This window comes from Rhizobium pantanalense, assembly GCF_030182525.1.
In the GTDB taxonomy this organism is placed as follows: Bacteria; Pseudomonadota; Alphaproteobacteria; order Rhizobiales; family Rhizobiaceae; genus Rhizobium.
This window is the reverse complement of the sequence record NZ_JAQJCH010000005.1, coordinates 55090-168292: the sequence shown is the minus strand read 5'-3', so window position 1 is coordinate 168292 and position 113203 is coordinate 55090. Positions and strand designations below refer to the sequence as shown.

The window sequence follows — 113203 nt, the reverse complement described above, 5'->3', positions numbered from 1 at the left end:
ATCGAACTGTCATTGTGAAGCGTATCGCCGAAGAGATTCGCCTTGTTGCCATAGAGCGTGCCTGCATCGGCGAAAGCTGCGATACGCAGACCGATATCCTGGGGAACGCCCGGCATCGGCATGCTCGCTTCAGCCGAAGCGGTGAAGTAGGTGGTACCACCAAGCGGATCGCCATGAGACGAACGCGGACCGATACCAGCATTCTCGAAGCCGCGGATTTCACGGCCGCCGAGCGTGAACTGATCGAAGACGTTCAGCTTGCCATTCGTCGGCATCACGTAGCCGGCACCCACCGTCAGCGAGCCGATGATATCGGCTTCGTCGCTGATCATCTGGTAGTAACGAGCCTTACCGCTCAACTTGTAGAAGTCGGAGTCGCCGCCGAGACCCGCAAACTCATGCGTGAACTTAGCAATGATGCCTTCACGCGGAAGGTTCTGATCGTCCAGCGTGTTATAGGTGAAGGTCTGCGAAACCGTCGACTGCACCCACGGGCCGTTCTCAACGAGGTTGAGATACGGAGCCGAAAGATTGTTCTGCCAATCGTTCGTGCCGTCATAAGTCAGGCGCTTGTAGTTGTAGCGCAGAGTCGTTGCCAGGTTCTCGGTGATCGGCGCGGTGACGCGCAGCGAGAAGCCTTCTTCCGAATAATCGTAGTAATCGTCGCTCGACGTCTGGTTCTTGAAGATATCGAAACCGGCAGCCAGACGATAACCGAGGAAATAAGGCTCGGTGAACGAGATGTTGTAGGTACGATTGCCTTCCGTACCGGCACCTGCGGCGAGACGGATGTACTGACCGCGACCGAGGAAGTTCTTTTCTTCAACCGAAGCTTCCAGAAGCAGGCCGCCATTGTTGCCGACGGCGTAACCGGCACCGATACCGAAGGAGCCCGTCGGCTGGTCTTCGACGTTGACGATGACGATGACGCGGTCCGGAGCACTGCCCTGAGCCGTCGAGATATCGACCTTGGTGAAATAGCCGAGCGCGTCGAGGCGGCGCTTCGCGCGCGTAATCATTTCCTGGTTGAAGGCATCGCCTTCGTTCAGGTCGAACTCGCGGCGGATGACGTAGTCGCGCGTGCGGGTGTTGCCACGGATTTCGATACGCTCGACATAGGCGCGCTCACCCTGGTCGACCAGATATTCGATGCCGATGGTGTGGCCGGACAGATCGCGGTTGCCGCGCGGCGTGATGCGGGCGAACGGATAGCCGGCAGCCGCGACGCGCTTGGAAATGTTCTCGATCGAAGTCTGGATATCCTTGGCGCTGTAGACATCGCCCTTGTGAGTGATGACAAGACCTTTCAGCTCGTCGGCATTGATACCTTCGACGGTCGAGATGACGTTGATATCGCCGTAGGTATAACGCGGACCTTCATCGACGTTGAAATTCAGCGTGTACTCGTTGCTTTGCTCGTTCAGCGTCGCATCGGCACTGACGACGCGGAAGTCGGCATAACCGTGATTGTAGTAGAACTGACGCAGCTGATCCTGGTCGGCCTGCAGACGCTCGGGGCTGTAGACGTCCTTGCGCGTCAGGAAGGACAGGAAGTTGCTCTTCTTCGTGCCGATGACCGAAGCAAGGCGACCGCTGCCATAGGCCTGGTTGCCCGAGAAATTGATCTTATCGATCTTGGTACGCTCGCCTTCGTTGATGACGAAAGCCACGTTCAGACGGCCCGGCGCGACCTCGGCGGTCTGCGTCGTCACCTGCACATCGTTACGACCGATGGATGCATAGGCATCCTTGATGGTCTTGACGTCAGCCTGAACGGTCGCCTCGTTATACGGGCCGGCAGCGTGCGTCTGGACGATGCCCTGAAGCTTGTCGTCCTTGATCTTGCGGTTGCCGTTGAAGACCACGGCATTGATGAGCTTGTTTTCGCTGACCGATACAACCAGCGTGCTACCCGAAACGGTAATGTGGACATCGGAGAAATATCCGGTGGCATATAGCTGCTTCACCGAAGCATCAATGTCACTGGCGGAGAAGCTCTTGCCGGGCTTGATCGTGATATTGTCCCGAACGGCTGTCTCGCCGACGCGTCCAGCACCGCGAACGTCAACCCGCTGAATAACAGCTGCTTCAGCCACAGAAGCAGAGGCAAGGGTGATCACACCAGCGCCCGACGCAACAACACCTGCAGACAGCGCTACCGCCGACACTGCGTTCAAAAATTTTGAACCAGCCTTCATTTCACTTCTTACCTTTTTTCAATCGTCCCCAGCCCCGAGCGAACCCGATTCCGGCCACGTGTGTCGTTTTACCCGCTTTTGACATACAAGCAAGGGAGCACGTTAATTTCTGTTTACTTCATTTCAAAGCGTGGCCCATTCGCCACTACGGCTTTGAAACATCGTAAATAAATCGTAATTTTCCTCTCGTCGCCCCACTAGCCTATTCTGGAACTAATATCGTTCCAGGTCGCAAACACCATGAGCGAGAGCACCATCGCAAATCCAATCCGGAAAGCGATATCCTGCGCCCGTGCACCCAAAGGTTTTCCCCTTACGGCTTCAATCGCATAGAACATCAGATGCCCGCCATCAAGTACCGGGACCGGCATCAAATTTAATAACCCTATTGAAACAGAAAGTATGGCGGCGAACTGGAGCACTGCTGCAAAACCCAGGGTTGCCATCTGCCCCGAGAGTTGTGCAACCCGAATCGGCCCGCCAAGCTGATCTGCCTTCATGTAACCGCCAATGACGTTGCCGATATATTCGAAGGTGCCGGAAACGATGCTGCCGGTCTGTTTCACACCTTCGGTAAGAGCCTGCAGCGGCCCGTAAGCCTCGTAACGCAGCCTGATCGGCTTCTGACCATCGCTGATGCCGATCGTGGCAATCTCCGTCCGTGCGCCGAAGACATCGGTCTCCTCCGACTTTCTCGGCGTCACCGTTACGTCGCGGGTCTGGCCATTGCGCTCGATCGACAGCGCCATGGGCTTGTCGGCATGAGCAGCCGCATAACGCTGCACTTCGCCGATGGAGCCGATCTCTCGTCCATCCACAGAAAGAATGCGGTCACCGAGCTCCAAGCCCGCCGTCTGGGCCGGACTGTCGGCCCCGATCGACGCGATCAACGGATCAATCGGCGCGATGCCGATGCTGCCGACATCCTTCTTGTTTCCGGATGCGTCCGTATCCGTCAATGTCGTGGTCACGATCGGCAAATCGCGGATCACGCCATCGTGCTGGATGGTCAGCACGATGCTCTTGCCGGGGCGCTCGGCGATATAACGGCCGATATCGTAATAAGTCGCGGCATTATTGCCATCGACTGCAATCAGGCGGTCTCCCGCTTGCACACCGGCCTTTGCCGCCGGTCCGGCCGGCTCCACCGCCGTCACCACCGGATCGACGAGCGCGATACCGATACGGCCCATTTCCATCTTGTTACCGAACTGATCGGTGTCCTCGACCAGTTTCGGAACGATCCGGAAATCGCGATTCTGGCCGTCGCGGTCGACGGTCAGTATGATCGTGCGGCCCGGGCGCAGGCCGACATAGCGCTGCACTTCATCAAAAGTCGTCACCTTGTTGCCATCGACGGCAATCAGGCGGTCGCCTGGCTCAATGCCAGCCTCCGCGGCAGCACCGTCACGTGTCACCATGGCCACGACCGGATCGGCAACCGTGCGGCCGTAAACGCTGAAAAGGACTGCGAAAATCACAATGGCGAGCAGGAAATTGGCGACCGGTCCGGCCGCAACGGTTGCAGCCCGTTTCCAGAGCCTGGCTCCAGCGAAGGACTGGGCGCGCTCCTCCTCCGTCATTGCCGAGAGCTGATCCACATCGGTCTTGCTGGACGCGTCCTCGTCGCCGAAGAATCGCACGTAACCGCCGAGCGGAATGAGGGAAAGCTTCCAGCGCGTGCCGTGTCTGTCGGTAAATCCGGCAATCTCCGGCCCGAAGCCGATCGAAAAAGCCATGATGCGGATGCCGGACCAACGACCGACCAGATAATGGCCCATCTCGTGCACAAAAACGAGCAACGACAGCACAAAGACAAATGTGATGACGTTGTTCGTCAAGAAACCGATGAAGCCAGCCGCGCTACCCATGCAACGATCCTGTTCGTATTAGAGCGGTTCAGCTTTCACGGAAGCTCCGAACCGTTCCATCTTTCTGTTTTCTCGCAATTCCAGACGGAAAACCGCTGCGCAGTTTCCTAGAATTGCTCCAGTATCAGACCCCGAGCAGAACGCCGCCCAATGAAAAGGTCTCGCCGCTCATTGTCAGCGTTATTACGATAGCCAACAAAAACGCTGCAAAACAAGCAAAAATTAGTCCATCGACCCGATCCATCACGCCGCCATGTCCGGGAATCAGATGGCTGGAGTCTTTCACGCCAAACTTGCGCTTGACGAACGATTCGAACAGGTCGCCGATCTGACTGCAGACGGAAAGCACCAGGGCAAGGAGAGGAATCCACAGGTCTTCGGCTGAAAAGAAGCTCCAGACGACCGCCGTTCCCGCGATGACGGCCGCGATAGCACCGCCGATGGCGCCCGACCAGGTCTTGCCCGGCGATATGCTTGGCGCCAGCTTCGGCCCCCCGATAGCGCGGCCGACGAAATAGGCAAAGATATCCGTCGCCCATACCGTGGCAAAGACGAATAGCATCAGCACGAAGCCGCGAAAATCGTCATCGCGGATCTCGGCAAGGGCAATGGCCGTCAATCCGGAATAGAATATGCCGCCCGGCAGCCACCAGCTCTTTCCACGTATGGCGACCATGATCGCGGTAACGGCAACGAAGGCGGCCAAAACCTCGATGGAATAGACGGATTCACTCAATGCCGTCGCACCGGCTATCAATACGAGCCCAAGCCAGCCAAGCGCGTTTCCCTGAGGATCGCGGCCATGCAGATCCGATATCGTCGACCACTCATAATAGACGAGCAGACCGATCACGGCGGCGAGCAGACGAAAGCCTGAGCCGCCATACCAGGTGGCAGCAAGAACGATGACGGCGAGAATGATGCCGGAGATGATGCGCAGCCTGAGTTCGCGGCTCATCACGACCCCACGGCCGCCGCCTGCTTGGCGGAAAGGCCGCCGAAACGCCGGTCGCGCGCAGCATATTTCTCCAACGCTGAGAAGAAGAGCTCGCGGCTGAAATCGGGCCAATAGTCCGGCACGAACATGAATTCCGAATAAGCGGCTTGCCAGAGCAGGAAATTCGAAAGCCGCTCCTCGCCGCTCGTGCGGATGATGAGATCGGGATCAGGAATACCGGCGGTGTCCAGACGGGCATCGACCAGCTCCGGTGTGATATCCTGCGGGCGCAGCCGCCCGGCCTCGACATCCTTTGCAAGGCTGGCAAACGCACGCGTGATTTCGTCGCGCGAGCCGTAATTGAAGGCGATGACCAGCGTCAAGGCGGTATTGTTCCTGGTGGTCTCCTCCGCCTCGATCAGCAAGGGCAGGATATCACCGCGCAGGCCGGTGCGATCGCCGATGACGCGGATGCGCACATTCTGGCGATGAAGCTCGGCAAGGTCCCTCCGGATGAAGGCCTTGAGGAGGCCGAGGAGATCGCTCACCTCCGCCTCGGGCCGGCGCCAGTTCTCCGAGGAGAAGGCGAACAGCGTCAGATATTTTATGCCGATGTCGCCTGCCGCCCGCACCGTCTCCCGAACCGCCTCCACGCCCTTGCGGTGGCCCATGGTGCGCGGCAGACCGCGCGCATTGGCCCAGCGTCCGTTGCCATCCATGATGATGGCAACGTGTTCGGGTACGACAGAGAACGTAGGAGCTGACATATGGGTCCGGTTTCGTTCGGCGGAAAGATGCTCTGGCCTCATAATCTAGGGCGCAGCCGCCGCTTTCAATATTGCGAAAATCGAAAGCGCGACACTCCCCAGCATGCGATCAGACGTGCATGATTTCCTTTTCTTTGTCGGCTAGCAAGCGGTCGATTTCCGAAATCGTCTCATCCGTCATCTTCTGCACACGTTCAGAGAGAGAGCGGCTCTCGTCCTGACCGATTACGCCATCCTTTTCGGCCTTTTTGAGGCCATCCATGCCATCGCGGCGCACGTGGCGAATCGCCACCTTCGCCTTTTCGGCATATTCATGCGCGACCTTCACCAGCGAACGGCGACGCTCTTCGTTAAGTTCCGGTAGCGGGATGCGCAGGTTCTGGCCATCGACGATCGGATTGAGGCCGAGATTGGATTCGCGGATGGCGCGCTCGACGGCGCTGACCATCGATTTGTCCCACACCGACACAGTCAGCATCCGCGGCTCCGGCACGGTGATATTGGCCACCTGGTTCAGCGGCATGCGCGAGCCATAGGCTTCGATCGTCACAGGATCGAGGATGTTGGCGGATGCGCGCCCGGTGCGCAGTGAGGCGATGTCGCTCTTGAATGCAGCAATAGCGCCATCCATACGGCGCTTCAGTTCCTTGAGATCACTGGCTTCGCTCATGTCTATGCTCCCCTGTAATGAGGCGACACCGGGGCTGACCCGGCGTCACAGGAATGTCAGTTGTCTGATACGATGGTCTTGCGGCCGCCGCCGGTCAAGATTTCCGCGAAGCCGCCCTTCTCGTGAATGGAGAAGACGACGATCGGAATGGAATTTTCGCGTGCAAGCGCCACGGCGGCGACATCCATGACGGCCAGCCCCTTTTCGAGCACCTGACTATGGGTCAAATGATCGAAGCGCTCGGCATCGGGGAACTTCTTCGGATCGGCGGAATAGATGCCATCGACCTGAGTTCCCTTGAAGATCGCTTCAGCGCCCATTTCGGCGGCACGCAGCGCAGCTGCAGAATCGGTCGTGAAGAAGGGATTGCCGGTGCCACCGGCGAAGATGACCACGCGGCCGAGCGAGAGGTGGTAGAGCGTGGCGCGCTGCGAGAAGCTTTCGCAGATTTCCGGCATGGAGATGGCCGAGAGCACGACGGTATCGATATTGAGCTTGCGCAGCGAGGTCGCCAGCGCCAGCGCATTGATGACCGTGCCGAGCATACCCATGTGGTCGCCGGTCACGCGGTCGCCGCCCTTGGAGGCCACGGCTACCCCGCGGAAGATATTGCCGCCGCCGACCACGACGCCGACTTCGACACCCATAGCGCGCGCCTGTGCGATATCACCGGCAATCCGGTCGGCGACGGTGACATCGATACCAAAACCCTGGCTGCCCATCAGAGCTTCACCAGAGGCCTTGAGCAACACGCGCTTGTAGATCGGCTGGGACATCGTAGCTCCTTGAAGTGATCACCGGGGGAATGATTGTGAAAGCCGGATACACGAAGGGCACCGCGTTGTCACGCGATGCCCATACGTTTTCCCTGATATGGTTTCACCAAACCGAGATATGTCTCTTTTCGACCGTGCTTTTCCGCACCTCTTCAAATTGCGGAAAAGCCCTATCGTTTTGTTTCCTTACGCATTCCGAACGGAAAACCGCTACGCACTTTTCCTGGAAATGCTCAGATCAGCCCTTGGCGACAGCTGCAACTTCTGCAGCGAAGTCGCTTTCTTCCTTCTCGACGCCTTCGCCGAGCAGCAGACGGGCCATGCCGGTGATTTCGATCGGGGCGCCGGCGGTCTTTTCAGCTTCCTTGAGGGCAGCACCGACCGTCAGGTCCGGATTGATGACGAAAGCCTGCGAGAGAAGAGCGACTTCCTCGAAGAACTTACGCATGCGGCCTTCGACCATCTTTTCGATGATGGCTTCCGGCTTGCCGGATTCGCGGGACTGTTCGATGAAGACGTTGCGTTCGCGCTCGGCGACGGCGGCGTCGACTTCTTCGGCGCGGATGGCCAGCGGGTTGGTAGCAGCAATGTGCATGGCAATCTGGCGGCCGATCGACGTCAGAACAGCCTTGTCACCGACCGACTTCAGGGCGACAAGAACGCCGAGCTTGCCGATACCGTCGCCGGCGGCGTTATGGATGTAGGTCGCCACGACGCCGTGCTCGACTTCCAGCTTGGCGGCACGACGGAGCGTCATGTTCTCGCCGATGGTAGCAATCGCGTCCTTGATGGCGTCGGCGACCGGCTTGCCGGATGCGGGATAGGTCGCAGCCGAAATGGCTTCGACCGTGCCGTCAGTGGAGAGCGCAACTTCGGCGATGCCGCGAGCGAGGTCCTGGAAGGCGTCGTTGCGGGCAACGAAGTCGGTTTCGGAGTTGAGCTCGACGACAACGGCCTTGTGACCGGCGCCGGCAATGGCGATCAGGCCTTCAGCGGCGGTGCGGCCGGACTTCTTGTCGGCCTTGGAGATGCCCTTGGCGCGCAGCCAGTCGATCGCGGCTTCGATATCGCCGTTCGTCTCGGTCAGCGCCTTCTTGCAATCCATCATGCCTGCGCCAGACTTTTCGCGCAGTTCTTTCACCAATGCAGCCGTAATCTCGGTCATAAGCTTCCTCTTGTCGGTTCATACGGTGCGGCAAGCGGCATAAAGCCGAAGCGGCACCGATTTGAGGGACGAAATGTACCCGTAAGTATGACAGCGTTATGAAGCCGCGTCATACTCTGGAATTCTTGATTGGAACAGGCCCTGCTCTACTGCCCGGGCCATGCGCTCCTTGAAACAGAACAAGGCCGCTCGAACTCCTTGAAGTCGCAACGGCCTTGTCCCGGATGTCAATACGCTCGGGCGGACAGGATTGCGTCCGCCCTTGGGCGCGATCAGGCTTCGGTGCCGTCCGCCAGGGTCGGCTCGACCGGAGCTTCTTCGGAAGCGCCGAGGTCACGGCCCGATGCGCTCTGCTGGCGAGCAATGCCGTCGATGGCAGCACGCGAGATCAGATCGCAGTAAAGAGCGATGGCGCGCGAAGCGTCGTCGTTGCCCGGGATCGGATAATCGATCAGGTCCGGATCGCAGTTCGAGTCGATGATGGCGACGACCGGGATGCCGAGGCGCTTGGCTTCGTCGATCGCAATCTTTTCCTTGTTGGTGTCGATGATGAACATCAGGTCCGGCGTGCCGCCCATGTCCTTGATACCGCCGAGGGCCTTGTCGAGCTTTTCGCGCTCACGCTCGAGGTTCAGACGTTCCTTCTTGGTGAAGCCCTGGGCTTCGCCGGAGAGGATTTCATCGAGCTTGCGCAGACGCTGGATCGAGTTGGAGATCGTCTTCCAGTTGGTCATCATGCCGCCGAGCCAGCGGGCGTTGACGTAGTACTGAGCCGAACGCTTCGCGCTGTCGGCAATCAGTTCGGACGCCTGACGCTTGGTGCCGACGAACAGAACGCGGCCGCCGCGGGCAACGGTGTCGCTGACAACCTGTAGAGCGCGGCTCAGCATCGGAACCGTCTGGGCGAGGTCGATGATGTGGATGTTGTTACGATCGCCGAAAATGTACGGCTTCATCTTCGGGTTCCAGCGATGCGTCTGATGGCCGAAGTGAACACCTGCTTCGAGAAGCTGGCGCATAGAAAAATCGGGCAATGCCATGCCTTTGTATCCTTTTCCGGTTGAACCTCCGCAAGGCGAACAGCATCCTCTTCGAGAATGCCACCGGGCGGAAAAATCCGGATTTCTCCCGGACAATCCCATGCCTTACGTGTGGAATGCGGGTGGCCATACATTCGATTCGCTTGGAATGCAAGGCTTGAGGCTCAAAATAGCCGATTCTTATCTCGATCCGTTCTCAATCCGTCCCGCAGCAGGCTACTGACATGCCTTCGCACCGAGAACTTCAAGCTTGGTGAGCTTGCCGGTCAGCACGAAGTCACCATAATCCATGGTGAGGTCGCGCGTGATGCCGTTCTCGTAGAGTTTAAAGGACATGCGGTAGACGGGCATGGCATCGCCCGCGGACTTTTCGTTGAAATAAGCCACGGTCACCGGCCAGAAAGGCGTCTTGGAGAAGGCGCCAGCCTTTTCGGCATCGGGATCGTCCGTGGCCGGCATCTGCTCCTTGCCGACGACGGTGGTCGCGATCAGCGGCTTGTCGCCGTCATCCGAACCATCAAAAACCTGTGCCTCGAAGAAATTCTTGCCGAGCTTCGCATTGTGGATGATGTCGAGCATATGCTCCGTCGGGAAACGGCTCTCGATGATCTGGACCTGCTTGTTGTGCGGCTGGGTGAGATCGACCTTGATGCCCTTCTGGTCGTCGCTTGCCGCACCGCGCACATCCTTGTCGAGCTGGTTGTCGGTATAGGATTTGGTCTCGAAGCGGAACAGGCGCTTGCCGAGATCCTCGAAAGTCGTCGTCTGCTGGTCGCTGACTCGGGTGGAATCGCCGGTGTCGATCTTCGTCACGAAGCGGAAATTGGTGGTGAATCCGGTGCAATCGGAGCCTTCGAACTCATAGACCATGCGGCCGACCATGCCGGAAATGCCGGAGCGATCGGAGGCATCCTTCAGTTCGAGATCATAGACCGCGCGATGCGCGATCAGCCCGCTCGGACCGGCCGCATGGGCTGCCGAAACCGCCAGCGACAGAATGCTCAGGCCCGAAAAAACGGTAGCAGCAAGACTCGAGCGGAACATTCATTATCTCCTGTTGGACTCACACGCGATGTTATAAGAACGCTTTCGGCTGAAACGAGGCTGCCGATCCTAAGTGACCGAATTTAGTCTTGATGCCGGATTTTTGAAGTTTTTACAACAAAACGGGAGATGAAAATGTCCGACGCTATCGAGAGCCGCTTAAAGGAACTCGGCATCGTTCTGCCGCAGGCTGCAGCACCTGCCGCCAACTACGTTCCCTATGTCATCAGCGGCAATCTTCTCTATCTGTCGGGCCAATTGCCGATGGAAAATGGCAAGATCGGCGTGACAGGCCATCTCGGTAAGGACGTCGACGTCGCGGCGGGAAGCCGCGCGGCCGAACTTTGCGCCATCAACATTCTCGCCCAGGCGAAAGCTGCCCTCGGCGGCGATCTCGGCCGGATCAAGCGGCTGATCAAGCTCAACGGCTTCGTCGCCTCGACGCCCGATTTCGTCGAACAACACCTTGTGATCAACGGGGCCTCCAATCTTCTGGCAAACGTATTAGGCGAAGCCGGCAAGCACGCCCGCGCCGCCGTCGGCATGGCCGCCCTGCCGCTCAATGCCGCCGTTGAAATTGACGCCATTCTGGAAATTGCATAATGAGCAAGCTTACCTGGTTGACCGAGCGTCCCGTCGCTCACCGCGGCTATCATGACATGAACAGGCAAGTCTGGGAGAATACACTCTCGGCCTTCAGCCGCGCTATCGAGGCGGGTTTTGCCATCGAATGCGACCTGCACTACGCCTCGGACGGTGTTCCCGTGGTCTTCCATGACGACGATCTCCAGCGCGTCTGCAATCTGCCGGGCGAAGTGCGCGAGCGCACCTCGGCCGAGCTCGGGCTGCTGTCGGTCGGCGGTACCAAGGACAAGATCCCGACACTGAAGCAGCTTCTGCACCTCTGCGACGGCAAAGTGCCGCTGGTGCTGGAGCTGAAAGGGCGCGAAGGCGATGACGATGGCTTCGCCGAATCCGTGATCGAAGTGCTGGAAGGCTACAAGGGGCATGTGGCGCTGATGAGCTTCGACCGCTGGCTGCTCAAGGACCTCAAGACACTGGAAGCGCCCTACCCTGTGGGACTGACGGCTGAAGGAAACAAGCCTGAGACGTTTTTTCAGCATGACGAAGCCATGCATCTTGGGCTAGACTTCATCTCGTACTTCTACGGCCACCTGCCGAACCCCTTTGTTACGGCGCAACGCCAGCGCGGTATTCCGGTCATCACCTGGACCGTGCGCGACGAAGCGGCCCGCAAACATACATTTGCCAATGCAGACCAGATGACCTTCGAAGGTTTTGATCCGCGCCTGGCCTCGTAAATCGGCATCGATTGAAGAAGAGGCTTTGCGCATACCCAAATTGCCGCTGCGCCGACAGTGCGCCCTTCGGGCGGATGGCGCAGCGGTGAGAGCCCTTCTTTCCTTCCAAGCGCAAGAGTTTGATGACAGACGAATTATCCATTCGAGTCGAACGATCCTTCAAGAATATCGCCCCGGAGAGCTGGTCGAAGCTGGCCGGAGCGTCCAGAACCGGCAGAATCCTGCCCTACAATCCCTTTGTCTCGCACGCCTTCCTCTCATCGCTTGAGGAGTCCGGTTCCGCCACCGACAAGACCGGCTGGCTCGGCAATCACCTGCTACTGGAAACCGAAAGCGGCGAATTGCTCGGTGCCGTCGTGGGCTACCTAAAGAGCCATAGTCAGGGCGAATATGTCTTCGACCATGGCTGGGCCGATGCTTTCGAGCGTGCCGGCGGCCGCTATTATCCGAAACTGCAATGCTCTATTCCCTTCACGCCCGCCACTGGGCCGCGCCTATTGGTTGCCGAAGGGCAGGACCGAAGCGCGCTGCAGCCGGCGCTCGCCGAAAGCCTGAAAGAAGTCACTCGACAGCTCGGCGTTTCCTCGGCGCATATCACCTTCCTGCCGGAAGACGAGGTTTCGGTTTTCGAAACCGACGGCTATCTGCATCGCACCGACCAGCAGTTCCACTTCATCAACGAGGGCTACCTCGATCACGACGCGTTCCTGGAGACACTGGCATCGCGCAAACGCAAGGCGCTGAAGAAGGAACGGCGTGCGGCGGTCGAGCACGGCATTACCATCGACTGGCTGACCGGCAGAGACCTGACGGAAGGAATATGGGACCAGTTCTTCGCCTTCTATATGGATACCGGCAGCCGCAAATGGGGCCGCCCCTATCTCACCCGAAAATTCTATTCGCTGATCGGCGAGCGCATGCCCGACGACATCCTGCTCGTCATGGCCAAGCGCGAAGGACGTTATATCGCCGGCGCCATCAACTTCATTGGCGGCGAGACGCTCTACGGTCGCCATTGGGGCTGCATCGAGGATCATCCCTTCCTGCATTTCGAGGTCTGCTATCATCAGGCGATCGATTTTGCGCTGAGCAAAGGCTTGAAGCGCGTGGAAGCCGGAGCACAGGGCGAGCACAAGCTGGCGCGCGGCTATCTTCCCGTCATCACGCATTCCGCGCATTATATCGGCCATCAGGGCCTGCGACGCGCCGTTGCTGATTACCTGAAGCATGAGCGGGAGCAAGTGGAAGAGATGAGCGAGATCCTCACCGAGCACAGCCCCTTCCGCAAAGGCGAACGGCAGGATATCTAACGGTTCGCAACAACTATAAAAGCAAGACGAGGAGACACTGGATGACCAGCCCCGCCTATGACGACAACAATATCTTCGCAAAGATCCTGAAAGGCGAGATCCCGTCTTACCGCGTCTATGAGGACGAGCACACCGTTGCCTTCATGGATGTGATGCCGCAGTCGCCTGGCCACACGCTGGTGCTGCCGAAGTCACCTTCCCGCAACATCTTCGACGCCGATCCGGCTGCGTTGCAGCACGCAATCACTGTGGTACAAAAGATCGCCGTCGCCGTTCGGGAAGCCTTTGATGCCGACGGCGTCTATATCGCGCAGTTCAACGAGCCCCCCGCGGGACAAACCGTCTTCCATCTGCATTTCCACGTTATCCCGCGCATCGAGGGCGTCGCGCTGAAGCCGCATTCGGGCAAGATGGAAGATGGCGCGGTGCTGGCGGAAAACGCCCGGAAGATCATCGAAGCGCTGGCCTGATGGGCTGAGTTCCTCGAGTCATTCCTGAGGCTTTCTTCATAACCATATAAAAACGGCTGCATTATCCCTAATGCAGCCGTTTCATTTTTCTCAAATCACCGATCGGTGATTACTTGCGCGGAACCTTCGGAACCGTGCCACCGCCCTTGCGCGGCGACTTGCCTTCGGACTCGTCGCTTTCGCTCGAAGTGGAGGCCTTGGCCGAGCGGCGGCTGTCGGCTGCCGTTGCAGCCTTGCCGACGCGGCTTCTGGCCTTGACGGTGGTATCGCCGTCATCCTCTTCCACTTCGGCCGGCACATCGCCCACTTCGGCTTCCGGCTTCGGCCGGATCGGAGCGGTGTCGGCGATCGCCTCGAGCAGGATGCCGGTCGAGCCGTCTTCCTTCTTGCCGACGGTGACGTTGACGACGCCGCCCTTCTTCAGCTTGCCGAAGAGGATTTCGTTGGCCAGCGGCTTCTTGATGTTTTCCTGGATGACGCGCGCCAGCGGACGAGCGCCCATCTTGTCGTCGTAACCCTTCTCGGACAGCCATGCGATGGCGTCCTCGTGCAGGTCGAAGGTAACGTTCCGTTCGGAAAGCTGCGCTTCCAGCTGCATGATGAACTTCTGCACGACCTTGTGGATAACGGTCGTCGGCAGCGGCGCGAAGGGAATGACAGCATCCAGACGGTTGCGGAACTCCGGGGTGAACAGGCGGTTGAGCGCCTCTTCATCCTCGCCCGTACGCTTGGACGAGCCGAAGCCGATCGCGGCCTTGGCCATTTCCGAAGCGCCCGCGTTGGTCGTCATGATCAGGATGACGTTGCGGAAGTCGATCTTCTTGCCGTTGTGGTCGGTCAATGCGCCATGGTCCATGACCTGCAGCAGGATATTGAAGATATCCGGATGCGCCTTCTCGATTTCGTCGAGCAGAACCACACTGTGCGGATGCTGATCGACGCCGTCGGTCAGGAGACCGCCCTGGTCGAAGCCGACATAGCCGGGAGGTGCACCGAGCAGACGGGAAACCGTGTGACGCTCCATGTATTCCGACATGTCGAAGCGCAGTAGTTCGACGCCGAGCGACGAGGCAAGCTGCTTGGCGACTTCGGTCTTGCCGACGCCCGTGGGGCCGGAGAAGACGTAGCAGCCGATCGGCTTGTTCGGTTCGCGCAGGCCGGCACGTGCCAGCTTGATCGAGGTCGAAAGCGCTTCGATAGCCGTATCCTGGCCGTAGACGACCGAACGCAGTTCCTGTTCGAGGTTGGCGAGAACCATCTCGTCATCCTTGGAAACCGTTTTCGGCGGAATGCGGGCCATCGTCGCAATCGTCGCTTCGATCTCCTTTTCGGTAATCAGCTTGCGGCGCTTGGACGGCGGCAGCAGCATCTGGGCGGCACCCGTCTCGTCGATCACGTCGATCGCCTTATCCGGCAGCTTGCGGTCGGAGATATAGCGAGCCGACAGCTCGACAGCCGTCTTGATGGCGTCGTTCGAGTAGCGCAGGTGGTGATACTCTTCGAAATAGGGCTTCAGGCCCTTCATGATTTCGATGGCATCCTCGATGCTCGGCTCGTTGACATCGATCTTCTGGAAGCGACGGACGAGTGCCCGATCCTTCTCGAAGAATTGACGGTATTCCTTATAGGTAGTCGAACCGATGCAACGGATCGCGCCTGAGGAAAGGGCGGGCTTCAGCAGGTTCGATGCATCCATGGCGCCGCCAGAGGTGGCGCCTGCACCGATGACGGTGTGGATCTCGTCGATGAACAGCACGGCGCCCGGATACTCTTCGAGCTCCTTGACGACCTGCTTCAGTCGCTCTTCGAAATCGCCGCGATAACGCGTGCCGGCCAGCAGCGTGCCCATATCGAGCGAGAAGATCGTGGCATCGGCCAGCGCTTCGGGAACCTTGCCCTCGACGATGCGCTTGGCAAGACCTTCGGCAATCGCCGTCTTGCCCACACCAGGGTCGCCGACATAGAGCGGATTGTTCTTCGAGCGACGGCACAGCACCTGGATGGTGCGGTTGACCTCGGAGTTACGGCCGATCAACGGATCGATCTTGCCGTTCTTGGCCTTCTCGTTGAGGTTGACGCAATAGGCCTTCAGCGCGTCCTGCTGCTTCTTGCCATTGCCCTCCTCCTGCTCGCCGCGGGAGGTCGGCTTGCTTTCGGATTCGCTTTCCTCGGCGCCGCGCGGCGTGCGGGTCTGGGAGGAACCCGGGCGCTTGCCGATGCCGTGAGAGATATAGTTGACCGCGTCGTAGCGGGTCATTTCCTGCTCCTGCAGGAAGAAGGCCGCATGGCTTTCCCGTTCCGCGAAAATCGCGACGAGAACATTGGCGCCCGTCACTTCCTCGCGGCCAGAAGATTGCACATGGATCACGGCACGCTGGATGACACGCTGAAAGCCGGAAGTCGGCTTCGAGTCCTCATCGTAACCCGTGACCAGGTTGGAGAGTTCATTATCGACGTATTCAGTCAGAGTCTTACGGAGCGCGTCGAGATCAACATTGCACGCGCCCATGACAGCTGCGGCATCGGCGTCGTCTACCAGCGCCAAAAGCAGATGTTCCAGCGTGGCATACTCGTGATGCCGCTCGTTCGCGTAGGTCAGTGCCTGATGCAGCGCCTTCTCAAGACTAGGCGAAAATGTTGGCACGTTCAGATCCTCACTTCTTTTCCATAACACATTGCAGCGGATGCTGGTGCTGCCGGGCAAAGTCCATCACCTGGCTCACCTTCGTTTCGGCTACTTCATATGTATATATCCCGCACTCGCCCACGCCGTGGTTGTGGACATGAAGCATGATGCGGGTGGCACTTTCGAGATCCTTTTGAAAGAAACGCTCCAGGATATGGATCACAAAGTCCATGGGCGTATAGTCATCATTCAGAAGCAGCACGCGGTATAGATTGGGTTTCTTGGTTTTGGGCTTGGTGCGCGTAATCACCGAGGTCCCGCGATTTCCGTTGTCCCCGTTCCTTTCGCTATCGTTTTGCATCCGGATCGGCTCAGCGATCATTTCATTCATTCCTCAAATCATCCGGCAGAAGCTATCGCATTCCGACTTGGCACTGGGGTTGGGCACTGGGTTGGTTTCTTCACTTGGTCGGGCCGGATATCCGAACCTCTAACTTAGTTCATATTGGCGTGATTTTAAGCCCCTTGCTGGACACTGCAATCACAATTCGCTGACAAAGAGGGCTGCGGTCAAAAAAGTCGCTGCATATCGCCACGTCCGGTTCGGCTCGCCAAAACGCAAAAGACCGGCCACGCATCGCGCAGCCGGTCCTTCCGGAAATTTTGCCTTTCGGCGAAAGTTTAAGCGGCAGTCGCCGTTGCCGTTGCCTTGCTGGCGGCCTTCGTCGCAGCCGCGACCGGCGCTTCGTAAGGCTTGTAGGCAGTCTTAGCGAGATCGGCATACATTTCGCCGAGCTTGGTGGCTTCGGCAATGAAGTTTTCGTAGGAAGACTTCACATAGCTGCTCTGCAGTTCGAAGGCAGCTTCGAAGCTCTTGACGCCGGCGAGCGTTTCGAAGTGTGCAACACCATCCTGGAAAGACTTCTTGGAGTATTCAGCAGCTTCGGCAGCAATTGCCTGAAAGCCCTTGGTGACATCGGAATAGCTCTTCAGCGCCGTGTCCATGGCTTCCTTGCCCTTCTTGTTCGCTTCATCGAAATTGAACATGCTTCTCCGTCCCTTGTTGGCCGGCCGGCGGCCGGTTTACAGGGATAAAGGTTAAATGCGACGCACAATTAGTCAAGTAGTCTTGTGCATCGCAATATCCCCTTTCGGTTGCATTTTGAATGACAGCGCGGGGTCGAGAATAATGGGTGCGCCCCATCATTCTGTTTTTCCTAATATATATCATCGGGCCTGCAACCACAGGCTTTGATTAAAATATTGGCATTTGGTCAGAAAGAAGCCGCAAGCGATCAGAACGGCGGCGGAATGATCAAATTGGCAAACGTCAAAGAAAAAGGCCGTATTTCAATGAAATACGGCCCGAATATTCGATCACTATAAGAGATTGATATAATCAGAGATCGACGTCCAGAATGGCCATCGAGAAATTATAGGAGCGGTCGCCATCTTCGTCGTCGATATAGACGACACCCAGAAACTCTTCGCCGAGATAGACTTCCGCAGAATCGTTCTTGCGCGGGCGGGCTTTCACCACGACCTGCGGATTGAACGTGCGCTTGAAATAGGCGTCGAGCTTCTTGATTTCTTCAGGCTTCACAATGCTTCTCCGTGAGGATCTCTGTTGGCCGCTTCTTGCATAGGAAAAGCGGCGGTGTAAAGACCGGACCCGCGCATAGCTATCCAACGGCAGCGCAAGCCTCGGAAAATCGGACTGGAATTTCCTAGATTCCTGCACCCATGATCTGGTCAACGATCAATTGCTCGGCGAGCAGCTGATCCATCGAACGAGAGGGCTCGGAACACCCTGCTTCTCCGACCACCTTGGCCGGAACACCGGCAACGGTCGTCTTGGCGGGCACCTCCTTCAGCACCACGGAGCCGGCGGCAATGCGCGAGCAATGGCCGACCTGGATATTGCCGAGGATCTTGGCCCCCGCACCGATCAGGACGCCGTGGGCGATCTTCGGATGGCGGTCGCTGCCTTCCTTGCCGGTGCCGCCGAGCGTGACCCCGTGCAGGATCGAGACGTTATCGCCGATCACAGCCGTTTCGCCCACGACAAGGCCGGTCGCGTGATCGAGGAAGATGCCCTTGCCGATGCGCGCCGCCGGATTGATGTCAGTCTGGAAAACGCTGGAGGAGCGGCTCTGCAGATAGAGCGCGAAATCGCGGCGGCCGCGATTATGGAGCCAATGCGCAAGCCGGTGCGTCTGCAGCGCATGGAAGCCCTTGAAGTAGAGCACGGGCTCCAGGAACCGCAGGCACGCGGGATCGCGATCATAGACGGCCTGGATATCGACGCGCAGAATCGATCCCCATTCCGGCCAGTCGACCAGCATTTCTTCAAAGGTCTGGCGCAGGAGAATGGCCTGCATGTCCGGATGGTCGAGCCGCTCGCAGATGCGATAGATGACGCATTCTTCCAGCGAACGGTGATTGATGATCGTCGAATAGAGGAAGGCGGCAAGGAGCGGGTCCTTTTCGGCAGCGGCACGTGCTTCCTCGCGCATGCTGTCCCAGATCGGGTCCATGACCTTCACTGCGCCCAAGCCTTCTACCTGGCGAATATCCGTTGCTGCGACCATTGGCGGTCTCCCGATTTTCTGTCAGGGGTACATTATATAGAATAAAAGCCAGACAAGACAAATGGGTTGATCGCGCATGAATTTCGAGCATGACTTTGCCAGCGGTCTCATTCGCGCTACATGCAGCGACGCGATCGGTACGATTGCCATCGGCAACCCAGACCGAAAGAATGCCCTAACGGCTGCCATGTGGCGCGCCATCCCGCAGGCCGTGCGCATTTTGACCGACGAAGCCCATGCGCATGTGATTGTTTTGCGCGGCGCGGGCGCGGATTTTTCGGCCGGCGCCGATATCAGCGAATTCGACAGCGTGCGCAAGAATTCCGAGACCGCGGTCGCCTATGAGGCGCTGAACAGCCAGGCTTTCGAGGCTATCCGTCACTGCCGCGTGCCGACAATCGCCGCAATCCGCGGCATTTGCTATGGCGGTGGCTTCGGCTTGGCGGCGGCTTGCGATCTTCGAATAGCCGAACGGGGCGCGCGATTCTGCATGCCCGCCGTCCGCCTCGGCGTCGCCTATCCCGCCGACGCCGTGCAGGACATCGTCAACGCGCTCGGAGCGCAGATGGCCAAGGTCACGCTGTTTACCGGCGCACCCATGTCTGGCGAGAAGCTGGTTGCCGCTGGCTTTCTTCTGGAGGAAATCGACTCGGAGGCATTCGATGGCGAAGTCTCCGCCCTCGCCCATGCCATCGCCGCCAATGCACCGATCGCGCTGCATGCCTCGAAACTCGCCATCCGCGCCGTCATCGAGCAGAACGGCGACCTGCTGCGCGAAGCGGAAGTGATCGGCGCGGAGACATTCGACAGCGCCGATTATGCAGAGGGCCGCGCTGCCTTTGCAGAGCGGCGAAAACCACACTTCACCGGCAAGTGACTTAGCGCTGACCAAGGCGCTGATAGAATTCGAGAACCGCCGCTTTGAAGATCTTGTCGCCGACGGCGAGCATGTGATCGCGGTTCGGAATGTCGATGGCCTCGGCATTCGGCATCAATGCGGCCAGCTCCTGGCCCGAGCCGGCGATATCGTCCTTGGTGCCGACGGCGATCAGGGTCGGCGTCTCGATCCTTGCCACATCCTCTCTCGACGCCAGATCGCGTGAGCCCTGGATGCAGGCGGCCAGCGCCTGCCGATCGCTTTTCGTCTGTTCGGCAAAGGCCCGGAACATGCGCCCGCGTGCATGGGTGACATCATCGAGCGACGGCGCCACCAGCGCATCCGCAATCGGATCCCAATCGCCGACGCCCTCGACCATGCCGATGCCAAGACCGCCGAGAACCAGAGAGCGGACGCGATCCGGATGAGCGATCGCCATGAAGGTCGAAACACGCGCACCCATGGAATAGCCCATGACATGCGCCTCGGAGATGCCCAGATGATCGAGAAGGGCGACGGCATCCTCTGCCATGATCCACGGATGGTAGACATCGGCATCATAGAGCTTGTCGCTCGAGCCGTGGCCACGGTTGTCGATGGCGATCACGCGATAGCCCGCCTCGCCGAGCGTCTTCAGCCAGCCCGGATTGACCCAGTTGGCAATCGCCGTGGAAGCGAAGCCGTGAATCAGCAGCACTGGCGGGCCGCTCGGATCGCCGTCATCGAAAAAGGCAAGCTTCAATCCGTCTCTGATAAAATGGGACATCGAGGGAGCATTGAGATTCATGGCGTCGTCTTCACAAACTGGGTCCTGTTGGCGCCGGACCATATTTTATCGGCGATATCAAATGAACCCTATGCCTGCGAAAATCTCTGCCTCAAGCCGGACTTTCGCACTACACAATCGGGAAGAAGGATTATAAAGAGGGGCGACCAAGTCTGGCGCAACCATCATGCCGCTTAAGGCAAGACGCATTCGGAGATCATCATGGCCGGCCACAATATTCCCCATTTCCAGAACGACGGCGGACATCGCGTCATCGAAATCGGCGTGAAGGAATTCATGTGCACTGGCGCTTCGGTTCCCTATGATCATCCGCACATCTTCATCGACCTCGGCGACGAGAGCGAAAAGGTCTGCTCCTACTGCTCGACGCTCTTCCGCTACAATCCTTCGCTGAAGGCGGATCAGACGAATCCGGCCGGCTGCGTCTTCCATTTCAAGGCGGCCTGACGCCATAGCATCCGATCGGACATAGAAAATGCCGATCAAAGCAGCCGCAATCATCGGCGCCGGAATAGCCGGATTGACGGCGGCTCTGGCGCTGGCGAGACACGGGATTGCCTCCGACATTTTCGAACAGGCAGAGGTGCTGACCGAAGTCGGTGCGGGCCTGCAGATTTCGCCGAATGCCTCCCGCATCCTCGATACGCTCGGCGTGCTCGACGCGCTCAGACCGGTTTGGCTGGAGCCCGAGGAAGTCCGACTCGTATCTGGCTCGTCGCTGCGGCCGGTCGCCTCCATTCCCTGTGGAAAATTTGCCCGAGAGCGATGGGGTGCCCCCTATGGTGCCGCGCATCGCGCGACCCTGCAAAAGGCGCTCCTCAATGCGGTAACGGCCAATGACTTATGCAGGCTGCACCTCGGCCGGCACATCGATATCAAGGACAAGCAGACACTGGAAGAGAGCGCCGGAAGGGGATTCGATCTCGTCATCGGCGCAGACGGCGTGTGGTCGAAAGTGCATGCGATGGTGCCCAATGCGCCCTCGCCGCTCTTCTCCGGGAATATTGCCTGGCGCTTCTCCATTCCGCAGGCGGCGGCCCCGCCCCTGCTGGACAAGGCGAACGTCACGGCATTCCTCGGTCCTTCCAGCCACCTCGTCTGCTATCCCATCCGGGAAAATGCCGCCTTCAATATCGTCGCCATCGTCTCCGGCAGCAGCACAAGCCGCGATTGGGATGCGACTGGCAGCAAGGCGCAGCGCGAGCAGATGCTGCGCGGCTTTTCCGGCTGGAACGGTGCGATCCTGCAAATGCTGGAGGCTCAGGAGCAGACAAGCTTCTGGCCGCTCTACGAGATGAAGGACGGCCGGTGGCATAATGGTCGCGATACGATCCTGATCGGAGACGCTGCGCATGCGATGATGCCGTTTGCGGCGCAAGGCGCCGCCATGGCGATCGAGGACGCCTTCGAGCTTGCCGGCATGCTTTCGGGCCGCTCGCCGGCGGAAGCCTTCGAACTCTATGAAAAGCATCGCGCGCCACGGATTGCGCGCCTGAGGCAACGCGCCGCCTTCAATCAGTTCGCCTATCATGCCCGCGGCCCGATCCGGATCGCGCGCGACCTCGTTCTCTCCCTCCGCCCGCCGCAAAGCCTCGCGGCGGACATGGACTGGATCTACGGCTACCGCGCCATCGGTTGATCAAACCTCTTTGGCGGCGGCAAAGCCCTTTTCGATGTCCGCCTTGAGATCCGGCACGTCTTCGAGACCAACCTGCAGGCGAATGACCGGCCCCTCCGTCGGGACCTTGGTGACGCGACGGTCGTTGAGGTTGACGTGCAGGGCCAGACTTTCAAAACCGCCCCAGGAATAGCCGAGAGCGAAAATTCGCAAGGCATCGAGGAAGGCATGCGCCTTCGCCTTGAATTTCTGGGGATCGTCGACGGCCAGAACGAAGGAGAAAATCCCGCTCGCGCCCTTGAAGTCGCGCTTCCAGAGTTCGTGGCTGGGGAAACTCGGCAAGGCCGGATGCAAGACGCGAGCGACCTCCTCCCTATCTTCGAGCCACCGGGCGATAGCAAGCGCGCTTTCCTGATGCCGATCCAGGCGTACGCCCATGGTACGCAAGCCGCGCAGCACCTGATAAGCGTCGTCGGGCGCCCCACAAAGGCCGAGCTGACCGTGAGCGTCCAGCAACCGCTTCCAATGCGTCTCGTTGGCGGAAACCGTGCCCATCAAAATGTCGGAGTGACCGGCGGGGTATTTCGTCACCGCATGAATGGAAACGTCGACGCCATGGTCGAGCGGCTTGAAATAGAGCGGCGTTGCCCAGGTATTGTCCATGGTCACGACGCAGCCGTGACGATGAGCCGCCGCCGAGATTGCGGGGATATCCTGCACTTCGAAGGTGTTTGACCCCGGCGATTCCGTATGGACCAGCTTGGTGTTCGGCTTGATCAACCGCTCGATACCGGCACCAACCGACGGATCGTAATAATCGACCTCGACGCCGAGGCGCTTCAGCATGGTATCGCAGAAGAAGCGCGTGGGGCCGTAAACCGAATCAACGATCAGCGCGTGATCGCCTGCGGAGAGATAGGCGAGAAGCGGCACGGTGACCGCAGCAAGCCCGGAGGGTACGATGATCGTTCCCGCCGAACCTTCTAGCGCGTTCATTGCTTCGCATAGCGCATCCGTCGTGGGCGTGCCCCGTGTGCCGTAGGTATATTTCTGGTCATGCGTCTCCATCACGCGCGCATTGGGAAACAGCACCGTCGAGGCACGCACGACAGGTGGATTGACGAAGCCGTGATAGTCGAACGGCGAATTGCCGATATGGGACAAGCGCGTGTTGATGCCGGCGTTCGGCAGGTTTGTGTCTTTGTCTTTCATGTCAGGATATGCCTTTGGCGCTGTTGGAAGCTGGATTTGTGGCGGCCAAGTCCAGTGGGGTCAACCCCGATCATTCCAACGCCATACATTATTAGAAGGCTAAAATAACAAAAATGACGGCCAAAACCCAGTTTTCGCGCAGATTTTTGGCAAAATGCCGCTCATTTTGGCGCCAAATGCCCATTTTTCGCCCCCGAGAAGCAAAAATGCCGAATAAAACCGCAATAATTGGGGCGATCTCTTGACCGCTACACCATTTGCGACTGTGATAGCGCCACTCGCACCGAGAAAGGGAAGGAACACGGTTCTCCAGGAACCTGCTTCGGACGCGATACAGTTTAACTATAAAACAAATAGACAAAGGTAGGGAAAATGAAAAAGATTGCTCTCTCCGCATTCCTCGGAGTCGCAGCCTTGGCTTACACCGCGTCCGGCGCTTCGGCTTCGACGCTGAGCGACGTAAAGGCCAAGGGCTTCGTCCAGTGCGGCGTGAATACCGGCCTTCTCGGCTTTGCACAGCCGGACGCATCCGGTAACTGGGCCGGTTTCGACATCGACTTCTGCAAGGCTGTCGCTTCAGCTGTCTTCGGCGATCCGACCAAGGTGAAGTACACGCCTCTCAGCGCCAAGGACCGCTTCACCGCGCTGCAGTCCGGCGAAATCGACGTGCTTTCCCGTAACACCACCTGGACCATCAACCGCGACACCGCACTCGGCCTAAAATTCCGTCCGGTCACCTATTATGACGGCCAGGGCTTCATGGTTCGCAAGGAGCTGAACGTAAAATCGGCGCTCGAACTTTCCGGCGCGGCAGTTTGCGTCCAGTCCGGCACGACGACCGAGCTGAACCTGGCAGACTATTTCAAGACCAACAACCTGCAATACAATCCGGTCGTCTTCGACAAGCTCGAAGAAGTCAACACGGCCTATGATTCCGGCCGTTGCGATGTCTACACCACCGACCAGTCTGGTCTCTATGCACTGCGCCTGACGCTGAAGAACCCGGACGACAACGTCGTTCTGCCCGAAATCATCTCCAAGGAGCCGCTCGGCCCGGCCGTTCGCCAGGGTGACGATCAGTGGTTCAACATCGTCAGCTGGACGGCCTACGCGCTCGTGAACGCCGAAGAATTCGGCATCACCCAGAAGAACGTCGACGAGATGAAGAACTCGGCCAATCCGGACATCAAGCGCTTCCTCGGCGCAGAACAGGGTTCTACGATCGGCACCGACCTCGGCCTGACCAACGACTGGGCCTATAACATCATCAAGGGCGTCGGCAATTACGGCGAAGTCTTCGACCGCAACATCGGCGCAGGCAGCCCGCTGAAGATCGCTCGGGGTCTCAATGCTCTGTGGAGCAAGGGCGGCATTCAGTACGCACCGCCGGTGCGCTAAGTCGCAAAGAGCCTAGCTTTAAGAGAGAGGCGGCTTCGCCTCTCTCCCCTCAAGAAAACAAGCCTGAAACAGGCACATTGGGGAAAAATTCTATATGGCAATTACTGTAAACTCGCCTGAAGGCGGGCGCTCGGCACTATCGGCGGCGCTATACGACCCCAAAGTTCGGGGTGCCTTCTATCAGGCGCTCACTATCATCATTCTCGCGGGACTTTGCTGGTTTGTCGTCACGAACACCATCGACAATCTGCGCGCATTGAACCGCTCATTCGGCTTCGGCTTTCTGGAAGGACGCGCTGGCTTCAACCTGGGGCAAGCGCTGATTCCCTACTCCAGCGATTCGACCAATGCCACCGCCCTTCTCGTCGGCGTGCTGAACACACTCCTGATTTCGGTGGTCGGCATCGTCGCCGCGACCATCGTCGGCTTCCTCATTGGCATCGGCAGGCTTTCGCATAATTGGCTGATTGCAAAACTTTCCCAGGCCTATGTCGAAATCTTCCGCAACATCCCGCCTCTGCTCGTCATCTTCTTCTGGTATAGCGGTGTTCTGGTGCTGCTGCCGCAGGCGCGCGATGCCGTGCACCTGCCCTTCTTCAGCTATCTCAGCAATCGCGGCCTCGCCTTTCCGAGCCCGATCTTCGGCGCGGGCATGTGGGCCGTCGGTATCGCCTTTCTCATCGCCATAGCCGTCGTATTTTTCGTGGCGCGCTGGGCGCACAGGCGTCAGGCGGCAACCGGTCAGCAATTCCATACGATCTGGGTATCGATCGGCATCCTCATCGGCCTGCCGTTGCTGGTCTTCCTGGTAACGGGCATGCCGCTTTCCTTCGACTATCCCATTGCCGGCAAATTCAACCTGACGGGCGGCACGGTCATAGGTCCGGAGTTCCTTGCGCTTCTGCTTGCGCTGTCCCTTTATACCGCATCCTACATTGCCGAGATCGTACGTGCCGGCATTCGTGGCGTGCCGAAGGGTCAATCGGAAGCAGCAGGCGCACTTGGCCTTCGGGCGTCGGCGATCAACCGGCTGATCGTCATACCGCAGGCAATGCGCATCATCATTCCGCCGCTGACGAGCCAGTATCTCAATCTGATCAAGAACTCGTCGCTTGCCATCGCCATCGGCTATGCCGATCTCGTCGCCGTCGGCGGCGTGATCCTCAATCAGTCCGGCCGGGCCGTCGAAGTCGTCATCATCTGGATGATCATCTATCTCGCTTTGAGCATCGTGACATCGCTGTTCATGAACTGGTTCAACGCCAAGATGGCCCTGGTGGAGAGATAGGATGTCGAGCGTAGATCAACACTTCGTCAGCAAGGCGCTTCTCACGGCGCAGCCGGCACCCGCCAGTGAAAGAGGCGCGTGGCACTGGTTGAAAAAGAACCTGTTTGCCACGCCCAAGGACATTGTCCTCACCGTGCTTGCCATCACCTTCCTTGCCTGGGTGATCCCGCACCTGATCGACTGGCTGTTCCTAAATGCAGTCTGGAGCGGGACCGACCGCACCTTCTGCGCTACCACTGTTCAAGGCGGTACGCAGCCGGATGGCTGGAACGCCGCATGCTGGGCCTTTGTCCGCGCAAAATTCGCCATCTTCATGTTCGGCCTTTATCCGCCGGACGAGCGCTGGCGGCCCATCCTCGTCTGCATCCTGATGATCGCCAGCTTCGCTCCGTTGCTGATACCGTCGGTTCCCCGAAAGGGATTGAACGCAATCCTGGCATTCTTCGTACTGCCAGTTGTTTCGTTCTTCCTGCTCCACGGAGGCTTCGGCCTTGAGACGGTGGAAACGGAACGCTGGGGAGGCCTGCTGGTAACGCTGGTGATCGCTTTCGTCGCCATCGCAGTCTCGTTCCCGTTCGGCATCGTGCTTGCACTCGGCCGCCGTTCCAAGATGCCGGTCTTGCGCATACTGTGCGTGACCTTCATCGAAATCATCCGCGGCGTACCGTTGATCACCGTGCTGTTCATGGCGAGCTATATGCTGCCGCTGTTCATGCCGCAGGGCTGGACTGTCGATAAACTGCTGCGTGCCGTCGTCGGCGTCGCGATCTTCACCTCTGCCTATATGGCCGAAGTCATCCGCGGCGGCCTGCAGGCGATACCGAAGGGGCAGTTCGAGGGCGCCGACTCGCTCGGCCTCGGCTACTGGCAGAAGATGCGGCTGATCATCCTGCCGCAGGCGATCAAGCTGGTCATTCCCGGCATCGTCAACACCTATATCGGCATGTTCAAGGACACGTCGCTGGTTGCGATCATCGGCATGTTCGACCTGCTCGGTATCGTTCGTCAGAACTTTTCGGATGCGACTTGGGCAAGCGCTGTGACGCCGGTAACGGGTCTTGTATTCGCCGGATTCGTTTTTTGGCTGTTCTGCTTTGGCATGTCGCGCTATTCAGGTTTCGTGGAACGCCATCTCGACACCGGCCACAAGCGATAAAATTGAGGGAAATATAAAATGGCTGAAGCCCAATCGAAGAAAATGACCGTCTCCGAGACCGAGGTCGCGGTCGACATGATCAACATGAACAAGTGGTATGGCGACTTCCACGTGCTGCGCGATATCAACCTGAAGGTCATGCGCGGCGAGCGCATCGTCATTGCCGGTCCATCCGGCTCGGGCAAATCGACGATGATCCGCTGCATCAACCGCCTGGAAGAACACCAGAAGGGCCAGATCATCGTCGACGGGGTCGAACTCACCAACGATCTGAAGAAGATCGACGAGGTGCGCCGCGAGGTCGGCATGGTGTTCCAGCACTTCAACCTCTTCCCGCACCTGACCATTCTGGAAAACTGCACGCTGGCGCCGATCTGGGTGCGCAAGATGCCGAAGAAGCAGGCGGAAGAAATCGCCATGCACTTCCTCAAGCGCGTCAAGATCCCGGAACAAGCCAAGAAATATCCCGGCCAGCTTTCCGGCGGTCAGCAGCAGCGCGTGGCAATCGCTCGTTCGCTCTGCATGAACCCGAAGATCATGCTGTTCGATGAGCCGACGTCTGCGCTCGATCCGGAAATGATCAAGGAAGTGCTCGACACGATGGTCGGCCTTGCCGAAGAAGGCATGACCATGTTGTGCGTGACGCACGAAATGGGCTTCGCCCGCCAGGTCGCCAACCGCGTCATCTTCATGGACCAGGGCCAGATCGTCGAACAGAATTCGCCGAAGGAATTCTTCGACAACCCGCAGCATGAGCGCACCAAGCTGTTCCTCAGCCAGATCCTGCACTGATACGGGATCGATTGATTGAATGAACAAGACCCGCCGCTGCACCGCAGCCGGCGGGTTTTTCATAGGCCGATTTCAGCGATCGCCATCGGCGTTACGCAGAGGATATCGCGAGCTGTCTCCGCCTGATTGCCGCCTGGCAATTGGCAGCGCGAACAAGCGCTGTAGCGCTTCGCAAAAAACGAGATATATTCCTTGTCGCCGCTAATAACGCGGAATTCACGAGACGTCGGGGGAAGCGGGCCGTGAAAAAAAGCGACAGGATCATCGGCGGATTAGCTCTCTTGAGCGTCGCCATCATCGTCATCAAGCTGGCCGGAGCAATGTACGGCTATGACCTTATCCAGATGACGGTCGACACTACAAGGCCAAAAGCTGCCGGCGGCTGGCCGACGGTGGCGAACTGAATGCGAACAGCCAGAACAAAGCCTTTCGGCCCAAAGGTGTTACCTATGTCTTAGGTAAGCTCTGTTACCTATGTCTTCGGTATGGACAATCGGGAAAATGGCGACCCCTGCAGGATTCGAACCTGCGACCACATGCTTAGAAGGCAAGTGCTCTATCCAGCTGAGCTAAGGGGCCGTAGGGCCTGGCCGCACCTTTGGTGCGGCGGGCAACACATGCCTGAAACCGACACCAAACTCAATGGGCGGTGTTCAATAAGTGCCTGGCTTCAGTGAGTCCAGGGCTGGATACGATTGAAGCGGAAGTTGTCGGAATAGGACACCGTCTGCCGGATGGGATCCTTCGGCGGGATGACGCGGTAGTCGATGCCGTTGCGCTTGGCGTAGTCTTCCGCCTGCTCCTGCGTCTCGAACGTCAGCTTGAGCTGCTGGCGCATATCGCCAGACGACGTATAGCCCATGATCGGATCGATCTTGCGCGGCATTTCCTGATCGAACTCCAGAACCCAGATATTGGTTTTGGCCTTGCCGGATTGCATGGCGGTTTTTGCAGGACGATAAATCTTGGCAGGCATTGCTGCAGCGCCTCCGAATCAAGCGGGAATGATCCGCCTTCTTGCTTCTCTTGCCTTGGCGCGGTCCCTTGCAGGCCACGCGAACACGACTTTTGCTTAGCCGCGAATCCCTTTGTTTTCAAGCGAAAAGGCAGCCGTAACCAAGACGAATTCAATGACTTCAATGAAGGGATTTTAAATGGTCGGAGTGGAGAGATTCGAACTCCCGACCCTCTGGTCCCAAACCAGATGCGCTACCAGACTGCGCTACACTCCGTACCGTCAGCATGATCAAAATGTGATCATGAACTGATTTTGCGTACCGCCGAACGCTTATCCTGCGGAACGAGTGGGGAGATACACGGTTCATCTGCCCGCTGCAACAGATAAAATCTCGGCCGCCCATCATCCCCGATGAAATTTACTTGCCGAGCTTTGCCGAAATGGTGGCGCTCGTCACCGTATCGCCAACAGCAAGCCCGAGTTTGCGAACAATGCCGGCGTTCAGCTCAATGACATAGGCAACCGGCCCGCCAGAGCTGATGATCGCTTCAGAATAGGGCACGGCGTTTTCCTGGATATGAGTGACGACACCCTTCTGATCCAGAAACAGCATGTCGAGCGGCAACTTGGTGTTCTTCATCCACATCATGACGGGCCGCGGCGTGCCGAAATCAAACAGCATGCCGTGATCGGCCGGCATGTTGTCGCGATACATGAGGCCCAATTCGAGCTGTGGCGGCGTCAAGGCCAGTTCCACGGTGAATTTATGCGTCTGGCCCTTGGGCGATGCGATCGAAAGCGGTTCCGAATCGAAAGCCATCGACTGTTGCCCTGCGCTCTGTGCCGCGAAAGACGATGGAGCGATGGCCCCAACGAGAAAAAGCGCCAAAATGGCGCTTTTCGAAATTCCAAGAAATCCGGCTTTGTTCATGTCAATGTGGCCGCGTGACCGGGCTCGGCGCATCCGGATGGATTTCCGCCGCCATCAGGCCTTTTTCACCCGGTCCGAAGCGGACAAGAACCACCTGCCCCGGCCGCAGCTCGGCCAGGCCGAAGCGACGCAGCGTTTCCATATGCACGAAGATATCCTCGGTGCCCTCGCCGCGCGTCAGAAAGCCGAAGCCCTTGGTGCGGTTGAACCACTTGACCAGCGCGCGCTCCAGGCCACTCGTCGCCGTCACCTGGACATGCGTGCGAACAGGCGGCATCTGCGAGGGATGCACGGCCGTCGATTGATCCATGGAGAGGATCTTGAAAGCCTGATAACCGCGCTCCCGGCGCTGGATCAGCGCGACGATACGGGTTCCTTCGAGAATCGTCTGATAACCGTCACGGCGCAGACACGTCACATGCAGAAGCACATCCTGCATGCCATTGTCAGGCACGATGAACCCGAATCCCTTAGCGACATCGAACCACTTCACGACGCCTGAGATTTCGATGAGCTCGACGGTATCGCCGGACATCTCCTCGAAGTCGACAACTCCCTTCGATGAAATTCTGTCACCCATCCTAGTCAGCCCTCGATTACGCGTCACACTGTTACGGTTAACTGATTCCCTGATATCAAGATTAACATCTTGGTAACGGAAAAGCGCAAGTCCTAGTTTTCGTTTATTCCCACCCTAAGATTATTGCTCCAAGACTTGCGCGAAGCTGGTGCCCCGATCAAAGATCCGACCAGCTCGACATTAAGAGAGGAAATAGAATGCGTTATCTCCATACGATGGTCCGCGTCACCGATCTCGACGCCTCGTTGCATTTTTATAGCACCCTATTCGGGCTTACCGAAACCCGCCGCTACGAAAACGAGAAAGGCCGCTATACGCTCGTTTTCCTTGCGGCCGACGAGGATGCCGAATCATCCCGCAGCAACGGTGCTCCCAGCCTGGAACTGACCTATAACTGGGATCCGGAAGAATATAGCGGAGGACGCAATTTCGGTCACCTCGCCTATGAGGTCGACGATATCTACGCGACCTGCCAAAAGCTGATGGACAACGGCATCACGATCAACCGCCCGCCCCGCGATGGTCACATGGCTTTCGTGCGTTCTCCGGACGGCATTTCCATCGAGATCCTGCAGAAGGGCGCCAATCTTCCTTCGGCCGAGCCCTGGGCTTCCATGGCGAACACCGGCTCCTGGTAGGATCCAAGCTTTCGCGAGGCTTACGGCACGCGCGGAGCCATCCGTTTCGCGCTTGCCGCCCATGCCCATCCTCCGGCATGCTTGGACGACTCGAAGCATCATGCATCGGATATCGCGCGGTCATCGTTCCCAGTCGGCGCGCGCGGTATCGTTCGTCGTCCCTCACAGGAGGCCATTCCGATGCAAACCATTTTGCAGGGAACGTCCTATGTGCGATCAACAGATTTTATACGGCAGGAAGAAGCTAGCAAGCACAATTGCCGTTCTTGCCTCATTTGTGATGATTGCCGGCTGCGCGACCACAGCCAAAAAGCCGATCGAGACTTCGCAAGCTGCCCCTGTCGTGCCATTGACCGTGGCAGAACAGCTGGCAGCCGATATGAACAACAAGGCCGATGTCCGGCGCCGCAAGGCCGATGTCGCCTATCGCGATCCGATGGTCCACAGCGTCAATGGCACACGTCAGCAGATCGTCGCCCAGCAGAACCAGGCCCTCTATCCAGCGCCTGCGGCAGCCTCGACTGCGGATGGGCAGACCGGCATCGGTGGCCTGGTCACGCAGCCGACGGCCGTCAACGCGAACAGAAGCAGCATCTTCTCCGCTCCACCGCCGATCGCCGTCAATCCGGACGGGACGCTTGCCAAAACCCAAGCTGATGGCGGCCAGGCGATCACGCCGATGATGCGCAGCGTTTACAGCGCGCCACCAGCGACTATGCAGACGGCGGCGCCGCAGACGATGGACTCCGCCGCCGTGCCGAACGGCCGCACATCGGCCGACATGCTGCCACCACCCATCATTCGCAATGCAACCTCGCAGGCTTCGGGTTCGCCGCAGCCGATTGCCCAGGTGACCGCGTCGGGCGTTGCGGCAACGCCGAATCCGAATGTCCACGAATTGAACGGCAGACAGGCTGCCGCTCTGGCGCAGTTCATCGCATCGAAGAACCAGCCGCAGAACGGCAAGCTGCTGGTGCAGCCCGTGCCGGATGCAAATAGGCAATAAAAAGCCCGCGTTTCCAGGGAATCTTCGATATCGCCGGCAAGAGCCTGTTAAGTCTCACTTATTCAGCACCGGCGGCAGTTTCACCCATCTGTCATTTTTTCCACAAAAATGCAAAATTGCCGCTTGCGGGAATGAAATCACCCCGCTATAAGCGCGCCACACAACAGCTGAACGCGCCCTTCGTCTATCGGTTAGGACGACAGATTTTCATTCTGTAAAGAGGGGTTCGACTCCCCTAGGGCGTGCCACTGTTGTTCTTCCCCATAGTCGATTCATTTAAGCTACCGCTTGCGGACCAAATGGGCTATTCCTATCTGTAGCATGTCGCGCAAAAGTGTGCAGCGGTTTTGCGATGACGACATGCGAATAATCAAAAACCGAAAGCGCGAAAAGCGAATCTGAAAGATCGCGACACGTTTTCGGTCTTGCAGCATGCGCCCTTCGTCTATCGGTTAGGACGACAGATTCTCATTCTGTAAAGAGGGGTTCGACTCCCCTAGGGCGTACCAAAAGCGTGTCCCGAAGTTTTCCACAAGCACCTCGAAAAATCTTCGCTTAGTCATCGATTTTTCTGCGATTTTTCTCGTTTTTCCGCTTGCGGTAATGAAAGGTGCTGACTATAAGGGCGCCACAGCACGCGCCCTTCGTCTATCGGTTAGGACGACAGATTTTCATTCTGTAAAGAGGGGTTCGACTCCCCTAGGGCGTGCCACTGTTCTTCCTCTTAAATTGATGTTTTTGCTCGCTAAACGCTATTGTGCAGACGCGTGTCTGGCGTGATCTGCGTTACGGAGCTTTCGCCGCATCTGTAACGCGCAGCTGCACACGACGGCTACCCTGCCAGTGGTCGGCGCCGAGCGTGCCGGCGACATGGATCTGTGCGCCGCGCGATGACATCAGCAGATCGCCCAAGGGCGTCTCCGCCGCGCGGAAGGCAATGCCATCCACCCGGCCGCCATCTTGCGCCTCCAGCGTGATCTTGATGTGCGACTGGCCGACAAGGCGGGAATCGCGCAGGCGATGGCTCGGAAGCGCGAAGACGGGCTGTGGATGGCCCGAACCATAGGGACCGGCGGTCTCGAGCCTGTCGATCAATTCCACGGTCGCGCCGCTTGCGCCGAGCGCACCGTCGATCTTCAGCGTTTCGTTGGCAACGAGTCCGGCTACCTGCTTCTCCGCCTTCTCCGTGAAGAAAGCCCGCAGCTTTCCGAGGTTGCTTCTCTCCACAGTCAGGCCGGCTGCCATGGCATGGCCGCCGCCTTTGACCAGCAGACCGGCATCGACGGCGGCACGCACCATGCGGCCCATGTCGAAGCCATTGATAGAGCGGCCGGAGCCTGTGCCCTTGCCCATCGGATCGAAGGCAATGGCGAAGGCCGGCCGGCGGAATTTGTCCTTGAGACGCGATGCAATGAGGCCGACGATTCCCGGATGCCAGTTCTCGCGTGCTGTAACGATGACGGAGGCTCCGTCGCCATTGCCATATTCCGCCAGGGCCTCGGCCTCGGCCTCCTGCAGCATGGCGGCTTCCATGGCCTGCCGCTCACGATTGAGCTCATCCAGCTTCGCGGCGATCGTGTCGGCTTCGCCGCCATCGGCCAGCGTCAGCAGGCGTGCGCCAAGGGCTGCATCGCCGATGCGGCCGCCGGCATTAATGCGCGGACCGATCAGGAAGCCGAAATGATAGGGCGTGACGGGACCATTGAGACCGGCCTTGCGAAACAGCGCTGCGAGCCCAAGATTGCCCTGATGGCGGGCAGCGATGAGCCCCTTAACGACATAGGCGCGGTTGAGGCCCTTCAGCGGCACGACATCGCAGACGGTCGCGAGCGCAACGATATCGAGCCAGGCAAGCAGGTCGATCGAACGCACACGGGAATCACCGACCTCCCGCAGCAGCCGCAACGCCGCGACCAGAACCATGAAGACCACGCCAGCGGCACAGAGATGCCCCTGCCCCGAAAGATCATCCTCACGGTTCGGATTGACCAAGGCATGACAATGCGGCAGCTCGTGCGCCACCTGGTGGTGATCTATGACGACGACGTCGATATTGCGCGCCTTTGCCGCATCAAGCGATTCGAAGCTGGTGGAGCCGCAATCGACGGTCACGATCAGCGTCGCGCCATTGTCGATCAGCTGATTGATGGCGGTAGGATTAGGCCCGTAACCTTCGAAGATGCGATCGGGAATATAGATGCTGGCGGGAACGCCGAAATGGGTGAGGAAGCGATAGAGCAACGCCGAGGAGGCCGCGCCGTCGACATCATAGTCGCCGAAGATCGCGACTGTCTCGCCCTTCCTGATGGCGTGCAGGAGGCGCTGCGCTGCCTTCTCGCAATCGGTCAGCAAATGCGGGTCCGGCATCAGGCCGCGGATCGTCGGGTCGAGGAAAGCCATGGCTTCGTCCTGCCCGACGCCGCGCCCTGCAAGCACGCGGGCAATCAGCTCCGGCAGCCCATGCGTCTGCGCAATGGCGAGCGCCCTGTTCTGGCCGGCCTGATCGAGCCTGGATACCCAGCGATTGCCTGATACCGAGCGCTCGACACCCAGAAATGCCCGCTGAACTGGATCGACCGGTTGCTCCACCATCTCTCCCGGAATTTCAGAGCGGCGTCCCTTTGAGGCACGCCGCTGCTGGTCAGACTATTCTTTCGGCCGCTCGATGCGGATGACCTGTGGCTCGCCCACGAGATAGCCCTCGTTCTTGATCGAGGCAACCGCCTTGCGCACCGAATCCTCCGTCGTCGCATGGGTAACGAGGATGATCGTCTGGTGATCGGATGGCGCGAGATGCTGCTTCGAGCGCTGCACAATCGATTCGAGCGAAATATGGTTTTCCGCCATGCGGGTCGCGACGCTGGCGAAGACGCCGGTGCGGTCGAGAACGGTGAGGCGGATGAAATAGCCGCCCTCATGGCTCTGCATTTGCGCCTTGCGATAGGGCTCCAGCGCCTTGGCTGGATGACCGAGCACCGGCACGCGCTGTTCGCCCGGACGGCTCTTGGCGATATCGGCGATGTCGCCGAGGACGGAAGACGCCGTTGCGTTGCCGCCGGCACCGGGGCCGACCATCAGCAATTCGCCGAGAATATCGGATTCGATCGCCACGGCATTGGTGACGCCGTCGACCTGGGCGATGACCGAATCGAGCGGCACCATGGTCGGATGCACGCGCTGCTCGATACCGCTCTCGGTGCGCTGGGCAACACCGAGCAGCTTGATGCGATAGCCAAGATCGGCAGCGGCGCGGATATCCTCGATGGAGACGTTGGTGATGCCTTCAAGATAGATGTCGTCGGCCGCGATGCGATTGCCGAAGGCAAGCGTCGTCAGGATGGCAAGCTTATGAGCCGTATCGTTGCCCTCGATATCGAAAGCCGGATCGGCTTCGGCATAGCCGAGGCGCTGCGCTTCCTTCAGGCAATCGGCAAAGGACAGGCCCTCCTTCTCCATCCGAGTCAGGATGTAATTGCAGGTGCCGTTCATGATGCCATAGACGCGAGAAATCGTATTGCCCGTCAGCGATTCGCGCAGGGCCTTGATGACCGGAATGCCGCCGGCAACGGCCGCTTCGAAGTTGAGCAGGACGCCCTTCTCTTCGGCGATCTGCGCAAGCTCGACACCGTGATAGGCGAGCAGCGCCTTGTTGGCGGTGACGACATGCAGGCCGCGTGCAAGCGCTGCGCGCACCGCTGCGTTGGCCGCGCCTTCGGAACCGCCGATCAGCTCGACGAAAACGTCGATATCGGCCTTCTGCGCCAGATCGACAGGGCCGCCGAACCATTCGATGCCTGTCAGATCGATGCCGCGATCCCGCGTGCGATCGCGCGCCGTGACGGCGACGATCTTGACGGGACGGCCGCAGGTGACGGCAAGCTCGTTAGCGCGGCTCTGGATGATGCGGACGAGCGAGGCACCAACCGTGCCCAAGCCCGCAATGCCGATTTTGAGGGCATCTGCCATGGAAAATTCCTGATCAGTATTGGGAACGGCAGCCGCGGGAACGGCTGCCGCGCGATATTATGAACGGTGAGCGTTCAGCGAAATAACATTATGCATCGTCTCGTCCGCGGTGGAGAGGAAGCGCTTCAGATTGCGCGCCGCCTGACGGATGCGGTGTTCGTTTTCAACAAGCGCGATGCGGACATAATCGTCGCCCTGTTCGCCGAAGCCGATGCCCGGAGCAACCGCGATGTCCGCCTTCTCGACCAGAAGCTTGGAGAACTCCAGCGAGCCGAGATGACGGAACTTTTCCGGGATCTTCGCCCAGGCAAACATGGTGGCGGCCGGCGGCGGCACATCGAAGCCGGCTTTGCCGAAGCTGTCGACCAGAACGTCGCGGCGGCGCTTATAGATGTTGCGCACTTCGGCGATGTCGGAGCCGTCACCGTTGAGGGCGTGGGTCGCCGCCACCTGGATTGGCGTGAAGGCGCCGTAATCGAGGTAGGACTTAACGCGCGTCAGCGCCGCAATCAGCCGCTCGTTGCCGACGGCAAAGCCCATGCGCCAGCCGGGCATGGAGAAGGTCTTCGACATCGAGGTGAATTCGACCGTCACGTCGATGGCGCCCGGAACCTCCAGCACCGACGGCGGCGGCGCGTCGTCGAAGTAGATTTCCGAATAGGCCAGATCCGAAAGCACGATGATGTCGTGCTTCTTCGCGAAAGCGACGACTTCCTTATAGAAATCCACCGTCGCGACGTAGGCCGTCGGGTTCGACGGATAGTTCAGGATGAGCGCCAGCGGCTTCGGGATCGAATGGCGCACGGCCCGTTCCAGCGGCGGGAAGAAGCTGTCATCCGGTTCGACCGGGATCGAGCGGATCACACCACCTGCCATCAGGAAGCCGAAGGCATGGATCGGATAGGTCGGGTTCGGGCAGAGGATCACGTCGCCGGGCGCCGTGATCGCCTGCGCCATATTCGCAAAGCCTTCCTTGGAGCCGAGGGTGGCGACCACCTGCGTATCGGGATTGAGCTTCACGCCGAATCGACGCGCATAATAGGCGGCCTGGGCACGACGCAGGCCCGGAATGCCTTTGGAGGAGGAATAGCGATGCGTGCGCGGGTCCTGGACCACTTCGCACAGCTTGTCGACGATCGCCTTGGGGGTCGGAAGATCTGGATTGCCCATGCCGAGGTCGATAATGTCCGCCCCGCCCGCTCGCGCGCTCGCTTTCAAACGGTTGACCTGTTCGAAAACGTAGGGCGGCAAACGCCGGACTTTATGAAACTCTTCCATTTCTTTCCCCATGGGACAGCGGCCCTCAAAACCGCGCTGAAGTTCGTTGATCTCCCGGCCAGCCGCGATACGAACTTGGGACTCGCGGCGCCGTATTCATGCTATCTCGAAAGATAAGGTGAATCTTGGGCGCTTATGCACGCAAAATGCAATCCGCCGGCCAGATACATCCAAATTCAGCCTATCCGAACGCTTTGCGTCCAAATCGCCTGAAACGCAAGGCTAATTCTGCGTTGAGGCAGGCTGCGTGCCGCCCTCTTTCTGAATTTCCTGCAGCGTATCCTGCCCATGTTCGGCAGCGAGCTTGCGCATCTCGGCGACGCGCCTCTGATACTCGGCCTCGGAGATCGTGCCGGCCTTGCGCTGCGATCCAAGAGCCGTCAGCTGCTTGACCAGATCCCCAGCCTGCTGATCGTTGATCTGGACGTTCGCAGCGGTCGGCGGCGCATTGAAGGAAGGATAGCCATCCTTGTAAAATTGCTGCGTGCTGGTTTCCACGACCGGCGTGCCCTTGGCGGGCTTTACGATGACAGCCTGAGGCGGTTGCTTGCGCTTGGCGAAGGCCGCCTTTTCCTCGGGTGTCGAGCAGCCCGCGAGCGTCAATGCGAGAATTCCGCACATTGCACCGCAGAGTACGGAATACCGGTTCAGTCTTGCCACCATGCCGCCGCCCATAATTGTCTTCCTGCGCTATTCCTTGCTGTGGGTTGCGACTGTTAAATTTGTCGCAGCAGCAAAGCAAGAGCAGGGTTGCGTTTCATTCGACTTGTATTCCTTTTCCCGCAAGATGTACAAATGGAAAACAAGACACGAGCTGCCGCCGGGAGGATGATGCGTGACCGACAGCAAGCGGGACAAAAATGAAGGCAACGGCGGCTTTCCCGGCTTTGATCCAAAGTCAGTCGAGCCTTACATCGTCAGGGATCCCGAAGCGATGGCCGTCAACTTTGCCCGTGCGCTGGAAAATCTCGGCAAGGCAGCCTCGGCCTGGCTTGCGCCGCGCGAACGCGGCGAGAAGGTCGATACGGTTGCCGATCCCTTCACCGACATGGTCAAGACGCTATCCAAGGTCGGAGAATACTGGCTTTCCGATCCCCGCCGGACGCTGGAAGCGCAGACTCACCTGCTTTCCGGCTATTTCGGCCTGTGGACGAAAACCATGCAACGCCTCAGCGGCGATTCGTCCGCCGAGCCTGAAGCCGAACCGGTCAAGGACAAGCGCTTCGCCGATGAGGACTGGCAGAAGAACCCCTTTTTCGACTTCCTGAAGCAGACCTATCTTCTGACATCAAATTGGGCGGAAAAGCTGGTCGGCGAAGCGGAAGGGCTGGACGAGCATACACGCCACAAGGCGGCGTTCTACACGAAGCAGATCACCGCCGCCTTTTCGCCAACCAATTTTGTCGCGACCAACCCGCAGGTCTATCGCGAGACCATCGCCTCCAATGCCGAGAATCTCGTGCGCGGCATGAAGATGCTGGCGGAGGATATCAGCCTTGGCCATGGCGAGTTGCGCCTGCGTCAAACCGACATGACGAAATTCGCCGTCGGCCGCGACATGGCGCTGACGCCAGGCAAGGTGATCGCGCAAAGCGATGTCTGCCAGGTGATCCAATACGAACCGGCGACTGACAAGGTGCTGAAGCGGCCACTGCTGATCTGCCCGCCCTGGATCAACAAATTCTACATTCTCGACCTCAACCCACAGAAATCCTTCATTAAATGGTGTGTGGAGCAGGGTCACACCGTCTTCGTCATTTCCTGGGTGAACCCCGACCATCGTCATGCGGCGAAGGACTGGACCTCCTATGCCCGCGAAGGCATCGATTTCGCACTCGAAACGATCGAAAAGGCGACGGGCGAGCAGGAGGTCAATGCCGTGGGATATTGCGTCGGCGGCACACTGCTGGCGGCGACGCTCGCCCTCCATGCCAAGGAAAAGAACAAGCGCATCCGCACGGTAACCTTCCTGACGACGCAGGTCGATTTCACCTTTGCCGGCGATCTGAAGGTTTTCGTCGACGAAGAGCAGATTGCAGCACTCGAAGAGCAGATGAACGTGCTCGGCTATCTCGAAGGCTCGAAGATGGCGACGGCCTTCAACATGCTGCGCGCCTCCGAACTGATCTGGCCCTATTTCGTCAACAACTATCTGAAGGGGCAGGAACCCCTGCCCTTCGATCTCCTGTTCTGGAATGCCGATTCGACCCGCATGGCCGCGGCCAACCATTCATTCTACCTGCGCAACTGCTACCTCAACAATGCGCTGAGCCAGGGCAAGATGGTGCTCGACGGCAAGTCGCTGTCGCTGAAGGACGTACGCATCCCGGTCTACAATCTGGCAACGCGCGAGGATCATATCGCGCCGGCCAAATCCGTCTTCGTCGGCAGCCAGTATTTCGGCGGTCCGGTGGAATTCGTCGTGACCGGCTCCGGTCACATCGCCGGCGTCGTAAACCCGCCTGACAAGCACAAATACCAGTTCTGGACGGGCGGCCCGACCGGCGGCGACTATGAGGATTGGCTCGCCGGGGCAAAGGAGACGCCTGGCTCATGGTGGCCGCATTGGCACACCTGGATCCTCGCGCAAGACCATCGCATGACGGCTGCGCGCAAACCCGGCGGCAAAGCCCTCAATGCGCTTGAGGAGGCACCCGGCAGCTTCGTCATGGAACGGGCGTAAACCGTCACCAATCATGCAATTTCCTTCGCCTCTCGTCCCTGCCCGCCTGATTTCCCGCTACAAGCGCTTCCTCTTCGATGCCGAGCTGGAGGACGGCACCTTCATCACCGGCTCCTGCCCCAATACCGGCTCGATGCTTGGGCTCACAACGCCCGGTTCGCGCATCTGGCTTTCCGAGCACGATGGCGCGATGCGAAAATACCGTCATGTCTTCGAACTGATCGAAGCCGATGACACGACCGTTGGCGTCAACACCGCCATGCCGAACCGCATTGCAGCCGAAGCGATCGCGCTCGGACAGGTCTCCGATCTCGGCGATTATACGGCTGTCAAGCGCGAGCAGAATTACGGCCGCAACTCCCGCATCGACCTGCTCTTGACCGACCCTTTGCGGACAACCACCTATGTCGAGGTGAAAAACGTCCATTTCATGCGACAGCCGGGCCTTGCGGAATTTCCCGACACGGCGACAGCCCGCGGCGCCAAGCATCTGGAAGAACTCGGCGATATGGCCGAGGCCGGCTACCGCTCCGTCATGTTGTTCGTGATCCAGCGCAATGATTGCCATCGCTTCCGGATTTGCAGCGATCTCGATCCGGTCTACGCCAGGGCCTATGATCGCGCTTTGAAGCGTGGCGTCGAGGTCTATGCGCTGAAATGCAGGGTTTCGCCGACGGAAATCGCGCCTGCCGGGTTGATCCCGATAGACGAACCCGGCATAGCTGCATTAGAACAGTTTAAGATCTCTACCAAAGGCTAGTCATGGTGAATTACATCGAAGCGGCAACGGCGCCGGCGAAGAATACGGGCGCTATCCGCATTTACGGGCAGGATGCCTTTGCCGGAATGCGCAAGGCATGCCAGCTGACCGCCCGCTGCCTCGATGAACTCGCCGCGATCGTCAAGCCGGGTGTTCCCACCGACGTCATCGACCGCTTCGTTTTCGAATTCGGCATGGATCACGGCGCCTATCCGGCGACGCTGAACTATCGCGGCTACATGAAATCCTCCTGCACGTCGATCAATCACGTCGTCTGCCATGGCATTCCCAACGACAAGCCGCTGCGCGAAGGCGATATCGTCAATATCGACGTGACCTATGTGCTCGATGGCTGGCATGGCGATTCGAGCCGCATGTATCCGGTCGGCGAAATCAAGCGCTCGGCCGAGCGGCTGCTGGAAGTCACCTACGAATCCCTGATGCGCGGCATTGCCGCCGTTCGTCCGGGTGCCCGCACCGGCGCCATCGGCGAAGCGATCCAGACCTATGCCGAGGGTGAACGCTGCTCGGTCGTACGCGACTTCTGCGGCCATGGCGTCGGCAGCCTCTTCCATGACTCGCCGAATATCCTGCATTACGGCCGGATCAATGATGGCCCGGAGCTGCGCGAGGGCATGATCTTCACCATCGAGCCGATGATCAATCTCGGCAAGCCGCATGTGAAAGTGCTCGGTGACGGCTGGACGGCCGTCACGCGCGACCGCTCGCTCTCGGCACAATACGAACACACGGTCGGCGTCACGGCCACGGGCTGCGAAATCTTCACCCTGTCGCCCGGCGGCCTCGACCGCCCCGGCCTGCCGCCACTGCAGGGATAGTCTATGGCGAAACGTCCCGCTTCTTCCAATGGACATGGCGACATGCCCCTCGACAGAAGCGGGGAGACGGAGGCTTTGGAAGAGGCCCCGTTTCTCGACGAACGACTGTTCTTCGCACCACAAGCCGCCAAGCCCGCGTCACGGGCCGCCAAGTCCGCGCCGACGGCAAAACCTGCCCCAATAAACGCCGAAGCCCATTATCATGGGCACCGCGAGCGGTTGCGCAATCGCTATCGCGACGGCGGCGATACGGCACTGGCCGATTATGAAATCCTCGAGTTGCTGCTCTTCCGGCTGATCCCGCGCCGCGATACGAAGCCGATCGCCAAGGCTCTACTAGCCCGCTTCGGCTCGCTCGGCGGCGTGTTCGGTGCTCCGGTCAGCCTGTTGACCGAGGTCAGCGGCGTCGGCGATGCGGTCGCGCTCGACCTGAAGCTGGTGGCGAGCGTCTCGCAGCGCATGCTGAAAAGCGAGCTAACGGGCAAGCCGGTGCTCTCTTCCTGGAAAGCCCTCATCGACTATTGTCATGCCGCCATGGCGCATGAAGCGCGTGAGCAATTCCGCCTGCTGTTTCTCGATAAGCGCAACGCCTTGATCGCCGATGAGGTGCAGGGTTTCGGCACGGTCGATCATACGCCGGTCTATCCGCGCGAGGTCGTCAAGCGCGCGCTCGAACTCTCCGCCTCCGCAGTGATTCTGGTGCACAATCACCCGTCAGGAGATCCGACACCTTCGCGTGCCGATATCGACATGACTAAGACCATCATAGACACTGCCAAACCCTTGGGCATCACCGTTCACGACCATGTTATCATCGGAAAAAACGGCCATGTCAGCTTTCGCGCATTGCGGCTGATTTGAAATTGTCGCACATGAGATAATCCAATACTTCAAATCTATATTATATGATTTTGATTTCATGCGATCATTATCGAATCGCATCCGTCCGGCCGTGGCGAAATATCCCGAATTCGCCATAGCGATCTCCGCTTTCATTTTTCAGCTCGGCGTCAGGATCATCTGGCAGAAGGATCGCCGCGTTCCTGTCGGCTGATCCGCCCGCGGAAGCTGTTGTTTGATTTGGCCTATCCGCTTGCATGCGCCGGCCATTTGGAGATCGAATGCCGGAGATGTCGCCCGTGCTTGCTCATCGCCTCCTTTCTATCGGTCGCGGCGCGCTTGTCGCGGCAGGGGCTTTTCTGGTGGCCGCCAGCGGCTTCTATGCTCACATGCTCTGGACGACGAACTTCCATCCTGTCATTGCCGGCGAACTTTACCGCTCTTCGCAGCCCTCGGCCACCAGCATTGCCGAGTTTCAGAAGCAATACGGCATCAAAACCATTATCAACCTGCGTGGCTACAATAGCGGCCACCATTGGTACGATACCGAAGTTGCCGAGGCGAAAGCGCTCAATATCGACCATATCGATTTTCACATGTCTTCGGCCCGAGAGCTGACACAGGAGCAAGCGGCGCAGCTTGTCGAGATCATGCGGAATGCGCCGAAGCCGATCCTCATTCATTGCCAGGCCGGAGCCGACAGAACTGGCCTGGCCTCGGCGCTTTACCTTGCCGCCATTGCCAAGACGAATGAGGCTACCGCAGAGGGCCAGATGTCGATCATCTATGGTCACTTGCCGTTCTCCTTCACGCGTGCCTATGCCATGGACCGTACTTTCGAGAAGCTGGAACCCTGGCTCGGCCTTTCGGCCTCGTGAACACCAAACTTCCCGTTAGATAATCTGTAACATTGAGAAGCTACCGGTTGACGGAGCATGTTGCGTTGCGACATTGATTCCCCATTCCAGTCATCCGAGGCTTCCCGATGGACCAATTCGATCTCCTAGTCGTAGGTAGCGGCCCCGCCGGCCGCAGAGGCGCTATCCAGGCCGCAAAACTCGGCAAGAAGGTACTCGTCGTCGAGCAAGGCAAACGGGTCGGCGGCGTCTCGGTCCACACCGGCACCATTCCCTCCAAGACGCTGCGCGAAACCGCGCTCAACCTTTCCGGCTGGCGCGAACGCGGCTTCTATGGTCGCGCCTATCGCGTCAAACAGGAGATCAGTGCCGAAGACCTGCGCCGCCGCCTGCTGATCACCCTCGACCACGAAGTGGAAGTCCTCGAGCATCAATTTGCCCGCAATCGCGTGCAGCACATACGAGGCAAGGCGAGCTTCATCGATCCGCAGACAATGCAGATCGTCAAGGATGACGGCGAGGTCGTCACCGTATCTGCCGCCGGCATCCTGCTTGCCGTCGGCACCAAGCCATTCCGTCCGGATTACATGCCCTTCGACGGCAAGACGGTTCTCGACAGCGATGAGTTGCTCGATATCGAAGACCTGCCGCGCTCGATGGTCGTCATCGGAGCCGGCGTCATCGGCATCGAATATGCGACCATCTTCAGCGCGCTCGATACGCAGGTGACGCTGATCGATCCGAAATCGACCATGCTCGACTTCATCGACAAGGAAATCGTCGAGGATTTCACCTACCAGCTGCGCGATCGCAACATGAAGCTGCTGCTCGGTCAGAAGGCAGAGAAAGTCGAGCGCCTGCCGAGCGGCAAGGTGGAGCTGACGCTGGACAACGGCCGCCGCATCACCACGGACATGGTTCTCTTCGCCGCCGGCCGCATGGGTGCGACCGATACTCTTAATCTCGCTGCAGCCGGCCTCGAAGCCGATGCGCGCGGCCGCCTGAGCGTCAATCCGGAGACCTTTGCCACCAAGGTTCCGCATATCTTTGCCGCCGGCGATGTCGTCGGCTTCCCGAGCCTCGCCTCCACCTCGATGGAACAGGGCCGCATCGCTGCCCGCGTCGCCGTCGGCGCGATCGCCAAGGAGCCGCCGAAATACTTCCCCTACGGCATCTATGCCGTGCCGGAGATTTCCACCTGCGGCCTGTCCGAAGAAGAGGTCAAGGAGCGACACATCCCCTATGAATGCGGCATCGCCCGCTTCCGCGAGACCTCACGCGGCCACATCATGGGCCTCGACACAGGCCTCTTGAAGATGATCTTCTCGCTGAAGACCCGCCGCCTGCTCGGCGTCCACATTGTCGGCGAAGGCGCCACCGAGCTCGTACACATCGGACAGGCCGTGCTGAACCTCAAAGGCACCGTCGAATATTTCGTCGAAAACACTTTCAACTATCCGACGCTTGCCGAAGCCTACAAGATCGCCGGCCTCGACGCTTGGAACCGCATGGGCGATATCAAGTCGGAACTCTAATAGGTCAATATTGACATGCCGGCGGAGCTCACTACTCTGTCGGCATGATGAGCATTCTCAACATCGCTTCGGTCTTCTTCATAAGCCGCTGATCCCTAGGCTTTCAGCCAAATGAAGACGAGACCGCCTCAACGGCCGCAAGGCCGCGGCAGGTCTTTGCCGAAACAGCCGTGATGCCCGCACAAGAAGGGTGAAGACGGCGATGATCGAGAGAGATTTCATGCCATCCGAAAAACAGTATCCGGCTGCACTTTCCGACGCGCAGGTGAACGATTTCATTGAACATGGTTTTATACGCATCGATGATGCGTTTTCACAGGAACAGGCTGCAGAAGCCCGCGCCATCATGTGGCGCGATATTCCGTGCAGTGAGCACGATCCGGCAAGTTGGAGATTTCCGGTCGTCCGGTTGCCGGGCTATGGTGGCGAGCCATTCCGCACCATCGCCAACATGGCCATTTTGCACGCTGCTTTCGATCAACTGGTCGGGCACGGGCGATGGCTTCCAAGAGATGGGCTTGGCACCTTCCCCGTGCGTTTCCCGCATCCGGACGATCCCGGCGACGCCGGCTGGCATGTCGACCTCAGCTTTCCGGGTGACGACGGCGATCCGAACGAGAAAACGGACTTCTCGGCCTGGCGCGTGAATGTCACCTCGCGAGGGCGCGCTCTGCTTGCGCTGTTCCTGTTTTCCGATGTCGGCGAAGACGATGCGCCGACCCGCATCCGCGTCGGCTCTCACATGGATATGGCGCGCTATCTCGAGCCTGCCGGAGAGCACGGGCGTTCTCATATGATGCTCGAGCAGATGGGAGCCGACCGCCCTCACGCACTGGCAACGGGAAAGGCTGGTACGGTCTACATCTGCCATCCCTTCCTGATCCACGCCGCCCAGAAGCATCGAGGCGCCACGCCACGATTCATGGCGCAGCCTTCGATCGGCCTTGCTGAGCCCTATCGGCTGGAGCGACCGGATAATGCTTATAGCCCGGTCGAGACAGCCATTCGCCGCGCCTTGGGTAAGGAATAATCGCGCCGAACTGGTTGCTGATAGCCTGGAGCCCCTCACCCCAGCCCTCTCTCCGCTTGCGGGGAGAGGGCGCATTATGGCGACACAACAAAAAACCCCGCCGTTTCCGGCAGGGCTCAATGTCAGTTCAGAAGAAAGACCGATTATTCGGCGCTGTCTTCAGCAGCCTTCTTCTTCGGAGCAGCCTTCTTCTTCGGAGCCGCAGCTTCTTCGCCTTCGGCGGCAGCTTCGGTTGCTTCAGCCTTGGCAGCCTTCTTCTTCGGAGAGGCCTTCTTGGCAGCCGGCTTGTCTTCGGCTTCGTCGTCAGCCAACAGCGCTTCCTTGGAAACGGTCTTATCCGTGACCTTGACCTCGGTCAGCAGGTGGTCGATGACCTTTTCTTCGAAGATCGGGGCGCGCAGGTTGGCGGAAGCGCCGGGCGTGTTGCGGAAGAATTCCAGGATTTCCTTTTCCTGGCCCGGGAACTGCTGGAGCTGTGCGTAGAGAGCGCGCTGCAGTTCGTCTTCGCTGACTTCGACGCCGGCCTTTTCGCCGATTTCGGAGAGAACGAGGCCGAGGCGAACGCGACGCTCAGCAAGCTTGCGGTATTCCTCGCGAGCCTTCTCTTCGGTGGTGTCTTCGTCTTCGAAGGTCTTGCCGGATTCGTTGAGATCGGTTTCGATCTGGCGCCAGATGCTGGCGAATTCAGCGTCGACCAGCTTCTGCGGCGTGTCGAACTGATACATTTCGTCGAGCTGGTCGAGGATCTGGCGCTTGACCTTCTGGCGGGTGACCGAGCCATACTGGCTTTCGATCTGACCGCGAACGATCTCCTTCAGGCGATCGGCCGATTCCAGACCGAGCTTGGTAGCGAGTTCGTCGTTGATTTCGATTTCACCGGGGGCTGCAACTTCCTTGACGTTAATGTCGAAGGTAGCTTCCTTGCCGGCGAGGTTCTTGGCCGGATAATCGGCCGGGAAGGTTACGGTGATGACCTTCTCATCGCCAGCCTTGAGGCCGACGAGCTGCTCTTCGAAGCCCGGGATGAAGCGGTTGGAGCCGAGAACGAGCTGTGCGTCTTCGTCCTTGCCGCCGTCGAAGGCAACGCCGTCGACCTTGCCGAGGTAATCGATGGTGACGCGGTCGCCGTTAGCAGCCTTGCCCTTCTTGGTTTCGTAGCTGCGGGCGCTCTCGGCGATCTTGAGGATCTGCTCGGTCACTTCTTCTTCGCCGATCTCAGCGACTTCGCGGGTGACCTTGATGCCGTTGACCGGCTTCAGTTCGATCGCCGGAATGACTTCATAAGACAGCGTGAATTCGAAATCGGCCTGAGCAGAGAGGATCTTTTCTGCCTCTTCCTGGTCTTCGGTCATGGCGATTTCCGGCTGAGTTGCCGACTTTTCGCCGCGCTCGGTCAGGATCGCCGGCGGCTGGTCACGAACGATTTCGTTCACGAGGTCGGCCATGATCGACTTGCCGTAAACCTTCTTCAGGTGCGAGACCGGAACCTTGCCCGGACGGAAGCCGTTGATGCGGACCTTGTCCTTGACCTCGGCCAGGCGCTCGTTCATGCGCACTTCCATGTCCTTGGCCGGGATGACCACCTTGATTTCGCGCTTCAGCCCTTCAGCGAGCGTTTCGATAACCTGCATTGTCCTACCTTCATTCATGGCGGCCGTGCCCAGCCTGCCGTTCGTTTCGATGAGCACGACGCCGGAAAATCCCGAGCGTGGCTTGGATGCAATTCTCTTTCATCTTGCCAGAGCGCCGCGCCTTCGAACGAACGCGCAAAAGGCGGCTCTATCCCGTCACGAGCCAAAACATCTTATCCACTTTCCTCATCGAAAGCGGGATGCTTTGGGCAAGATGCGCGTCCTGCGGCATATCGGAAGACAGGCTTCTTGAGCCTCCCCCCGTCCACAAGACAGTGTTGGTGCGGGTAGAGAGACTTGAACTCCCACGCCTTGCGGCACCAGAACCTAAATCTGGCGTGTCTACCAATTTCACCATACCCGCGTTCCCAAAACCGCATGGCGATGCCTGCCCATGGGGGCTTCCGGAGCGCGGCGTCTCTATATCACCCGTTTCAAACCACGCAAAGGAAAAATGACGGTTCCGCGACGAGGCTCAAGCTTATCGGGACTCTTTGCGCAGATATCGTCAGTAAAGCGGTTCCTCATAGACGGATTTGCCGTCGAGAAGCAGGCTTCTGATATGGGCAACCCCATCGGAAGACACCCGCGCCGCGATGGCGACGCGATTGGCGTTGCGGGCGCTCTCGATATCGTGCCCCTGCCCTTCGGGCACATAGTAGCGCTCGATGCCGTAGGTGACCCCGACAATCGCCTGCTGGGGATCGGTGGCATCGCCATAGAAAACATAGTCGACAGGCAGGCTTTTGAGCACGACCGTATTGGGCTTCGGATCGAGCTTTCCAAAGGATGATTCGGCGATACCCCAGTAACCGTCATCCTGCTTCTTCAGGCGAACGGACAATATCGCGGCATTTCGGCTCATTTTCGGTGGTCCCTCGACCATCGTCGAGAATGGAATCCGTGAGATGTCGTAGTTCAAGGTCACGTAGTCGCCGCGCAGAAGATCGCGCGGATCGACCGGCGCAGTCTTCAAGAGAACCTCGACGCCGCTTCGCAGGCCCCAGGCTCGCTCGCCGACCATGTAGCCAAGAACCGCCGTCTGCAGAGCAGCAACGACGATGGCGGCCATCCACAGGCGGCGGGAACCCATGCTCAGACTCTTCTCGGTGACATCGGTCATGCCCGCGTCCCCTGCCCGCGATTATCGGAAAAACGCCGTTCCAGCTGGATGACCAGCCAGGCGGCAATCGCCACCAGCAAGCCGGCGACGAGGAAGAACCCCGCCGTGCCGATGATCGAGCCGATCGTCTCACTGGCGAGGTAAAGAATCTCGCAGGAGAAGACGAAATAGGCGAGATAGCGCACCGCGCCGTTGTCGCGGCCGTTGAGCGCGATGGCGACCACGGAACTCGCCAGTGTTGCTGCCGCCACGATGACGAGCGGCAATTTGTCCTCGACCCAGACATTGTTCTCAAAGGAGCCGTTGCTGATCTCGGCATGGACGAGGAAGAAGCCGATCGATGCGATCAGAAAGGTGTAGAAGGCCGGCGCGGCGCCGGCTGTGCGGGCAAAGGGCACCAGCGGCGATGCGGGAACGCTGACGGCGAGAAACGCCGCCAAGCCGAGAGCGGCAAACAGGATCGCGGTATTCAATCCCTCATGGCGGCCGAACAGCCATGTCAGCCAGCCGACGAGCATGAGATATGCCAGATGCCGAGCCATGGACGCGTCGGCATAGCGGACAAGCACGATCACGACCATGGCCATCAGAGGCGGCATCCAGGGCATGATCCCATACCATTCGTCGAAATGCCCCCAGAGATAGACGCCGCAAAATGCCCAGGCGAGAAAACCGGCAAGCCCGACCTGCGCCGAGGAACGAAATAACGCCGCAACAATGCAGGCCGCGGCGAACCAGACGAGCATCATTCTTAGTTCGTCGCCAGACAGATTGTACATCTGGCCAACCAGGGCCATGGCGCCGCCAAAACTCAAGGTGCCCAGGATCAACAATCCGGCCGCGACAACCGAACGCCCCTGGACCAGCAGATATACGGCCCCGAGATAGAATGCCCATATCATTGCCACCAGCCCGGCTAGGCGCACGATCCTCGGGAGAGCCTCCCAGTTTGCGGAGATGAACAGCAAGATGGCAAGGCCGAGAAGCACGGCGGCAATGATGGTCAGCACCCGGCCGGCGCTGAAACTCGTCTGACGACCGTCATACTCGCTGAGGATGGCTTTCGCCGTCCCCGCGTCGACCAGCCCCTTGTTCGTCCAGATCTTGAGATCCCGCTCCAGCCTGCCCCTATACATGCGCGGCTCCCCTCGCTGCGATTCTGCTCGCGACAGAGTTAGCACAAATCGCCGTCCAATCGATGCGAGCCGAGCGGTTCTGGCAGAGGCTTCGGCTCACAGGAACATGTGCCATATTAATACGGAATTAAGGGATCATGCAGTATTTTGACGGCCGGTAAAGAGATACCGATTAAAGATATGCGCCTAGCTCATGCCTCCCATGAAATTATTGCGCCGCACAAATTCAAAAAGTCATACTATTTATCAAACAACAAGACGGCGGTGGCGCGCCAAGCCGATGCAAGTCGGACCAAGCCTGGGGATGGAATATCCCGACACGATATTCGGAGCCGCACACTCCTCCTCCCAGTGCGCTTCGATAGATTGACGACACTCCTCCTCCCAGTCGTCAATCATCTCAAATGACGCCCACCGCATCCTCCTCCCGCGGTGGGCGTTGTTTTTTTTACGCACCTAAATCGGTTTATACTGAACGGATGCTCATGCCGGCCATCAGACGGCAATTGCCAATATGGGAAGAGTCTCAAGCTCACTTCCTGAACCGCTGCACGGCAGTTCGCGGCAACCTCTGCCCTTCCAAGACAGCAAGGCTAGCGAAAAGGTGGCCAAAAGCGGGCGGCTACCGGCAAACGCTTCGGAATGGCTGACACTGGCGCGGGATTGCTTCCGGCGACGGACCAGCTTTGGCCGCGATATGCACACAAAGCAGCCACCATCTTAGGCAAGGCGCCCACAAGACTTGCATATGGCGCATAGGTGACATGAAGCTTTCGCTCTTTTAGTTTTCGCGCCGCAGCATATATTTAAATCCATTAGATCGACGACGGAACCAATCACGGAACTGCTCGATCCCTTGATCCTCGAAAGGGACTACAATGAACCTGACCCGCTCTTTCAACAACTGGCGCAAGTATCGTCAGACCGTTAACGAACTCGGCCGCATGAGCTCGCGTGAACTGCACGACCTCGGCATCGACCGCGCCGACATCCATCGCGTTGCCCGCGAAGCCACCGGCCGTTAACAGCCGATAGGCTTCGCCCAATAGCGAAAGCCTTCTCAACGCCCGTTGCGGACCTCCGCGGCGGGCGTTCTTTTTTGCCTATCGATTGAGCAAGCGCAGCATGGCCGATTTCGCCGCAAGCTATTCCGTCTCTGCACAGCACACAAATTTTGAGCATCGTCTGCTTTTTGGGCGTCATATTGCACAAATGCATAGCAGACGCATCTTCTTTGCACTGCACAATCAGCATGTTCGCGCCTATATAGAGTGCAAGCGCTGAGGCGGTAATCGTACTGCCCGCAAACAAGATACCGAGGAAAAGATCATGAACCCGCTTCGCATTGCAAAGAACTGGATCAGCTACCGCCGCACTCTGAACGAACTTGGCAACCTCTCCAGCCAGACCCTTTCGGACATTGGCGTCAGCCGCTACGAAATCCGCAACATCGCTGCTCGTTCTTTCCGTTAATAGGAACGGACTGAGCAGACTGCCTCAAGACGGCGCCTTTTGGCGCCGTTTTTGATTCCGGCGATTAGAAGCCCCGTACAATTTAATCGACTCGCTGAGCTTCAGGTGATCAATGGCGAGCCGCTCACCGCCTTTGCCACCGCGTATCATTGCCGCCAGACATACGGCGCCCCGTTAGCCACGCGCGCCGATACGGACATAGCTGCTGCCGCCATCACACGCGATATTGGAACGGAACCGCCCGTTTCTCATTTACAGGTGGAGATCTTTTAGCAGGGAGGCGGAGAATGCAAATCCAAGGAATTTACGCCGCGCTCGCGACGGCAAGCATGGACACGGCGGAGGCATTCTATACTCAACTTTTCGACCGAGGACCTGACGATCGTCCCATGGATGGGTTGATCCAATGGCGCAATGTCGCAGGAGCGAACATTCAAATCTTCCATGACAAGGAGAATGCGGGGCACGGCAGGCTAACCATTGTCGTGCCGAAAATGGATGAAGCTCGCAAATCGCTCGAGGACTTTGGCGTAAAGCTCACGGGTGAATCGCAAGGCAACTATGGAAAGATCGCCCAATTGGCGGACCCTGACGGAAACCGCATCACTCTTGCAGAACCGCCCTCAAGGTCTTTCGATACGTAGCTCGCACTGAGCAGGCGGACCAGAGACTAAGGTTGCCATAAGACCGTTGCGCAGTTTTGCGCGGCATGCCTTAGCAAAGCATTGGATCGCCGGCCCGCCCGTGATAATGACGCGCGCATGACACAGATCACTTCCCACTCTCCCATTCACGTCATCGGTGGCGGTCTCGCCGGCTCGGAAGCCGCATGGCAGATCGCCAATGCCGGCGTGCCCGTCATCCTGCATGAAATGCGCGGCGTGCGCGGCACCGAAGCACACAAGACGGACGATCTTGCCGAGCTGGTGTGTTCCAATTCGTTCCGCTCCGACGATGCCACCAGCAATGCGGTCGGCGTCATCCATGCGGAAATGCGCATGGCCGGCTCGCTCATCATGGCATGCGCGGACAAGCACCAGGTGCCAGCCGGCGGCGCGCTTGCTGTCGATCGGGACGGCTTCTCGGCTGCGGTGACGCGGGCGATTGCAAATCATCCGCTCATCTCAGTCGTCCGTGAAGAAATCCAGGGGCTGCCTCCGAAGGAATGGGATCAGGCGATCATCGCCACCGGACCGCTGACCGCGCCCGGCCTTGCGAGCGCCATCCAGGCCGAAACCGGTGCCGATGCACTCGCCTTCTTCGACGCCATCGCGCCGATCGTCTATCGCGACAGCATCAACATGGATGTCTGCTGGTATCAGTCGCGCTACGACAAGGTCGGCCCGGGTGGCACGGGCAAGGATTATATCAACTGCCCGATGGACGAAGCCCAGTACAATGCCTTCGTCGATGCCCTGATCGCCGGCGATGCCGTCGGCTTCAAGGAATGGGAAGGCACGCCCTATTTCGACGGCTGCCTGCCGATCGAAGTCATGGCGGAGCGCGGGCGCGAAACACTGCGCCACGGGCCGATGAAGCCAATGGGGCTCACCAATGCCCATAATCCCACGGTCAAGGCCTATGCCGTCGTGCAGCTGCGTCAGGACAATGCGCTCGGCACGCTTTACAACATGGTCGGCTTCCAGACGAAGCTGAAATACGGCGCGCAGGCAGAGATCTTCCGCCTGATTCCCGGTCTCGAAAATGCAGAATTCGCCCGCCTCGGCGGCCTGCACCGCAATACCTACATCAACTCGCCGACCCTGCTCGACCGCTCGCTGGTCTTGAAGTCGCGTCCGGGCCTGCGTTTCGCCGGCCAGATCACAGGCTGCGAAGGCTATGTCGAGAGCGCCAGCATCGGCCTGCTCGCCGGCCGTTTCGCCGCAGCGGAGCGGAAGGGCGAAGCACCGTCGCTGCCGCCGGATACCACGGCGCTCGGCTCATTGCTGAACCACATCACCGGTGGCCACATCGTTTCCGACGAGGAGCCCGGCAAGCGTTCCTTCCAGCCGATGAACATCAATTTCGGGCTTTTTCCGGAGCTGGAGCCGGGCTCGATCGTCAAGCCGGAAGGTGTCAAACGCTTTCGCGGCAAGGACAAGACCATCATGAAGCGCCAGCTCATCGCCAAGCGAGCGCTTGCCGATTGCGCCGGATGGCTTGGCGCGCAAGCGCCCATGTTCGCGGAAAGCGCCTGACAACCTGAGCTTGGGACCAAGCTTTCGGGATTTTCAAGCCTTGGCCGGCGACGCCTGCTCCTGCGGCTTGGCGTCGTCACCCGCCACATAATTGCCAAGCAGCCAGAGCGACACTTCCGCGGCTTCGGCAGGCGTCTTGAATTCGAATGTGCCGTTGTGGTGGGGCACATCGAGGAAATCGACGATCAAGCCGCGTCCGGTTGCCGAAATCTTGGCACGTGCCCTGCCCGGCTCGATCACATGAACGCTGAAATGATTGCGCACATTGCGCATGAACCCCGCCTTGTCGTCATGCAGACGCACGAAGACCGCCTGCCCGTCGGCAGTCGTCTGCAGCTGGCGAATGGCCTCCGTCGGAAAAGCGCGGCCGAATTCCAGAATCGCAAGACCGGTATCGTGCAGGCCGTCTTCCTTGTTCTGCGATGCCATGCGCGTCGCGTAATAGGCAATGAAGATGACAATCGCAAACAGTATGCACCAGACGACAATACCCACGGCAGATCCCCCTGAAATGCAAATCAAGTGCCGCCATCTCCATAGACGCCGAGACTTGCGCGAGCTTGGTGTATTTTAGATTTTCTTTGTGATCGACGCTATCGCCATGCGCAGCTGCCGGCGCCATTGCGGCAGCACCAGGGGGTGATCGAAGATGCCGGCTCCGAGCTTCTGTGCCTTCTGCAAGACAGGCTCGGCCAAGGTGACAGGCAGAAGCGCCGGGAATACGGCCCGCGGTATCGCGCCTGCCGCCCTCGCCTTGGCGAGATGCTCGCGACCGAGACCGGCGAAGGCCTCGATCGCCGCGGAAATGCGCGGCTTGTCCTCGCCGGCGAGAAAGCCGTCGCGATCGAGCCCGGTTGCCGCCAGGATCTCCAGCGGTAGGTAGAGCTGGCCGCGATGGCGGTGCAGCGGCATCAGGAGCAGCAGACCGGCGATCGCCTGCGCGACGCCGGCATGACCGGCGGCATCGGCGGAGCGCTTCGCCTCGTCGGCGGACAAGACCAGGCTCGCAAGCTGGATCAGGGCCGAAGCCGTCTCGCCGGCATAGCCTTCCAGACTGCTGCGGCTTTCCATAGGGTCATCGTAGAGATCGAATATGCGCGCATCGATCATGTCCATCAGCGTCTGGCGCGGCAGACGGTATTGCTCGATCGCTGTCAGAAGCTCGGAGGCCAGCGGATTGGCCTCGCTTGAGCCGTGGGATTGTCCCTCGAGAAGATCGCGCCAGTATTGCATCCGCACTTCGCCGGGCAGCGGCTCATGCACAAGATCGCGCACGCGCGCCAGCTCGGCGTTGAAGGCATAGAGCGCGGCAAGTGCCGGGCGCTTATCCTCCGGTGCCAGCAGGCAGGCGAGATAGCGATCGCGATCGGTGTCGCGAAGCGTGGCGAGGCAGATGTCTCGATTGCTCCGAGGCGCAGCTGGTGTCGTCATACTCTTGGATCCGAAGGTCAGACGGCAATCAGCGCCGCAGCTACGGCACGCGATTCGGAGAGCATGATGTTGAAGGTGCGCACCGCCGCCCCCGTGCTCATCGGGTCGGACGAAATCTGCTTTCCACGCAGGGCGGCCTTCAGCTCGGCGGGCAGCGGGCGCAGCTCCATGCCGGTGCCGACGAGCAACACTTCGATCTCGGCGGCTTCATCGAGAACCTTCTGGAAGCGATCCGGCGTCAGCGCATCGCCCTGCAGCATATCCCAGCCGTAGATGCCTGAAGGCAGGCACAACAACGAACCGCGATGCGACATGTCGGCGAAACGAAAGCCGCCATTGCCGTAAGCGTCGATCGGTGCGCGCCCCGGGAAATGCGCGTTTCGAATTTCTATACCTTTAGCCACTGTATCACACCGCTGGTTTGCCTGACTGGATGTTGCCGGCCGCGGGTCCATTGCTTTCGCCGCCGGTCTGGAACTTGTCCGGCCGCAGCTTGAACAGGATCAGCACGGGCGCCGCAATATAAATCGACGAAAAAGTGCCGACAGCGACGCCGAAAAGCAGGACGAAGGTGAAGGCACGGATCACCTCGCCGCCGAAGATGTAGAGGGCGAGCAGCGCCAGAAGCGTCGTCGCCGATGTCAGAATGGTACGAGATAATGTCTGATTGATGGAGGCATCGATCAGAATCGGCAGCGGCATCTGCGAATAGCGCTTCAAATTCTCGCGCATGCGGTCATAGACGACGACGGTGTCGTTCAGAGAATAGCCGACGATGGTGAGGATCGCGGCGATGCTCGTCATGTTGAATTCCATGCCTGATAGCACGAAGAGGCCGAGCGTCAGGATGACATCGTGCAGCGTCGCGATGATGGCGCCGACGGCAAACTGCCATTCGAATCGTACCCATATATAGATCAGGATCGCCGCCAGGGCCGCCAGGACGGCGAGGGAAGCCGTGGTGGTGATCTCGCCCGATACGGCTGGACCGACCACTTCGACGCGGGCGAAATTGTAGTCCTTGCCCAGCTCGTCCTGAACGAGCGAGACGGCGGATTGCTCGGCGTTTTCACCGCCCTCCTGCGCATGAACACGGATCACTGCACCAAGACGATCGGCAAGCCGCTCGACGCGCACGTCGCCCGGAATGACGGCGTCGAGACGTGTCTGAATGTCGACGGGATCGGCAACGCCCTGTTTGGCCCGGACCTCGATGATCGATCCGCCGGCAAAATCGATGCCGAGGTGCATGCCAACCGTCGCGAAGGCAATGAGCGTAATGACGGACAGGGCGGCGGAGACGGTAAACGTATAGCGGCGGATGCCCATGAAGCGGATATTGGCATTGTCGAAAATGCCACTGCGTACGCCAACAAGCAAAGTGCGCGGTTTGCGGCGCGAGATCCATATATTCACCAGCGACCGCGTGACGAAGCAGGAGGTGAAGAAGGTCGAGATAACACCCACCATCAATGTGGCGGCAAAGCCGCGCACTGCGCCGGTGCTTGCATAAAAGAGAATGGCCGCAACGATCAGAACCGTCAGATTGGCGTCGGCAACGGTCGCAGCCGCCCGGTTGAAGCCGTGGCGCAGCGCATCGACGAGAAGATGGGTCTTCTTCTCCTCCTCGCGCACGCGCTCGTAGATCAGCACCAACGCATCGAGACCGATGCCGATAATGAGGACGATGGCAGCGACACCCGGCAGGGTGAGCGTAATGCCGAGCAGGCCCATGAGGGCCGCGACCATGATCATGTTGATGACGAGTGAGATGGTCGCGATGATGCCGAGCAGACGATAGAAGCCGATCATCAGGGCCGCAACGAAGACGGCGGCCGCAATGCAGGCAATCAGGCCGTAACGTGCTGTCTCGCCGCCGAGGCCTGGCTGAATAGTCCGTTCCTCGACGGTCGTCAGCGTCGCGGGCAATGGCCCGCTCTTGACCATCACAGTCAGATCCTGCGCGCCCTGGGCGGTGAAATCACCGGGAACATCGATCTCGCCTGTTGCGATGACCGTCTTCAGAGAGGCCGCGGAGATGACCTGATCGTCAAGCACGACGACGACGATCTTGCCGAGATTGCTGGCCGTCGATTGCGCAAAGCGGTGAGTCGCCTCCTGCGTCAGCTTGACGGAGACGGTGCCTTCGCCTTTTTGATTGTCAACGACCGCGACGGCATCGGAAAAATCGACGTTCGAGAGCAGTGGCTGCCGCTGTACGAGATAGCCAACCGGCGGATCGTCTTCGGAAAACAGTACGTCGGACCCGGCCGGCGGCTGTTTGTCCATAGCGTCCTGGACCGACATCGACTGATCGATCAGGCGGAAGCTGAGTTTGGCGGGCTGGCCGAGAAGGTTTTTCAGCCGCTGCGCATCGGCAAGATCCGGCACCTGAACGACGATGCGATCAGATCCCTGCCGGCGGATCAGCGGTTCCCCAACGCCGAGCTGCGCGACACGGGCATGGATGACCTTCATCGCGCGTGCGATCGCCGATGACACATGGCTGTTGATATCGGCATCGGTGATATCGAGCGTCAGCGCGCCGTTGTCACCCTGAGACAGGACCACGGACGGCTTATCCGGTCCTGATGTCAACGGTTGCAGTGCCGTCAAGGCCGTTTGGACCTGCGAGGGATCGTTGATGCGAAGCTGAATCTTACGGCCGGTGCCGGTGAGGCCCGAATAGGCGACATTGACAGTGCGCAATCGGGTCGCGATATCGCCGACGATGCTTTCCAGGCGATCCTTCTCGACATCGCCCCGTTCGATCTTCAACAGCAGATGCGATCCGCCGCGAAGATCGAGGCCTAGCTCGATCTTTCGATGTGCCCACCATGTCGGAACGGATGAAAGCGCGCGCTCGCCAAGCAGGTTGGGAGCGGCCAGAAGCACGCTCAAGAGAACGACGAACCAGATCAGGGCGGTCTTCCACCAGGAGACGTGCAGCATCGCTCTCTCGAATTAGGGCTTCCCTACTGCGCCCTCCCTTTCGACGGAAAATGCAAAGGGCGCAGTAACACCTTGAATTTGTGCACAGTCCTTCAAGAAAGTCGATCTCGAATTTCGAAGATGCGCAGCGGCGGCAGGCGCCGCCTCTCGGGAGGAGTCTTACGCAGCGTCCGCCTTGACGGGTTCGCCCTTGACGCGAACCTCGGAAATGGCGCTGCGGACAACGCGGATGCGCACGCCTTCAGCGATCTCGACTTCCAATTCCTTTTCATCGATGACCTTGGTGACCTTGCCGACGATGCCGCTGGTAACGATCTGATCGCCGCGACGGATGTTCTTCAGGATCTCGTCACGCTTCTTCGCCTGCGCGCGCTGCGGACGGATGAGGAGGAAATACCAAACGACCATCAGCGGCACAAACAGGATGATCATTTCAAAGCCGGAACCGCCGAAGGCACTCGCGGCCGAATCTGTCGCGCTCTGCGCATATGCGTTGGTGATAAACATCGAGAACTCCCTTGAATTCCGAGCGGGAACGGGCCCCGCGTCAGGTGGCCGGAATATAGTTACGCGTATGGCGAATGCAACAAAAACAGCCGTCAACCGTACCGTTTTCCCGGTCTGTTAGCCTTTCAGGCCCCAAAGGAGCATGATACCCGGCAAGACAGCGCGCGCATTTTACGACTTTCTTGTTCAATATTCAGGAGGAAACGGTGACTGAAGACCAAAACGCCCTGATCCTTGCCGAAGTCCGTCGCCTTGCCGACGCTGTCGAACGTCTGGCCGGGCCGGCCCCGGCCGTCAATGACTGGAATGCCGCCGACTGCTTCGTCTGGGCTCCTGCCCGGCTTTATCTGCAGCCGGTGCCACGGCCGAACCGCGTGGCACTGACCCTTATCCGTGGCGTCGATCACGTGCGCGATATCCTGCACGAGAACACGCTTCGCTTTGCCGAAGGTTTCGCCGCCAACAACGTGCTGCTCTGGGGCGCGCGCGGCATGGGCAAATCCTCGCTGGTCAAGGCGGTACACGAAGACGTGCGTCGGGCGACCGGCGTGTCGCTGAAGCTGATCGAAGTGCATCGCGAGGATATTTCCTCGCTGCCGATGCTCCTCGATATATTGAAGGCAACGCCGCATCGCATCATCATCTTCTGCGACGACCTCTCCTTCGATCATGATGATACCGCCTACAAGTCGCTGAAGGCGGCATTGGACGGCGGCGTCGAAGGTCGGCCAGATAATGTGCTGTTCTATGCGACATCCAACCGTCGCCACCTGCTGCCGCGCCATATGATGGAAAACGAGCAATCGACCGCGATCAATCCCTCGGAAGCCGTTGAGGAAAAGGTCTCGCTCTCCGATCGCTTCGGCCTCTGGCTCGGCTTCCACAAGTGCAGCCAGGAAGATTATCTGCAGATGATCGATGCCTATGCCGATCACTTCAAGCTCGATCTCGATCGCGCCCAGATGCATCACGAAGCCCTGGAATGGGCAACGACCCGCGGCGCCCGTTCCGGCCGTGTCGCCTGGCAATATATCCAGGATCTGGCCGGTCGGCTGCGCATCGTGCTGGAGCGTGATTGATCTTCGATCGACATCGCCATAAACGACAAAAAGCCCGGCTGTGACCGGGCTTTTTGCAGAGTCCTTGAGACGCACTACCTATTCAAGGAACGTCATTGGGTTGACCGGAGCCGAATTCTTGCGGACTTCGAAGTGCAGCTGAGGCTGGCTGACATTGCCGCTCATGCCCGACGTCGCGAGCGTCTGACCACGCTGGACCTTCTGGCCGCGAGTGACGCTGAGTGCGTCGGCATGACCGTAGACCGTGACGGTACCGTCGTCGTGGCGGACGAGAACCGTGTTGCCGAGTTCCTTAAGGCCATTGCCTGCATAGATGACGACGCCGTTTTCGGCCGCCTTGATCGGTGTGCCCTCGGGAACCGAGATGTCGATACCGTCGTTGCGGCTGCCGTTGACGTTGGCGCCATAGCCGGCGACGACAGCGCCGCGAACCGGCCAGCGATATTTGCCAATACCGGTTGCCTCGGGCGCATCGGCCTGCGCATCGGACTTGGCCGCATCGTTGATGGACTGGCTCGGCGAAGCGGAGGCAACTTCCTTCGGCTTGGCAGGGGCATCAGCTGCCGCATCGGCATGAGCGACAACCTTTGGCGCCTGTTTGGCGATCGGATCGGCGGCCGCCTGCTTCGGTTCGACGGGAAGTGCGCCCGGCTTGACCGACGCCTTCTGCGGCTCGATCGAGGCGGTCTTGACCGGGTCTGCGGCGGCGACGGAGCCGTGTGGCAACGCGAGTGCCTGCCCGATGCGAATGCTATCGCCGGCCTGCATGTTGTTCGCACGCTTCAGTTCGGCGACGCTTACGCCGCTTTCCTTCGCGATTCTTGCCAGTGAGTCACCCGGCTTGACGACATAAGCGCCCTTCGGCGTCGGCCCCTTGCCATTACCGGCTGCCACCTTATTGGGGTCGGCGAGGCCAGCTTGGGACTTGCCGCGCATCTGATTGCCGGAAGGCAATGCGAGCGCTTCCTGCTGCGGCGTCTTGGCGGGGCCAGGCATCTTGCCGCCCTTGGAAAGATCAGTCGCTTCAGCGGCCATCTTGGCCGGGCCTGAAACACCTGCCCCATTCATCGTCGGGATGACGATCTGCTGGCCAGGCTGAGCGGCAGCGCCATTGCGCAGACCGTTCGCACGCAGGATTTCCTTTTCCGGAACGCCATAGCGGCGCGACAGCAGCGCAATGTTCTCACCTTGATGCAGTGTCACGCTCGGAGCATTGACCGTGGTCCAGCCAGGAGACATCTGCTGCGCGGCGGCAGTCTTGATTGTGCCCGTCGACATGGTGTCGGGAGCAAGTGCCGGCGCGGCGCGAGAGCCGTTATTGTTGCGAGATGCGGGGAACGGCTGCGCCATTGCCTCAGATTCCGCCTGCGGCATCCGACGAGAATTGCTGGCGGAAGCACTCGGAGGAGCAAGGTCGGTGCGCTGAATTGCGACGGGAGCGGTCGAGGCCCGTGCGCTGGAATAGGACGGGTTATAGCGAGCGGGCGAGTTCGGGTAGGGTTGCGTCACCGGCGCACTCTGCTGCGAATAATCCTGCTGACCGTAGCCGCCCGCCTGAGCGACATCGGCGCGCGGAACGGGGTCACCGTTCGGACCATTGAGGCTGCGGCGATTGATCGAGCCGGTCGTTACATTATTCGTCTTATTGAAGAGACCACTGAAACGGGTCGTGTCCGAACTACAAGCTGTGGCCGTACTCGCCAGAAGAATGGCCACCAGGACTTTCCCTGCCGATTTGCTGACGTTTGAAGAAAGACTGAAACCCATGACTCGACCCACTTAAGACGCAACCGATTATGGGTCGATTAAAGCGCGTTAATCTTACCATGCGGTTAAAGCACTGGTGCGGCATGTGTTTTTTTGAGGAATTGCTAACCATAGAGCATGAAACGGAGGCAATGCGCCCGTTTCATAGGGGCATACGCCCGAATTGAGCCTCAAAGATAGGAGGCGAGCATGGGCACGATGGGCTGATAGGGAACGTCGAACAATTCTTCGCGCTCGAATCGGCTTCCCGTCTTCGTCAGCCGCACCAGGCGACATGTGTGCTCATCAATAATAAGCGGGGCTATCATCGAACCGCCGGACACCAGCTGTTCGGCATAAAAGCGCGGCATTGTCGTGAAAGCTGCCGTGACCAGGATGCGATCGAAGGTGCCCTCGCCCGGCAGACCGGCGCTGCCGTCCGCCTGACGGATGATAACATTGCGCAGTCCAAGCGTATCCATGCGCTGCTGCGCCGATGTCGTCAGCGTCTTGTAGCGATCAACGGTCAGCACGCGCTCGACGATTCGTCCCATGACAGCGGCAGTGAAACCGCTTCCCGTGCCGATCTCAAGAACGCGATGGCCAGGCTTGATCTTCAAGCCATGGAGAATACGCACCACAAGATCGATGCCTTCCATGAAGGCACCGCAATCGATCGGAATCGTGCGGCTGGAATAGGCATCATCGGCAAATTGCGCCGGCACGAAAGGCAGGCGCGGCGTCTGCTCGACCGCCGTCATCAGGTCGATGTCCAATATGCCTTCCGCGCGCAGCCGCAACACCACGGCCGCAAAGCCTTCCTTTTCCACCAAACGAGGTGTCAATCCGCTACTCCATACCGAGCGCCCGCGCCACGCGGTCTTGCGCCGAATAATCCGTCAAATCGAGTTTCAAAGGCGTTACCGAAATACGATTTTGTTTCAACGCCTGAATATCGGTCCCTGGACGGAAGATGCCGCTCCGCTCACCGAAGCGAAGCCAATAATAAGGGAAGCCGCGACCATCGGCTCGCTCCTCGACCTGCACGTTGAAGGCAAGATTGCCCTGTGCAGTCACTTCCACGCCATCCACCTCGTCAGGACGGCAATTCGGAAAATTCAGATTGAGGAAGGTCCCGTCAGACAGATCGACGTTCATGAGCTTGTTAAGCAAAGCCGGAGCATGTGCTTCTGCCACTTCCCAGGGCACGACGCGCGCGCCGTTTTCATAGAGATAGGCCTGGCTCAAAGCAAAGGAGCGCACGCCTTGCAGCGTGCCCTCGATGGCACCGGCGATGGTGCCGGAATAGGTGACGTCGTCAGCGACGTTCGAGCCGGAATTCACGCCCGAAAGCACGAGATCCGGCTTGATGTCAATCACCTGGCGGATCGCCATGATGACGCAATCCGTCGGTGTTCCCCTGAGTGCATAATGCTTCTCGGAAACCTTGCGCATGCGCAATGGCTCGGAAAGGCTCAATGAATGGGCAAGACCACTCTGATCCGTCTCCGGCGCAACAACCCAGACGTCATCGGACAGAGTGAGGGCGATGCGCTCCAATGCCGCCAGACCTGCGGCATGAATGCCGTCATCATTGGTCAGAAGAATACGCATCGCCCCACCACCCGATTATGCTGCTTTTTCGATCCTCTTCAGACCACCCATATATGGCAGGAGTGCGTCGGGGACAGTGACCGAACCGTCCGCGTTGAGATAATTCTCAAGCACCGCGATGAGGCAGCGACCGACGGCCGTTCCAGAGCCGTTCAGCGTGTGAACGAACTTGGTGTTCTTGTCGTCCTTGCCGCGATAGCGCGCATTCATACGCCGGGCCTGGAAATCACCACAGACGGAGCAGGAGGAAATTTCGCGATAAGTATCCTGCCCCGGCAGCCAGACTTCGAGATCATAGGTCTTGCGCGCACCAAAGCCCATGTCGCCGGTCGAAAGCGTCATGACGCGATAATGCAGGCCGAGGCGCTTCAACACCTCTTCCGCGCAAGCCGTCATCCGCTCATGTTCGGCAATGGAGCTTTCCGCATCGGTGATCGAGACCAGCTCGCATTTCCAGAACTGGTGCTGGCGCAGCATGCCGCGCGTGTCACGGCCGGCAGAGCCTGCTTCAGAGCGGAAGGATGGCGTCAGAGCCGTGAAGCGCAACGGCAGCTTCTCTTGATCAAGGATCTCGCCGGAAACAAGATTGGTCAGCGAAACCTCCGCCGTCGGGATCAGCCAACGACCGTCGGTGGTCCTGAAGGAATCCTCGGAAAATTTCGGCAGCTGACCGGTTCCGAACATCGCCTCGTCACGCACCATCAATGGTGCGCTGACTTCGGTATAGCCGTGCTCGCTGGTGTGCAGATCAAGCATGAACTGACCAAGAGCGCGCTCAAGACGAGCAAGCTGCGCGGTCAGCACCGTAAAGCGCGAGCCTGACAGTTTTGCCGCGCGCTCGAAATCCATGTAGCCGAGCTCTTCGCCGATATCGAAATGCTCTTTCGGCTCATGGTTCCAGGTCGGCTTGGCGCCCCAGACGTGCTTGACGACATTGTCGTGCTCGTCCTTACCGACAGGCACGTCTTCGAGCGGGATGTTCGGAATGCGCGACAGCGCATCATTGAGCTCGGCGGTCAGCGTCCGCTCTTCTTCTTCCGCAGCCGGAAGCGAAACCTTGATGTCGGCAACCTCGGCCTTCAGCTTTTCGGCAAGCTCGCTGTTCTTCTGCGCCATCGCCGCGCCGATCTCCTTAGAGGCGGCGTTGCGGCGGGACTGCATGTCCTGGACGGATTGAATGACGGAGCGGCGCTTCTCGTCGAGCGCTATGAGGCTTTGCGACAGAGGCTCCGCACCGCGCTTGGCAAGCGCTGCATCAAAAGCCTCGGCATTCTCACGAATCCATCTGATATCAAGCATCTTCGTTCCAGGTCGTTTGACATAAGTACAACTCCGACCGAGGCTTCGGTCGGAGGTCGAACCGGCAAATACCTGAGAAATGAGGCGAAGGCCTCCCGCCTGGACGTTAATCCGTCTTGGCGATATCGGAACTTCCGCCACTCTCTTCAAGCGCTTGCCGGCTACGCTGACGCTCCACGAGTCTCGCCGCGTAGATGGAAATCTCGTAGAGAAGGATCGTCGGCAGTGCAAGGCCGATCTGGGACATCGGGTCCGGCGGCGTCAGCACGGCAGCGACGATGAAGGCGAAAACGATGGCAAACTTGCGCTTTTCCGCGAGCCAGGCCGACGTCAGCAAGCCGACACGTGCCAGCAGCGTGGTGATGACGGGAAGCTGGAATACGAGCCCGAAAGAGAAGACCAGCGTCATGATGAGGCTCAGATATTCCGAGACCTTCGGCATCAGCGCGATGCCGACCTGACCGTCACCACCCGTCTGCTGCATCTTCAGGAAGAACCACATCACCATGGGCGTGAAGAAGAAATAGACGAGTGCTGCCCCCATGAGGAAAAGCACGGGCGAAGCGATCAAAAACGGCAGAAAGGCATTGCGCTCGTTCTTATAGAGGCCGGGCGCGACGAACTTGTAGATCTGCGAAGCGATGATCGGGAAGGAAATCACGAGGGCCCCGAACATGGCAACCTTGACCTGGGTGAAGAAAAACTCCTGCGGCGCCGTATAGATCAACTCAGCCTTGGCAAGGTCGAGATGTGCCCATTCGACCGCCCATTTATAAGGATAGACCAGATAGTTGAAGAGATGCTTCGCCACTGCGAAACAGCCAATGAAGGCAACGAAGAACGCGACGAGCGACCAGATCAGCCGCGTGCGCAATTCCATGAGGTGTTCGATAAGCGGCTGCGGCTTATCGTCGATGTCACCCGTCATGCCTGGTCCTTCTTCTTGGGCGTTTTAGGCGTCGTCTTGCTGGCCGTAGCAGTCGGACGCTTCCTGGGAGCTGGGGGCGTCTTTTCCACGGCAGCAGCGACCGCGACCTTGCGCGGGGCTCGCTTTGGTTTTTCCGTCACGACGGGCGTCTGAACGGCGGCAGCCGCGACATCCTCGGCCTTGACCGGGGCCTTGGCGCGAGGCTTGCGAGCGACCTTCGGCTTTTCTGCAGCTTCACTCACAGCAGCCACCGGCTGGGGAACGGCTGCTGCCACTGCCTCTGGAGCAGCCGCTGGCGACGGATTGCTCGAAGCGGCAGGCATTGTGGACGTTGCCGCAAGCGCTTCCGGCAGGCCGGACGAGACGCCCGGAACCGGCTCGGATGGCAATGGTGTCGCGGCAGGCGCTGCTTTGTCCGGCGTAGCGACACGCTGCAGATCCGCCTTTATCTCATTGCCCATGTCCCGCAGCGGATTCATGGCTTCCCGCAGCGAGTTCATCGGATTGAGCTTCTGCGCATCGGCGATCGTCTGGCGCACGTCGTCCAGCTCTGCCTCGCGCATGGCTTCATCGAACTGCGCGCGAAATTCGCCAGCGACCTTCCTCGCCCGCGCTGTCATCTTGCCGATGGTCCGCAAGGTCGCCGGCAATTCCTTGGGGCCGATCACCACCAAGGCCACGACGGCAATAATTACCAGCTCGGACCAGCCTATATCGAACATGCAAAGGCTCCTGGGCCAACGGCAAGCCTCTCAACTCGGCGCCTGCCCGACATGATTACTTCGTTTCGTCAGCCTTATGCTCGACAGTACGGGACGCCGTCTGCGTCGACGTATCCTCGTCGTCGCTCATGCCCTTCTTGAAGCTCTTGATGCCCTTTGCGACATCACCCATCAGCTCCGGGATCTTTCCACGGCCGAACAACAACAGCGCGATGGCCAGGACGATGAGCCAGTGCCATATGCTTAGAGAACCCATTGCTTTAACTCCCAATTACAGTGTCTTTTCGATGTAAGACGTTTGCGGATGTTTTTCAAACACCAAAATGCAATGCATCCACGCATATCGGGATGACAAGCGCCGATGCGGGCGATCAAACGTCTCCAAGCCGAGAGGATGATTGTTATATTCGCACCCGCTGATGGCAAAAGAGAGACTTTGCCGGCGGTTTCGCGAAAATCTGCAGATGGGCTGTAATCCACATTATGCGAGCCGGCCAACGGTCAATCGCCGGAACTTGCACCGCTCGGCGGCAAGATGCCGAGTTCCTCCAGATCCAGCTGCGTGATCGGATCTTCGTCTTCGGTGAGCTCGTCGCTCATCAATGGCGAAGGAATATTGAAATTGGCCGGAATCCGGCCTGACAACAACCCCGCCCCCTTCAACTCTTCGAGACCGGGTAGATCGCGCAGCTCTTCGAGACCGAAATGATCGAGGAAATCGCGCGTCGTGCCAAGGGTTACCGGTCGCCCCGGCGTGCGGCGGCGGCCACGGAAGCGGACCCAACCGGACTCCATCAGGACGTCAAGCGTGCCCTTGGAGGTCTGCACGCCTCTGATATCCTCGATCTCGGCGCGTGTGACAGGCTGATGGTAAGCGATAATGGCCAGTACTTCCAGGGCCGCACGCGACAGCTTGCGCACCTCACTCTCGTCACGCCGGATCATAAAGGAGAGATCCGCGGCCGTGCGGAAGGCCCAGGCGCCATCCACCTGGACGAGATTGACGCCGCGCATCCCGTAATCGGCCTTAAGCTTCTGCATGACGGCGGGAATATCGACCCCGCGCGCCACCCGCTCGGCAATGAACGCCTCGGAGACCGGCTGGGCCGAGGCGAAGACCAGCGCTTCGGCGATCCGCTCGGCCTCGCTCAGCCGACGATCGTCTACATCGGGCGCTTCCGCCTCGTGCTCCACATGCTGCTGTTCGTCGTCCGGTTCCGTCACGCGCTTTCCTGCCCTATTCCGCTGCTTCCAGCGACGAATGCTTCGGCCCGCGCCGCATGTAAAGCGGCTGAAACGCGCCTTCCTGGCGAATTTCCAGTTGCCCCTCGCGCACCAACTCCAGCGATGCCGCAAAGGCGCTGGCAATCGCCGTCACCCGCTCGCTTGAAGTCGTCATGTAGCTCAGCAGGTAATGTTCCAGGGCCGTCCAATCGGTGATTTCGCCGATCATTCGGTCCAGAATAACGCGGGCATCGGCCAGCGACCAGACGCGGCGCTTCTCGATCGTCACCTGGGTCACGGCCTGACGCTGACGCAGGCTCGCATACGCGGTGAGCAGATCATAGAGGCTGGCGTCGAAGGCGGATTGGCGTCGATCCGGAATATGTTCCGGCGCACCACGTGCGAAGATATCGCGGCCGAGGCGGTTGCGATTGACGAGATCGGTGGCAGCATCGCGCATGGCTTCCAGGCGCTTCAGGCGGAAGGCGAGCGTCGCCGCCATCTCCTCGCCGGTCGGTCCGTCTTCCTTACTCTGCTGCGGGATCAGCAGCTTGGATTTCAGATAAGCGAGCCAAGCGGCCATGACGAGATAATCGGCCGCAAGCTCGATGCGGATACGCCGCGCACTCTCGATGAACTGAAGATACTGTTCGGCCAGCGCCAGAACTGAGATACGGGACAGATCGACCTTCTGGTTGCGCGCCAAATGCAGCAGCAGATCAAGCGGTCCTTCAAAGCCGGCGAGGTCGACAACAAGCGACGGCTCTTGCGAGCCGCGCTGCGTCTCACCCTCCTGCCAGAGCTTGTCCATCGGCGTTGCCGCCTGCTGAAGCTTGTCCGTGCTGCCGCTCACCCTGTCACCCGTCCGTTCCTCGAAGTCCGGTTTTACGCCACTGCGAACATCGCGTCGAATTCCGCCCGAATAGAGGCTTCATCGGCGCCATCATTTCTGCCGAATGCCGCTTCGACCGCCTTGGCCCGTTTCAGCGACGCCCCTGCCAAAGCAGGAACATTGCGAACCACCTGCTGCATTTCGTCCATGACGCCATTGCAATGCAGCACGATATCGCATCCGCCCGCAATAATATTTGCTGCACGTTCGCCGATCGTGCCTTTCAGCGCATTCATCGAGGTATCGTCCGACAGGAGCAGCCCCTGGAAACCGATATATCCGCGGATGATCTCCTCGATCACCTTGCGCGACGTAGTGGCCGGGTTTTCCGGATCGATATCGGTAAAAACGACATGGCAGGTCATCGCCATGAGTTCGTCCTTCATTGCAACGAAGGGAGCGAAATCATGCGCCTCCAGCTCCGCGCGTGGTACCGAGACGACAGGCAACTCGTGATGCGAATCCGCAAAACCGCGGCCATGGCCGGGCATGTGCTTCATCACGGGCAGCATACCGCCGGCTTTCAGACCTTCCGCCGCGGCACGCCCCATCTCGGTCACTGTCACCGGATCGGAGCCATAGGCGCGATTGCCGATGACGTTGCTCGATCCCTCAACAGGCACGTCAATCACCGGCAGGCAATCGACATTGATGCCGAATTTCAACAGATCGAAGGAATGAAGCCGCGACATCAGCCATGCGGCACGCAGGCCTCGTTCGCGATCCTGGCGATAGATATCGCCAAGTGCCTGCCCCGAGGGATAATGTGGCAGGATCGGCGGGCGAATGCGCTGCACCCTGCCGCCTTCCTGGTCGATGAAAACCGGAGCGTCGCGTCCGACGCTATCGCGCAAAGACGCAACGAGATCGGCGATCTGTGCCGGTTCGGAAATATTGCGTCCGAACAGGATGAAGCCCCATGGCTGCTCCTCCTTATAGAAGGATCGCTCTTCGGGCGTGATGGTGTGGCCGCTACAGCCGAGGATCATGGATTTCGATTCGGTCATATCCGAATCATAAGGCTTGCGCCGGGAAATGCGAGTGAGGTCAAGCGAGGATACACAGGAACAGCACCCTACAAATGAAAACGGCGAGCCAATGCCCGCCGTTTTCCAATATTCATATCCGATTTTACTTCGAAATCAGGCAGGTGCCGCCGGCGGCGCGATAGCGGGTGCAGATGGCCGCGGCCTCATCCTTCGAGCCGGCGACGACGCGGACGCGATAGTAGGTGCCCTTGCCGGCGATGTCGGCCTTGCGAATCTCCAGCGGATGATTGCCGATAATGCTGGCGAACTTGACCTTGAGGTTCGCCTGCGACTTCTGCGCGTCGGCTTCGGTCGGCAGAGATGCGATCTGCACGCCGTAAGCGCCGCCGCCCGCGACGGAGGTCACAGCCGGGGCTGCCGCCGGGCTAGCAGATGCGACCTGCTTCGGCTGAACCTTGGGCTGAGCTTGAGCTTGGGCTTGAGCCTGCGGGGCCGGAGCAGCCGTATTGGCCTTGGCGGCAGGCTCGGGACGTGTCGTCGGAACCGGGTTCGTCTTCACGACGCGGATCGGCGTGCTTTCGGCGCTGGCAGCGTCGGTATTATCCGACTGGGCTGCTGCCGGAGTATTTGCCTGAGACGGGCGCGAATTGGTCGATGCGACCTGATTGTTCGCCGGCTTGGCGGCTGCAGTCGTCGTATCGGCAATCGGCTCGTCGCGCGGAACCAGCGAACCATCCGGCTTGACGATCATCGTACGCACCTTGCGCGGAGAAACGGACGGCACCTGATCGTCGTTGTTGGCGGCGACGTTGGTGTTTCCACCATTCTGGTTCGGCAGCAGGCGCGGATCTTCGGTTTCACCGACCGGCGTCGACGTCACCTGATCGCCGTCGCCATCGCTGTCGTCAGGCGATACCGCCTCGGGAATCAGCGTCTTCTGGACGACGTCAACCGGCTGCTCGTTGGAGGAGACAAGCTCCTTCTGCTTCGGCGCCGCCGTACTATCGCCAGCGACGCGATCGTAGACGGCCTTGTCCTGATTCGGAACGACGGTGCCACCCGGATTTTCGGGAGCGACCTTGACCGGATCGCTGTCGGCCGCAATCACGCGCGGCTCTCCGGAGAAGCTGGAGATCGGCGCGCCGTGACGGATCCAGCTGTAGGCGCCATAGGCACCGACGCCGAGAACAACGATGACGGCGGCGGTCGTTACCATGCCGCGCACGGAGCGGACCGGGCGACGGTTTGCGGCGGGATTCAAGGTCATCCTGGCAACGTTCTCGACAGGCGTCGCCGCTTCACGATAGCTGCGGCGGAAGTCCTCTTCCAGCGCACGCTCGAACTCGTCGAACTCCTCGATCGGCTGCTTTGCGACGGGCGCAGCAGGCTGGGCCGCCGCATTTTTCGACCAGGAAGCGGCAACAGCAGCACCGCCAAGCGCAGCCGCAGCGGCCGGCTTGATCGGCTCGGGCGCGGCTTCCTTGGCCGGCGTACCGAGCAGGCTCGCCATTTCCGAATCGAGATCGAAATCAAATTCTGACGGAACAGAGATCGGCTCCTCCGGCTCGATCGCCGGCAGATGCGGAACATGCGAACCCTCGAAGGTTTCGACACGATCCTCCGTCTCGGAGATTTCCGTGGGATCGAACGGCAGAGGCTGGTCGGCCTCGAATACGGGCGCTGCCGTGGTTGCGGCATGGGCAACATTTACAGCAGGCGCAGCAGGCGCCGGTGCGGGTCGCATCGGCTGCGGCGCTGCGGCGGCCATCACCGGAACGGCAGGGTCCGGAGCGACCGGTGTTGCGCGGGAAAGGATCGGCTCTGCGATCGGAGCGATCGGAGCGGTCGGAGCCTGCTGATGCGCAGCGGGAGACTTTTCGGCTTCAGCGAAATCGAGGCCGGCAAGTTCCATTTCGATATCAGCCAGATCGAATTCGAAGTCCTGACCGGCAAAGGGGTCCTCCGCACCGAAGGTAATGGGTTTCGGCTCGTCATGCCGTACGGCTGCCACGGGAGCGGCGGACAACTCTGCAGGCTCGGAAAACGACGCACCGAAATTGCCGAAATCCGGCTCTTCCTTCGCTGCAGGCGCATTGGCTCTGGATGGAACCGGATAGCGATTCACATCGGCCAGCAGGGCATCGATCTCGGCGGAAAGCGCAGCCGGATCGGCCTTCGCGACCTTTGGCGGCTCTGGTGCCTGGAAGACGGCCGCAGCCGGCTGGGATGCAGCAGGCTGCGAGACGGCTTCCGGAGCGCGCGGAGGCTCGACGGGATCAAACGCCTCGAAATCAATGGCATCATCGAACAACGCTTCGTCAGACGTAGTTTTCGGCGCCGGCTGGGCAACAGCAGGCGCGGCCGCCGGCGTGAACTGCTCACGCGAGGCGGCAGGCGTTGCCAGGGCAAAGTTGGCAAGCGGCAACCGTATGGTGGCGGCAGCGGATTGCGGTGTCGGCTTCTGCGCAGCCGCCTGCGGCTCGACAGGCGCAGCCTTCGGCGCTGGCTGCAGAACCGGCGCGATCGACATTTCCAGCTCGTCGATCAAATCGCGAGCGCCGATCGTCGGCTTCACCGGAGCCGCAGGCTGCGGCGCAAGTTCTTCGAACTTCGGCTCTTCAAGCCGGGGCTCGGCCTGCACCGGCTCGGCGGAGAGCACAACCTCTTCATGGCTCGGCGGCGACACCTGCTCGACGGGAGCAGCGATGTCATTTGCCGGACTCATTCGCGGCGTATCATAGCGTTCGAATTCGCGAAGAAGCTCGTCTTCCAGGTTGAAGGCGGGTTCCTGCCGTTGAGCCGCAGGAGTTGCCTGAGCAGCGGGGCGCGGCTCAAAACCCACGATACGAGCGAGTTCTGCGAGCGGATCATCATCCGCAAAGAACTCGTCGTTTCCGCTTGCGCGATACGCCAACTGTTTTTCTGCCATCACCCGTTCCACTCGCAAACACTACAGTTAATGCCAGCGCAATGTGGGTAAATGGTGACGTTTATCGCATTTCGTCTGGTGCTGCGGTCCCGGTTATACCAAGACCCGACTTCAAAACCGACGCGACAGCGTACACCAGCCCAAGTCTGGCAATGCTCAATTCTCGGTTCTTATCGTTAACAAAACGTAATTCCGGTAAATCTTTACCTTTATTCCAGTGTCCATGGAAGGAACTGGCCAGATCGTAAAGATAAAAAGCAATGCGATGCGGCTCTTGCGACTGTGCTGCAGCTTCGATGATTCGCGGGAATTCCGCAATCTTCGCAACCAACTGCAATTCAGCCGGATCGGAGATCGCGCCAATGACAGCTTTTGACAGATCAAGCGAGGCGATGTCGAGGTCCGGGAAGGCTTCCTTGGCCTGACGGAAGACGGACATACAGCGGGCATGCGCGTACTGCACGTAGAAGACCGGATTGTCCTTCGACTGCTCTGTAACCTTGGCGAAATCGAAATCCAGAGGCTCGGAATTCTTCCGATAAAGCATCATGAAGCGCACCGAATCGCGGCCAACTTCATCGACGACTTCCCGCAGCGTGACGAAATCGCCGGAGCGCTTCGACATCTTTACCGGCTCTCCATTGCGATAGAGCTTGACGAGCTGGCACAGCAGCACAGTCAGCTTCGCAGCACCATCGGAAACGCCGCGGGCAACCGCCTCCAGCCGCTTGACGTAGCCGCCATGGTCGGCGCCAAGGATGTAGATCATCTCGTTGAAGCCGCGGTCGAACTTGTTCTTGAAGTAAGCAACGTCGGCAGCGAAGTAAGTATAGGAACCGTCCGACTTGATCAGTGGCCGGTCTATATCGTCGCCCACTTCTGTCGAGCGGAAGAGCGTCTGCTCGCGATCCTCCCAATCTTCCGGCAGCTGTCCCTTCGGCGGCGGCAGCGCGCCCTTGTAGACATAGCCCTTGAAAGTCAGGTCGTTGATCGCGGTTCGGATCAGTGCCGCGCCATTGGCATGCAGGGTGCGTTCGGAAAAAAACACGTCGTGATGGACGTTCAGCGCCTGCAGATCTTCCTTGATCATCGCCATCATCGCGTCGATAGCCCGATCCTTGACGATCGGCAGCCACTGATCTTCCGGCATGCCGCGCAGCTTGGTGCCGAATTCCCTGGCAAGCGCCTCGCCGACGGGAACCAGGTAATCGCCGGGATAGAGACCCGCCGGGATCTCGCCCACCTGCTCGCCAAGCGCTTCGCGATAGCGAATGAAGACGGAGCGCGCAAGCACGTCGATCTGCGAGCCGGCATCGTTGATGTAATATTCCTTGGTGACCTCATAGCCAGAGAAGGCCAGCAGGTTCGCCAATGCATCGCCGACGACGGCGCCGCGGCAATGGCCGACATGCATCGGCCCGGTCGGGTTGGCCGAGACATATTCGACGTTGACCTTCTGCCCGCCGCCGAGCTTGGAGCGGCCGAATTTCTCACCCTCGGAGATCATCGTCGACAGCAGCCGCTGCCAGTAGCCGACCGAAAGACGGATATTGATGAAGCCGGGGCCAGCGACCGAAACCTCGGCGACATCAGCATCTTCCTTCAGCTTGGCGACGATGATTTCGGCAAGCGCACGCGGATTGGTGCCCAACGGCTTGGACAGAACCATGGCCGCATTGGTGGCGACATCACCATGGCTGGCATCTCGCGGCGGTTCCACGCCAATACGTCCGAAGTCCACTTCAGATCGCTTTTCTCGCACGATATCAATTTGTTCGAGAGCGCTCTTAATTCTTACTTCGAAGTCGGTGAAAAGGTTCATCATATCGTCCACGCATTAGCTTCGGCGAGCCGCTATCGGCCCGACGCCGCCGCTGCCTACCGCAAATCGGGAGTCTGGTCAAACAGGCGCTTGTGGGCGCTGATGGCGTAGGTGTCCGTCATGCCGGCGAGATAGTCGCCGACATGCCTTGCCTTGGGGGCAATTGCGAGCCCGGCAATATGATCCACCCAGTAGTGGCTCTGCATCTCCCTAGGATTTTCCATATAGGCGCGGAAAAGGTCGGTGACGATCTGGGCCGCGCCGGCACGGATGCGCATGATGTCGGGATGGCGATAGATGCGCTTGAACAGCATCTGCTTGATCAGCTTGTCGGTCTCAGCCATCTCAGGCGAGAAAGTCGCGATAATCCGACCGGCGGCACGGATGTCGGCCACATTGCCCGGCTTGATTTCGGCGAGCGCCTGCTGCGAAACGGCAATGACATCCTCCACCATGCGGGTGATCTGCCGGCGCATGATCTCGTGGGTGAAACGGCTCGCCTCCAGATGCGGGTAGCGCGCCCTCACCTCGGCCATCAGCTTGGCGAGAAACGGCACCTCCTCCAGCATGTCGAAGGTCAGATAGCCGGCGCGCAGGCCGTCATCGATATCGTGCGTGTTGTAGGCGATATCGTCAGCGATCGCGGCGACTTGCGCCTCCAGGCTGGCATAGGAAGCGATTTCCAGATCGTGGATCTCGCAATAATCGAGGATCGGCTGCGGCACAGGCCCGCGGGAGCCCTTGCCGTCAAGCGTCATCAGCGGGCCATTATGCTTGACCAGGCCCTCAAGTGTTTCCCAGGTGAGATTGAGTCCGTCGAAATCGGCATAACGGCGCTCGAGCTTGGTGACGATGCGCAGGGATTGGGCGTTGTGGTCGAAGCCGCCATAGGGCAGCAGCACCTCATGCAGCGCATCCTCGCCGGTATGACCGAAGGGCGTATGGCCAAAATCGTGAACCAGCGCTACGCCCTCCGCCAGATCCTCATCCAGCTTCAGGGCTCGCGCCAGGGCGCGGGCAATCTGGGCAACCTCGATCGTATGCGTCAGCCGTGTCCGATAATGATCGCCGTCCTGGGCGATGAAGACCTGCGTCTTGTGTTTCAACCGCCGGAAGGCGGTCGTGTGGACGATCCGATCGCGGTCGCGCTGGAATTCGGAGCGTGTCGGGCTCGATCCTTCTTCATAGAGCCTTCCACGCGATTCCCAGGGATTTGTCGCATAGGCCGCCTTTTCCCCATATCCGAAACCCAATGCATGCGTATCAATCGTCATTATCAATCCATTCCGGCATTTGCCTCGCGCACCGCCATCAGCGCGACAGTCGTTTCCCTGCAATCGGTCCCAGGCCCTGTCCGGCAATACGACATATGCTCGCTCTTCGTACATCCCGGCCCATTGACGCCGCTTTGCGGCCTTCATACCTATAGACAAGAAAACAGCAAAATGGTGTGTGGCTCAACCACGAAACCATAGCTGTCAACGGCCTGACTTTCATGATAAAGGCTACAGATATCAGCCGTTTGAAAGTTCGACGGCTTATTGGTTCTCTCCGGATCTTGACCCCGGCAGGAGGAAGACATGACTGAGACAAGTGTTACCCTATCGGATGCTGCGGCCAAGCGAATCGCTGCTATCGTCGGCGCAGATGCGGGAAAGCGCGCTCTTCGCGTCGCTGTCGAAGGTGGCGGGTGTTCGGGTTTTTCCTATAAATTCGATCTCGTTGAAGGCCCCGAGGATGACGACATCGTGGTCGAAAAGGACAACGCGACCGTCCTAATCGATCAGCTGTCGCTGGTCTACATGGCGGGCTCGGAGATCGATTTCGTCGACAATCTTCTCGGCCAATCCTTTCAGATCAAGAATCCGAATGCAGTCGCAAGCTGCGGATGCGGCACCAGTTTCGCGATCTGATCCCTACCCTCTTTTTCTACAATTTGATGACCGGTCGGGAGCCTTCGCTCCGGGCCGGTTTTCATATGGGCTGTAGTCAAACCGATCGGCTGCGGATACAACAGGGCGAAGCAAAGGAATGAGCCGCCCATGAAAATCGCCACCTGGAACATCAACGGCGTCAAAGCGCGTATCGAGAACCTCTGCCAATGGCTGAAGGATTCGAACCCGGACATCGTCTGCCTGCAGGAAATCAAAACGGTCGACGAAGGCTTTCCACGTTTGGAGATCGAAGCGCTCGGCTATCACGTCGAGACGCATGGGCAGAAAGGCTTCAATGGCGTTGCGATTCTTTCGAAGACGAAACCGGATGAGGTGACGCGCGGTTTACCCGGCGACGACAGCGACGAACAGGCCCGCTTCATCGAGGCCGTGTTCTCCGTCGAAGGACACGGCGCCCTGCGGATCTGCTGCCTTTATCTGCCGAACGGCAATCCGGTCGATACCGAAAAATACCCCTACAAGCTCGCCTGGATGGAGCGCCTGCGCAAATTCGCCTTGGATCGCCTGGCCTTGGAGGAGCCTCTGATACTCGCCGGCGACTACAACGTCATTCCGGAGCCACATGATTGTTTCGACCCGAAGGTCTGGGAGAGCGACGCCCTCTTCCTGCCGCAGACGCGCCAGTCCTTCCGTCAGCTCGAACATCTCGGCTTTACCGATGCGGTACGCGCGACGACAGATGCAATCAAGCTTTATTCATTCTGGGATTATCAGGCCGGCGCATGGCCGAAGAACAACGGCATCCGCATCGACCATCTGATGCTGTCGCCCGAGGCTGCCGATCGCCTCACTGCAACGGCAATCGAGAAGCATGTGCGCGCCTGGGAAAAACCGTCGGACCACGTGCCTGTCATCGCGCATCTTGATTTCGGGGGCTAATCCGTCCGGCCGCAAGCACCTAGCTTAACCTCAGCAACAACGGCGTCCGTAAAGCCGGCGATCAATCGGAGCCGGCAACGTCAAGCTGGTGGGCCATGGAGACCGCTACACGGCGATCGTTCTCGTTGGCAACGGAGAATGCTTGCTCCTGCAGGTCTTCCATCCAGCTGCAGTCCTTCGGCTTGCACTTGTCCAGTGCCGCCGTCATGAAGGCCAGACCGCGGATGGATTGGCCTTCCTGGAACAGGATATTGCCGAAGACGGCCATGGCGCCCGGATGGCCGCTCTTGCGGGCTTGGTTCAGCCATTTCTTGGCCTGCTGAACATTGGTGGCGCCGCCTTCGCCGGACAGCATCATCTGCGCTAACTGGAACTGCGCCTCCGGAACGCCGAAGGTCGATGCCACCTGGAAATAAAGCTGCCGGGCCTGGTTGAGATCAATCTTCACCGGGCTGTTGGGGATGCCGCTCTTGTAATAGCTCGCGAGCGCCAGCAGCGCATTGATGAAGAAGCCGGTGTCCTCCGAGCCCGGTTCCACACCCTGCTGGGCGATCTCGCTATAGATCTTGAAGGCTTCGAAATCGTTCTGCGCCACGCCATCGCCATCGGCATACATATTGGCCAAGGCCCAGCGTGAGCCGGTATGGCCTTTTTCGGCGGCATAACGATAGGCTTCGACCGCCTCTTCCTTCTGTCCGTTCTTGTAGGCCTTGAAGCCGAACTTGAAGAGATCGAACGGACCTGATTCCTTGGTGACGCCGGCATTGATATCGAATGCCTTGGCTTGACCCGCCAGCACCACCGCGGTGGCAAGGGACAGGCTGAGCATCATGACTCTCGCTGATATGAACTCGGACTTAAACATAACAGTCGATTTCTTTCGCTCCATTCGGACCTGTCACGGCACTTGCATAATCGCCGCCAGCTTCACGAATGTTTTCCCTGACGGCGCACGAGACTGGATCGTCCTTCGAAAAGGCGTTTCCTATGGCATCCAACCGATGCTGTTTGCCACAATTGCGAGCATAGCTTGCAATTATGTCCAAACCAGCATTTGCGCGGCCGCTATCGCATCCCACCATCGAAGCAGCGCCTTCGTTCGCCTTCCGATGATGGAGCCCAAAGATCGGCCGGCTGACGACTTTCCTTGGCAGACAACGCGTTTTCGGCTGCGTCGGAAGCATCGCAGCTCCGATCCCGAATTGTTGCTTATGCCAAAGTGGAAGTTCACCCATCGACCGCTTACGCACTTTCTACAAGGCTTGCCCCTGTGCCCACGTAATCGCTGCTCCCCATTTGTGGCGGGAAATGGACAAATTGTAATCTGATCACGTGGCTGCAATGTCTTGAAATAGAGTGTTGCTAATTCGTCACAAAGATTTTATCGAACTTTAGATTTATTTAACCATAAATCAGGCAATAGAGGCGGTTTGCGTTCCGCCTTTTACCGATCAGACAAAGAAACGTCGCGAGACTCGGAAAAGCTCGCGACGTTGATGATAAAGTGAAGGATCAGTCAACTAGCTCCTTCAATTCAATGGCTTATCGTCAGAAGCTGACTTTAACCGATGTTTGAAGAGCCGCGACCAAGTCATTGCCGAAGCTATAGGTCGCATCATTGCCGTAGACGACACCGCCGCGTGTGACCGGTCCGGATTTGCCTGATGTCATGAGGCCGAGAGCGCCGCCGAAATTGAACTGAACATGCTCTGTTGCCTTATAGGCCACGCCCGCGCCGAGCGTCCATGTATCGGAGTTCATGCCATAGCCATCGCTTGTACCGCGATCCCAGGTCAGGCTGACGGCGCCACTCCACTTGTCATTGAACTTATGCCCGACACCGCCGGTAATCGTCCAGCCGTCCCTGTACAGCAGGTCAAGCGAGGTGAGCTCGGTAGGGCCATTGGCTCTGCAGGATATGCTGCGCGTGGAGCTCGGGCAGAGCGCGATGCTCTGCAGGATGCTCCAGTTCGTCCATTTAACCGATCCGAAGGCCAGCCAATCGGGCGCGATGCCGGTCTGTACCTTCCATTCCAGAGAGTCGGGAGCATCGGCCGAGCCGAAAACGGACGTTACCTTGCCACCGAAGCCGGGGACAACAGGCGGCGGCACTTCGGTCAGGTCGACGCTACCCTTCAGGTTGTCGTATCTGACCCGGCTGTTGTAGACGAGGCTCGTGCGGAAGGCATATTCCGGAATTTCGTAGGCGATACCGGCGCGCCAGCCCCAGCCGTGACCGTCGATGTCAAGCGAGCCCATGCCGTTGTAAATGGCTGAAATCGGAGCCGGAGTGGCGTAGACGAGGCGCGACTTGTAGCCGCTGACTTCCTGATAGAAACCACCGCCGATCAGACGCAACTGACCCGGACCCGCATCGAACTTGTACGAGCAGGTGGCCGAATAGTTGTTCGTGCGAACCTTGACTTCGGTTTCGTTATTGGCGCCGGCCCAGTTTGCACCTTCGTTGAGGTGGCCGCCGAAAGGCTGCGAATAGTCGGCCATGCAGTCGAGATCATCGGTGATGCCGATCTTGAAGGCAGCATAGGGAATGGCGTAATTTTCCGCCGCATCCGTCGAACGGCTACGGTTGTTGAGATTGCCATCAGCCGGATTGATGTCCTTGGCGTTCTTCAGTTTACGGTCGGGCATGACGTAAGTAACGCCTGACTCGAACACATAACGGCCTTTGTCGAAAAGCAGATCAATATCATAACCGCCACGATCAAGGCCGCCCGCAAAGGCAGCGGTGGCGAAAGACGAGCTGATAACGAGTGTGACTGCGCTCCTCAACGCAACAGAAAATGCCATTGTATCTCCCCCACATGTGCATTCAGTGGTTTGATTGTTGCGATGATCGCGTGAATTGGCAATGTGGCCCATAAGAGCACTGGCCATGTAAGAGAGTGATTGATTTACGTAAGAAAACGAACGCCGCCTGTGAAAATCCATCGGTGTAGGTAATTTTTTCTTTCGAAATAGCATTTTTAGCCTCTAATAGAATCTCATTCTTCACGGCAACAATTCTGTTACAATATGACAACAGTTTTGCTTTTCGAGCACGTTCAGCAACTTTAGGGGTAATCTGTTTCGCCTGTGCGAAACTGGCGGCGGATCCGGGGCGTTAGATCCAGTCAGTCCTATCGATTCGAGGGAAATAAACAAAAAGGCACGCGGCGAACACCGCGTGCCTTTTTCGATCCCAGATCTCTACTTCCTCAAGCGAATCGCGATTTCTCAGTTTCGCTTCTTGTGCTTCTCACCTTCGATCGCACGCATGTCCTAGCCGGCTTCGCTGACCCGGGCCAGCGCTACCTTCAGGCTCGCTTGCTGCCCCTCAAGCTCACCGAGACGCTCGCGCTCGGCGGTGACGACGTCCGGATTGGCATTGGCAACGAACTTCTCGTTCGAAAGCTTGCCGGCAATGCGTGCAATCTCCTGATCGTTCTTGGCAATCGCTTTTTCGAGGCGCGCTTTCTCGGCGGAGAGATCGATGAGGCTGCCAAGCGGCAGGCAGACCGTCGCCTCGCCGATGACGATCTGAGCAGCACCCTTCGGTGCCGTATCGGCAAGCGAAACCGCTTCCACGCGCGCCAGCCGCTTGATGGCGGCATCATGACGGAAGAGGCGTTCGCGCGTCAGGCTATTGGCATCGACAACAACCAATGGCGCCGTCGCAGCCGGCGGCACGTTCATTTCCGAACGAACGGAGCGAATGCCGGAAACAAGATCGATCAGCCAATTGATTTCATCGGCGGCGACATTGTCGGCATAGGACGGCGCCGGCCAATCCGCATGGCAGATCAGGCCCTCACGCTCCTGCCCCTCGCCTGCCGTGTGCGCCCAGAGCTCCTCGGTCATGAAGGGCATGAATGGATGCAGAAGCTTATAGGTCTCTTCGAGAACATAGGCTGCGCAGGACTGAGCCTCCGCCTTGGCATTCTCGTCTTCGCCATTGAAGATCGGCTTCAGGAGTTCGAGATACCAATCACAGAACTGATTCCAGATGAAACGATAGAGAGCGCCTGCGGCATCATTGAAGCGGAAGCTTTCCAGTGCTTCGGTAACGTCACGCTCCGCGCGCGCCAGCTCCGTCAGGATCCAGCGGTTTACGGTGAGCTCGGCCGCTTCGGGGACGAAATGCGGATCGCTCTTGGCACCGTTCATTTCGGCAAAGCGCGTGGCGTTCCAGAGCTTGGTGCCGAAGTTGCGGTAACCGGCGATGCGGGCCGGGTCGAGCTTCACGTCGCGACCCTGCGCGGCCATGATCGCCAGCGTGAAACGTAGCGAATCGGCACCGTATTGGTCGATCAACTCAAGCGGATCGATAACGTTGCCTTTGGACTTCGACATCTTCTGCCCGTTCTTGTCGCGAACGAGAGCATGAATATAGACCGTGCTGAACGGCTCGACGGGATTGCCGTTCTCATCCTTCATGAAATGCAGGCCCATCTGCATCATGCGAACAACCCAGAACGGGATGATATCGAAGCCGGTCACGAGGAGGTTCGTCGGATAGTAGCGCGCCAGTTCCGGCGTCTCGTCCGGCCAGCCGAGCGTGGAGAACGGCCAGAGTGCGGACGAGAACCAAGTGTCCAGCACGTCTTCGTCGCGCGTCAGGATTTCGCCGGGCTTGAAGTTCTCCAGCAGATCTTCGACGTAGGCCTTCATCGGCCCTTCATGCGAAAGATAATGCTGGATCGCTGCCTGCAGTGCCTCTTCCTCGGTCTTTTCGACAAAGACCTGACCATCCGGCCCATACCATGCCGGAATCTGATGGCCCCACCAAAGCTGGCGGGAAATGCACCACGGCTCGATGTTTTCGAGCCAGTTGAAGTAGGTGTTTTCCCAGTTCCTGGGCACGAACTTGGTTCTGCCCTCGCGAACGGATTCCAGCGCGGGCTGCCCCAATGTCTTGTTGTCGACGAACCATTGTTCCGTCAGGCGCGGCTCGATCGGCACGCCGCCACGATCGCCATGCGGCACGGCATGCGTATGCGGCTCGATCTTGTCGAGCAGGCCGGCCTCTTCGAAGATACGAACAATGATCTTGCGGGCCTCGAAGCGGTCCTTGCCTTCCAGCTCGTCCCAAGCGCCATGCAGCGCTGCCGGATGATCGAGGTCCTGGAGGAAGTCCTCGTTATCCTTGATGGTGATCGAGGCATCGACGTCCATGACGTTGATGGCACGCAGTCCGGCGCGCTTGCCGACTTCGAAGTCGTTGAAATCATGCGCCGGCGTGATCTTTACCGCGCCAGTGCCGGCGGTCGGATCGGCATAGGAATCGGCGACGATCGGCACCCTGCGGCCAACGATCGGCAGGATGACATGCTTGCCGACAATACCCCGATAACGCTCGTCTTCCGGATTGACCGCGATGCCGGTATCGCCGAGCATCGTTTCCGGGCGCGTCGTCGCAACGACAATATAATCGCGCGTTTCGAATTCGGTCGGCTTGCCTTCCTCGTCAAAGGCGATTGGATATTCATAGGTAACGCCGGGCTCCAGCGGATAGCGCAGGTGCCAGAGATGGCCCTTCACCTCATGCTGCTCGACCTCCATATCGGAGATCGCCGTCAAGAGCTTCGGGTCCCAGTTGACGAGGCGCTTGTCCTTGTAGATCAGGCCTTCCTTGTAGAGCGTGACGAAGACTTCGAGAACGGCCTTGGACAGGCCCTCGTCCATGGTGAAGCGTTCGCGCGACCAATCGCAGGACGCGCCGAGGCGCTTCAGCTGGTTGAAGATCAAGCCGCCCGATTCGGCCTTCCATTCCCAGATCTTTTCAATGAAGGCTTCGCGGCCCATCTTGCGACGATCCGGCTGCTGGCGCTCGGCGAGACGACGCTCGACGACCATCTGCGTGGCGATGCCGGCATGGTCCATGCCGGGCTGCCAGAGAACATCCTTGCCGCGCATGCGCTCGAACCGCACCATGATGTCCTGCAGCGTGTTGTTCAGCGCATGACCCATGTGCAGCGAACCGGTCACGTTCGGCGGCGGGATAACAATGGTGAAGGTTTCCGCGCCCGGCTTGGCGTTCGCACCGGCGCGAAAGGCGTCGGCCTCATCCCATTTTTGGGCGATCTTCGGTTCGACGGTGGCGGAATCATATGTTTTGTCGAGCATTTTATGACCGGATCTAGAGGACTGGGTGATGCGGGTTGTAAATAGGATGGCCGTGGGCAAGTCAATAAAAAAGCCGCCCCGGAGCCCGGAGCGGCGGATCGTCTACCCGAAGCTCGGGCTTGTCAGCGGCGCGGACCGCGGGCCACTCGTTCGATTTCTTCACGCACGAGACGCTCGACAAGGGTCGGCAAGTTGTCGTCGAGCCACTCCTGCAGCATGGGCCGGAGCATCTCCTGTGCCAGTTCATCGAGGGAGCGGCGCGGGCCGCCATCCACGATGGCAGCTAGTTCTTCAAACGAGCGGGAAACCTGTGCGCCGGCGGCTTCCGACATCAGCGGCGATGCGGATACGGCCTGGGCCGATGGCGAGGATGCCGCCTCCACTTCCGCCGTAACGGTGAGTTCCGCCGCCTCGAAAATCGGTGTTACGGCGGGTGCTGCGATCTGAGGCGCCGCAGAGGCAGCCGCCGGCCTCTGCGCTTCCATCTCAGGTTCAACCTCGGCCACCGCCCGCATAACAGGCGGAGCGACCGGCGCGGCAACATCCGCAATAGCCTGTCTCAGGGGAGTGTCGGCGATCGGCTCGACGTGCACCTCGGCACGGCGCGCAGCCATGGCGGGCGGCAGCTCCCGCGGCTGCGGCGGCTCGCGCCCGGCATTCAGCAATGCAGCGGTATTGCGCTCGGAAGCGGCGCGCACACGCGCGGCAACATCGGCCAGCGACAGACCGCGACCGCCAGCTTCCGGCTCTGCAACCGGCACCTGCGAGTTTGCCGCAACGAAACGCGGGTCCTGTTCGGCAGCGCGCGCCCGATCGGCGGCAGCGAACTCTTCATCCACAGTCAATTGAATATCGTCATCACGCATGCCGCTGCCGGCGAAATGCGATGAGGGAACTGGCTTGGCGCCTACGGGTTCGTTGCTTTCGATGATCCTGCGGATCGACGCCAGAATCTCTTCCATGGACGGTTCACGCACTACATTTGGCTGAGCCATATTCATCCCCGTTTTCCCATATTCAACGACCGGAAACTCGCACCACAAACTCGGCAGGCGACACCCGAATCAGGGCCACCCTAGATGACTGTCTTCGGGAAAAAAATCACCTGAAAAGCACTAAACCCGGTGATGCACAGTTTTGTTACGATCACGACGAATCGCTCTGCTAAGCACGATTCTGCCACAGGCGGCGACAATAAAAAACAGGCGCCAAAAGGCGCCCGTCGCAAGCTCAAAAATAGCTCGTCCAAGAAATCAGAAGACGAATTCCTTGGCCTTGGCAAAGCCCGGGAGCGGCTTGATCGAGGCATTGAAGAAGACGTTTTCCGAGAAGGCACCGCGCTCGCGCATGAAAACGGTGGCTCGGGCGGCGTGACCATAGCCGATGACCGTGATTAGGCGGCCGTCTTCGCCGAGTTGGTCAAGCAGGCCCTGCGGCAACTGCTCGATCGAGCCGTTGAGGAGAATCACATCGTAGGGTGCGTTAGCGGCATGTCCCTTTTCAAGGTCCCCGCCAACGACCGTCACGTTATCGTAGCCAAGCGCGGCAAGATTGGTCTTCGCCTGAGCCGCAAGTTCCTCGTTGGATTCAAGCGCGATGACCTTGCCGGCGAGAAGCGACAGAACGGCGGAGACATAGCCTGTGCCACAGCCGACATCGAGAACCTTGTCGTTCTTGGTGATCGCGCCGAGCTGCAGCAGCTTTGCAAGCGGCGAGGCTTCCATGAGGAAGCGCCCGGGAGCGACCTCGATATCGCAATCGACATAGGCCAGAAGCTTCGACTTCTCCGGTACGAAGTTTTCGCGCGGTACGGCGAAAAATGCATTCAACACGGAATGAGAGGTGACATCCGTCGTCCGGATCTGGTTCTCGACCATCTTCACGCGCGCTGCTTCGAAATCCATCTTATCCTCTTGCGCCCTTGGTGCCCAAACGGGCTGGCTCTACTTTCTGTTACGCGTGTCTTAATCGCCTGACGCTGCGCTTTCAAGGCATTGCCGCAACAGGCGCCGAGATTCATGGTGAGGCGTCGCCGACGAACAACAATCGGCGCCCTAAATTCGATCCAGCGCCTTTCGGTACCCGGGATCTGCAACACCTTGCGAATCCGCAGTGCCCAGACCAGGACGCTCATTAGTAAAATGTTAACCTAACGCGACCACGCTCCGGGCATTGGACCCGCCCGGGTGGGTAACCAATCGACCTTCCGGCCCGAAGCTATTCGGCCCAAACATTAAATTTGAATAGAAGGTGGCTGGGATGCCTGTTTCTCTCGTTCTTTTCGTCGTAACGTCGCTGCCGCTGGTGGTTTTTCTGGCCGCGAGCCTTTCCTCGATGATGTAGGTTTTCCGAATGAGGCTTTCGCTCTTCGCTGCCGCGCTTCTCCTTCTCTTACCCCAGGTCGCGTTGAGCGAGGAAACGTCAAGCGAGGATGAGCCGAAAGAGACAGTCCCGATCATCGGACATGTCGTTACCGGAAAACAGCTCGACGAATGGTGCGAAGAGGACCGAACGCTCGCTTCCGTCTATATCCAGGGCATTCTCGACGAGGCCCAGCGGACGAAGAGCCTGACAATCCGAGCCACGAAGCAGACTCCGAAAAACTCATCGCGCTACGAGCATTACCTTCAACAGTTCGTCGGCGCTTTCTGTCTGCCGCCGGAGCTCAGCAATACAAAGGCGACGACGGTAGCCTGCAAATGGATGGCGGAGCACTCCTGGCAGCTCGAGCGCCCTGCCAGCTCGCTGATCGCACGCGCCTACAAATTCGCCTTTCCTTGCCTTGAGGAATAGTCGTTCTTCCGCAATGGTGGCTAAAAAACTGACACGAGACAGCTAAAACTTTCGCTGAGGATTGAGAATCATCCGAAGCAACCATGCCCCTTGCCCGTCTGCGAGACGGATGCGCAACGGAACCGGCGGCTCAAGCGAAGATCTCAGTCAGGCCGAAGAGCGCGAGGCTTCTTGCGCGAAGACATCACATCGCATTTGCGTTGACAATTACTAAGCACACCTTATAATTAGGATGCTGAATTTGATTGACCTCTAGTCCAGCGAAAGGCGGCCCAGTTTTTTCCCTAGACTGGACCGCTTTTGCTTTTGTGGAAGCAAGAATTCTCTATCCATTTGCTTCGCACTTTCAGCACCGAACCAGATCGGCGTCCGATTGCATTTGCCATTTAAGCCAATGCTGAAACCGAAGCGCCGGCACCCGCCATCCTCAACTCCCATAACTCCTCAGTACGTTAAGCGTCATTTCAGTTTCGAATGCGACGCTGAAACGGGATAGGGAGTATCAATGTCGTTACCGAAGTCGCAGTGGCTTGCGCTGACACCAGTCGAGCGCAAGAAGCTTGCTCGCCTAATTATGATTCGCCTGCTGCCAATCCTCGGTGCTTTGGCGCTGCTCGGTATTGTGTCGCTTATAATGTTTGCTCAATAGAGAATTTCGAAGATCGAACGCCGCTACCGCCGTCGAAAGCCAAGATTCGGGAAAATGAAATAGGCACCAATTGCTGATGGCAGCTGATGGCACATCCGCGACGGTCCTGCCGTCCTGGGCGTAATGCGTTTCATCACCCGCATTGAAGGCTTGCACAAGAGCAGCAGGCAATTCTCTCTTCAAAGTGAAAAAAGGACAGAATTCAGAATAAGCCTCTTGCGGTTTTCTTTGGATCATTCTAAATCCGCGCCACCACAACGCAAATTGCTTTCGGATGGCCTCGTGGCGGAGTGGTTACGCAGAGGACTGCAAATCCTTGCACCCCGGTTCGATTCCGGGCGAGGCCTCCAATTTCCTTTAAATCTTCAATAAGTAATTGATTTTTACTGAATTTTCAGAAGGCAATTTGAGCCTGAATCATTCAGTTGCACCGAAGCTACGTGTGGCAATCCGTTCTCTCTTCAGTTTTCCGCCTCATCTATCGGCCGAACCGGAATGGCGCACGAAATAGTTGCGAAGCTTAAGACCGCACATCCTTTACGCGGCGGCGCAGGAATATTAGACAGCCATGCTGAAATTTCGAACAGTAAGTGAGAATTCGGAGATGTTCCTGCTGCGGCCAGCAACACCTGACGACATCGCGCGCAATTATGAGATATGGGGAACCTCCGTGGAAGCCACCCATGATTTTCTCGATGCATCGGACCAGGAAGCGATTGCGAGGATGGTCTTGGAAGACTATCTGCCGAACGCAGAGTTCACGGTGGCGGTGGATGCTAATAATTTGCCACACGGCTTCCTAGGAGCGACCGGGAACCACATCGATTCGCTCTTCATACATGTCGACAGCAGAGGTGCGGGCTTGGGACGTCTGCTTTTCGACGGCTTCCGTGCTGGAAAAGATGTCGTCACCGTCGACGTGAACGAGCAGAATGTGGGCGCTGTCGGCTTTTACGAGCGGCTCGGATTCAAGGTGACGGGGCGCGCCGATGTCGACGACCAGGGCCGCCCCTACCCGATCCTTCATTTGCGATGGCAAAGACCGACCGCGCCATGAGGCGCAGCTGCCGATAGCGCTCCATTTCGGATGCTGTGGCGACCATCTTGGATTTTAGCGAACCGATGGAAATTGAGGACTAAAGGCTCATTGCCGGATCAAGGCGCAGCCATCCTGTCGGGCACGTCGAGTTGCCAGCCCATTCAGGTAGGTTATGAAAACCTGTGGTGGCTGCTAGCATTCCTACTACCGGTTTGTAAGCCACCCACGGACCGGACAGTGCCGCGTCCGACGAGACTACGCCCCCAGTAATGTCGTCGGACGCACCAAGCCTCCGTCAACAGCATCGCAACCAAGCGCGATTCCAGACCGTCTCTCACCCTTTCTTATATAGACCGATGTGCGTCAGAATGATGTACGCCCGCCACGGGTTGCGCTGCCGGGAATCGTTTCAATAGTTGCGACTCAGAAGAACCGAGACTCGGCGCTGCCATCCGGATTGAGGGACAATCGGCTGCGCCCGTCTCAGAAATGACCATAATCATATGGCTGCGGCTTCCTGCCCTCGCCTGCCCCAAATCAGCGCGCGTATCGCATTAACAGCCGGAGACTTAAGCGCTTTCCGGGTTCATAGAAGACGAGCCATCCAAACGAGATTGCAAACAGGCTGGGATTAGGCACTCCCGTGAATTGCGTCATTTTTGCAACAACGCCGGTTTTCGAGTAGCACACATATAGTTCCATCCCCTTAGTATCTTGCCAAATCACCGAAGCAGGTTCAGGAAATAGTTCGCGAAGCTTATTACTTCGCACCTACTGATAGGGAACATGAACGGGATGGGGTTGGGCACGTCGTTTCTCGGCGCGATATCTCATGCCCAATCAAGAAAGATTGGAGTTATTATGAACATCAAGAGCCTTCTTCTCGGCTCCGCTGCTGCTCTGGCAGCAGTATCCGGTGCTCACGCTGCTGACGCTATCGTAGCAGCTGAGCCCGAGCCGCTGGAATACGTCCGTATCTGCGACGCATACGGCGCTGGCTACTTCTTCATCCCGGGCACCGAAACCTGCCTCAAGATCGGCGGTAAGGTTCGTACGGAAGGTGAATGGTACAACGCTTACAACCGCGACAGCCATCAGGGCACGCTCTGGCACACCCGTGCCGAGTTGAACGTCGACACCGCGACCGACACGGAGTACGGTCCGCTGAAGACCGAAACCATCGTTCGTTGGGACTGGAACGACGGCGGCTCCACTTCCACCAACCTGCTGTGGTCCTACATCAGCCTCGGCGGCTTCACCGTTGGTAAGAAGGACTCGCAGTACAACCTGTACATCGGTTACGCCGGCGACGTCATCAACGACGACGTGATCTATGACGGCCCGTACGAACTCAACCAGTTGACCTATGAATATGATGCAGGCAACGGGTTCTCGGCTGTGATCTCACTCGAAGACAGCAACTCCGCCTCGGACGGTACGGCGTCGTATGGCGCCAGCTGGTGGACGGACGACAAGTCCAACCACTACGCTCCTGACGTTGTCGCCGGTGCCGGCTTCAAGTCCGGTGCATGGGGCTTCAAGGTCGTTGGCGGTTACGACTCGATCGTCGAAGAAGGCGCCATCAAGGCTCGCGTCGATGCTGACTTCGGCGCATTCACGGCCTTCTTGATGGGCGGCTGGAACACCGACGGCGACAAGCTCAACAAGTACGCAGGCACCAACCAGGACGTCTCGGCTTGTACGGCACCGAACGGTACCGTCAATGCATCGAAGTGCGGCTGGGGTGACTGGGCTGTCTGGGGCGGCGTTGGCGTTCCGTTCAACGACAAGCTGAAGTGGAACCTCCAGCTCGCCTACAGCGACTCGAAGATCTTCGAAGCAACCACGAACCTGAAGTTCAACCCGGTTAAGAACCTCCTGGTCGAGCCGGAACTGACCTACGTTCACTATGACTATGCCCACGACGACACCGTTTCGGGCATCCTGCGCTTCGAACGCAACTTCTAACCTGATCAGACTTGACCTCCGATCAGAGAAGGAAGGGGACCGGCTTTCCCTGCCGGCCCCCTTTTTTGTTGTAGCACCCGCAATCAGCGGCTCCTCCTGCGACCAATACGCGTGTCATAAGGATCTCCAGTCAACGAAAAGGGGAACCTAGTCGCTGCCCTGGCGTTTAGCGATGAAAGGGACATGGCTGAATACAGGAGTTAGCATCTTGAAACACCACCTTGCCTCACTCGCCTTGAGCGTGACGCTGGCCATAGGCTCCGCGCTACCCGCCGCCCTGCCTGCAATGGCCGCGCCGCCGAGCAATCCATCCATATCGCGCGCTTCTGATGTTATCCTTGTGCAAGAGCGTGGATCACGCCGATGGGGCGATGACGACCGTCCCCGCTGGCGCGATCGCGATCGCCGTCATTGGCATGGTGACCGCGGCTGGGATCGCCGCCGTCATTGGGATGACAGATGGCGGGACGACCGTCGCTATCATCATCGCCGACATGGCAGCGTGATATTCGAGATTCGCCCCTAGTGTACCAGCGCTGCAAGCAGTTGGCATATCGCAGCTGATGTGCCGGCTGCCAAACTCACGCTAAACGCGGGCAGCGGGTTACTTCGAGATATAACGCAAACGATACGGCCGCCACCGGAACTCCGGCAGCGGCCGTTTGGGTTTAAGAGGAACCTGCGCCGGTCCCTAAGTCTTCCGATCAGCGGCAGACGCGCACGTGGCGTACAACCCAGCGTCCATGAACCTTGCGCTTTACCTTCTTCACATGGCAGTGATGATGATAGTGGTGATGACGATGATGATGCATCGGAGCGGCCTCGGATGGCACGCTGAAGACAAAGACCGACGCCACAGCTACTGCAGAAGCAAGAATCAGGTTTTTCATGTCGAACCTCTAAAGCATTGGGGACTATGCTGCGCGGATCGCGCATTACGTTCATGCGCCGCATCGCATTACCGACACATGAACATGCTCTCACATTCACGAGAGCAACCATACCTTGAACTAATTTTTTCAGAAATACCACATATATCCACCCGGGAGCCGCCTCCGCGGGCTCTCGAAAAGCGCCGATGCATCATCTTGGCACGATCTCATTAGCCCGCTACCATTCGCCGTCCCATGCGAAGAAAGGTGCAGCACAAGATATTGTTATTGCACCGCAAAAAGTCTGAATGAGTCAGGCGCTCGATTTTCAGTCGTCCACCGAACGAAGGGGCAGCAGGCGCCGAATACGTTCATCGCGAAGATAAAGACCACCCCACGCCATGACACCGAGCAATAAACTTATAAGTTGCGGAGGCGACCCGATTTCTCCGAGACGGAAATGGGCGCAAATTGCACCGCCGAAGAACCCGGTCGCGAGGATCGCTCCAAGGACGGCCGTGCGTGGAATTGCGTAGAGAATGACACAGACGAGGATGATCAGACCCACCACCGTAGCCAGATTGGCGGGAAAGCCCGTCTCCTCCATCTGCGCACTGATCAATGCCGGCGCAAACAGATCAACGGCCCCATCGGCCACCAATGCAAGAATCACAATTGCGCTAAGAACCCATCCCAGCGCCACTCCACCACGAAAGCTCGCATTCTCGGCCATCTTATCCCCCAATGCGCCAGATTTGGCCCACATCCCCGATTGCCCACCGGCATTGACGCTTGCAGACGCCGGCAATCTGGCATGAATGGGAAAGACCGGTCAACGAAGATACCGCTGTCGAACCAGACGAGCCTCGGCCGAACTCAGTGCCACGAGGCATGCGCAATAAAACTGCCAAAATGTGCTGCTATAAGCTTGGCCGCACTCATTAGCTTTGAGAATTAGGGATACAGGATTATCGGGCGAGCTGGCCCCGATATCAGCTTCAATTCTGTAGAAGAAGAGTGGCTCCCCGGGCCGGATTCGAACCGGCGACCTGTCGATTAACAGTCGAATGCTCTACCGCTGAGCTACCAGGGAATGCGCTTGGCGCGGTGTGAGCGGGGTAATACAAATGCTTTCCCGATTTGCCAAGCGGTTTTTTCAAAAAAAATGCATTCTCTTGCATTATTTCCTCGCGCCACCATTTCCTGTGGATGACCGATCAAAGCGAAACGACAGCAAATGCCGATCGGAATGGCCGGAAAACCCGCCGTTTTGGCATTGATCCTTCGACCCGCGAGCTGGTTTTCGGCTCCGTGAGAATTCCCCTGCCCCGATCGCGCCTCGCCCGCCTCGGCGTGGGGATAGCGCTCATTTTCGGCGGATTGCTCGGCTTCCTGCCGGTGCTCGGCTTCTGGATGCTGCCGTTGGGTTTCATCGTGCTCTCGCACGACATGCCTACGGTGCGTCGCTGGCGCCGCCGTTTCGCCGTTTGGTGGACGCGAAAACGCCGCCCGGCGAACTAACTCTTTTATCCTATCCCGCACGAACGGGACGAGCCGGATTGCCGACCACAGTCGCACCGGCGGCAACATCCCTGGTGACGACCGCGCCGGCGCCGATGATCGCGCCGTCCCCCACTGACACACCGCCGACGAGGATCGCGCCGCCGCCGATCCAGACGCTTCTGCCGATCGTCACCGGCCGGGCGACTTCAAGACCTGCCCCGCGCAATTCGGCATCCCTATGATGTTCGGCGCAATAGATATGGACGCCCGGTCCCAGCATGCTGCCGTCACCGATGCGGACACTGGCGCTGTCGAGGATCGTGCAGCCGGCATTCATATAAACCCGGCGGCCGAGCGAGATGTTAATGCCGTAGGAGCAGTGAAACGGCGCCTCTATAAAGACGCCTTCGCCGATATCGTTAAAGAGAGCAGATAAGGCCGGTGCGAGATGGCCGCGTTCGGACGGCGGCATTATGTTATGCGCATGCACAGCTTCGCGCGCCCGCCAGCGCAAGGCGTCGAGTTCGGGATCAAAACAGCAGTACCACTCTCCCGCTGCCATTTTCTGCCGCTCGCTGAGGCTCATGCTCCCACTCCTCCAATGCCTTCGGAATTTCCGGTCAGCAATCTTGCAACACGGTTGTAGGCACAGACAAGGAGGAGCATTGCGTCTTTTTGCAGATCAGCAATCGATGAGCAAACGCCTACCAACCACATCTCTTGATCAGCAAGATCTCAAGTACACGATCCCGCAAAGAGCGCTCCTCCGCAGACCCGCAACCCTTGTGAAAAAGCCCGCCAATGCGGGATTCTTGCCCACAACAAACTGTCACACAGCTTGTCTATAACCCGCGCTACCGCGGACTTGCGCAAGGCCACCGGTTCCGAGCTTTCAAAAAGGAAATAGGGATTATGTCGAAACTTAAAAACTTCATTTCGGCTGCTACTGCCGGCGTCATGAGCGTCGCTCTGGCGATGCCGGCCGCTGCTGCTCCGACCAAGTTCGATTTCTGGTTTGGCCTTTCAGGCGACTTGGAACGCGTCGTACAGACGCTCTGCAAGAACTTCAACGATTCCCAGAAGGATTACGAAGTCTCCTGCGTCAGCCAGGGCAATTACGACGCCGCGCTGCAGAACACCATTGCCGCCTTCCGCGCCAACAAGCAGCCGACGATCGTCCAGGTCTATGACGTCGGCACCGCCACCATGATGCTTTCGGGTGCCTACTACCCGGTCAGCAAGCTGATGTCCGAGAACGGCTACAAAGTTAAGTGGGACGACTATTTCCCGGGTATCGCCCGCTACTACGCCACCTCCAAGGGCGAACTGCTTTCCTTCCCGTTCAATTCTTCGACCGCCCTGCTCTACTGGAACAAGGACGCCTTCGCCAAGATCGGCAAGACCGCCGCTCCGAAGACCTGGGAAGAAGCTGCCGAAGACATGAAGGCGCTCAAGGGCGCAGGCTATGATTGCCCGATGGCGATCAACATCTCCGGCAATGAAAGCTGGCAGCTGATGGAACAGTTCTCTGCAATCCACGACCAGCCGGTTGCCACGAAGAACAACGGCTATGATGGCCTCGACGCCCGCCTGACCGTCAACAAGACGAAGTTCGTCAAGTACGTAACGGATCTCAAGAGCTGGTACGACCAGGGCCTCATCAAGATCAAGTCCAAGGACCTCGGCCAGGACATGGTTCAGGCCTTCGCCGCCGGCGATTGCCAGATGATCATGACCTCGGTCGGCGACCACGGTACGGTCGGCAAGACGCAGAAGACCGGCATGAACTGGGATGTTGCCGAGCTCCCGGTCTACGCCGGCACCGAGCGCAAGAATTCGCTCGTCGGCGGCGCGTCGCTCTGGGTTCTCTCCGGCAAGTCGGCTGACGAATACAAGGGCGCTGCGGCGTTCCTGAACTTCATCGCCAAGCCCGAGACCGCTCTCTTCTGGTCGACCAACACCGGCTACATCCCGGTTACGAAGTCCGGCTTCGAATTCATGAAATCCTCCGGTTTCTACGACAAGGCTCCTTACAAGGGCCGCGAAGTCGCTATCGCCAGCCTGACCGCTTCCGAGCCGACCGCGATCACCCGTGGCATCCGCCTCGGCAGCTTCACGCAGATCCGCGCCGAGTTCGGCAACCAGATGCAGGCCATCTTCGCCAACAAGGTCAGCGTCCAGGAAGGCATCGACAACCTCGTCAAGAACGGCAACGCCGTGCTCGAGCGCTTCGAAGCCACCTACAAGGGCAAGCAGCTGCCGTAAGCGCAACGCTCATAACAGATTAGCGTCCGCCGGGGTTTCCCGGCGGACGTTCGTTATGAGGGCTAGCGTGGCATCGAGATATCAAGCCGGTAGAGACAATGGAAAAGCGAGTAACTTTCAACAAATGGAGCGTCGGCATCCTGTTCGCAGTGCCGCAATTGCTTCTCATCTTCACCTTTTTCTATTGGCCGGCCGGTCAGGCGGTCTTCTGGTCGCTGACGTTGCAGCAGCCCTGGGGCGGCGGCAATATCTGGGTCGGGCTCGATAATTTCAAATCCATTCTCGCCAGTTCCGATTACTGGAACTCGGTCACGATCAGCATCATCTTCGCTGCTATCAGCACAAGTATTTCCATGGCGGGCGGGCTCATCCTTGCGGCCCTGACCGATCGGCAGCTGCGCGGCTCGAAAATCTACCGCGTGGTCTTGATCTGGCCTTACGGTATTGCGGCACCCGCATCGGCGATGGCCTTCCGCTTCATCCTGGCGCCAGAAGCGGGACTCATGGCCGTGGTCAATCAGTGGTGGCCGGGATTCTGGGACCCGGGTCTTGACGGCAACGCCGCCATGGCCTGCATCATCGCCGCCTTCTCGTGGAAATATATCGGTTACAGCTTCATCTTCTTCCTCGCCGCTTTCCAAGCCATTCCACGTGCGCTGATCGAGGCATCCGCCATGGACGGCTCCGGCGTGCTCCGCCGGTTTTGGGACATCCAGTTCCCGTTGATTACGCCAACGATCTTCTTCCTGCTCGTCATCAATATCACCGAAAGCTTCCAGGATTCATTCGGCATCGTCGACATCATGACATCGGGCGGCCCGCACAACTCGACCAACCTCATGGTCTACAAGATTTATTCGGACGGCTTCAAAGGTCTCGATTTTTCCGGTGCGGCCGCACAGAGCATTATCCTCATGCTGCTGATCGTCCTGCTTACCATCTTCCAGTTCCGCTTCATCGAGAAGCGCGTGCATTACCGTTGAGGCTGACATGGTCGAGCGCACACCCATTCTCAATTTCTTTACCCACCTGATCCTGCTTCTTGGCTTCATCGTCGCCGTGGGCCCGCTGGCTATCGTCGCCATTGCCGCATCGCATAACATCGCCGACGTCAATAAAGTGCCGATGTCGCTGATCCCCGGTTCGGATTTCTGGGTCAACATGAAGACGGCCTGGACGACCGCCGGTCTCGGCCCGAAGCTGCTGAACAGCCTGATCTTCGCCACCGGCGTTGCGGTGGGCAAGGTGCTCATTTCGGCGATAACGGCCTTTTCCCTGGTCTATTTCCGTTATCCCGGCCGCCATTTCATTTTCTGGCTGATCTTCATAACGCTCATGCTGCCGCTCGAAGTGCGTATCGTGCCGACCTATGCGGTCGCAGCGAACGTGCTGTCGCCCTTCCAGGGAATTCTCGACATCACCGGCATCACCTGGCTCATCGCAAAGCTTACGGGCATCGAAGTCTCGTTGAACCTCGGGCTGCTTAACTCCTCGATCGGCCTTATCCTGCCGCTGGTCGCGACGGCGACTGGCACCTTTCTTTACCGCCAGTTCTTCCTGACGATACCGGACGAGTTGGCCGAGGCCGCGCGCATGGACGGCGCCGGGGCATTGCGCTTCTTCGTCGACATCCTGCTGCCGCTGTCGCGCACCAATATGGCCGCCCTCGGTACCATCATGTTCCTCTGGGCCTGGAACCAGTATCTGTGGCCATTGTTGGTGACCACCGATCCCACCCACATAACGGCTGTTCACGAACTCAAGTCGCTCATCCCGAATTTTGGCGGCCTTCCGGAGTGGCATATAGCTATGGCCGGCACGCTGATCATTATGATTCCGCCGCTTGCCGTTGTCGTGCTGATGCAGCGTTGGGTCGTTCGCGGCATGATCGCTACGGAGAAGTAATCTCGTTTCCTGCCGCGCCGCATTTGGCGCCGCGGCAGTCCCCTGCGATCGAGTATTTATCCGCATCGTGCCGGAATATCCCTGCGCAAACCCAACTTCACTTAAATTCAGTCGACCTGCGACACACAAAAAACCCGGAAGTCGGGAAAACTTCCGGGCTCACCCACTGAAAACTTATGTTTGAAATCAGCTCGCCAACACTTTGAGCGGCGTGACCGAAGCAATGGCGTCGAGCCGCAGCCCGGTATCCTGGGCAAATAGATGCGTGTGCTGCTGCGGCAGTTCCAGCGCCACGGACTGACCGGTCTGGCCTGTTGTATGATCGGCAACGGCGACGGCGAAGCTCGAACCGTTGATATCGCAATGGATGACACGGCCGGCGCCGAGTTCTTCGACGAAATCGACCGTTGCCGGGATAGCGCCAGGCGTGCCGGCAGGAACGAGGCGCACATGTTCGGGGCGGATGCCGAGGGCAACAGGCTGGCCGGCATGGCGCTTGCCGATATTGGCATCGATGGCGATCGGAAGACCGTCGAAGATGAATTGCTCGCCATTGGCCGCGAAGGTGCCCTCCAGGAAATTCATGGCCGGAGAGCCGATGAAAGAGCCGACAAAGCGCGTGCGCGGCGTATTATAGATCTCAAGCGGCGTGCCGACCTGCTCGACATTGCCCTTGTACATGACGACGAGCTTGTCGGCGAGCGTCATGGCTTCGACCTGATCGTGCGTCACGAAGACCGATGTAGCCGACAGGCGCTTGTGCAGGCGGCGGATTTCGACCCGCATCTGCACGCGCAGCTTGGCATCGAGATTGGAAAGCGGTTCGTCGAAGAGGAAGACCTTCGGCTCGCGGATGATGGCACGGCCCATGGCGACGCGCTGGCGCTGACCGCCGGAGAGTTCGGCCGGCTTGCGGGCGAGGAAATCCTCGAGGCCGACGATCTTGGCGGTTTCCTTGATGCGGCGATCACGCTCTGCACGCGGCACGCCGGCAACCTTGAGCGCATAGCCCATGTTGGCGGCGACATCCATGTGCGGATAGAGCGCGTAGTTCTGGAAGACCATGGCGCAGCCGCGCTCGCGCGGCTCGAGCTGGTTGACAACCTTGCCGTCAATGATGATCTCGCCCGAGGTGATGTCCTCAAGGCCGGCGATCATGCGCAGCAGCGTGGACTTGCCGCAGCCGGAGGGTCCGAGGATGACGACAAATTCGCCCGATCGGAAATTCAGGTCGACGCCATGAACGACCGGGTTGCGTCCATAGGCCTTACGAACTTGTTCGATCCGGATTTCCGCCATTTTAATCTTCCCCGCCTGTCCATTTTCGGCACGTCAATCGGGTGGACTGCTAGCGAATTTGCATTACAGAACAGTGACAAGCATTCCTTATATCATAAACGGCATCCAGTTTTCCTTACGAGAGTTGCGTGTGGCATCCGCTTATGTAACGCGCGGTAGCGAAACCATTTGACGGCTGGCACCGTATAAGGGTTTCGGCCCTTATAAGAGCATGCGAGACGCAACAGAGGATGAGCGATCGGCCGGGACCATGACGACATCGACAAAAGAGCCGAACCCCATTCTTCTATGGTTTCGAAAGGATCTCCGCCTCGACGACAACCACGCGTTACAGGCGGCGGCAACATCGGGCCGTGCGGTAATTCCCGTCTATATTCGCGAGCCGGATGCAACGGAGCGTGGCCCGCTTGGCGGAGCACAGGAATGGTGGCTGCATCATTCGCTCACGGCCCTCCAAACCGCCCTCGATGGCCTCGGGAGCAGGCTTATCCTCCGCCAGGGCAATGCGCTGACGGTGCTTGAAAAACTTATTGAGGAAACCGAGGCTGAAGCCGTCGTCTGGAACCGTCGATACGATCCGGCGGGGATCGACGTGGACATCCAAATCAAGAAGGCGTTGCGGAGCAAGGGCATCGAGGCCAACAGCTTTGCCGGCCAGCTGCTGCATGAACCGACACGCCTGCGCACGGGCGCAGGTGACCATTACAAGACTTACACGCCCTTCTGGCGTGCCTTCGAGCAATCCGGCGAGCCGCCGTTTCCGATAGAAGCGCCCACAAAGCTCCTCGCACCCGGCCAGTGGCCCCAATCGGACACGCTCGCCTCTTGGTCGCTGCGGCCCACCAAGCCGAACTGGGCATCAGAATTTCCGGACATATGGAAGCCGGGCGAAGCCGCGGCGCAAGAGAAGGTGAAGGACTTCATCGATGGCGCTATCGATGATTATGCGGTCGGCCGCGATTTTCCGGACAGACCGGCAACCTCCCTGCTCTCGCCGCATCTGGCGCTCGGAGAGATTTCGCCTGCCCGTATCTGGCATGCGACGCGCGGACTGCCCGACAATATCGCCAAGGACAACGTCGTCCGCTTCCGCAAGGAGCTGGTCTGGCGCGAATTCTGTTATCATCAGCTCTTTCATTTCCCGAAACTCAGGACGGAAAACTGGAACGATCGCTACGACGACTTCCCTTGGCTTACCGATGCCAAACTGCTGAGAAGCTGGCAGCGCGGGCAAACCGGTTATCCGATCGTCGATGCCGGCATGCGGCAGCTTTGGCGCCATGGCTGGATGCATAATCGCGTCCGCATGATCACCGCTTCCTTCCTGATCAAGGATCTGCTGATCGACTGGCGTGACGGCGAAGCCTGGTTTCGCGATACGCTCGTCGATGCCGATCCGGCCGCCAACACGGCAAACTGGCAGTGGGTTGCAGGCTCGGGCGCCGATGCCTCGCCCTTCTTCCGCATCTTCAATCCGGTGCTGCAAGGCGAGAAATTCGATCCGGATGGCGGCTATGTCAGGACCTTCGTGCCGGAGCTTTCCAAGCTCGACAGCACATATATCCATCGGCCATTTGAAGCGCCTGGTGACGTGCTCAAGCGTGCGGGCGTAGAACTTGGCAAACACTACCCCCATCCCATCGTCGATCATGCCACGGCACGGCAGCGTGCGCTCGCCGCCCACGCATCGCTTAAAGATGATGGATAGGCGCTATTCGGCCGGATGCGCGGTTATGCGCGGCCCGACCGATCCGCGCTTGCTGCCGCTCCCGAGAAAATACCTGAGCACCTTGAAATAGAGGCCGTAGGGCAGAAACTTCAACAGTTTTGCCCGATAGACCAGGCTCTTCGGGAAACTGATGTCGAAGGATGGGGATTTCAATCCGGCAGCGATCGCATCAGCCGCCTGCTGCGCCGACACGATATCAGGCATCACGAACTTGTTCTGCGCCGTCAATGGCGTGTCGACATAGCCTGGAGTGATGAGCTGGATGTGGATGCCCATCCGATCGAGCTCGAAATTCAAGCTTTCGGCCATGTTGATGAGTGCAGCCTTGCTGGCCCCATAAGCCGCACCGCCGGGCAGACCGCCATAACCGGCCACTGAGGATACGAGGGCAACCTGGCCATATCCCCGTGCCCGCATATGCCGCACCGCCGGAACGAGACAATTGACGACACCGTGAAGATTGACGGCAAAGCTGCGCTCGAACACTTCGTGATTGAGGTCTTCTCCCCGTGCCGGCAGATAAATGCCGGCATTTAAAACAGCCAGGGCAACAGGGCCATGCTGGTATTCGATGGCGGCGACAGTGTGCTCCATATCCTCCGTGTCGGATACATCGCCATCGAGCACGACGATGCTGCCGGCAAGCGCGCTGGCCTCTGCCTGCAGCGCCAGAAGCTTGTCGTGACTGCGAGCCGTAACGGCAACCTTATATCCTTCTTCAGCCAGTTTCAGCGCAAGCGCGCGGCCGATACCGGAACTGGCGCCGGTGATCCAGACCACTCCATGTTCAGGACGTGCGATGAACGGGCTCATGGCTCTTCTCCTTGGCTGGCGGCCGCCTACATCAAACGCTTTCAACAGCGACCGTCGTGGCATTTTAGAAATAGCGTATCATTGTGGCCGCTTTCGGCCAGACTGGCGGCTTCATCAGGAAAACAATGTCACCAATTGGAGACTGCGGAGTTGGATGAAAGAGAGAGGCCAAGAGGCCTGCCAAGTCGAATTTTGCGGGGCAAACGAGTAGCAAGGAACAGAATTTCTTGCCTATGCCGCCTTGTGAAGGGAAAAGACCGTTCTTACAGTAGTTGCGAACAGAAGGCAGATTCCAATGACCGTCCATCCCTCCGTCCTCGAAGCAATTGGCAATACGCCGTTGATTAAGCTCAAGGGCGCCTCCGAGGCGACGGGCTCGACCATTCTCGGCAAGGCCGAGTTTTTGAATCCCGGCCAATCGGTGAAGGATCGCGCCGCGCTCTATATCATTCGCGATGCTGAGAAAAAAGGTCTGCTGAGACCCGGTGGGGTGATCGTCGAGGGCACGGCCGGCAACACCGGCATCGGCCTGACGCTGGTTGCCAAAGCTCTCGGCTATCGCACCGTCATCGTCATTCCGGAAACGCAGAGCCAGGAAAAGAAGGACGCGCTGAAGCTGCTCGGCGCCGAGTTGGTCGAAGTTCCGGCCGTCCCTTACAAGAACCCGAACAACTATGTGAAGGTTTCGGGCCGGCTGGCCGAACAGCTGGCAAAGACCGAGCCGAACGGCGCGATCTGGGCAAACCAGTTCGACAATGTCGCCAACCGTCAAGCACATATCGAGACGACCGCCAAGGAAATCTGGGCCGACACCAACGGCAAGATCGACGGCTTTATCTGCTCGGTCGGCTCCGGCGGTACGCTGGCGGGCGTCGCCATGGGGCTGCATGCCTTCAACAAGGACATCAAGATCGGCATCGCCGATCCGGAAGGCGCGGCCCTTTATGAATTCTACAAGAACGGCGAGCTGAAATCCTCCGGCTCCTCAATCACCGAAGGCATCGGCCAGGGCCGCATTACGACGAACCTGGAAGGTTTTACGCCCGATTTCGCCTATCAGGTTACCGATGCCGAAGCGCTTCCTTACGTCTTCGATCTGGTCGAACACGAGGGCCTGTGCCTCGGCGGCTCTACGGCCATCAATATTGCCGGGGCGGTTCGTCTCGCCAAGGATCTCGGTCCCGGACATACGATAGTGACAATCCTGTGTGATTACGGCAATCGCTATCAGTCCAAGCTCTTCAACCCGGACTTCCTGAAGTCGAAGGGCCTGCCGCTGCCGGGCTATTTGGAAAAACGGGCTGAAATCGCCGTCCCATACGAAACAACAGCGTGATCATATGACCGTCCATGCCCTCTATCGTGACGATTTCTATCTCTCGACCGCGGAAGCCGTCGTCACCGCAATCCACGAAGATGGGGGCATAGAGCTCGATCAGACCTGCTTCTACGCCACCTCCGGCGGTCAGCCGGGCGATACTGGTTTCCTGGAGCGCGGCGACGGCTCGAGGATCATGCTCGCTCAAACGAAGCATGGACCGATCAAGGACATCATTATTCATGTCCCGCTCGAAAATCAGCCCTTGCCCATCGTCGGTGAGAGGCTGGTGCTGCATATCGACTGGGCGCGGCGCTATAAGCTGATGCGCATGCATACGGCCTGCCATCTCCTCTCGGTGGTCTGCCCCTATCCGATCACCGGCGCGGCGGTCGGCGAGGATGAGAGCCGGGTCGATTTCGACATGAGCGAGACGATCGACAAGGACGAGGTGACGGCGAAAATGATGGCGCTCGTCAACGAGAACCACCCCGTCTTCGTCCGCTGGATCACGGATGAGGAGCTGATTGCCAATCCGGGCATCGTCAAATCCAAGAATGTGCGCCCGCCGATGGGCCTTGGCCGTGTCAGCCTCGTTTGTATCGGCGAGGATTCGGCCATCGACAGCCAGCCTTGCGGCGGCACGCACGTGTCGGAGACGCAGGAAGTCGGCGCTATCCACATCGCCAAGATCGAGAAGAAGGGCAAGGAAAACCGGCGCTTCCGCATTCGTTTCGGCGCGCCGATCGACGAGAATTGACCGGGCAAGCGCCTATATCTCGATATCAAGACCAATAAACCATAGCAGGGAGTGATCATCATGGCAGCGGACAAGAGCCGTTTCGTCGTATCCGCCGACTGGCTGCAGGGCGAGCTGGGTGCCAAGGACCTTCGCATCCTCGATGCATCCTTCTATCTGCCGGCCCAGAAGCGCGACGCCGACGCCGAATATGCCAGCGGCCATATTCCCGGCGCCATCCGCTTCGATCAGGACAAGATCGCAGATCATTCGACCGGCCTGCCGCATATGGTTCCCTCGCCCGAATTCTTCGCATCAGAAGTCGGCAAGCTCGGCATCAGCGAGAGCGATCGTATCGTTATCTATGACGGTCCAGGCCTGTTTGCTTCGCCGCGCGTCTGGTGGCTGTTCCACATCGTCATGGGTGCGCCAAACGTCTTCGTGCTCGACGGCGGCCTGGATGGCTGGAAGGCCGAAGGGCGGCCGCTGGAGACGGCAACGCCTAGCTTCGCGCCCGCAACGTTCAAGCCTAAATTCAACGGCAGCCGCGTCGTTTCGCTCGAGGAAATGCGAGAAATCGTCGAAAGTCGTTCGCTGCAGATCGCCGATGCCCGCAGTGGCGGGCGCTTTGCCGCGACTGAGCCGGAGCCGCGCGAAGGCATGCGCTCCGGCCATATGCCAGGCGCGAGAAGCCTGCCATCCGGCGTCTTTGCCACGAATGGCAAGTTCAAGTCGCTGCCTGAATTGAGGGAAACCATCGAGAAGGCCGGCATCGATCTCGACAAGCCTGTGGTGACGACCTGCGGCTCAGGCATTACCGCCGCCATCATCACGCTGGCGCTCGAATCTCTCGATCACGGCAACAACAAGCTCTATGACGGCTCCTGGTCGGAATGGGGCAGCCGGGCGGATACGCCCATCGTCACCGGTCAAGATTGAGCCTCATAGCCGTGAAGACGCCCTCCTCCATCAAGGTTCACATCACCCGTCTGGAAATGACTGCGCCGCCCAAGGCCAGCCTGCCGGTGCCGGTCAATATCCAGACCGCGATCATGCGGGCGCCTGGCATCCCGCTGCCCTTCTACCGCTATCTCTATCGCCAGGTGGGCGCCCGGTGGCATTGGGTGGAGCGTCTGCGCCTCTCCGACGAGCAGCTGACGGCTGTTCTTCACGATCAGCGCAACGATATCAGCGTACTTTACGTCAACGGCGCGCCGGGTGGATTCTTCGAATATTTCCGCCAGGATGAGGAGACGATCGAACTCAGCCATTTCGGTCTCATCGAAAACGCACTCGGTCTCGGCATCGGCAAATGGTTTCTACTGCAGTCGCTCTACGCCATCTGGACGCTTAACCCGCAGCGCATCGTGACGACCACAAATAATCTCGATCATCCCAGAGCATTGCAGCTCTATCAGATGTTCGGATTCTCGCCGATTTCGACTGGCGAAGGTATCGTTCGGCCGTTGAGCGACAAGGAGCTGCTTGAGCTCGCCAAGAAGGGCTAGGGCGCTGAAGCCGCAGGAATCGGGTGGCTTCGCGCCTCGCACCGGCGCATCACATGGCAAATCTTGAAAGGAGCCTTGCCATGCCTTCCATCGCCTTTGCAGCCATGCCCACGTCCGACGCAGAACTTCTGTGGAACGGCGGCGCGGATGCCTACGGCCATCAACCCGAGACGATGATTTCCGATGGCTCTGGCCATCCTTGCCGCCATTGCCTGCGCAATATCGATGCCGGCGAAGAGCTGTTCGTCTTTGCCTATCGCCCCTTCCCGGAATTGCAGCCCTATGCGGAGACGGGTCCGATCTTCCTGCATAAGACGCCGTGCCAGCGCTACGAAGCCGAAGAAATCCTGCCGCCGGTGCTGACGACCAGCAAGGATTTCATCGTGCGCGGCTATGGGAAGAACGACCGCATTGTCTACGGAACTGGCGCCGTGACGCCGACCGGCGATATTCTAGCCTATGCGGCCTCACTGCTCGAACGTCCCGATATTGCCTATGTCCACGTCCGCTCAGCACGCAACAACTGCTATCAATGCCGGATCGATAAAATAGGAGCGCCGGCATACGCGGATGCCGGCGCCTCCATCTGACGTGCGCGCGATGGGCTTTACGCGACGTTCAGAATGCTTTCGGGTGCAACGGCCTCATAGCCGAGCGCTTCGGCTACCGGCCGGTTGGTGATGCGGCCCTTATGGACATTGAGGCCATTGCGGAGATGCTTATCTTCCGCGATGGCGCGCAGGCCACGATCGGCCAAAGCAAGCCCATGATAGATCGTTGCATTGTTCAAGGCATGCGCCGAGGTGACAGGAACCGCACCGGGCATGTTGGCGACACAGTAATGCACGACACCTTCGACCACATAGGTCGGGTCGGAATGCGTCGTCGCATGCGAGGTCTCGAAACAGCCGCCCTGGTCGATGGCGACGTCGACGATAACGGAACCCTGCTTCATGCCCGACAGCATTTCGCGCGTTACCAGCTTCGGCGCGGCGGCACCGGGGATCAGAACGGCACCGATGACGAGATCGGCGGAGAAGACCTCTTCCTCCAGCGCCTGAATGCTGGAATAGCGGGTATGGACGCGACCGTTGAAGATATCGTCAAGTTGGCGCAGGCGCGGCAGCGAACGATCGAGGATGCTGACGTCGGCACCGAGGCCGGCTGCCATCTTGGCCGCATGCAGACCGACGACGCCGCCGCCGATAATCGCCACCTTGGCCGGCAACACGCCGGGCACGCCACCGAGCAGGATGCCGAGGCCGCCATTGGCCTTCTGCAGAGCGGTTGCACCCGCCTGGATCGACAGGCGGCCGGCGACTTCGGACATCGGCGCCAGCAGCGGCAAGCCGCCGCGCTCGTCGGTTACGGTCTCATAGGCAACAGCGGTCACGCCCGAGGCGAGCAGGCCCTTGGTCTGTTCCGGATCAGGGGCCAGATGCAGATAGGTATAGAGAAGCTGGCCTTCGCGGAGCTGCGCCCATTCCGAGGGCTGCGGCTCCTTGACCTTTACGATCATGTCGCACTTCTCGAAAATATCCTTGGCGCTTGCGGCGATCTTCGCGCCGGCGGCAATGTAGGCATGATCGTCGGCGCCGATGCCGGCACCGGCCTTCGTCTCGACCCAGACTTCGTGGCCATGGGCAACGTATTCGCGAACGGATGCCGGCGTCAGCCCGACGCGGTACTCGTGGTTCTTGATTTCCTTGGGGCAGCCAACGCGCATTTCATTCCTCCTCGAATGCTTTTGCGTCTTTCATTTTCTCCAAGTGAAATCAGACCACCTCCGTCCCGCAATGTCCTTGCAAAGACGATTTGCACTGCAGTCATTTTTCGTGATTTATTGCGCAAATAGGAATTTCTTCGAAAGATCTTCGAATGTCCGACCTAGACGCCATAGATCATTCGATTCTGCGGATGCTGCAGCAGAACGCCCGAATCACCAATTCGGAACTGGCCGAGAAGGTCGGACTTTCGCCCTCGGCCTGTTCGCGGCGGCTCGACATCCTGGAAAAGAGCGGCGTCATCGACGGCTATCACGCGCATCTCTCGCACAAGGCGCTTGATTACAAAATGATCGCCTTCGTACACATCTCGCTGTCAGGTCAGTTCGCCAAGACGCTTTCGGAATTCGAAACCGCGGTGAAGCGCTGCCCCAACGTGCTCTCCTGCTACCTCATGTCGGGCGAATACGACTACATATTGCGCGTCGCCGCGCGGGATCTCGAAGACTACGAACGTATCCATCGCGACTGGCTCTCGGCCCTGCCCCACGTCGTGAAGATCAATTCCAGCTTCGCACTGCGCGAGATCATCGACCGGCCGAATGTCGGCTTGTGATCTTCGTCAGCACATATCCAGCAGCAATGCGCGATGATCGGACACTTCTGGCTCCGCGACAGGATCGAAACGGATGACCTCGACATTCGATGTCACGAGCATGTAGTCAGCAAAACGGGGCTGCTTCTTGTAATGCGAGGTGCGCGTGTCGTCATGTCCCCGTGAAGTGACGAGATCGGCGAGCCCCAGGCTGCCGAGGACTTCGAAGGTCTGGCTATCCGGCAACACATTGAAGTCACCGCAAACGACCAGCCGGTCGCCCTCTTGCCGAACCTGGCGAATGATCTCGACCAGCGCATGCGCCTGATGGCGCCGAGCCGGCGTATCGCCCTTGCCTTCCAGATCCCGCAGGCCGTGCATATGAGCAATGGTGACGGGGTAGCCGCGCTCATAATCGAAGAGGCGGATGCAATGAGCATTGCGGGAGCGCGGATGCGGTCCATAGCCATTAGCCGAAAATTCGCCGTGAACGAAACCGGCTGCCTGGCCGATGATCGGATAGGTCCTGCGCACGAAGGTTACCAGTCCGAATTCAGAGTCCAAGCGCGTGTCACCGTCGAAGAGATCGCCTCGCGCGACGGGAAGGAAGAAGGCATCGTAAGCCGGCAAAGCAGCCTTCAGCTCCTCGAAGAGGTTGGCGCGCTGCGGAAGCTCGATGTCATGATCGCGATAGACCAGCCATGGTGATTCCGCATCCTTCGTGCGAACCACCTCCTGCAGGCACAAAACATCCGCATCAACATCGACGAGATAGGGCATCAACGGCTCATGAAGCCGGCCGCCCCATGCATTCAACGAAACGATGCGCATGTTCTGCTCCCCAAATATTCACATTGCACGTCATGAAAGGGAACCCGGTCAAGTACCGATTCGGGACTCTCGATTACAATTTTAACGATTACACTAAGAATCCCACAATGCACACATGTTATCCAAAGGCTGAAAAAGATGCGCGGGCCGGGATAAGATCATGCAATTCTCCTCGAAATCTCTCGTCGAAAGCAATCTGAAAATCAAGACACGCGGCTCGCCGCGCCATCATGCGCGGCTCATGGGTCAGGTTCGATATTTCACCAAGCTCGTCGCCGGCCGCGTCGTCGACATTTCCACAAGCGGCATCGCGCTCGACCTGCAGGCGCCGCTCTACGCGGCGGCGGGCAGCAAGGTTCGCGTCGAGTGCGACGATATCGGCCTGCTGGACGGTTTCGTGCGCTGGACCCACAACGGCCGCATCGGCATCGAATTCGATCGCTCGTCCAATGCCTCGGCTAAGGTCGCCTCCTATTTCCGCTTTTTCCACAAGGACATAAAGCCGGTTCTCAAGCGCTGATCGAATGTCGGCACAAGCCGGCTACGATCCACAATAAGCCTGTCACATTCCTCGTGCACACCTTCGAAAATCGTCCTAATCTCCCTCGCCCGAGAGATGATCGACGGACCATAGCCCCATCGTTGAAGGAGTGTCTTATGTCTTCCATTCTGGATTTGCCCAGCATGTCGCGCCGTTCCCTGCTGCAAGGCCTCAGCGCGACCGCCGCACTGATCGTGCTGCATCCCTTCGCGGCCCGCGCAGCCGGTAACCAGGCACATCTGCGACTCATGGAAACGACCGACATTCACGTCAACGTCTTCCCCTACGACTACTATGCCGACAAGCCGAACGACACGATGGGCCTGACGCGCACCGCGACGATCATCGACAATATCCGCGCCGAAGCCACCAACTCGCTCCTGATCGACAACGGGGACGTGCTGCAGGGCAATCCGATGGGCGACTACATGGCCTATCAGCACGGCATGAAGGAGGGCGACGTCCATCCGGTGATCAAGGCGATGAACACGCTCGGCTATTCGGTCGGCACGCTCGGCAACCATGAATTCAACTATGGCCTTGATTTCATGTTCAAGGTACTGGCCGGCGCGAATTTCCCCTTCGTCTGCGCCAATCTGACCAAGGGCCAGCTGGCCTCGGACCCGACGAAGGACGATCTGTTCTTCAAGCCCTATCTGATCCTTGAAAAGAAGATCAAGGACGGCGCCGGCAATGAAAGCCCGATCAAGATCGGCTTCATCGGCTTCGTGCCGCCGCAGATCATGCTCTGGGACATCAAGAACCTTGAGGGCAAGGCGCAGACCCGCGATATCGTGGAAGCCGCCAAGGCCTGGGTGCCTGTCATGAAGGCCGAAGGCGCGGATATCATCATCGCGCTCTCGCATTCGGGTATCGACGGCAGCGGCCAGAGCGAGAAGATGGAGAACGCCTCACTCTATGTCGCCGCGGTCGACGGCATCGACGCCGTCTTCACCGGCCACCAGCATCTCGTCTTCCCCGGCCCGAAGACCTGGGATGGCATCAAGGATGCCGATCCGGCCAAGGGCACGTTGCATGGCAAGCCCGCCGTCATGGCCGGCTTCTGGGGCTCGCATCTCGGCCTCATCGACCTGCTGCTCGAAAAGGATGGCAAGAGCTGGAAGATCGTCGACTTCACCTCGGAAGCACGCCCGATCTACCATCGCGACGACAAGAAGAAGGTCATCGCTGACGTCACCGACAAGAAGGAAGTCGTCGAAGCCGCCAAGGCCGAGCATGAGGCGACGCTGACCTATGTCCGCACGCCCGTAGGCAAGACGTCTGCGCCGCTCTATTCCTACTTTGCGTTGGTCGCCGACGATCCCTCTGTGCAAATCGTCAGCCAGGCGCAGATCTGGTACATCAAGAACATATTGAAGGAGACGCAGTACAAGGACCTTCCGGTTCTTTCGGCGGCAGCCCCCTTCAAATGCGGCGGGCGCAACGGCGCCGACTATTATACGGACGTTCCCGCCGGCAATATCGCCATCAAGAACGTCGCCGACCTCTACCTCTATCCGAATACGGTTCAGGCGGTCGTCATCAATGGCGCGCAAGTCAAGAACTGGCTGGAAATGTCGGCCGCGATGTTCAACCAGGTGCAGCCGGGCGCCAAAGATGCGGATCTGATCAACAGCAGCTTCCCGTCCTACAACTTCGACGTCATCGACGGCGTCACCTATCAGATCGACCTCTCGCAGCCGCGCCGCTTCGGCGACGACGGCAAGGTTCTGAATGCCGATGCAAACCGCATCCAGAACCTGCAGTTCGATGGCAAGCCGATCGACCCCGCGCAGAAGTTCCTGGTCGTCACCAACAACTACCGCGCCGGCGGCGGCGGCAACTTCCCGGAAATCGCCGCGGACAAGGTCGTCTATCAGGCGCCGGATACCAACCGCGACGTCATCGTGCGCTATGTCCACGAGCAGGGCTCGATCAATCCGACCGCCGACGGCAACTGGACCTTCAAGCCCCTATCGGACACGACCGTACGGTTCCAGAGCTCGCCGAAGGCCAAGGATTTTCTCGATCAGGTCAAGAGCGTGAAAATCGAAGATGCCGGCGAAGGTGCCGACGGCTTCCGCAACTACCGGCTGGTGCTGTAATCACGAATGGTAGCGTCCTCTCCTCTTATTCGGGGAGAGGACTTTTTCACTCCGCCGCCAGGCGCTTGTCTCCCGGATGGAACATCTCGACGGCGGACTTGAAGTCTTCCTGATTCGGGCACCGTGCCAGACGCGAGCGGAAAGCCTCGATCATCCAGGCAGCCGCGGGGCCAGGAGGGTTATCTACCTTGCGGATAGCATAGAGCGGATATTCGCTCTGATCGTAGGCATCGAGATCCAAAGGCACCAGCCTGCCCTTCTGCAAATCCTCCATGATGAAGGAGGCCGGCAGGCCGCCCCAGCCGAGACCACCGCGGATCAGCTGATGCTTTGTGGCGATGTCGCTGAGATGCCAGATCTTGTAGGACAGGACGTTGAAATCCTTGCCATTGGTGAGGTTTGAGGCATCGGTGACGACCAGTTGCACCTCTTCGCGCACGTCGGCAAGCGTCAGCGGCCGTCCCAGCAAAGCGAGCGGATGCGTCGGGGCTGCTACCGGCATCATGAAGGAATGTCCGATGCGCTCGATGACCAGGGCGTCGTCCTGCTTCAACACCGAGCCGCCGATACCGATCGTCGACTTGCCTCTGGCAACGAGCTCCAGCATCGAACCAAGTTCGCCGGTGTCGAGCCGCAGGGAAACATAAGGGAAGCGATCACGGAATTCCCGCAGCACCTCGACGGTCGCATGCACCGGCACCATGACGCTGATGGCAACAGCCACCTCCGCCTCGAGGCCGCTCTTCAGGCCTTTCACGCGTGCGCGCATTACCTGCAGATCGGAAAGAATGCGGCGGGCATCCTCCAGCATTACCCTGCCCGCATCCGTCAGCTTCGGCTGGCGCGAGCCGGATCGCTCGAACAGCGGCATTTCGAGCTGAGCCTCCAGATTGGCAATCGTGTAGCTGATCACCGACTGCGCGCGGTTGAGCGTGCGCGAGGCGGCGGAGAAACTGCCTGACTCGGCGACGGTCAGAAAGACCTGCAACTGGTCCAGGGTGGGATTGGGGAGCATCTGCGGCTATCCATTCTATCGATAATTCCAATCCATATTATCACAGTTTTTCTCGATAGCACTGACGACTTATCTATGGAGGCGAACGTGATCGGACTCTCCCAGCCGATTTTCGCAAACCATTGAAAAGGAAAACGGATATGTCCTCCATTCTGCTTCTGACCTCCAGCCCGCGTCCGGACTCGCTCTCCACCAAGATCGCCACCGAGCTGGCGGAGAAGATCAAGTCCAACAATCCGGGCAAGACGCTTGTCAAGCGCGACCTCGCAGCTGACAACCTGCCGCACATCGATGGCCCCTTCACGGACGCCATCCGCACGCCGGCCGACGCCCGCACGCCCGAGCAGCAGGAGCTGGTTAAGGTTTCCGACGCGCTCGTCGACGAGCTGCTGGCAGCCGACACGCTTGTTATCGGCACCGGCCTCATCAACTTCAACATCTATTCCTCGCTGAAGACCTGGATCGACAACGTCGCCCGCGCCGGCCGCACCTTCACTTACACGGAAACCGGCCCGAAGGGTCTGGCTACCGGCAAGAAGGCCTACATCGTGCTCGCCTCCGGCGGCGTCTACTCCGAAGGCCCGGCTGCCCCGCTGAACCATGCCGTTCCCTACCTGAAGTCGGTTCTGGCTTTCATCGGCATCACCGACGTCGAGACCGTTTACATCGAGGGTGTCGCCTTCGGTCCGGAAGCAGCCGAGAAGGCCATCGATGCTGCTCAGGCCCGCGCTTCCGAGCTGGCTCTCGCCGCTTAATCGACAGCATTATTTGATGATGACAGGCGGCCGGCTTCAACCGGCCGCTTTGCTATTCCACCTGTGGCAATTCCTTCACGAACCGTTTCACGGTTTCCAGAATTTCATCGGAAAGCACCTCGTCATTTGCCACGCGAGAAAGGCCGAGCGCCCCGGTTATCAGGCACGAGGCGATGATGGCCTTTCGCCTGGCTTCGGCTGTCTCCGGCTTCGGCATGCGCGCTGTCATGGCATCGAAATTCTTCCGCAAACCTTCCGTCGCGACGGCGCGGACCGTATCGCTGCTGCGCGCCATATCCGCCGTCAGCGCCGCATAGGCACAGCCCTCGCCGCAATGATCGCGGTGACGTTCGCTGAGATAGGTATCCATATACTCGTCAAGCGAGATGCTTCCGGGATCGATTCCCTTGTCCTCCTGCTGTCGCCGCCATGATCCGATCGCCGATTCCACAGCTTCCGCGACCAATTCGTCGCGAGAGGCGAAGTGCTTGTAGAAGCCGCCGACGGTAAGCCCCGCTTCCTTCATGAGGTCGGCAACGCCGATCCCTTCCAATCCCTCCTCGCGCAAACGCTTGGCGGCGAGCGTCACGATGCGTTCGTGCGTCTTCTGTTTTTCCAATTGTGAGCGGCCCATCGAAAATCCTTTCATGCCTGGCTTGACAAAATAGATAACGATCATAATCCTTATAGATAACGATCATAATCCAGATCGTGACAAAAGCCAACTGGAGCTACGAACATGCGTCTCAAGAACAAGGTTGCCGTCATCACCGGTGGGAACAGCGGTATTGGCCTTGCCACCGCCCGCCTCTTTCTCGCCGAGGGCGCCAAGGTCGCCATAACAGGCCGCAACGCCAAGACACTGGCTGCGGCGGCCGAGCAACTCGGCGGCGACGTGCTGGCATTGCAGGCCGACACCACCGATATCCCGGCCATGGAGAAGGCCTTTGCCGAAGCAGCGGAGAAGCTCGGGAAATTCGATGTGGTCTTTGCCAATGCCGGCATTGCCGGGGATACGCCGCTCGGAAAAACGACGCTTGAACAGTTCGAAACCATCGTCCGCGTCAATTTCACCGGCGTCTTCTTCACTGTGCAGGCCGCCTTGCCGTATCTGAACGACGGCGGCTCCGTCATCCTCAACGGCTCCGTGCATGCTGTTCTCGGCATTCCCGGCGCGTCGGCTTATGCCGGCACGAAGGGCGCCGTTCGCGCCATGACCCGCAATCTCGCTTCCGAGCTTGCGCCACGCGGCATCCGCGTCAACCAGGTCACACCCGGCGCCACCAAGACGCCGATCTGGGACCCACGTGCTGCCACGCCGGAGGCCCTCGATGCTCTACAGGCCCGCTTCGGCAGCCTCAGCCCGCTCGGCCGCATGAGCGAAGCCGACGAAATCGCCAAGGCCGCGCTCTATTTCGCCTCCGACGATTCCGCCAACGTGACGGCCATCGAAATCACTGTCGACGGCGGTGCAATCAACGCTCCGTCCGGCGCCAAGCTCTTCCGCACGGCTTGAGGCCAGCGAACTATCGGTCATTAATTGTCAGTGAGTGTCGTGGGTCGCCAAAGCAGACGCTGGAGGCGGCCCCTGCATAGGTGCCTATTAAGGAAATGCGCCCGATATCAGACCTGGCGAACCTTTTCGCCGTCGCCAAAGAGGCCCGCGCCGTTCTGATCGATAATCTGCTGGCCCTTGCGGAAGGTCGATTCCACGGCATCATCAGACGAGGTGAAGACGTCGGCGCGGATGAAATTGCGCACCAGGATCTCGCCGTTCACATCCTTCTCGATCCGGCCCATGAGCCGGAACTGATTGCCCTCGCGCTGCGGCGTCGCATAGATCGTGCAGCCGGCATGCACCTGGGGTTCGACGCTGACCGTCGAGCCGCCGGACTTTTCGGTACCCGCCTGCGATGCGCCACCGGTGAAAATCGAAAGGATATTTGAAAAGAACGAAGCCATGGATCGCCTTTAGCATGAAGGTTGCAGGGTCGCAAAGTCAAATGATCAGGTTTGCCAGGATCTCGTTTTCGGTGATGTCCTCGTAGCCCATGCCGGAACTTTCAAAATTGGCGATAAGCCGTTTGAAATTATCCGGATTCTTCGTCTCAATGCCGATCAGGATGGAGCCGAAATTGCGAGCGCTCTTCTTCAGATATTCGAAGCGGGCAATATCATCCTCCGGTCCGAGCATGTTGAGGAAATCACGAAGCGCGCCGGGACGCTGCGCGAGGCGTAGGATGAAGTATTTCTTCAAACCCGCATAGCGCATGGCACGCTCCTTGACGTCGGGCAGGCGCTCGAAATCGAAATTGCCGCCGGAGACGACGGCGACGATCGTCTTGCCGCGGATGGCATCGCGATCGAGCTTTTCCAGCGCCGTGATCGCCAGAGCGCCGGCTGGCTCCAGCACAACGCCTTCCACATTCAGCATATCGGTGATGGTGACACAGATGGCGTTTTCCTCGATGAGTTCGACCTGCTGGGCCGCAAAACCCTTAAGCGCGGCGAAGTTCAACTCGCCGATACGGCCGACAGCAGCGCCATCGACGAAATTGTCGACCTTGGCAAGCGTGACCACCTGCCCCGCCTCGATGCTGCGGCGCAGGCTCGGCGCGCCGGCCGGTTCGGCGAAGGTGAAGGCATCACTGACAAGCGTGCCGGCGAAATAGCCGGTGATCCCCGCTGCAAGGCCGCCACCGCCTACGGGAAGCAGAACGTGGTCGGGGATAATACCTTCAGGAAGCTGCTCGGCGATCTCGGCTGCGA

Annotated in this window: 109 protein-coding genes and 8 tRNA genes (2 of these 117 running past the window's edge); 52 read left to right on the top strand and 65 right to left on the bottom strand. The window is 59.0% G+C overall.

Features of this window, described 5'->3' with window-relative positions:
* From bamA to PH558_RS14880, 9 genes are all read right to left on the bottom strand, one after another.
* Window positions 1-2198, bottom strand: the 5' portion of a protein-coding gene (gene bamA / locus PH558_RS14920; protein ID WP_069612093.1) for an outer membrane protein assembly factor BamA. It extends 136 nt beyond the left edge of the window; 2198 of the gene's 2334 nt are visible here — the first part of the coding sequence; the start codon lies at window positions 2196-2198; the stop codon falls past the left edge of the window.
* A gap of 197 nt (window positions 2199-2395) precedes the next feature.
* Window positions 2396-4069: an RIP metalloprotease RseP gene (gene rseP / locus PH558_RS14915; RefSeq protein ID WP_285205101.1), complete on the bottom strand. Its 1674-nt coding sequence runs from the start codon at window positions 4067-4069 to the stop codon at window positions 2396-2398.
* A 124-nt stretch (window positions 4070-4193) separates the two neighbouring features.
* Entirely contained in the window at window positions 4194-5027 is an 834-nt protein-coding gene (locus tag PH558_RS14910; protein WP_095434806.1) for a phosphatidate cytidylyltransferase, read from the bottom strand.
* Complete coding sequence (locus PH558_RS14905; RefSeq protein ID WP_285205100.1) at window positions 5027-5815, bottom strand: isoprenyl transferase; 789 nt, start codon at window positions 5813-5815, stop codon at window positions 5027-5029. The genes PH558_RS14910 and PH558_RS14905 overlap by 1 nt, the downstream gene beginning before the upstream one ends.
* A 67-nt stretch (window positions 5816-5882) precedes the next feature.
* Entirely contained in the window at window positions 5883-6443 is a 561-nt protein-coding gene (gene frr, locus PH558_RS14900) for a ribosome recycling factor (protein WP_095434804.1), read from the bottom strand.
* A gap of 56 nt (window positions 6444-6499) precedes the next feature.
* Window positions 6500-7219: a UMP kinase gene (pyrH, locus tag PH558_RS14895; protein ID WP_069612088.1), complete on the bottom strand. Its 720-nt coding sequence runs from the start codon at window positions 7217-7219 to the stop codon at window positions 6500-6502.
* 238 nt (window positions 7220-7457) lie between these two features.
* Window positions 7458-8384, bottom strand: coding sequence for a translation elongation factor Ts (gene tsf / locus PH558_RS14890; protein WP_069612087.1), 927 nt, complete (start codon window positions 8382-8384; stop codon window positions 7458-7460).
* A gap of 272 nt (window positions 8385-8656) precedes the next feature.
* Window positions 8657-9424 (bottom strand): 30S ribosomal protein S2, encoded by a 768-nt coding sequence (gene rpsB / locus PH558_RS14885; RefSeq protein WP_047633284.1) that lies wholly within the window; start codon window positions 9422-9424, stop codon window positions 8657-8659.
* A gap of 216 nt (window positions 9425-9640) precedes the next feature.
* Entirely contained in the window at window positions 9641-10468 is an 828-nt protein-coding gene (locus PH558_RS14880) for a cell envelope integrity EipB family protein (RefSeq protein WP_285205099.1), read from the bottom strand.
* A 135-nt stretch (window positions 10469-10603) separates the two neighbouring features.
* Here PH558_RS14880 and PH558_RS14875 point away from each other — a divergent pair, with 135 nt between their 5' ends.
* The 4 genes from PH558_RS14875 (at window position 10604) to PH558_RS14860 (ending at window position 13570) form a co-directional block, all read left to right on the top strand.
* The gene (locus PH558_RS14875; protein ID WP_095434801.1) at window positions 10604-11071 is read left to right on the top strand and encodes a RidA family protein; all 468 of its coding nucleotides are present in this window, start codon (window positions 10604-10606) and stop codon (window positions 11069-11071) included.
* Window positions 11071-11790, top strand: coding sequence for a glycerophosphodiester phosphodiesterase (locus tag PH558_RS14870; RefSeq protein ID WP_285205098.1), 720 nt, complete (start codon window positions 11071-11073; stop codon window positions 11788-11790). Before PH558_RS14875 ends, PH558_RS14870 begins: the two co-directional genes overlap by 1 nt.
* Window positions 11791-11912: 122 nt before the next feature.
* Window positions 11913-13100 carry a GNAT family N-acetyltransferase gene (locus PH558_RS14865; protein ID WP_285205097.1) on the top strand — a complete coding sequence of 396 codons (1188 nt, stop codon included), beginning with the start codon at window positions 11913-11915 and terminating at the stop codon, window positions 13098-13100.
* A 41-nt stretch (window positions 13101-13141) separates the two neighbouring features.
* Window positions 13142-13570, top strand: a complete 429-nt coding sequence (locus PH558_RS14860; protein ID WP_113409208.1) for an HIT family protein — start codon at window positions 13142-13144, stop codon at window positions 13568-13570.
* 109 nt (window positions 13571-13679) lie between these two features.
* Here PH558_RS14860 and clpA read toward each other — a convergent pair whose 3' ends face one another.
* The 5 genes from clpA to cysE form a co-directional block, all read right to left on the bottom strand.
* Window positions 13680-16214, bottom strand: a complete 2535-nt coding sequence (clpA, locus tag PH558_RS14855; RefSeq protein WP_113409209.1) for an ATP-dependent Clp protease ATP-binding subunit ClpA — start codon at window positions 16212-16214, stop codon at window positions 13680-13682.
* A 10-nt stretch (window positions 16215-16224) separates the two neighbouring features.
* On the bottom strand, window positions 16225-16578 hold the full coding sequence (gene clpS, locus PH558_RS14850; RefSeq protein WP_095434796.1) for an ATP-dependent Clp protease adapter ClpS: 354 nt from the start codon (window positions 16576-16578) through the stop codon (window positions 16225-16227).
* 299 nt (window positions 16579-16877) lie between these two features.
* Entirely contained in the window at window positions 16878-17243 is a 366-nt protein-coding gene (locus tag PH558_RS14845; RefSeq protein ID WP_095434795.1) for a phasin family protein, read from the bottom strand.
* Between the two features lie 352 nt (window positions 17244-17595).
* A complete protein-coding gene (locus tag PH558_RS14840) occupies window positions 17596-17799 on the bottom strand; it encodes a DUF3126 family protein (RefSeq protein WP_015339784.1) in 204 nt (67 codons plus the stop codon).
* Between the two features lie 124 nt (window positions 17800-17923).
* Window positions 17924-18787: a serine O-acetyltransferase gene (gene cysE, locus PH558_RS14835; RefSeq protein ID WP_113409210.1), complete on the bottom strand. Its 864-nt coding sequence runs from the start codon at window positions 18785-18787 to the stop codon at window positions 17924-17926.
* A 76-nt stretch (window positions 18788-18863) separates the two neighbouring features.
* Here cysE and PH558_RS14830 point away from each other — a divergent pair, with 76 nt between their 5' ends.
* The gene (locus PH558_RS14830) at window positions 18864-19664 is read left to right on the top strand and encodes an enoyl-CoA hydratase-related protein (RefSeq protein WP_113409211.1); all 801 of its coding nucleotides are present in this window, start codon (window positions 18864-18866) and stop codon (window positions 19662-19664) included.
* Between the two features lies 1 nt (window position 19665).
* Here the strand turns inward: PH558_RS14830 and PH558_RS14825 are convergent, their stop codons facing one another.
* Window positions 19666-20451, bottom strand: a complete 786-nt coding sequence (locus PH558_RS14825) for an alpha/beta fold hydrolase (RefSeq protein ID WP_285205096.1) — start codon at window positions 20449-20451, stop codon at window positions 19666-19668.
* Between the two features lie 201 nt (window positions 20452-20652).
* Here PH558_RS14825 and PH558_RS14820 point away from each other — a divergent pair, with 201 nt between their 5' ends.
* Complete coding sequence (locus PH558_RS14820; RefSeq protein ID WP_069612293.1) at window positions 20653-20898, top strand: zinc-finger domain-containing protein; 246 nt, start codon at window positions 20653-20655, stop codon at window positions 20896-20898.
* Window positions 20899-20926: 28 nt separating this feature from the next.
* Window positions 20927-22090: an FAD-dependent monooxygenase gene (locus PH558_RS14815; RefSeq protein ID WP_285205095.1), complete on the top strand. Its 1164-nt coding sequence runs from the start codon at window positions 20927-20929 to the stop codon at window positions 22088-22090.
* On the opposite strand, the gene PH558_RS14810 is transcribed toward PH558_RS14815, so the two are convergent.
* Window positions 22091-23281, bottom strand: coding sequence for a cystathionine beta-lyase (locus tag PH558_RS14810; RefSeq protein WP_113409214.1), 1191 nt, complete (start codon window positions 23279-23281; stop codon window positions 22091-22093).
* 372 nt (window positions 23282-23653) lie between these two features.
* On the opposite strand from PH558_RS14810, the gene PH558_RS14805 reads away from it, so the two are divergent.
* The 5 genes from PH558_RS14805 (at window position 23654) to PH558_RS14785 (ending at window position 28319) form a co-directional block, all read left to right on the top strand.
* Entirely contained in the window at window positions 23654-24679 is a 1026-nt protein-coding gene (locus PH558_RS14805; RefSeq protein ID WP_095434788.1) for an amino acid ABC transporter substrate-binding protein, read from the top strand.
* A gap of 94 nt (window positions 24680-24773) precedes the next feature.
* Window positions 24774-25967 (top strand): amino acid ABC transporter permease, encoded by a 1194-nt coding sequence (locus PH558_RS14800; protein WP_095434787.1) that lies wholly within the window; start codon window positions 24774-24776, stop codon window positions 25965-25967.
* A 1-nt stretch (window position 25968) separates the two neighbouring features.
* Window positions 25969-27123 carry an amino acid ABC transporter permease gene (locus PH558_RS14795; protein WP_095434786.1) on the top strand — a complete coding sequence of 385 codons (1155 nt, stop codon included), beginning with the start codon at window positions 25969-25971 and terminating at the stop codon, window positions 27121-27123.
* Window positions 27124-27141: 18 nt separating this feature from the next.
* Window positions 27142-27915, top strand: coding sequence for an amino acid ABC transporter ATP-binding protein (locus tag PH558_RS14790; protein ID WP_095434785.1), 774 nt, complete (start codon window positions 27142-27144; stop codon window positions 27913-27915).
* A 242-nt stretch (window positions 27916-28157) separates the two neighbouring features.
* Window positions 28158-28319 (top strand): hypothetical protein, encoded by a 162-nt coding sequence (locus PH558_RS14785; protein ID WP_285205094.1) that lies wholly within the window; start codon window positions 28158-28160, stop codon window positions 28317-28319.
* A 98-nt stretch (window positions 28320-28417) separates the two neighbouring features.
* On the opposite strand, the gene PH558_RS14780 is transcribed toward PH558_RS14785, so the two are convergent.
* From PH558_RS14780 to PH558_RS14760, 5 genes are all read right to left on the bottom strand, one after another.
* Window positions 28418-28494, bottom strand: a tRNA-Arg gene (locus PH558_RS14780).
* A 91-nt stretch (window positions 28495-28585) separates the two neighbouring features.
* On the bottom strand, window positions 28586-28891 hold the full coding sequence (locus PH558_RS14775) for an ETC complex I subunit (protein WP_069612065.1): 306 nt from the start codon (window positions 28889-28891) through the stop codon (window positions 28586-28588).
* A 179-nt stretch (window positions 28892-29070) separates the two neighbouring features.
* A tRNA-Pro gene (locus PH558_RS14770) sits at window positions 29071-29147 on the bottom strand.
* A gap of 144 nt (window positions 29148-29291) precedes the next feature.
* Window positions 29292-29804 carry a DUF192 domain-containing protein gene (locus PH558_RS14765; RefSeq protein ID WP_285205093.1) on the bottom strand — a complete coding sequence of 171 codons (513 nt, stop codon included), beginning with the start codon at window positions 29802-29804 and terminating at the stop codon, window positions 29292-29294.
* 1 nt (window position 29805) lies between these two features.
* Window positions 29806-30384, bottom strand: coding sequence for a cold-shock protein (locus tag PH558_RS14760; RefSeq protein ID WP_015339721.1), 579 nt, complete (start codon window positions 30382-30384; stop codon window positions 29806-29808).
* Window positions 30385-30581: 197 nt separating this feature from the next.
* Here PH558_RS14760 and PH558_RS14755 point away from each other — a divergent pair, with 197 nt between their 5' ends.
* The 5 genes from PH558_RS14755 (at window position 30582) to PH558_RS14735 (ending at window position 32740) form a co-directional block, all read left to right on the top strand.
* The gene (locus PH558_RS14755) at window positions 30582-31022 is read left to right on the top strand and encodes a VOC family protein (protein WP_069612062.1); all 441 of its coding nucleotides are present in this window, start codon (window positions 30582-30584) and stop codon (window positions 31020-31022) included.
* A 208-nt stretch (window positions 31023-31230) separates the two neighbouring features.
* Entirely contained in the window at window positions 31231-32028 is a 798-nt protein-coding gene (locus tag PH558_RS14750) for a hypothetical protein (protein WP_285205092.1), read from the top strand.
* Window positions 32029-32201: 173 nt separating this feature from the next.
* A tRNA-Glu gene (locus PH558_RS14745) sits at window positions 32202-32276 on the top strand.
* Between the two features lie 186 nt (window positions 32277-32462).
* A tRNA-Glu gene (locus PH558_RS14740) sits at window positions 32463-32537 on the top strand.
* A 128-nt stretch (window positions 32538-32665) separates the two neighbouring features.
* A tRNA-Glu gene (locus tag PH558_RS14735) sits at window positions 32666-32740 on the top strand.
* A 74-nt stretch (window positions 32741-32814) separates the two neighbouring features.
* Here the strand turns inward: PH558_RS14735 and recJ are convergent.
* The 4 genes from recJ to PH558_RS14715 form a co-directional block, all read right to left on the bottom strand.
* On the bottom strand, window positions 32815-34620 hold the full coding sequence (gene recJ, locus PH558_RS14730; RefSeq protein WP_483314158.1) for a single-stranded-DNA-specific exonuclease RecJ: 1806 nt from the start codon (window positions 34618-34620) through the stop codon (window positions 32815-32817).
* 54 nt (window positions 34621-34674) lie between these two features.
* Window positions 34675-35994 (bottom strand): homoserine dehydrogenase, encoded by a 1320-nt coding sequence (locus tag PH558_RS14725; protein ID WP_075852477.1) that lies wholly within the window; start codon window positions 35992-35994, stop codon window positions 34675-34677.
* Window positions 35995-36051: 57 nt separating this feature from the next.
* Window positions 36052-37272 (bottom strand): LL-diaminopimelate aminotransferase, encoded by a 1221-nt coding sequence (locus PH558_RS14720; protein ID WP_285205091.1) that lies wholly within the window; start codon window positions 37270-37272, stop codon window positions 36052-36054.
* A gap of 222 nt (window positions 37273-37494) precedes the next feature.
* Entirely contained in the window at window positions 37495-37947 is a 453-nt protein-coding gene (locus tag PH558_RS14715; protein ID WP_113409215.1) for a gas vesicle protein GvpG, read from the bottom strand.
* Between the two features lie 160 nt (window positions 37948-38107).
* Between PH558_RS14715 and phaC the strand changes: the two genes are divergently transcribed.
* The 8 genes from phaC to PH558_RS14675 all read left to right on the top strand — a co-directional run bounded on the left by phaC (window position 38108) and on the right by PH558_RS14675 (window position 45816).
* Window positions 38108-39955: a class I poly(R)-hydroxyalkanoic acid synthase gene (phaC, locus tag PH558_RS14710; protein WP_113409216.1), complete on the top strand. Its 1848-nt coding sequence runs from the start codon at window positions 38108-38110 to the stop codon at window positions 39953-39955.
* A gap of 13 nt (window positions 39956-39968) precedes the next feature.
* The gene (sfsA, locus tag PH558_RS14705) at window positions 39969-40715 is read left to right on the top strand and encodes a DNA/RNA nuclease SfsA (RefSeq protein WP_113409217.1); all 747 of its coding nucleotides are present in this window, start codon (window positions 39969-39971) and stop codon (window positions 40713-40715) included.
* A gap of 2 nt (window positions 40716-40717) precedes the next feature.
* Complete coding sequence (map, locus tag PH558_RS14700; RefSeq protein WP_095434776.1) at window positions 40718-41554, top strand: type I methionyl aminopeptidase; 837 nt, start codon at window positions 40718-40720, stop codon at window positions 41552-41554.
* A gap of 3 nt (window positions 41555-41557) precedes the next feature.
* Window positions 41558-42415: a RadC family protein gene (gene radC / locus PH558_RS14695; protein ID WP_285205090.1), complete on the top strand. Its 858-nt coding sequence runs from the start codon at window positions 41558-41560 to the stop codon at window positions 42413-42415.
* Between the two features lie 58 nt (window positions 42416-42473).
* The gene (locus PH558_RS14690; RefSeq protein ID WP_285205089.1) at window positions 42474-42608 is read left to right on the top strand and encodes a hypothetical protein; all 135 of its coding nucleotides are present in this window, start codon (window positions 42474-42476) and stop codon (window positions 42606-42608) included.
* 67 nt (window positions 42609-42675) lie between these two features.
* On the top strand, window positions 42676-43272 hold the full coding sequence (locus tag PH558_RS14685) for a dual specificity protein phosphatase family protein (RefSeq protein ID WP_113409220.1): 597 nt from the start codon (window positions 42676-42678) through the stop codon (window positions 43270-43272).
* 107 nt (window positions 43273-43379) lie between these two features.
* Window positions 43380-44786, top strand: a complete 1407-nt coding sequence (sthA, locus tag PH558_RS14680) for a Si-specific NAD(P)(+) transhydrogenase (protein ID WP_285205088.1) — start codon at window positions 43380-43382, stop codon at window positions 44784-44786.
* Window positions 44787-45006: 220 nt separating this feature from the next.
* Window positions 45007-45816: a phytanoyl-CoA dioxygenase family protein gene (locus tag PH558_RS14675; protein WP_285205087.1), complete on the top strand. Its 810-nt coding sequence runs from the start codon at window positions 45007-45009 to the stop codon at window positions 45814-45816.
* Window positions 45817-45959: 143 nt separating this feature from the next.
* Here the strand turns inward: PH558_RS14675 and tig are convergent, their stop codons facing one another.
* The 4 genes from tig to PH558_RS14655 form a co-directional block, all read right to left on the bottom strand.
* Window positions 45960-47447, bottom strand: coding sequence for a trigger factor (gene tig / locus PH558_RS14670; RefSeq protein WP_095434772.1), 1488 nt, complete (start codon window positions 47445-47447; stop codon window positions 45960-45962).
* Window positions 47448-47726: 279 nt separating this feature from the next.
* Window positions 47727-47811: transfer RNA gene (locus PH558_RS14665), tRNA-Leu, on the bottom strand.
* 144 nt (window positions 47812-47955) lie between these two features.
* The gene (locus tag PH558_RS14660; protein ID WP_285205086.1) at window positions 47956-48570 is read right to left on the bottom strand and encodes a GDYXXLXY domain-containing protein; all 615 of its coding nucleotides are present in this window, start codon (window positions 48568-48570) and stop codon (window positions 47956-47958) included.
* A complete protein-coding gene (locus PH558_RS14655) occupies window positions 48567-49706 on the bottom strand; it encodes a DUF2157 domain-containing protein (protein WP_113409223.1) in 1140 nt (379 codons plus the stop codon). Before PH558_RS14655 ends, PH558_RS14660 begins: the two co-directional genes overlap by 4 nt.
* Before the next feature lie 878 nt (window positions 49707-50584).
* Between PH558_RS14655 and PH558_RS14650 the strand changes: the two genes are divergently transcribed.
* The 4 genes from PH558_RS14650 to trmFO all read left to right on the top strand — a co-directional run bounded on the left by PH558_RS14650 (window position 50585) and on the right by trmFO (window position 53377).
* Window positions 50585-50731, top strand: coding sequence for a DUF1127 domain-containing protein (locus PH558_RS14650; protein WP_015339702.1), 147 nt, complete (start codon window positions 50585-50587; stop codon window positions 50729-50731).
* A 304-nt stretch (window positions 50732-51035) separates the two neighbouring features.
* Window positions 51036-51179: a DUF1127 domain-containing protein gene (locus PH558_RS14645; protein ID WP_015339701.1), complete on the top strand. Its 144-nt coding sequence runs from the start codon at window positions 51036-51038 to the stop codon at window positions 51177-51179.
* A 287-nt stretch (window positions 51180-51466) separates the two neighbouring features.
* Complete coding sequence (locus PH558_RS14640; protein WP_285205085.1) at window positions 51467-51823, top strand: VOC family protein; 357 nt, start codon at window positions 51467-51469, stop codon at window positions 51821-51823.
* A 117-nt stretch (window positions 51824-51940) separates the two neighbouring features.
* Entirely contained in the window at window positions 51941-53377 is a 1437-nt protein-coding gene (gene trmFO, locus PH558_RS14635) for a methylenetetrahydrofolate--tRNA-(uracil(54)-C(5))-methyltransferase (FADH(2)-oxidizing) TrmFO (protein WP_095436267.1), read from the top strand.
* A gap of 33 nt (window positions 53378-53410) precedes the next feature.
* Here trmFO and PH558_RS14630 read toward each other — a convergent pair whose 3' ends face one another.
* The 5 genes from PH558_RS14630 to yajC form a co-directional block, all read right to left on the bottom strand.
* Window positions 53411-53872, bottom strand: a complete 462-nt coding sequence (locus PH558_RS14630; RefSeq protein WP_095434767.1) for a hypothetical protein — start codon at window positions 53870-53872, stop codon at window positions 53411-53413.
* A 75-nt stretch (window positions 53873-53947) separates the two neighbouring features.
* A complete protein-coding gene (locus PH558_RS14625) occupies window positions 53948-54808 on the bottom strand; it encodes a phytoene/squalene synthase family protein (RefSeq protein ID WP_285205084.1) in 861 nt (286 codons plus the stop codon).
* A gap of 17 nt (window positions 54809-54825) precedes the next feature.
* Entirely contained in the window at window positions 54826-55212 is a 387-nt protein-coding gene (locus tag PH558_RS14620; RefSeq protein WP_069611981.1) for an Mth938-like domain-containing protein, read from the bottom strand.
* A 4-nt stretch (window positions 55213-55216) separates the two neighbouring features.
* Window positions 55217-57760 carry a protein translocase subunit SecDF gene (gene secDF, locus PH558_RS14615; RefSeq protein ID WP_285205083.1) on the bottom strand — a complete coding sequence of 848 codons (2544 nt, stop codon included), beginning with the start codon at window positions 57758-57760 and terminating at the stop codon, window positions 55217-55219.
* Window positions 57761-57919: 159 nt separating this feature from the next.
* Window positions 57920-58267 carry a preprotein translocase subunit YajC gene (yajC, locus tag PH558_RS14610; RefSeq protein WP_047634659.1) on the bottom strand — a complete coding sequence of 116 codons (348 nt, stop codon included), beginning with the start codon at window positions 58265-58267 and terminating at the stop codon, window positions 57920-57922.
* 206 nt (window positions 58268-58473) lie between these two features.
* Between yajC and PH558_RS14605 the strand changes: the two genes are divergently transcribed.
* The gene (locus tag PH558_RS14605) at window positions 58474-59346 is read left to right on the top strand and encodes an ATP-binding protein (protein WP_285205082.1); all 873 of its coding nucleotides are present in this window, start codon (window positions 58474-58476) and stop codon (window positions 59344-59346) included.
* 78 nt (window positions 59347-59424) lie between these two features.
* On the opposite strand, the gene PH558_RS14600 is transcribed toward PH558_RS14605, so the two are convergent.
* The 13 genes from PH558_RS14600 to PH558_RS14540 form a co-directional block, all read right to left on the bottom strand.
* Window positions 59425-61113 carry a peptidoglycan DD-metalloendopeptidase family protein gene (locus PH558_RS14600; RefSeq protein WP_285205081.1) on the bottom strand — a complete coding sequence of 563 codons (1689 nt, stop codon included), beginning with the start codon at window positions 61111-61113 and terminating at the stop codon, window positions 59425-59427.
* Window positions 61114-61283: 170 nt separating this feature from the next.
* Window positions 61284-61937, bottom strand: a complete 654-nt coding sequence (locus tag PH558_RS14595) for a protein-L-isoaspartate(D-aspartate) O-methyltransferase (protein WP_092715710.1) — start codon at window positions 61935-61937, stop codon at window positions 61284-61286.
* A gap of 4 nt (window positions 61938-61941) precedes the next feature.
* Entirely contained in the window at window positions 61942-62706 is a 765-nt protein-coding gene (gene surE / locus PH558_RS14590) for a 5'/3'-nucleotidase SurE (RefSeq protein ID WP_285205080.1), read from the bottom strand.
* A gap of 15 nt (window positions 62707-62721) precedes the next feature.
* Complete coding sequence (gene serS, locus PH558_RS14585; RefSeq protein WP_285205079.1) at window positions 62722-64005, bottom strand: serine--tRNA ligase; 1284 nt, start codon at window positions 64003-64005, stop codon at window positions 62722-62724.
* 106 nt (window positions 64006-64111) lie between these two features.
* A complete protein-coding gene (gene tatC, locus PH558_RS14580) occupies window positions 64112-64933 on the bottom strand; it encodes a twin-arginine translocase subunit TatC (protein WP_285205078.1) in 822 nt (273 codons plus the stop codon).
* Complete coding sequence (gene tatB / locus PH558_RS14575; RefSeq protein ID WP_113409233.1) at window positions 64930-65655, bottom strand: Sec-independent protein translocase protein TatB; 726 nt, start codon at window positions 65653-65655, stop codon at window positions 64930-64932. The genes tatC and tatB overlap by 4 nt, the downstream gene beginning before the upstream one ends.
* A gap of 55 nt (window positions 65656-65710) precedes the next feature.
* Entirely contained in the window at window positions 65711-65911 is a 201-nt protein-coding gene (locus PH558_RS14570; RefSeq protein ID WP_095434759.1) for a twin-arginine translocase TatA/TatE family subunit, read from the bottom strand.
* Window positions 65912-66156: 245 nt separating this feature from the next.
* Complete coding sequence (scpB, locus tag PH558_RS14565) at window positions 66157-66849, bottom strand: SMC-Scp complex subunit ScpB (RefSeq protein WP_285205375.1); 693 nt, start codon at window positions 66847-66849, stop codon at window positions 66157-66159.
* Between the two features lie 43 nt (window positions 66850-66892).
* On the bottom strand, window positions 66893-67690 hold the full coding sequence (locus PH558_RS14560) for a segregation and condensation protein A (protein WP_285205364.1): 798 nt from the start codon (window positions 67688-67690) through the stop codon (window positions 66893-66895).
* A 74-nt stretch (window positions 67691-67764) separates the two neighbouring features.
* Window positions 67765-68778, bottom strand: a complete 1014-nt coding sequence (nagZ, locus tag PH558_RS14555) for a beta-N-acetylhexosaminidase (RefSeq protein ID WP_095434757.1) — start codon at window positions 68776-68778, stop codon at window positions 67765-67767.
* 124 nt (window positions 68779-68902) lie between these two features.
* Window positions 68903-71689 (bottom strand): SPOR domain-containing protein, encoded by a 2787-nt coding sequence (locus PH558_RS14550; RefSeq protein ID WP_285205077.1) that lies wholly within the window; start codon window positions 71687-71689, stop codon window positions 68903-68905.
* A gap of 61 nt (window positions 71690-71750) precedes the next feature.
* On the bottom strand, window positions 71751-73511 hold the full coding sequence (argS, locus tag PH558_RS14545; RefSeq protein WP_285205076.1) for an arginine--tRNA ligase: 1761 nt from the start codon (window positions 73509-73511) through the stop codon (window positions 71751-71753).
* 56 nt (window positions 73512-73567) lie between these two features.
* Window positions 73568-74785, bottom strand: coding sequence for a deoxyguanosinetriphosphate triphosphohydrolase (locus tag PH558_RS14540; protein ID WP_285205075.1), 1218 nt, complete (start codon window positions 74783-74785; stop codon window positions 73568-73570).
* Between the two features lie 306 nt (window positions 74786-75091).
* Between PH558_RS14540 and erpA the strand changes: the two genes are divergently transcribed.
* Both erpA and xth read left to right on the top strand, forming a co-directional pair.
* Window positions 75092-75424, top strand: coding sequence for an iron-sulfur cluster insertion protein ErpA (erpA, locus tag PH558_RS14535; RefSeq protein ID WP_069611967.1), 333 nt, complete (start codon window positions 75092-75094; stop codon window positions 75422-75424).
* A 129-nt stretch (window positions 75425-75553) separates the two neighbouring features.
* Window positions 75554-76345 carry an exodeoxyribonuclease III gene (gene xth / locus PH558_RS14530; protein WP_095434754.1) on the top strand — a complete coding sequence of 264 codons (792 nt, stop codon included), beginning with the start codon at window positions 75554-75556 and terminating at the stop codon, window positions 76343-76345.
* Window positions 76346-76406: 61 nt separating this feature from the next.
* Here the strand turns inward: xth and exoR are convergent, their stop codons facing one another.
* The 5 genes from exoR to PH558_RS14505 all read right to left on the bottom strand — a co-directional run bounded on the left by exoR (window position 76407) and on the right by PH558_RS14505 (window position 84372).
* Entirely contained in the window at window positions 76407-77210 is an 804-nt protein-coding gene (exoR, locus tag PH558_RS14525; RefSeq protein WP_095434753.1) for an exopolysaccharide production regulator ExoR, read from the bottom strand.
* 683 nt (window positions 77211-77893) lie between these two features.
* Window positions 77894-79153, bottom strand: coding sequence for an OmpP1/FadL family transporter (locus PH558_RS14520; RefSeq protein ID WP_285205074.1), 1260 nt, complete (start codon window positions 79151-79153; stop codon window positions 77894-77896).
* Window positions 79154-79624: 471 nt separating this feature from the next.
* Window positions 79625-82468 (bottom strand): valine--tRNA ligase, encoded by a 2844-nt coding sequence (locus PH558_RS14515; RefSeq protein WP_285205073.1) that lies wholly within the window; start codon window positions 82466-82468, stop codon window positions 79625-79627.
* A 122-nt stretch (window positions 82469-82590) separates the two neighbouring features.
* On the bottom strand, window positions 82591-83463 hold the full coding sequence (locus PH558_RS14510) for a PopZ family protein (protein WP_285205072.1): 873 nt from the start codon (window positions 83461-83463) through the stop codon (window positions 82591-82593).
* Window positions 83464-83721: 258 nt separating this feature from the next.
* On the bottom strand, window positions 83722-84372 hold the full coding sequence (locus PH558_RS14505) for a protein-L-isoaspartate O-methyltransferase family protein (protein ID WP_285205071.1): 651 nt from the start codon (window positions 84370-84372) through the stop codon (window positions 83722-83724).
* 448 nt (window positions 84373-84820) lie between these two features.
* Between PH558_RS14505 and PH558_RS14500 the strand changes: the two genes are divergently transcribed.
* On the top strand, window positions 84821-85261 hold the full coding sequence (locus tag PH558_RS14500) for a Rap1a/Tai family immunity protein (RefSeq protein WP_095434747.1): 441 nt from the start codon (window positions 84821-84823) through the stop codon (window positions 85259-85261).
* Window positions 85262-85829: 568 nt separating this feature from the next.
* Here the strand turns inward: PH558_RS14500 and PH558_RS14495 are convergent.
* Window positions 85830-86147, bottom strand: coding sequence for a hypothetical protein (locus tag PH558_RS14495; RefSeq protein WP_285205070.1), 318 nt, complete (start codon window positions 86145-86147; stop codon window positions 85830-85832).
* Window positions 86148-86186: 39 nt separating this feature from the next.
* Here PH558_RS14495 and PH558_RS14490 point away from each other — a divergent pair.
* From PH558_RS14490 to PH558_RS14475, 4 genes are all read left to right on the top strand, one after another.
* Window positions 86187-86260: transfer RNA gene (locus PH558_RS14490), tRNA-Cys, on the top strand.
* 254 nt (window positions 86261-86514) lie between these two features.
* A complete protein-coding gene (locus PH558_RS14485; RefSeq protein ID WP_285205069.1) occupies window positions 86515-86967 on the top strand; it encodes an acetyltransferase in 453 nt (150 codons plus the stop codon).
* Between the two features lie 843 nt (window positions 86968-87810).
* Window positions 87811-88917 (top strand): porin, encoded by a 1107-nt coding sequence (locus PH558_RS14480; protein WP_095434744.1) that lies wholly within the window; start codon window positions 87811-87813, stop codon window positions 88915-88917.
* A 371-nt stretch (window positions 88918-89288) separates the two neighbouring features.
* Complete coding sequence (locus PH558_RS14475; protein WP_274538721.1) at window positions 89289-89423, top strand: hypothetical protein; 135 nt, start codon at window positions 89289-89291, stop codon at window positions 89421-89423.
* A 198-nt stretch (window positions 89424-89621) separates the two neighbouring features.
* Here the strand turns inward: PH558_RS14475 and PH558_RS14470 are convergent, their stop codons facing one another.
* The 3 genes from PH558_RS14470 to PH558_RS14460 all read right to left on the bottom strand — a co-directional run bounded on the left by PH558_RS14470 (window position 89622) and on the right by PH558_RS14460 (window position 90882).
* Window positions 89622-89807: a hypothetical protein gene (locus PH558_RS14470; RefSeq protein WP_095434742.1), complete on the bottom strand. Its 186-nt coding sequence runs from the start codon at window positions 89805-89807 to the stop codon at window positions 89622-89624.
* 310 nt (window positions 89808-90117) lie between these two features.
* Window positions 90118-90522, bottom strand: coding sequence for a DoxX family protein (locus PH558_RS14465; RefSeq protein ID WP_095436264.1), 405 nt, complete (start codon window positions 90520-90522; stop codon window positions 90118-90120).
* A 285-nt stretch (window positions 90523-90807) separates the two neighbouring features.
* A tRNA-Asn gene (locus PH558_RS14460) sits at window positions 90808-90882 on the bottom strand.
* Window positions 90883-90998: 116 nt separating this feature from the next.
* Between PH558_RS14460 and PH558_RS14455 the strand changes: the two genes are divergently transcribed.
* The gene (locus PH558_RS14455; RefSeq protein ID WP_095434741.1) at window positions 90999-91310 is read left to right on the top strand and encodes a hypothetical protein; all 312 of its coding nucleotides are present in this window, start codon (window positions 90999-91001) and stop codon (window positions 91308-91310) included.
* Window positions 91311-91320: 10 nt separating this feature from the next.
* Here the strand turns inward: PH558_RS14455 and PH558_RS14450 are convergent, their stop codons facing one another.
* On the bottom strand, window positions 91321-91878 hold the full coding sequence (locus tag PH558_RS14450; RefSeq protein ID WP_095434740.1) for a sugar O-acetyltransferase: 558 nt from the start codon (window positions 91876-91878) through the stop codon (window positions 91321-91323).
* A gap of 326 nt (window positions 91879-92204) precedes the next feature.
* Here PH558_RS14450 and PH558_RS14445 point away from each other — a divergent pair, with 326 nt between their 5' ends.
* The 3 genes from PH558_RS14445 (at window position 92205) to PH558_RS14435 (ending at window position 95462) form a co-directional block, all read left to right on the top strand.
* Window positions 92205-93557 (top strand): extracellular solute-binding protein, encoded by a 1353-nt coding sequence (locus tag PH558_RS14445; RefSeq protein WP_285205068.1) that lies wholly within the window; start codon window positions 92205-92207, stop codon window positions 93555-93557.
* Window positions 93558-93655: 98 nt separating this feature from the next.
* Complete coding sequence (locus PH558_RS14440; protein ID WP_095434738.1) at window positions 93656-94540, top strand: carbohydrate ABC transporter permease; 885 nt, start codon at window positions 93656-93658, stop codon at window positions 94538-94540.
* Between the two features lie 7 nt (window positions 94541-94547).
* Window positions 94548-95462, top strand: coding sequence for an ABC transporter permease subunit (locus PH558_RS14435; RefSeq protein ID WP_285205067.1), 915 nt, complete (start codon window positions 94548-94550; stop codon window positions 95460-95462).
* Window positions 95463-95648: 186 nt separating this feature from the next.
* Here the strand turns inward: PH558_RS14435 and PH558_RS14430 are convergent, their stop codons facing one another.
* The gene (locus PH558_RS14430; RefSeq protein WP_285205066.1) at window positions 95649-96761 is read right to left on the bottom strand and encodes a sn-glycerol-3-phosphate import ATP-binding protein UgpC; all 1113 of its coding nucleotides are present in this window, start codon (window positions 96759-96761) and stop codon (window positions 95649-95651) included.
* A 250-nt stretch (window positions 96762-97011) separates the two neighbouring features.
* Between PH558_RS14430 and PH558_RS14425 the strand changes: the two genes are divergently transcribed.
* On the top strand, window positions 97012-98469 hold the full coding sequence (locus tag PH558_RS14425; RefSeq protein ID WP_285205065.1) for a cryptochrome/photolyase family protein: 1458 nt from the start codon (window positions 97012-97014) through the stop codon (window positions 98467-98469).
* Between the two features lie 3 nt (window positions 98470-98472).
* Here the strand turns inward: PH558_RS14425 and PH558_RS14420 are convergent, their stop codons facing one another.
* Window positions 98473-99303, bottom strand: coding sequence for an SDR family NAD(P)-dependent oxidoreductase (locus PH558_RS14420; RefSeq protein WP_095434734.1), 831 nt, complete (start codon window positions 99301-99303; stop codon window positions 98473-98475).
* A 295-nt stretch (window positions 99304-99598) separates the two neighbouring features.
* Here PH558_RS14420 and PH558_RS14415 point away from each other — a divergent pair, with 295 nt between their 5' ends.
* The 5 genes from PH558_RS14415 to PH558_RS14395 all read left to right on the top strand — a co-directional run bounded on the left by PH558_RS14415 (window position 99599) and on the right by PH558_RS14395 (window position 103458).
* Entirely contained in the window at window positions 99599-100639 is a 1041-nt protein-coding gene (locus PH558_RS14415; RefSeq protein ID WP_285205064.1) for a cysteine synthase A, read from the top strand.
* 4 nt (window positions 100640-100643) lie between these two features.
* A complete protein-coding gene (locus PH558_RS14410; RefSeq protein WP_285205063.1) occupies window positions 100644-101381 on the top strand; it encodes an alanyl-tRNA editing protein in 738 nt (245 codons plus the stop codon).
* A 60-nt stretch (window positions 101382-101441) separates the two neighbouring features.
* Complete coding sequence (sseA, locus tag PH558_RS14405; protein WP_095434731.1) at window positions 101442-102299, top strand: 3-mercaptopyruvate sulfurtransferase; 858 nt, start codon at window positions 101442-101444, stop codon at window positions 102297-102299.
* On the top strand, window positions 102254-102868 hold the full coding sequence (locus PH558_RS14400; RefSeq protein ID WP_095434730.1) for a GNAT family N-acetyltransferase: 615 nt from the start codon (window positions 102254-102256) through the stop codon (window positions 102866-102868). Before sseA ends, PH558_RS14400 begins: the two co-directional genes overlap by 46 nt.
* An 80-nt stretch (window positions 102869-102948) precedes the next feature.
* Window positions 102949-103458, top strand: a complete 510-nt coding sequence (locus PH558_RS14395; protein WP_285205062.1) for a DUF1203 domain-containing protein — start codon at window positions 102949-102951, stop codon at window positions 103456-103458.
* Between the two features lie 17 nt (window positions 103459-103475).
* Here PH558_RS14395 and ald read toward each other — a convergent pair whose 3' ends face one another.
* On the bottom strand, window positions 103476-104594 hold the full coding sequence (ald, locus tag PH558_RS14390) for an alanine dehydrogenase (RefSeq protein ID WP_095434729.1): 1119 nt from the start codon (window positions 104592-104594) through the stop codon (window positions 103476-103478).
* A 152-nt stretch (window positions 104595-104746) separates the two neighbouring features.
* Here ald and PH558_RS14385 point away from each other — a divergent pair, with 152 nt between their 5' ends.
* Entirely contained in the window at window positions 104747-105208 is a 462-nt protein-coding gene (locus PH558_RS14385; RefSeq protein WP_069611942.1) for an Lrp/AsnC family transcriptional regulator, read from the top strand.
* A 6-nt stretch (window positions 105209-105214) separates the two neighbouring features.
* On the opposite strand, the gene PH558_RS14380 is transcribed toward PH558_RS14385, so the two are convergent.
* Window positions 105215-106018 carry an endonuclease/exonuclease/phosphatase family protein gene (locus tag PH558_RS14380; protein ID WP_285205061.1) on the bottom strand — a complete coding sequence of 268 codons (804 nt, stop codon included), beginning with the start codon at window positions 106016-106018 and terminating at the stop codon, window positions 105215-105217.
* A 160-nt stretch (window positions 106019-106178) separates the two neighbouring features.
* Here PH558_RS14380 and PH558_RS14375 point away from each other — a divergent pair, with 160 nt between their 5' ends.
* Window positions 106179-106538 carry a PilZ domain-containing protein gene (locus PH558_RS14375; RefSeq protein ID WP_285205060.1) on the top strand — a complete coding sequence of 120 codons (360 nt, stop codon included), beginning with the start codon at window positions 106179-106181 and terminating at the stop codon, window positions 106536-106538.
* Between the two features lie 137 nt (window positions 106539-106675).
* The gene (locus tag PH558_RS14370; protein ID WP_285205059.1) at window positions 106676-108664 is read left to right on the top strand and encodes a bifunctional 2',3'-cyclic-nucleotide 2'-phosphodiesterase/3'-nucleotidase; all 1989 of its coding nucleotides are present in this window, start codon (window positions 106676-106678) and stop codon (window positions 108662-108664) included.
* Between the two features lie 46 nt (window positions 108665-108710).
* On the opposite strand, the gene PH558_RS14365 is transcribed toward PH558_RS14370, so the two are convergent.
* Window positions 108711-109679, bottom strand: coding sequence for a LysR family transcriptional regulator (locus tag PH558_RS14365; RefSeq protein WP_285205058.1), 969 nt, complete (start codon window positions 109677-109679; stop codon window positions 108711-108713).
* A 140-nt stretch (window positions 109680-109819) separates the two neighbouring features.
* Here PH558_RS14365 and PH558_RS14360 point away from each other — a divergent pair, with 140 nt between their 5' ends.
* The gene (locus PH558_RS14360) at window positions 109820-110434 is read left to right on the top strand and encodes an FMN-dependent NADH-azoreductase (RefSeq protein ID WP_285205057.1); all 615 of its coding nucleotides are present in this window, start codon (window positions 109820-109822) and stop codon (window positions 110432-110434) included.
* Between the two features lie 52 nt (window positions 110435-110486).
* Here PH558_RS14360 and PH558_RS14355 read toward each other — a convergent pair whose 3' ends face one another.
* On the bottom strand, window positions 110487-111068 hold the full coding sequence (locus PH558_RS14355) for a TetR/AcrR family transcriptional regulator (RefSeq protein WP_285205056.1): 582 nt from the start codon (window positions 111066-111068) through the stop codon (window positions 110487-110489).
* 105 nt (window positions 111069-111173) lie between these two features.
* On the opposite strand from PH558_RS14355, the gene PH558_RS14350 reads away from it, so the two are divergent.
* The gene (locus PH558_RS14350; protein WP_285205055.1) at window positions 111174-111950 is read left to right on the top strand and encodes an SDR family oxidoreductase; all 777 of its coding nucleotides are present in this window, start codon (window positions 111174-111176) and stop codon (window positions 111948-111950) included.
* 107 nt (window positions 111951-112057) lie between these two features.
* Here PH558_RS14350 and PH558_RS14345 read toward each other — a convergent pair whose 3' ends face one another.
* Together PH558_RS14345 and ilvA are read right to left on the bottom strand one after the other, a co-directional pair.
* Complete coding sequence (locus PH558_RS14345) at window positions 112058-112396, bottom strand: HlyU family transcriptional regulator (protein WP_015339645.1); 339 nt, start codon at window positions 112394-112396, stop codon at window positions 112058-112060.
* 37 nt (window positions 112397-112433) lie between these two features.
* Window positions 112434-113203, bottom strand: partial view of a threonine ammonia-lyase gene (gene ilvA / locus PH558_RS14340; RefSeq protein ID WP_285205054.1) — the 3' portion only. The gene runs 481 nt beyond the window's last position; the window shows 770 of its 1251 coding nt (coding positions 482-1251); the start codon falls outside the window, past its right edge — the gene reads right to left on this strand; its stop codon occupies window positions 112434-112436.

Excerpts from the sequence above, each read along its gene's own strand:
- PH558_RS14570 (WP_095434759.1), bottom strand. The coding sequence starts at position 65,911 with ATGGGTTCTCTAAGCATATGGCACTGGCTCATCGTCCTGGCCATCGCG.
- PH558_RS14360 (WP_285205057.1), top strand. The coding sequence starts at position 109,820 with ATGTCCTCCATTCTGCTTCTGACCTCCAGCCCGCGTCCGGACTCGCTC.
- PH558_RS14505 (WP_285205071.1), bottom strand. The coding sequence starts at position 84,372 with ATGGATTTCGAAGCAGCGCGCGTGAAGATGGTCGAGAACCAGATCCGG.
- PH558_RS14425 (WP_285205065.1), top strand. The coding sequence starts at position 97,012 with ATGACGACATCGACAAAAGAGCCGAACCCCATTCTTCTATGGTTTCGA.
- PH558_RS14625 (WP_285205084.1), bottom strand. The coding sequence starts at position 54,808 with ATGACGACACCAGCTGCGCCTCGGAGCAATCGAGACATCTGCCTCGCC.
- radC (WP_285205090.1), top strand. The coding sequence starts at position 41,558 with ATGGCGAAACGTCCCGCTTCTTCCAATGGACATGGCGACATGCCCCTC.
- PH558_RS14795 (WP_095434786.1), top strand. The coding sequence starts at position 25,969 with ATGTCGAGCGTAGATCAACACTTCGTCAGCAAGGCGCTTCTCACGGCG.
- sthA (WP_285205088.1), top strand. The coding sequence starts at position 43,380 with ATGGACCAATTCGATCTCCTAGTCGTAGGTAGCGGCCCCGCCGGCCGC.
- sfsA (WP_113409217.1), top strand. The coding sequence starts at position 39,969 with ATGCAATTTCCTTCGCCTCTCGTCCCTGCCCGCCTGATTTCCCGCTAC.
- serS (WP_285205079.1), bottom strand. The coding sequence starts at position 64,005 with ATGCTTGATATCAGATGGATTCGTGAGAATGCCGAGGCTTTTGATGCA.
- PH558_RS14400 (WP_095434730.1), top strand. The coding sequence starts at position 102,254 with ATGGGGCAGCCGGGCGGATACGCCCATCGTCACCGGTCAAGATTGAGC.
- PH558_RS14690 (WP_285205089.1), top strand. The coding sequence starts at position 42,474 with ATGCGATCATTATCGAATCGCATCCGTCCGGCCGTGGCGAAATATCCC.
- yajC (WP_047634659.1), bottom strand. The coding sequence starts at position 58,267 with ATGTTTATCACCAACGCATATGCGCAGAGCGCGACAGATTCGGCCGCG.
- PH558_RS14345 (WP_015339645.1), bottom strand. The coding sequence starts at position 112,396 with ATGGCTTCGTTCTTTTCAAATATCCTTTCGATTTTCACCGGTGGCGCA.
- PH558_RS14370 (WP_285205059.1), top strand. The coding sequence starts at position 106,676 with ATGTCTTCCATTCTGGATTTGCCCAGCATGTCGCGCCGTTCCCTGCTG.
- PH558_RS14645 (WP_015339701.1), top strand. The coding sequence starts at position 51,036 with ATGAACCCGCTTCGCATTGCAAAGAACTGGATCAGCTACCGCCGCACT.
- PH558_RS14540 (WP_285205075.1), bottom strand. The coding sequence starts at position 74,785 with ATGACGATTGATACGCATGCATTGGGTTTCGGATATGGGGAAAAGGCG.
- PH558_RS14395 (WP_285205062.1), top strand. The coding sequence starts at position 102,949 with ATGCCTTCCATCGCCTTTGCAGCCATGCCCACGTCCGACGCAGAACTT.
- PH558_RS14435 (WP_285205067.1), top strand. The coding sequence starts at position 94,548 with ATGGTCGAGCGCACACCCATTCTCAATTTCTTTACCCACCTGATCCTG.
- PH558_RS14755 (WP_069612062.1), top strand. The coding sequence starts at position 30,582 with ATGCGTTATCTCCATACGATGGTCCGCGTCACCGATCTCGACGCCTCG.
- PH558_RS14365 (WP_285205058.1), bottom strand. The coding sequence starts at position 109,679 with ATGCTCCCCAATCCCACCCTGGACCAGTTGCAGGTCTTTCTGACCGTC.
- nagZ (WP_095434757.1), bottom strand. The coding sequence starts at position 68,778 with ATGACCGAATCGAAATCCATGATCCTCGGCTGTAGCGGCCACACCATC.
- PH558_RS14830 (WP_113409211.1), top strand. The coding sequence starts at position 18,864 with ATGAATTTCGAGCATGACTTTGCCAGCGGTCTCATTCGCGCTACATGC.
- PH558_RS14655 (WP_113409223.1), bottom strand. The coding sequence starts at position 49,706 with ATGTATAGGGGCAGGCTGGAGCGGGATCTCAAGATCTGGACGAACAAG.
- erpA (WP_069611967.1), top strand. The coding sequence starts at position 75,092 with ATGACTGAGACAAGTGTTACCCTATCGGATGCTGCGGCCAAGCGAATC.
- recJ (WP_483314158.1), bottom strand. The coding sequence starts at position 34,620 with ATGGTGGAGCAACCGGTCGATCCAGTTCAGCGGGCATTTCTGGGTGTC.
- PH558_RS14825 (WP_285205096.1), bottom strand. The coding sequence starts at position 20,451 with ATGAATCTCAATGCTCCCTCGATGTCCCATTTTATCAGAGACGGATTG.
- secDF (WP_285205083.1), bottom strand. The coding sequence starts at position 57,760 with ATGCTGCACGTCTCCTGGTGGAAGACCGCCCTGATCTGGTTCGTCGTT.
- PH558_RS14465 (WP_095436264.1), bottom strand. The coding sequence starts at position 90,522 with ATGGCCGAGAATGCGAGCTTTCGTGGTGGAGTGGCGCTGGGATGGGTT.
- PH558_RS14815 (WP_285205095.1), top strand. The coding sequence starts at position 20,927 with ATGCCGATCAAAGCAGCCGCAATCATCGGCGCCGGAATAGCCGGATTG.
- PH558_RS14450 (WP_095434740.1), bottom strand. The coding sequence starts at position 91,878 with ATGAGCCTCAGCGAGCGGCAGAAAATGGCAGCGGGAGAGTGGTACTGC.
- PH558_RS14520 (WP_285205074.1), bottom strand. The coding sequence starts at position 79,153 with ATGGCATTTTCTGTTGCGTTGAGGAGCGCAGTCACACTCGTTATCAGC.
- PH558_RS14430 (WP_285205066.1), bottom strand. The coding sequence starts at position 96,761 with ATGGCGGAAATCCGGATCGAACAAGTTCGTAAGGCCTATGGACGCAAC.
- PH558_RS14720 (WP_285205091.1), bottom strand. The coding sequence starts at position 37,272 with ATGGAAGAGTTTCATAAAGTCCGGCGTTTGCCGCCCTACGTTTTCGAA.
- sseA (WP_095434731.1), top strand. The coding sequence starts at position 101,442 with ATGGCAGCGGACAAGAGCCGTTTCGTCGTATCCGCCGACTGGCTGCAG.
- map (WP_095434776.1), top strand. The coding sequence starts at position 40,718 with ATGGTGAATTACATCGAAGCGGCAACGGCGCCGGCGAAGAATACGGGC.
- tsf (WP_069612087.1), bottom strand. The coding sequence starts at position 8,384 with ATGACCGAGATTACGGCTGCATTGGTGAAAGAACTGCGCGAAAAGTCT.
- PH558_RS14480 (WP_095434744.1), top strand. The coding sequence starts at position 87,811 with ATGAACATCAAGAGCCTTCTTCTCGGCTCCGCTGCTGCTCTGGCAGCA.
- rseP (WP_285205101.1), bottom strand. The coding sequence starts at position 4,069 with ATGGGTAGCGCGGCTGGCTTCATCGGTTTCTTGACGAACAACGTCATC.
- PH558_RS14750 (WP_285205092.1), top strand. The coding sequence starts at position 31,231 with ATGTGCGATCAACAGATTTTATACGGCAGGAAGAAGCTAGCAAGCACA.
- PH558_RS14385 (WP_069611942.1), top strand. The coding sequence starts at position 104,747 with ATGTCCGACCTAGACGCCATAGATCATTCGATTCTGCGGATGCTGCAG.
- tig (WP_095434772.1), bottom strand. The coding sequence starts at position 47,447 with ATGCAGGTTATCGAAACGCTCGCTGAAGGGCTGAAGCGCGAAATCAAG.
- PH558_RS14845 (WP_095434795.1), bottom strand. The coding sequence starts at position 17,243 with ATGTTCAATTTCGATGAAGCGAACAAGAAGGGCAAGGAAGCCATGGAC.
- PH558_RS14765 (WP_285205093.1), bottom strand. The coding sequence starts at position 29,804 with ATGAACAAAGCCGGATTTCTTGGAATTTCGAAAAGCGCCATTTTGGCG.
- PH558_RS14420 (WP_095434734.1), bottom strand. The coding sequence starts at position 99,303 with ATGAGCCCGTTCATCGCACGTCCTGAACATGGAGTGGTCTGGATCACC.
- PH558_RS14510 (WP_285205072.1), bottom strand. The coding sequence starts at position 83,463 with ATGGCTCAGCCAAATGTAGTGCGTGAACCGTCCATGGAAGAGATTCTG.
- PH558_RS14685 (WP_113409220.1), top strand. The coding sequence starts at position 42,676 with ATGCCGGAGATGTCGCCCGTGCTTGCTCATCGCCTCCTTTCTATCGGT.
- PH558_RS14650 (WP_015339702.1), top strand. The coding sequence starts at position 50,585 with ATGAACCTGACCCGCTCTTTCAACAACTGGCGCAAGTATCGTCAGACC.
- PH558_RS14410 (WP_285205063.1), top strand. The coding sequence starts at position 100,644 with ATGACCGTCCATGCCCTCTATCGTGACGATTTCTATCTCTCGACCGCG.
- cysE (WP_113409210.1), bottom strand. The coding sequence starts at position 18,787 with ATGGTCGCAGCAACGGATATTCGCCAGGTAGAAGGCTTGGGCGCAGTG.
- PH558_RS14910 (WP_095434806.1), bottom strand. The coding sequence starts at position 5,027 with ATGAGCCGCGAACTCAGGCTGCGCATCATCTCCGGCATCATTCTCGCC.
- PH558_RS14880 (WP_285205099.1), bottom strand. The coding sequence starts at position 10,468 with ATGTTCCGCTCGAGTCTTGCTGCTACCGTTTTTTCGGGCCTGAGCATT.
- PH558_RS14415 (WP_285205064.1), top strand. The coding sequence starts at position 99,599 with ATGACCGTCCATCCCTCCGTCCTCGAAGCAATTGGCAATACGCCGTTG.
- PH558_RS14470 (WP_095434742.1), bottom strand. The coding sequence starts at position 89,807 with ATGAAAAACCTGATTCTTGCTTCTGCAGTAGCTGTGGCGTCGGTCTTT.
- PH558_RS14875 (WP_095434801.1), top strand. The coding sequence starts at position 10,604 with ATGTCCGACGCTATCGAGAGCCGCTTAAAGGAACTCGGCATCGTTCTG.
- PH558_RS14800 (WP_095434787.1), top strand. The coding sequence starts at position 24,774 with ATGGCAATTACTGTAAACTCGCCTGAAGGCGGGCGCTCGGCACTATCG.
- tatB (WP_113409233.1), bottom strand. The coding sequence starts at position 65,655 with ATGTTCGATATAGGCTGGTCCGAGCTGGTAATTATTGCCGTCGTGGCC.
- PH558_RS14865 (WP_285205097.1), top strand. The coding sequence starts at position 11,913 with ATGACAGACGAATTATCCATTCGAGTCGAACGATCCTTCAAGAATATC.
- PH558_RS14440 (WP_095434738.1), top strand. The coding sequence starts at position 93,656 with ATGGAAAAGCGAGTAACTTTCAACAAATGGAGCGTCGGCATCCTGTTC.
- PH558_RS14660 (WP_285205086.1), bottom strand. The coding sequence starts at position 48,570 with ATGACCGATGTCACCGAGAAGAGTCTGAGCATGGGTTCCCGCCGCCTG.
- PH558_RS14760 (WP_015339721.1), bottom strand. The coding sequence starts at position 30,384 with ATGGGTGACAGAATTTCATCGAAGGGAGTTGTCGACTTCGAGGAGATG.
- PH558_RS14475 (WP_274538721.1), top strand. The coding sequence starts at position 89,289 with ATGACGACCGTCCCCGCTGGCGCGATCGCGATCGCCGTCATTGGCATG.
- PH558_RS14380 (WP_285205061.1), bottom strand. The coding sequence starts at position 106,018 with ATGCGCATCGTTTCGTTGAATGCATGGGGCGGCCGGCTTCATGAGCCG.
- PH558_RS14455 (WP_095434741.1), top strand. The coding sequence starts at position 90,999 with ATGACCGATCAAAGCGAAACGACAGCAAATGCCGATCGGAATGGCCGG.
- PH558_RS14775 (WP_069612065.1), bottom strand. The coding sequence starts at position 28,891 with ATGCCTGCCAAGATTTATCGTCCTGCAAAAACCGCCATGCAATCCGGC.
- surE (WP_285205080.1), bottom strand. The coding sequence starts at position 62,706 with ATGCGTATTCTTCTGACCAATGATGACGGCATTCATGCCGCAGGTCTG.
- PH558_RS14355 (WP_285205056.1), bottom strand. The coding sequence starts at position 111,068 with ATGGGCCGCTCACAATTGGAAAAACAGAAGACGCACGAACGCATCGTG.
- PH558_RS14805 (WP_095434788.1), top strand. The coding sequence starts at position 23,654 with ATGAAAAAGATTGCTCTCTCCGCATTCCTCGGAGTCGCAGCCTTGGCT.
- PH558_RS14715 (WP_113409215.1), bottom strand. The coding sequence starts at position 37,947 with ATGGGCGGCGGCATGGTGGCAAGACTGAACCGGTATTCCGTACTCTGC.
- PH558_RS14905 (WP_285205100.1), bottom strand. The coding sequence starts at position 5,815 with ATGAGGCCAGAGCATCTTTCCGCCGAACGAAACCGGACCCATATGTCA.
- ald (WP_095434729.1), bottom strand. The coding sequence starts at position 104,594 with ATGCGCGTTGGCTGCCCCAAGGAAATCAAGAACCACGAGTACCGCGTC.
- PH558_RS14560 (WP_285205364.1), bottom strand. The coding sequence starts at position 67,690 with ATGGACAAGCTCTGGCAGGAGGGTGAGACGCAGCGCGGCTCGCAAGAG.
- PH558_RS14550 (WP_285205077.1), bottom strand. The coding sequence starts at position 71,689 with ATGGCAGAAAAACAGTTGGCGTATCGCGCAAGCGGAAACGACGAGTTC.
- PH558_RS14870 (WP_285205098.1), top strand. The coding sequence starts at position 11,071 with ATGAGCAAGCTTACCTGGTTGACCGAGCGTCCCGTCGCTCACCGCGGC.
- frr (WP_095434804.1), bottom strand. The coding sequence starts at position 6,443 with ATGAGCGAAGCCAGTGATCTCAAGGAACTGAAGCGCCGTATGGATGGC.
- PH558_RS14375 (WP_285205060.1), top strand. The coding sequence starts at position 106,179 with ATGCAATTCTCCTCGAAATCTCTCGTCGAAAGCAATCTGAAAATCAAG.
- PH558_RS14515 (WP_285205073.1), bottom strand. The coding sequence starts at position 82,468 with ATGCTCGACAAAACATATGATTCCGCCACCGTCGAACCGAAGATCGCC.
- PH558_RS14445 (WP_285205068.1), top strand. The coding sequence starts at position 92,205 with ATGTCGAAACTTAAAAACTTCATTTCGGCTGCTACTGCCGGCGTCATG.
- PH558_RS14820 (WP_069612293.1), top strand. The coding sequence starts at position 20,653 with ATGGCCGGCCACAATATTCCCCATTTCCAGAACGACGGCGGACATCGC.
- PH558_RS14860 (WP_113409208.1), top strand. The coding sequence starts at position 13,142 with ATGACCAGCCCCGCCTATGACGACAACAATATCTTCGCAAAGATCCTG.
- xth (WP_095434754.1), top strand. The coding sequence starts at position 75,554 with ATGAAAATCGCCACCTGGAACATCAACGGCGTCAAAGCGCGTATCGAG.
- trmFO (WP_095436267.1), top strand. The coding sequence starts at position 51,941 with ATGACACAGATCACTTCCCACTCTCCCATTCACGTCATCGGTGGCGGT.
- PH558_RS14495 (WP_285205070.1), bottom strand. The coding sequence starts at position 86,147 with ATGATCCAAAGAAAACCGCAAGAGGCTTATTCTGAATTCTGTCCTTTT.
- PH558_RS14790 (WP_095434785.1), top strand. The coding sequence starts at position 27,142 with ATGGCTGAAGCCCAATCGAAGAAAATGACCGTCTCCGAGACCGAGGTC.
- PH558_RS14485 (WP_285205069.1), top strand. The coding sequence starts at position 86,515 with ATGTTCCTGCTGCGGCCAGCAACACCTGACGACATCGCGCGCAATTAT.
- tatC (WP_285205078.1), bottom strand. The coding sequence starts at position 64,933 with ATGACGGGTGACATCGACGATAAGCCGCAGCCGCTTATCGAACACCTC.
- clpS (WP_095434796.1), bottom strand. The coding sequence starts at position 16,578 with ATGATCGCTGAGCCGATCCGGATGCAAAACGATAGCGAAAGGAACGGG.
- pyrH (WP_069612088.1), bottom strand. The coding sequence starts at position 7,219 with ATGTCCCAGCCGATCTACAAGCGCGTGTTGCTCAAGGCCTCTGGTGAA.
- PH558_RS14350 (WP_285205055.1), top strand. The coding sequence starts at position 111,174 with ATGCGTCTCAAGAACAAGGTTGCCGTCATCACCGGTGGGAACAGCGGT.
- PH558_RS14810 (WP_113409214.1), bottom strand. The coding sequence starts at position 23,281 with ATGAAAGACAAAGACACAAACCTGCCGAACGCCGGCATCAACACGCGC.
- PH558_RS14500 (WP_095434747.1), top strand. The coding sequence starts at position 84,821 with ATGAGGCTTTCGCTCTTCGCTGCCGCGCTTCTCCTTCTCTTACCCCAG.
- PH558_RS14600 (WP_285205081.1), bottom strand. The coding sequence starts at position 61,113 with ATGGGTTTCAGTCTTTCTTCAAACGTCAGCAAATCGGCAGGGAAAGTC.
- argS (WP_285205076.1), bottom strand. The coding sequence starts at position 73,511 with ATGAACCTTTTCACCGACTTCGAAGTAAGAATTAAGAGCGCTCTCGAA.
- PH558_RS14675 (WP_285205087.1), top strand. The coding sequence starts at position 45,007 with ATGCCATCCGAAAAACAGTATCCGGCTGCACTTTCCGACGCGCAGGTG.
- PH558_RS14640 (WP_285205085.1), top strand. The coding sequence starts at position 51,467 with ATGCAAATCCAAGGAATTTACGCCGCGCTCGCGACGGCAAGCATGGAC.
- exoR (WP_095434753.1), bottom strand. The coding sequence starts at position 77,210 with ATGTTTAAGTCCGAGTTCATATCAGCGAGAGTCATGATGCTCAGCCTG.
- rpsB (WP_047633284.1), bottom strand. The coding sequence starts at position 9,424 with ATGGCATTGCCCGATTTTTCTATGCGCCAGCTTCTCGAAGCAGGTGTT.
- PH558_RS14725 (WP_075852477.1), bottom strand. The coding sequence starts at position 35,994 with ATGGCAGATGCCCTCAAAATCGGCATTGCGGGCTTGGGCACGGTTGGT.